The sequence below is a fragment of the Amycolatopsis albidoflavus genome (genome assembly GCF_039525725.1).
GTDB lineage: Bacteria > Actinomycetota > Actinomycetes > Mycobacteriales > Pseudonocardiaceae > Amycolatopsis > Amycolatopsis albidoflava.
Window position 1 is genome coordinate 1 of sequence record NZ_BAAAHV010000005.1, and the last position, 113,041, is coordinate 113,041.

A 113,041-nucleotide genomic window follows, 5' to 3' on the forward strand; every position below is an offset into this window, starting at 1 on the left:
CTACCGCGCCACCGTCGGCGACGGCCCCATCCCCAGCCTCTACCGCACACCCCCGCCCGACGACCTGCCCCTCGGCGACTGGGTCCACAAGCAATACCAGGCAGCCAAGAAACGGGAAACTGAGCCGCGAGCGCCGCCAAGCCCTCGTGCAACGCGGACTGCCCGTACCCCCGATAGCCGCACCGCCTGCTCGCAGATACCGCCCTGAGCGCGGCGACGAAGTCTGCATCCGTGAGTTTTGACCGCAGTTGCGGCTTGAAGTGGGCAGATGTGTATGCGGCGGCGAGGGAGCACGAAAACACTCCAGTGCAGCTTGACCCCGCAATCCTCCGGACCGCCCGATCGGGGACGTCGGGGCGGGCGGTAAAACGCGGGCACCACATCGGGCGTCGGACGATAGGCGAGGACACGATCTTCACCAAGGGCCGGAGATGAGGGAAGGAACCTCCGCGGCAGCCGTCGAAGCTCGACCCGGTCAAGCTGGCGATCGGCGAATTCCTGCGCGGCGGCCGGATTCGCCGCGCAAGCAGCAGCACACGACCCGACACCCTCGCCCGGCCGACCGACGAGCACAGCATGCCCGACGTTACGTACCAGGCGGCGCGCCGACGTCGAGGACCCCGGGCTCCGCGGATCCGGGCCGATGCAGGGCGCGGCGCGGCGGCGTTCATCCCGCAGTCGCGTCGGTCCGGGCTGCAAGCCGAGGCCGACTTCGGGCAGACCGCGGAGAATGAGATGACTAGACCAGGATGCCCGGCACTGCGGTCAATTCTCACGAATACCCGTTCAAGCCCCAAACGCATTCCGACCGGCGGTCAGCACGGACAAACATCTGCGGTCAGTTCACGCTGTCACAACCAGTGTGCTCGTCGTTGATGCGCACCAGCACCACGCGCTGGCCCCGTGCGTACTAGCCCACAGCGAGTAATCTTTGGTCTTCGGTCAGGTCGGTCTCGGTCGGGTCCTCGATGGCGCCTCCGGCCACGCCTTCGGCCAGCTCGGTGTGCGCTGTCGCGGCGCGCTCGCCGCAGAACACCAAATCGGTACGGCCGGTTGCTGGTCGCGGTCGACCTCGTCAGCTCCCGTCTCGGGCCCGGGCGGTCCGGACAAGTTGATCGGCCGCTCGGGGTCTTCGCCACACGGGCAGCCGGTTCAGGCAACCTGTGTGTCCCGTGCGAGCCGACGCGGCGGCCAGTTCGCCGTCCGCCTGTTGACGGCGCCCCGCTCGTCGGTCGACCGGGGCGCGATCATGACCTGCTTCCCGACAGTCGCCCGCGCTCCGGTGTCGCCGCGCCCGAACGCACCGTTCCCTCGGATTTCGCGGGCGCTGTCTGAAAGGTCCACTGGTCGCAGTCGATCCGGTAGTTCCCGTCCGGATCGGGGTCGATGCGCCACGGCAGGTAGCCGTCGTATGCCCGCTGGTGCTGATGGACGTGGACCAGTGTGCCGCCGTCGAAGTACGCCAGGGGGTGGCGGTCGGGGTCTGTGAAGTGGCTGGTCGTGCACCACGCCGCGACAGCCTCGGCGATCTCGGGCCGGAACACCGGGACCCGTGCCTGTCCGGGCGCGGCGTCGAGCCGGGCGGGAAACCCGCTCGCCGACGTGCGGGCGGGATCGCAGGTGACCAGGGTTTCGCCGGGGCGCGGGCGGCGCCGCTCGGCGTCGCGCAGCAGTTCGAGCTGCCGGTGGAAGCCAACGAGGGTCCAGGTGGGGGCGGACAGGAACCAGCGGCCGAGTTCGCCGAGCGGGTAGCGGCCGTCCTCGCCGACGGCGATCTCGTGGCGTCGGCGGGCGCCCTGCCCTGTGAAGACGACCAGCTGGTCGTCTTCGAAGCGGGCCAGCGGATACCAGTCCGGATCGATCGGGTAGACCATGTTGAGCCACTGGCACACTTCCTCGGCGACCTCGCGGCGCAGCCGGGGCCGCACCCACGGGCCGTGGTGGCGGCGGGATTCGACGGCGGCGGGGAAGCTGGCCTGGTGCGGTTCGGCGGCGCGGGCGGCGGGCACGAATTCGATCCAGCACTCGCCGGCGGCGAGGCCGGTCCCCGCGGGCGAGTCCGAGGCGGCGGGGAGCGTGGTCATGGGCTGTTCTCCTTCGACGGTCGTGGTGTCGTGGCGCCCGGGCGGCAGCGTCCAGCGGAGCGTGTCCGGGTCCCACTCGGCCGTGGCGTACAGGCGGAGGATGTCGTGCAGCCCGGGGCCGATCATCCAGCCGAATTCTTCGCACTCCGCCTCCCCGGGCCACCGCCCGGTCCACACGTCCTGAGGGCAGCCGCACGAGGGGTCGTGGGCGAGACGCTGGCGTCCGTTGGCCAGGCAGCGCGCCAGGTCGCAGCCCTCCAGGTGGTACTGGCCGAGCGCGACCTCGCAGTCCGGGCAGAGCGGCTCCGGCGACGTGCCCTCGGTGTCGGTTGCGTGCGCGGTCATGCCGTCCTCCCGTGCTTGCCGGGGCCGTTGTGGAGGAACTCGGTCCACCGGCAGGTCTCGTGGCTGAGGCAGTCCTCGGCCACGCGCACGTCCGCCTGGGCGAGGAGAGGGTGGTGGGCGGCGACCACGTGCGCTCCGCCGGTCATGGCCTCGGCGATGCGCAGGTGCATGTCCGCCCAGTCGAAGCAGCGCTTGTACTCGCCCGGCTCGGCGCCGGTGCTGCCCAGCGTCGGATACATCGCACGGGCGCGGGCGAAGAGGGCCTCGGCGGCGGGGGTCGTGTTCGGCGGCATGGTGTTCCTCCCTGTGGTTGTGCGGCTTGGAGCTGGGTCAGCAGGCGGTGAGCACCGCGCGGGCGCGGCGGTCGGCCAGCTCCGGGTGGGTGGTGTGGCGGTCGTCGTCGGCGATGAGCACGCGCACGCCGAAGCGCGGAGGGCCGCCGGAGGGGTCGGTCCAGCCGCAGAGGGCAGGACCGAGAGAGCCTGCACGGTGTTTTCGGCGGCTGGGCTCGACATGAGACGGGCTTCCTTATCGTGCTGGTGCGCAACGGTTCCGGCCGTGCGACGCCGGACCGCAGGCGTAAGGGTCGGGCGGCGGGCACGACGGCGCCTCGGTGTGGCGCGCGGTGTCCTGGCCCCTTTCGGCGGCACGGCCGAGGATGTAGGCCAGCATGATCACCGGGGTCCACGGTCCCGGCAACAGCGCCGCGAGCGCGGCCCACACGAGCCGTTTCTTCTTGTCGTGCATTGGGTTTTTCGCCCCCTTTCCGCGGAGCAGCGGCGACGGAACGGGTCAGGTGAAGGTCGGAATGGCGCCCAGGACGGCGACGACCTCGGCGACGACGGGCACGTCCATCGCCGCGAACACGGCGTAGCCGCCGAGTTCGGCGTTCGCGGTCGCCCCGATCCGACTGGAGAGCACGGTCTCGCAGCGGCCGGTATTCCACTGTTCGAACGAGATCCCCGCCTCGGCGGGCATCCGCCACGCGGTCGGGCAGTACAGTCGCAGCACCTCGGGCCACGCGTGCTCGGGCACGTCGTGCTCGCCGCAGCACAGCGCGGAGACGACCGCGACCGTCGAGGCGCGACCGGTGCGCGGATGCAGTTCCCAGTCCGGGTCGAGCACCTCGACCGGTCGGCGGGACTTCAGTCGCCCGGTCAGGGCGAGCCGGATCTCGCCCGCGTCCGCCTCGGCGCGGCGGTACAGGTCACGGGGAATCGGCGTGCAGGCGGTCATGATCGGTCTGTCCTTTCGGGACTGTCCTGTGGTCGGGTCACGGGAGCCGCCCTAGCAAGCTCCCCCAGTCCTCGGTTCGGGAGCCGGGCGCGCGATACGCCGGGAGCCGGACCGCTGGCTCTCCGCCGGGGTCGCGCAGCCACCGCGCGAAATCCGGCGGCCCGCACGTCAGCGGCGGGCGCGGGTCGTCGGGGTCGAGGCGGTGCCATCGGTCGCCGCCGCCCGCAGTCAGGTGCACGGCGTCGTCGTGGTAGCTGATGATCCAGTCGTTGCGGTGGCTGGTCTCCCAGTGCCACGGCCACCCGTTGCGCGGCTCGAACGCGGCGCCGAGCCCGTCGACGGGCCACATCGTCAGCAGTACGCGCACCGCCGCGCGGTAGGCCGAGGCCCGCCGTGCGGTCAGGGCGGCGTGGCCGTCTGGGTGTTTGAGGAGGTTGTCGGGGTGGCAGCCGAACTGCAGGGACCCGATCCAGCTCGCTGCCGTTCCGGTGCCGACGTAGAAGTCGGTGCGGGTGGACATCTGCGCTCCTTTCCGTGGCGGGGGTGCGGATTCCGGGCGTTCAGGGATCCGCCTGGACCGGGCATTCGTCCCGGTGGCCGATGTCGTGTTCGGACCCCGGAGGCAGGGGTGCGCAGCGGCCGCCGGCCTGCGAGTCGAGGTATCGGCCGAGGCCCGGCGAGGTCGGCGGCCGCAGCCCGCGGGATCTCGCCGCCGCAGTCCGGGCACGGCGCGAGGACGCATAGGTCGTCCACGATGCCGTCGAACGACGTGAACCGGTACTCGGCGCCGTCGTCGCCGACGGTCACCCGAAACCAGCGCCAGCCGCCGTGTTCGCGGTCGGGGTCGTCGGTGACGGTCACCGCCTCGCGCGCGACGCCGAACACGTCGGTCATCTCGCGCGCCAACGCGCGGCGGGCGGCGGCGCGCCGGACGTCGCCGGGACGCTGGTCGAACGCGGGATCCTGGCGGCGAGCCCGGGCGAGCGCATCGGCGGCGCGTCCGGCGAGGGTGTCCGTGCCGAGGCGCGGTGCGGTGTCCGGCGCGGCGGGGAGGGACGGATCGGGTGTCGCGGTCGTCGCCATGATCAGGCTCCTGTGGTGTCCGTTCCGGGAATCGGAAGAGAAACTTCTTGCGGTCCTTTTTCAGTCGCACCCGGCGATTCCGGGCAGGGTGCCGAGTTCTCTCCACCCGTCGATGCCGTTGCACCGGTGCGCGGACAGGCCGAGGGCGTAGAACGCGGTTGCCGTGTCCGGCATCGGGTAGCGCCGCACGGTTCCGGCGTGGTCCTGGCACTTGGCGGTGACGGTGCCGTCGCGGTGGCGGTGGCGGATGATCCTGCCGTCGTCGATCTGCGCGTACTCGGTGCCGTCGAGATTGTCGTGCCAGTGCAGTACCGCGATCGTCTCGCCGTGATGGTTGACGACAAGCTCTGCGTGCGCGGTCATGCGTGCCCCTTTCCGTTGCGGTCGTTCTGGTTTGGTCGCTCAGCGGCGGTGGCGGGTGGCGCGGTGTCGTCGACCGGTGCGCCGAGGGCGCGGGCGAGGGCGGGTGCGCGGGCGATCGCGTCGTCGACCGGCAGAGTCAGCTGGATCTCTATGAGGTCGCTGTGGCGCCAGTAGCGGACCGCGACGGGCTTGACCCGGCGAGGCTTCTCGCTGCGGCACACCGACGTGATCTCGTCGAGCAGCTGGGTCGCGACCCTGTCGCGGGCGGCCTGTCCGCGAGCGTGCGCCTGGTCGCGGACAGGCCGGTCGGTTTCGGCGCGCGCGAGCGCCTGTCGGTACGCCGGGACGAAGACGTCGTGGATGTAGGCGGCGACCTCGGCGGCCGGGGTACGGACGGCGAAGCCGGGATAGTCGTCCTCGCCGGGTCCGTGCGGCCACGGCCACATGAACACCTCCCGAAGCCGTGGCGGGACCGGGCCCGGCACCAGGTGATACCCCCACGCGCGCCGATCCCAGGGCACCAAGCCGATGCGGAACCCCGTGTCCAGGCACAAAAGATCGGCGACCTGGTCACTGGTGCGGCCACGGCCGACCGTCCAGCGTCCCGGCAGCGCGGCGGCGATGCGGATCGCGCCGAGGGCCACCCGGTCGTGCTTCGTGAGGCGCGGCGGCACGCCGTGCGCGGGTTCCGTCGTCGTGGTCATGGCGGGGTTTCCCTTCTCTGGTCCGGAAATTCGGGCGGCCCGCGAACCCGGGGGCAGGACTGTCTGCCCCCGGGTTCGCGGTTCAGCGGGTCGCGCGCAGGGCGGCGGTGGCGGCCTGCCCGATCGCGCGGGCGGTCGCGGTCGGGTCGGTGAGCGTATACACGGTGGCGCCGTTCATCGGTTCGGTGTGAGGTTGGTCGGGGGCGAGCCACAGCACCGCGCAACCGCTGCCGCGCAACCGGTCGAGCATCTTCTGGCCTTCCGCCCGGTATTCGGTTTCGAAGTTGCCGTCGGAGATGATCACCAGCAGGCGCGCGGCGGTGGGGTGGGACAGATCCAGGGCGCCGTCGAGAGCGCTGATCGCGGTGTCGATGATGTGACGGCCGAACCCGGTGTCGAATTCGGTCACTTTCGCCGGGCTCGCTCTGGGGCGGGTGATTGGGGTGACGCTGCCCGAGCCAAAGGTCACAGTGGCGGTGGTGGCGGGCGAGGCGGTGTAGCGGGCGGCGCGGGCGAGGATCCAAGCCGCCGAGGCGGCGGGGCCGGTGAAGGGCCGCATGGATCCGGTGACGTCGCAGATGATGCCGAGCCGCAGCGGAGGGGCGGGCACGGCGGCGCGGGTGGTGCGGGTGAACGGTTCGGCGGTGGGGATCGCGCCCGCCGCGCGTTGCGCGTCGGCGGTCATCGCGCCTCGCATCCGCAGCCGTCCCGGGGGCACGGTCGAGCGGGTTTTCGCGGCAGTGCGCTCGCGGTGTCCGGCCGTGGTCAGCGCGCGGGCGAGGTGCCGCGCGGCGGTCTGTTCGGCCGTGCTCGGCACCCGGGTGCCCCGGATGTGGCGGGCGGCCGGGTCGTATTCGGTTCCAGCGCCGCCGAAGACCGTGTTCGCGGTGTCCTGTGCCTGTCGGCGTGCCTTCTCGTCGGCGGCGCGCGCCCCCATGGCTTGGGTGACGGGGTCAGTGGGGGCGGGCTCGGCGGCGACCGCGCGGGCGATCGCGGCGGCGGCGCCGGTGATCGCGGTCGCGAGCGGTGACGGCGCCCCGTTGCCGTTGCCGTTCGCCGTGGGGTCGGCGTCGGGGGCGCCGGCCGACTGGTCGGGGTCGGCACCGACTGTTTCGCACCAGCGGCGCCCGAGTTCGATCATGCGCATGCTGTCGGCGGCGGCGTGCGCGGCGCGCCAGATGTCGCGAAGCGTCTCGAGGGTGCCGTCGCCGAGGACGTCGCGCACGACGCGGGAGACCCGGGCGACTTCGCGGCTGGTGAGGATGCCCGCGTCCACGCGCGCCAGCAGCAGCGCGGCACTGCGGGCGGCGTCCTGCGCGGTCATCCGGGGCGCGGCGGCGGGGTCGTTCGCGCGGGTGTCGGCGAGGATCAGGTTGACGGCGCTGGCGCGCAGCCAGTACCGGTCGACCGGGCGGCGGCGCACCTGTGCCGCTTCCATGCGGGTCTCTTGCAGCAGGTCGGCCGCCGCGACCGCGCCCGGGGGCGCGCCCTCAGGCGCGCGCCACGCGGAATGCTTCGCGTGGCCGCATTCGTGGGTGAGCAGCCCCCACGCGGTGCGGTAGCGGCGGCGGTCGCCGACCCGGTGCGGTGCGACGGTGGCGGGGTCGACCCCTTTGTCCAGGTGGGTCCCGTCGACTTCGATGGTGGCGAGGTCGGGGAAGAAACAGGCCGGGGCGCCGTGCCCCGCTCCGGGGGCGACGGTCACCACGAGGTCGTCGCGGTCGGCGATCGCGGGGACCTCGTCGCCGAACGCGGCGGACAGGGCCAGCCAACCGGGGGCGGCGGGAAACACGGCGGTGGGCGCGGCGGCGGGCGCGGCTACGTGTGCGGTCACGATGTCTGTCCTTTCCGGACGGTCGCGGGGTCGGCGGGTGCGCGGCTAGAACTGGGGTCCGAGCGCGAGCGGGGTGACGTTCGCGCCGAACACGTTGCGCACGGCCTCGGCCACCACGCTCCGGTCCTCGTCGGGCGCGGCGCCGATCAGGTTCCCGGCAGCGGCGGCGGTGCCCAGCGCGTCGGCGATCCGGTTGAACGCGATCAGTTCGCGCAGCTGGGGCGCCCACCCGATCTCGCCTTTTTCCTGCCGCTGGGCCAGGTTCCGGGCTACGCGCACCGCTTTCGGGTCGATCTTGAGCTGGGCGGCGAGGTCGTAGTCGGTGGACACGTGGATCTGCACGGAGAACCGGGACGAGAGCGCGTCGGTGAGCACCGCGCCGTGCACCCCGGGGTTGTGCCCGCCGATGACGTAGAACCCGTCCACGGCGTCGACCACCTCGTTTTTGTGGCTTTTGATCAGGATCTGGCGGCGGCCGTCCATCGCGGGGTACACCACCGCGAGCACGGTCGGCGGGATGAGGGTGGCGTCGTCGATGAACAGCGCGCGGCCCTCGCGCATCGCGGTCACCAGCGGCCCGTAGGCGAACTCGTAGCGGCCGTCCGGGGTCTGGACGTAGGACCCCACGAAGTCGTCGGTCACGGTGTCGCTGTCGCCCTGGATGGTCACGAGGTCGTCGAACGCGGCCTCCACCACCGAGGTTTTCCCGGTGCCGGGCGGGCCGTACATGAGCGCGGACACGCCGGCCTCGCGCAACCGCCGCAGCGCGGTCACGTCCGACAGCCCGGAAAGCTTGCGCGGGTGGTACATCTGCCCGTTCGGGCGGCGCACCGGTCCGGTGACCATCGGGGCGGGGGCGGGGGCGGGCGGCGCGGCGGGTTTCGGCGGCGTAGGAGCGGCGCTGGTCGCGGGTGGGTTGACCGTGGCGGTTTTGGCCGCGTCGGCGGTTGTGTTCGTCGCGCGGTAGGTCAGCGGGTTGGTGCCGACCCTTTCGGCTTCGCCACGCGCTTCCAGCGTCGCCAGCGCGTTGCCGACCGCGCCGGACGACCGCCCGCCCAGCTTGGCGGCGATGGCGCCGGAGGTGAGCGCGGCGGCGGGGTCGAGGGCTAGCTGTTCGGCGACCTGTCGGCGGAGTTCGCCGTTGCGCAACCGGGGGGCCGCGCCCGGGGCGGCGGGCGTGCCGCCCGGGGCCGGGGTGGTGGCTGGCGTGGTCATGGCGTCGGGTCCTTTCGCGCGGTGTCGGCGCGGGGCACAACGGCCCGCATTCGCGGATCGGCTGGTTTCGGGATTCTCGGGGCGGTGATTCCGTCGCGGTTTCCGGTTTTCCCGGTGACACGACAAACGTAACTCGACGCCGCGACGCCGCGACGCCGCGCAATAGTTTTCCGGGGTTTTTCGTGCGTATTTTTCTCCGAATTTCGGCCGCAAATACCGGAATTCGCAGGAATTGTTTTCCCTGGTCAGGACGTGTGGGAATGGTCCGGGGCGGGCAGAGCCGGCCACAGGCGAGACCGCGGAGGGAAGCAGTTTTTCCAGAGGAACGAGACGACAGGCGAGCAGCCGCCAAGGCGAGCGGAGCGAGGTGGCGAGCACGGTCACGACAAGGATCGAAGCGGCTGATGCCGTCGCCGGGCCTGATGTGCTTTCCCGCTTGTGGCCAAGCGAGTCTGGGATACCGGCGGATCCCTCCGGAGCAAGCATGACCTGCGAGAACTGCTGGCACAGAGGGATCCGGCTTAGGCGGGCGCCGGAACACGGGGCCGATCGGCCGGGTCGGCGGCCCCGCGATCGGCAGCCGCGGTCCGCTGCGATGCGTTCGGCGAGCGCGGGGTGCGGCATCCCTGCGGGCGCATGCGGGCGCCGCGTCCGGCATGCCGTATGCGAGCGGGGCTCGACGGTTGCCGACGCGGAGCCCGGCTGTCGTCGCGGCGCTCGAACGTCGCGTCCGGCGCACGGCGCGGGACAGCGGAGAAAGTATCGCGGAGAACGGGTGCGCGCCCACGGGATTCTTTTTCTTCGACCTCGGAGTTTGTGCTTCCGCAGTCGACGTTAGCATCGGCACGGGCGCGGAATCTGCGAGAAATTGAGGTATTTCGCTGTTCTGCGAAATTGACTTCGCGTCGTTTCTTCCGTGCCTCGCGTGCCGTGTTCGCGAGGCGTCTTCGGGGATCGTCGGCGTGTTCATTCACGGTGCCGCGGGTCGGGCGGTGCCGTCGAGGGGGATCCCGGTGTCGTGCTCGCGCAGCCGCTGGGCGAGGGCGACGGTGTCGGTCGTGGGCGTCGTGTCGAGTTCGGCGAGGCGGGTGCGCAGGAGGGTCAGGGTGCGGGAGATGGCGTCGTGCCTGCCGAGTCGGTGTTGCAGGCGCATGATGTCGCGGTAGACCAGTTCGTTGTGCGGGTCGAACGCGCGGGCGGTCTCGAGCAGGTCGAGGGTGTAGTCGGGGTCGTCGGCGACGCGGGCGCGGGCGAGCGCGGCCACGGCGTCGAGGGCGTCGCGGCGGGTCGCTTCCCGTGCGGCGGCGAGCCATTCGCTGTCCAGGCCATCGGCCAGCGTGCCGCCGTAGTGCGTCACGATCGCCTCGCAGGCGTCGGTGCGGTGTTGCGCGGTGGCGGCGGCGCGGCGGGCGGTGACCGCGGAGGCGAAACGCCAGAAGTCGACGTCCACGGTGGCCGGGTCGAGGCGGTACTGGCCGTGTTCGGCCAGCACCAGGTCGCCGGCAGCGCCGCGGGTGGCGGTGTCGAGGGGTGCGGCGGATGCGGGAGAGCACGGTGCGCAGGACGCTGGCGGGGTTGCGGGGCGGGTGGTCGGGCCAGAGGGCGTCGACGATCGCGTCCCGGGAGGTTCCGCCGGGGTGCACGGCGAGGAAGGCGAGCAGTTCGAGGGGCCGGTTTGTCAGTTCGCCGGACAGGTCGCGGGGTTCGGCGTCGGGCCGCGCCGGGTCGGGCCGCCAGTGCAAGGCCGGGGCGCCGAACACGGTCAGCGCCAGCGGCGGCACCGGTGTCGGCGGGCCGGTGTCCGCCCGCGGCGGTCGCGGGGCGGTGCAGGTTTTCTCTTGCCTGGTAAGGGAAATCTCCGGGGCGGCGGTGCCTGCGGTGATTTCCAGGCTGCCCGGGCTGTCTCGGTCCGGGGGATCGTGCGTGGTCGTGTCGGCGGTGCGGTCGTCGCGGGAGTGTGCGGTGTGGAGGAGGTCGAGCAGGGCGCGGGTCGCGGTGTCGGGCAGGGTGAAGGCGCGGGTGCCGCGCAGGGGTTCGCCGGGGCCGGGGTCGGTCGCGGAGATGGTCCCGGCGGCGGTGACGTAGGCGGTGATTCCGGCGCGCCATTGGCCCAGCAGCAGCGCGGCGAGACCGTGCTGGGCGTGGTTGTCGAGCAGGTGCTGCAGCCGTGCTTGCCGGTCCGGGTCGCGGGGCGGGGAGGCAATGAGGACGACGGGCACGTGCGGTGCGGCCTGCTGCGGGTCGAGCGCGTCGAGGGCGGCGTGCAGGTCGGCCGCGACGGTGACGGTGTCCGGCAAGGCCTGGCCGGACGCGGGGACGCCGAGCAGGCGGCCCAGGTCGGCGGCGGGCACGAGCACCGTCGGTGCCGGGCCGTGCTCGGGTGCGGCGGTGAGCACGGACAGCAGCAGGGCGCGGGCCGCGGCGTAGCCGCCGGGCCCGACCAGTCCGAGCCCGTGCACGCGGGCCAGGTCGAGCGCGATCCGGGCGCCCTCGTCCGCGGCCGGGGTGTCGCGGCTCGTGCCGGCGACGGTGGTGTCGAGGGCGATGTCGAGCACGGACGGCGGCGTTGCGGGCCCGGTGCCCGCAGCGGCGCCGATGACACGGCGAACGCGAGGCGTGAACACCCGCATCGAGCCCTCACCCGCGAGCGGGTCCGGCTGCGGTGCGGGTCGGGTCGGGGCGGGTGCGCAGCGGCGGTCGTGCGAGCCGGTCTGACCGGCGGGGTCGGTGTCGGCGGCCAGGTCGGCGTCTTCGTCGTGGTGGCGGGCGTGCAGGTGGGCCAGGCGCAGCTGGTACACCGCCGGTGCGACCGGCGGGTCGTCGTCGCGGCGTCCGCTGCCGGGCCGGTAGCGCGCCTGGCGTCGCCGTCGCGCGAGCACGAGCAGGGCGCTGACCGCCGCGGCCACACCGAGCCCGACGAACACCTCGTCGCCGCCCCACGTCACCGCTCCCCCGGCCGGTTCGCCCGCACCGCGACGGACTGGTGACGGAGACGCGGGCGGCGCAGGCGGGGCGGGGTCCGCATGCGGCGGCGCGGCCGTGTCCGGTGCTGGGGGCGGGTGTCCGGCCGCGGGCGGCGGTGCCGCGGGCTGAGGCTGGGGCGGCTTCGGCGGGGCGGGCGGCGGGCTGATCGCGGGGAGGCGGAGGGTGTCGCCGGGGCGGATCCGGTTCGGGTCGGTCAGCGTCCGTCCGCCGGGTTGGGCGCTGCCGTGGTTGAGGGCCCAGATCTCCGGCCACCGGTCGCCCTCCGCCCAGGCAGCGCTGCGCGATCCGCCACAGGGAATCGTGCACCCCGTCATGCGGAGACCGGACCCGCTCGGTCCCGGGCCCGGGCGCGTGCGGCGACGCCGGGCGGTGCGCGTCGGCAGGCGCTGCGGCCGACGCGGGGACGGTCGCGGCTGCCGGCGCCGGGCCGTCGGTGCGTGCCGCGGCGGCGGGGACGAGCGGCGCGGCGGTGGCGGTGCGGCCCAGCACGGCCAGCAGCAGGGTGCCGACGAGCACGGCTGCGACACGCCGCACCGGCCCCGCCCGGCCCCGCAGGTGCGGACGCCGCGCGCCGCGGGCGACGTCGGCGGCGCAGGCCGCGACGTCGAGGACGAACACCAGCCACAGCAGCCACCCGCCGCACGCCAGCGCGTCGAGCAGGACGCTGCTCGACATCGGTGCCATCAGCACGGCGCCGACCTCGCTAGGGCTCGGCAGATGGTCCGGCAACGGCCAGCCGACCCCGTAGACCAGGGCGCACGGCGCCCCGGCCGCGAGCGCGGCCAGCAGCCCGGCGGCGAGCAGTCCGCGCGCCGCCCGTCCCAGCAGCCGCGCCACACGCGCGAGCGCCGTGCGCCCGGACGGCGCCAGCATCAGCTGCCCGCCGCGGCTGCCAGGCCGTTGCCGTAAGTGTCCGGCGCGGCCGAATCCGGTGCGGGCGGTGCGGCCGAGGCGGGTCGCGCGGCACGCGGCGTTGTGCTCGCCCGCGAACCTGTGCCGCCGGAGTTTGTCCTCGCGCCGGTGCGGTGTCGTTTGCTGCGCGCGGGTTTGGCGGCCTGGTCGCGCCAGCGGGCGAGGTCCGCGGCCGGGACATCGGTGACCTCGGCCAGTTCCGGCACGTCGATGACGTCGCCGGCCGCGGTCAGGACCTCGCCCAGCGCGCCTTCCAGGCCTGCGAGTTTCCTGGCGAGGTCGGCGTGCCGGCGGGCCAGGTCCCCGACGGTGCGCGCGGCCTTGCGGCGGCGGGCGCTGCGCGCGGAGTCTTTTTCTTCCAGGCGGTCGTCGATCTCGTCGTCCAAGGCGACCATGCGTTCTCCCTTTCGTGACATGCAGGGCTGTGGGGTCAGGGCTCGACGGCGGTGACCCCGCGCTGCGGGTGGGCGGAGCCCCGCCCGTGGGTGCGGATTTCGTCGATCCCGGCCAGCGACAGCAGCTGGGTGCGGTAGGCGGCGGTGACCTCGACGGTCACCGTGTCCCCGGCGACCTGCACCGTGCCGGTGGCGCCGGCGGCGGCCAGGTACCGCTGCGCCAGCTCCCGCGCCCGCCCCGGGTCGAGCCGGACTGTGCCGGTGGCGCGGTAGGCGGCGAGGTCGAGGGCTTGGGCACCGGCGCGGGCGGCGGACTCGGCCTGTCCGCCGGCGCAGACCTTGCTCGCCAGGGCGAGGCCGCCGTCCAGGCTCAGGCCGGTCAGGGCGAGCAGCCCAAGCAGCAGGGCGAGCACGAACGCGGTGACGCGGCCCTCCTCGGCCCGCCACCACTCAACCGGCCGCCATCGCGGCCTGCGGTGCCGCGCCGCCGCGGGCATGCCGCCGCGCCGCGGCCGGGCGGCGCGGGGAGAATGAACGACGTGGCCGCTCTCGAGAAGCCGGAACCGCCTGGGGCGGCGGAGGATCGCGCGACGGCGTGGCACGAGGCCGGGCACGCGGTCGTCTACCTGCTGCAGGGCCGGTCGCTGCGCTACGTCACGCTGCGCCCGCGCGGGATCGGCCGTCTGGGGTTCACCGCGGTACGGCCCCGCCGGGCAGATTTGTCGGCGCTGGCGGTCGTCGCGCACGCCGGCCCGCTGGCCCAGGCCCGGCACGTGTTCGACACGACCAGCGCCGTCGAGCGCGCCCTCGAGGACGTGACGGCCGACGATGTCCGGCTCGACGCCTACCTGCACGGCGGGCACGACGACCTGGCCGTGATCGCCGACGCCCGCCGCGCCTACGGACTCGACTCCCGCGGCCCCGACCTGTGGTCCGGCACCGCGCAGAACCTGATCGACGCGCACTGGCAGGACATCGGCCGTGTCGCCGAGGCGCTGATCGAGCACCGCACGCTGACCGGCGCCCAGGTCCGCGCGTGCGTCGCCGAGCCGGCGCTCGTCGGCTGAGCCGCTCATCGGGAGGCTCCGGGCTCGTGCCAGGACAGGTAGGCGTCGACGACTTCGCTGGCCGTCGATTCCAGAGTTTTCCCGCCGGGCACGCCGAGCAGAAGCGCTTGGCCGAAGTCCACGGTGCAGCGCACCCGCACGGTCACCGCCGACGCGGGCGCGAGCGTGCCCGACATCGTCACGGTGACGCCCCGGCACGCCAGCCCCGCCCGCGCCCGAGCGGCCCCGGCGGTATCGCGGGCGGCGGCGGTCGCCGCCGCCGGGCTGCGTTGCAGGGTGGCTGCCCGGGCGGCCTGGTGCGCGGCGTCGTCCAGCCGCAGCCGGGCGTCGACGCCGCGGTGCACCACCACCGCCAGCAACACCAGCAGCATGACCAGCAGCGGGGTGACCAGCACGGCTTCGGCGGTCACCGAGCCGCGTTCGGCGGCCCACCACCGCCGTGCCCGTGCCGACGCACCGGGCGCGGGCCGGGTCACCGCGCGGCCCCGCCGCCGCGACCGGGGCGCGGCCAGGACGAGGCCGGCTGCTCCCACGGGAATTCCCCGGCACCGACGGTGTCGCGGGCGGCGGTGATGTAGGCGAACACGGTCTGCGGCAAGGCTTCCGCGGCCTGCGGGAGGCAGCGGGCGACGTCGCTTCCGGGCAGCGCGGCGAGGACGGCGTCGGTGCGCGCGGCCAGCTCGGCGTGGCGGAGTTTCGTTTCCCAGGCCCTGGTCAGCACGAGACAGCCGTGCACGTGCCGGGCGACCTCGTCGAGGGCGCGGTCGATCTCGGCGACGGACGACCTCGCCGCTGCGCCCAGCCCGGCGGCCGCGGGGTCGGCGGTGAGGTCGTCGGCCAGGCTCCGGGCCGCGCGGGTGCGGTCGAGGAATTCCAGCGCCTGCCACACGATGCGGTGCACCTCGTGCGGGATGCCGGGGTCGATCCAGGTTCGGGCCGGGCTGCGGTGCAGCTCGTCCACGCCCGCGATCAAGACCCGGACCTCGGCGCCGGCGGTGCCGAGGCCGGTGAAATCGCGGCTGCGGAAGAAGAACTCGCCCCGCCGGCGTTCCATCCGGCACGCGGCCGACGCGGCGTGGCCGTGCTCGGCGAGCATCCCCGCGGCGCGCTCCCAGCCGATGATCGCGCCTATCCCTGCGGTGAGGACTGCGGCGCAGACCACGGCAGCACCCAGCGCCGAGATCACCGCGACGACCGCCAGGGCAATGCCGCCCAGCACACCGATCACCACTCGCGGATGCAGCGCCGCGCGGACTCGTTCGGCGCGCCACCGCGACGGACGCACGTGCGGGTTCAGCAGCATCGAGTCCGGGCCGTCGGCGAAGGTCGCCGCGCGCACCGGCGTCGCCGCCGGGGACGGATTGTGGTGCGTCATCGAAGTGTCCTTTCGCCAAAATGCCGGGATCGCCGATGCGGCAAGGGAATTCACGGTGCGGTGTCGGGCACGAAGCGCTCGACCGGGCCGGCGGCTTCGGCGTGCACGGGCAGGTGCACGCCGGGCAGGACCGCGGCGGCCTCGCCGCGGACGCTCGCCGACGCCGAGTCCGCGCCGCGCGACACGGCGAGGCCTGGGTCGCGCAGGGGCCCGGCGGCGAGGTCGGCCAGCAGCCGTTGCCCGGCGGCGCGTCCCGCGGCGGCGGTGCCGTGCTGGGCACGGGCAGTGGCCAAGGCCTGGGATGCTGCGGCCTGGGCGACGTGGGTGGCGTGCGACCACACGGCGAACTGGATGATCGCCAGCAACGTCAGCAGCAGCAACGGCGTCGCGACGACCAGCTCGACTGTGGCCTCGCCCCGGTCGCCCCGCAACGCACCCCGTGCACACTCGACAGCGGCTCCGGCGCGGGTGCGGGCTGGGCGGGCGGGCATCGTCAGCCGAGCCCGAGGTTGATCGAGTTCGCCTTCTCGGTCAGTTTCGCCACGATGATCGCGATGATGGCGATCGCGGCGATGGCCATCAGGGCGGTGACGATCACGGTGGTGGTGATTTCCCCGCGTTCCGGGTCGGCGCGCAGCAGCGCGATCCGCGCACGCGTCAGCTCCCGGAGGGTGCGAACGTAGTACAACATGGTGGTGCCTTCTTTCCGTTGCGGTGCAATGCCTTTCGCTAGTGACGGGGCGAGGGGAGAGCTAGAGTCCGTTGAGGACTTGGATCACGGCGGGGTAGGCGATGAATCCGAGGAAGCCGAGGAACAGCAGCGTCACCGGCAGCGCCATGCGTTCGGTCGCGGCCTGCGCGTCGGTTTCGGCCTCGGCGACCTGATGGGTCCGCAAGGCCTGCGCCTTCGCCGCCAGTGAGGCGCGCACCCGGGTGCCTTCGGTCCCGGCCAGGGAAATCGAGGTCGCGAGCTCGGACAGCTCGGCGATGTCGAGTTCCTCGCCGAGCTGGCGCAGGGTGGTCCACGGGGTGGTGCGGGTCAGCTGCGCGGCGTACAGCGCGCGGCGGATCTTGTCGAACGCGGGCCCTGTGCCGACGGCCGCGGCGTCGCCGAGTGCAGCCTCGACGCCAGCGCCGCCCGCGAGCGTGATCCACACCAGGTCCAGGAATGCCGAGAGCGCGTCGCGGAATTCGCGCCGCCGCTGTGTGGCTTTGGCTCTGACGTCGAGGTCCGGGGTCAGGAAGCCGAGGGCGGCGAGCACGAGCCCGGCCAGCAGCGGCACGTCGACACCGAGAGACAGCCCGCCCAGGGCGAGCGCGGCTTGCAGCAGCCACGGCACCAGCAGCCCGGCCTCCGTGAGCACGCCTTTCGAGGCCAAGTGGGTGTCGACGCCGCGGCCGGTGACCCGCAGGTCAGCCTCGATCTTCGCGCCGGGCAGGCCGATCTTCCGCAGGCCGGGCACGAACACCCGGCCCCAGCGGCGCACCCAGGCGGCGTCCGCCGCGAGGACGATCAGCGGGTCGGGCGGTCGCGAGCTGATCTGGGCGAGCTGGTCGCTCAGCGCCGGCGCCGGCGGCAGGGCCCAGGTCAGCAGCAGCCACAGACCGGTACCGGCACCGGCTCCGAACAGCAGAGCGGGGATCACGAGCGCTCGCCTCCGCCGGTCGTCGCGGCGTCTCCGTCCGGCGCTGCGGTCATGTCCGGGGCGTCGAGGGCCAGCACCCCGGCCGGCCTCCCGCTGGTGGCGATCCGGGCGAGCCAGGCGAACCCGGCGGCGAAAAGGGCGCCGATGAGCAGCAGGACGGCCTGGCCGGTGGCGGTGTCGTAGACGTCGAGGTAGGCGCGGTTGAACAGCACGACCCCGGCGGCGAAGGCCAGCGTGGTGGCGACGATGACCCGCACCGACGTGCGGGTCCGGGCCCGCCCGGTCTCCACCCGCATCCGCATCGCGGCCTGACCGCGGGCGGTGGCGGCCAGCGAGCCGAGCAGGTCGCCGAGCTGGTGAGCCTGCCGCTCGGCCGCGAGCACGAGCGCGGCGAGAACCAGATCCGCGGTGGGGTCGTCGAGCTCGCGCGCGAGGGCGCGGAGCGCGGGCGCGAGGCGCTGCCCGCTTTCCAGCCTCGCGGCCAGCGTGGCGACCTCGCCGCGGATAGCCGCGGGCGCGAGCGGGGCGGTGGCGAGGACGGCTTGCTCGAGCCCCGCCGCGGCGGACAGCACGTCGCGCAGCATCTCCGTCCACGACGCGATCGCTTCGATCCGGGCGACCCGCCGCCGGTGGGTGCGGTCCGGGCCGACCAGCCGGGGAAGGAACCACGCCGCCGCAGCGGCCAGCACAGCGCCGACGATCCAGCCGGTCACGACCCCGGTCAGCACCCCCGCGCCCGCACATCGGGATGACCTCGGCCCCGCGGATCTCGCCGACGATGACCCGGTCCGGAGACATCCGCAGCCCCCACCGGACCAGTTCGGCCTGGTCGATCGCACCCTCGCCCTCGACGTTGGGCTCGCGGCCCGCAGCGCGGTGACATCGGCATGCAGTTCGGGATCGAGCCCGAGGCCGAGTTCGAAGGCGTCCTCCACGGTGACGATCCGCTCCAGCGGATCCATTTCCGAGGCCAGACCGCGCAGCAGTGTGGTTTTCCCGGCACCGGTGCCGCCGGTGATCAGCACGTTCTTGCGAGCCCGCACCAGCGCGCGCAGAAACCGCTCCAGCCCGACGTCGAGGGTTCCGCGGCGGCGCAACTGGGCGAGCGTGGCGGTGAGGCAGCCGTGCCGGCGGATCGTGCACGCCGTCACCCCGCCCGCAGTCAGCCCCAGCACCGCGAAAAGCCGTTCCCCACCCGGCAACTGCAGGTTCAACGCTGGGCTGCCACGGTCGAACCGCCGCTCCTCCGACGACGCGCGGGCCGCGAGCGTGCGGATCAGGTCGGTGAGTTCCTCGTCGGACGCCGCCACGGGGGCGACCCGGGCGCGACGGCCGTCGCTGTACTGGACGAACACCCGGTCATAGCGGTTGACCGCGATCGTCTCCACCAACGGATCAGCCAGCAGCGGTTGCAGGCCGCCGAGCCCGAACACCTCGTCCAAAACCTGCTCGACCACCCGCTGCTCGGCAGCCGAGCCCACCAGCGCGCGTCCGGCGAGAAGTTCGGCCTCGCTGTGCACGGCGACCGCGGTGTCGAGGACTTCGCGGCCGATGTCGCGGCGACCTGCCAGGCTCAAAGGCCCGCCACTGGTGCGAGTAGCGGCTTCGACCCGGCCGGGCAGGTCCGTGCTCAGCGCCTGCCGGAGCCGGGCGCGCAATCGCCGCTCGGGTTCGTCCGGGCCGCCCGTCGCGACGGCAGGCCCTGCCGGGTAGTCGGTGCGGGTCATCCGCGTGGCTCCTTCCCTGCGGCGCTGGGCTGATGGCCGTTGCGCTGCGAGTCGCTGACCCGCGGCGGCACGGGTCCCGGTCTCAGCGGGAGCGGCTGGTAACCGGGCGGGGCGATGACCACGCCGCCCGGCTGATGGCGCACCTGCTGCACAGGTACCGCCAGTGCGGTCGCCGGCGGTGCAGCTGCAGGGGCTGCGGGTCCGGCCAGGGTGCGGGCGAGGGCCGCGGCGTGGCGGGCGAGGCCGTGGTTGCCGCGGCGGCGGGCCAGCGGCCGGTGGTCGGTCAACGCGGAGGCAGCGGTCGGGTCGTGCGGGATGCGGCCGATCGTCGGGACGCCCAGCTCGCGCTCGACATCGGCGGTTGGGTAGCCGTCGCCGGTGATCAGCAGGCTCGGCCGCGGGGTCCAGCGCGCCAGCTCGCCAAGGCGCGCTGCGGTGTGGGCGATTTCGTCTCCCTGCGTTCCGGTCACCAGAACCAGGGCGTCGGCGCGCCGCGCGACCGCCTCGGCGAGAGAACCCGGGTCGACGCGTCCGCAATCGGCCAGCACCACCACGCCCGGGACGCGGGCTACGGCGGGCACCAGCGGCCCGTTCGGAACGGTGGTCAGGATCGACAGCGCGGCGCGCGCGTGCGCGGCACCGGGCGGGGCGACCAACACGCAGACACCGCTGGGCAACGACTGGGTGTGTTCCCAGATCAAGGCAGGATCGCAGGTGCGGCGGGCGGCGGCGGCGAGGCTGACCAGCCCGGGTGTGGCCGGCAGACCGAAGCGCATCGCCAGATCGCCTCCGGCGGGGTCGACCTCGGCGACCAGCCGGCGGGTGCGTTCAGCTTGCGGCCACTGCACGGCCAGCGCGACGGCCAGGGTGGTCACTCCCGGAGAGCCCTTCACCGAACACAAGGCGATGAGCATCAGCGGCCCCCCGCAGGTTGCATCACCAGCGCGAGCTGCCCGGACGGAACCTGCGCCAGCTGTGACCCGCCGGTGGCGTCGACGTCCAGCGACACCACGGTCGTCTGATCCGTGCCCGCCGGGGACACACCGACGACCGTGGCCCGCCACGAAGTTCCCGGCCCTTGACCTTGCGCGGTCGTGCTCGAGGTTCCCGCCGCGGTGGCGGCAGTGACGACGACGGTCACCGGCGACCCGGCGACGAGTTCAGGCGGGAACTGCCCCGGTTTGACCCCCACCGCGACCACAGCCCGACCCGTCGCCGGGATCGCGGCACCGCCCATCGCATCCGGGGTCAGCAGCGATCCGGGGCCGCGGGGATCCACAGCAGCACGCTGGTCTGATCCTTGCCGTTATCGTCGTCGGGCACCAGGCCGTAGGCCTGGACCACCGCGCGGCCGCCGCGGCGCGCGTCGTCCTCGTCCCAGCCGCGTTCGCGCAGCCGGCCTCGCACCTCCTTGGCGATCTGGCGGGTGCGGCGGGTGGGAGTGTCCAGCTGGTGCTCGACGTGGAGCCGGGCGGCGCGTTTCCACGACTGGGACGACACCCGGATCCTCGGCGTGCCTCCGTAGACGCATCCCTTGGGCGAGTTGAGGCCGTCGCGGTTGACGTTCGAGTAGGGCAGGGTGTGCAGGGCGTGGATGTCGAGGTACATCTGGGAAAGTCCTTCCGACGTGCGCGGTGTGGCTGTGCTGGAGAACTGCGGTCGTGTGCGGTCAGGTGTTCCGGACGGGGTCTTCGGCGCGGTAGAAGGACTGCAGCCAGCGGGTGCGGACCTCGTTGCCGCGGCGGGGCCAGTCGGCGGCGTCGTCGAGGAGCACGGCGAAGTCGACGGGGGTGTCCGTGTTGCGCAGCTGCACGACGACGCGGGTCAGCATCCGGCACAGCTGGGCGGGCGACTGGCGGGCCAGCAGGTGCATTGTGGTCTCGCGGGTGCCGGCCGCGAGCGCAGTGCACCGGGCGAGGGACGCGCCGATGTTTCCCGGCGAGTGGGCGGGGATAGCGCCGTCGGGCTTGTGCGCGATGAGGGACGCGACGGTGTACTGGACGGCTTCTGTGTGGGGCATGCCCGGCCTGGGCCAGGGCGCGAGGTATTTGTGCAGCCGGTCGGCCCGCTCGACGGGACAGTTCAGGCCGGAGCGCAGGTCGGCGCGCGAGCCGGGGTTGCCAGCGCAGTCGGCGATGTAGGCGACGAAGCGCAACCGGGGCACTCGGCGGGGGCCGCAGAATCGAGTCTCGTCGATTTCAGCGAGGCCGGGCCTGATCCGGGCACCGCCGTCGAAGAAGCAGGTGGCGAGCAGCGCGGCATGCCAGTCGGGCAGGGCGTAAGGAACGAGGTCGACCGCGCGCAACGAGCCGGACGCGAGGTCGAGGCCGACTTCTTCAGCGACCTCGTGGGCTTCTTCGGCGACCTCGTGGGCGACGGCGTGCTCGGGGTGCTCGCCGGGCTCGAGGCCGCCGCAGGGGATCCCCAGAGCCGGGTTGCCATCGGTGGTGTGCACCAGCAGGACGCGGTCGTTCGGGTCGCGGATGATCATTCCGGCTCCGGCAACCATTTCCCTCGGCGCGTAGTGCTCTTGCGGCGAGAGCGGTTGTGCCTGGGTCGTGCCGGGCGGGCCTACCCACGCCTGGCACGACCGTTACGGCGGTGGGCCGTTCACACGCGTGTCACGACGTCGCCCACGGACTGCAACCGGTCGCCGGTCATGCTGTAACGGCCGCCGCAGCCGGGTCGCGGGCAGGTGGGGTGTCGTCGAGGGTGGCGGCGCAGCGGCACACCCAGCCACATGGCGAGTGGGGTTGCCGGCGACGAGCGCGTGGGCTTGGGACTTCGCGGACGACGAGGGCACCTAGCGCGACAAGCTCGTGCGCGCCGATGGTGACGCCGGGGACGATAGCGGGGTGCCAGATGCGCGATCCGGCACCGACGCAGGCAGTGCGGTCCCTCTCAGGCGCTCGGTTCGATCGGAGAGGCGGTACGAGGGTCGGCAGCGTCCGCCCTGTACCGCCGCACAACTCGGGCACGCGACCGGAGAAGTCGGCCTGCTCGATGAAGCCGAAACCGCCGCCACCAGCGTTGCTTCCGCCGCCGCGATAAGTCAGGAGGCCATCGCGGTCTACCGAGTAAACATCCGCACTGCGCTTGGCAGTACGTCCTCCGGGTCGAGTAGGACCCACGGTCTGGAGGTCGTCTCGAACTGGTGATTGCGCTCCCTTCCTCACCGCGATCGGACGGGCAGTAGGCGCGGAGGATCGAGCGCAAATCCGGGGCATTCAGCTTGACGCTTGCGAGAAACGCTCAGAGCCAGCAATGGCAGAATCGGAGCCGATGAAAGATCTGACCGGTCCGTCCCGGCGCGGCAAGCGAACGAACCCAGCCGACCGGTAGCGTTGAGGGCCATGGAGTCGGTGTCGGAAGCACGGCAGGTCAGCGAGAGGTTCGTCAAGCCTCTCGGGCGGCGGTGGGACCACGTACAAGCCGTCGCCGACCGTGCACGGGAGCTCGGCGGCGCGGTCTCCGAGTCTGAACAAGCGACGCTCGTTGGCGCTGCTTGGCTTCACGACATTGGTTACTCGCCGGAGATCGGACACACCAGGTTCCACCCGCTGGACGGCGCGAGGTATCTCAAGACAAACGGCTGGTCCGACGTGGTCGTCAACCTCGTCGCGCACCACTCCGGAGCGAGGTTCGAAGCGGAGCAGCGCGGCATGGCTAACCAGCTCGCCGAGTTCCCCTTCCGGGACACCGCGCTTCTGGACGCGCTCGTGACCGCCGATCTGACAGTCGGCCCGGGCGGCGAGCGAGTTTCCTTCAACGAGAGAATCTCGGAAATCCTCTCCCGGTATCCCGCATCCGATCCGGTCCACCGGGCCTGGCTCGTCGCCGCACCCGTGATGCGCGCCGCCGTCGAACGCACGCAAAGCCGACTAGACGCGGCTCAGCCCAAGTAAGGCTGTTGCCTGCCACGGGCCAAGGCGTGCGCGATCCGCATCCTCATCGAAGGATGCATGTTCAGACCCTCAAGCCGCGACGGGTCGACCCACCGGACCTCCTTGGTCTCCACTCCGTCTTCGCAGAGCTCGCCGCCGATCACCCAGCCCTCGAAGCACAGCGAAAACTGCTGGCGGACCTCGCCGTCGTCGTAGGCCATCACATGCCGCGGGTTCGTGTACGTGCCGGTGAGCCGCATGATTTCGATGTCCAGTCCGGTCTCCTCCTTCACCTCGCGCACGGCGGTTTGCGTGATGGTCTCCCCGATGTCGTGCCCACCACCTGGCAGCGCCCACAAATCGTTGTCGACCTTGTGGATCAGCAGGATCTCGCCTCGATCGTTGCGTATCACCGCGGTGACCGACGGGACTACGCTGTTGGCCACTGGTGCTGCAGGGTCGTCAACGTAATCGATCCTGGCCATGACTTACCTCTCCCCCGTGCTCCGGTTTTGCAGATCGCCACACCTGCTCGAACGACTTCAGGTAATGATCCCACACAGTTCCGTTCGGGTGACGCTTGAAATGCAGTACAGGACTCTGCCCGGCGAGAGCTCCGTACACGTGCGGATTGACCAGGAGTTGGTCATCGAAGCGGTACAGCGAGTTGTACAGAGTTGTGCCGTGCGTACGAACTTCGACACCGTCAAGGTCGGCGACCTCGTCCAGATATCGGCGCATCAGCTGTATGCGCCCCTCAAGGCCGACGGGCGTGCCTTCGTCGATTGCGCGTTGCAGGACAGCTTCTGATTCCTCGTCTCCGACGAGCAGTCGGAAACGAACGCCAACCTGGACCTTCTTCTGGATCATCGGCACCAGGTCGTACTGTTCCACCAGAAATACCCCGGAGAACACCAGCACGTCCATCTGCTTCTCGACGCCCGCCAGCAGTTCTTGCCAGCCAGCTCCGGTGATGGCCGAGCGGGACGGGTAGAGATGGACGAACTCGGTTTGGGAGGGGGCCGGCTGGGCTCCGCCGTTGAGGGACGGCCAGATCTCCGCTTCTCCGACCCCCAGCACGGTGAGAATCCGGTGCCTGGTCGTCCGATGCGGAACCACCTCGTCCCGGATCCACCGTTCTGCGGTCTTCGGGTGCGCGTCGACCCGCTCAGCCAGCTTTTCGATGGTCAGGTTCGCCGCCAGCATGGCGGTGCGAAGCCGATCGTTCGCCATAGATTCCTTCCTCCGGGCTAGCACGTTTGGAAACGTCCCAGGGGACGTTTCAGCCCGCCAAGCCGTCCTCAAGAGTCCCGCAAGTGCGGTGTCGACGTCCTCCACAGTGGAGTTTTCTGTAACCAGCACAGCAAAACCGCCGCAGGTCGCATGGAGGAGGTAGCGGTGTTCCTGCTGATCTGCTCATGGAGACTCCAGGTCTGGCTGTTTCCGTTGGGCCGCAAGCGTACTTCCGGCCCGTTCTGCGCGCTGCTTCGTGATCATAACGCCGCATCACGAGTCGTGAGGCCTGTTGCGCGACCGCCGGAACACGAGAGGGGCGGTCGCCAATGGCAGCTTTGATCTTCATCTACCTCGAACATGTCCGCCCGGTCGTCGACGGCGTATGGCACCGCGCGCGCCTCACAAGCGTCCCCGCGCCTGGGGAACACATCACCATGCTCTGCGGCCTGAAAGCTGCCGCTGCGTTCGCGCCGCACGAACAACGTGGCGCGCGTTGCATACCAACGCAGTGCCTGCCGTGCGACGCGGCATACCGCGAACAGTTGGGCTGGAGCGTCCCGAAGCGGCCCGCGAAGTCGAAGCGGAGGCGGAAGCGATGAACGGCCGGACCGACGATGACAGCAGCAAAGGCTGAATTGCCATGAAAGCCAGCAAAGGGCCGATGGCGGTGAGCACGCGCGTCACGCTGCTCGGAGCGGCGTTGCGTGCCGCACGGGAACGCGCGTCATGGGGTCTCAACGAGCTTGCCCGACGAATCGGGGTCCGGCCAGCGAGTCTGTCCGGCTGGGAACTGGGCCTGCGCGCCGCGCCGGAAATTGACGTCGCCTACATTCTCGGCACGCTCGGTGTCGACGGCGACGACAAGCGCCGCATTCTCGCGCTGGCAAGAATGACCGCGTCCGAGGTCGTCATCTTGGGGCAACACCATGACTACGACCGTTACGCGATGCTCGCCGACTGCGGGACGACCGCCACCTCCGTCGCCGACTGGCATCCGCTGTTCATTCCCGACCTCGTGCAGAGCGACGACTACGCACGCGAAGCGCTAATCGCCGCAGGCAGGTCGGAGGCTGAAGTCCACTTCGTCGGAGAACTCGGCGCAGAGCACCGAGAGCTCATCCAGTCCAAGCCGTTCACGGCATACGTCGGCGAAGCCGCATTCGCCCACATGACCGGATCGTTCGCAACTGTCTCCCGGCAGTTCGGCTTCCTCACCAGCCTGGCCGCACCGACCTCGTCGGTCCGGGTCCGCATCGTCCCGACAGGTACCGGCCGGCATCCCGGGCTAATGGGCGCGTTTACGCTCTACCGCACCAACAGCGGACCCGTCGTCCACCTTCCGAGCCATGGTGCAGCAGTTTTCATGCCTGACGACGGAAACTACAGTGACGTGCTCGAAGAGCTGGACAACGTCGCGCTGTCCAACACGGACTCACGCCTGCTCATGGACAAGTACGGGGCAAAGCACCGAACCAGCCTGCGCAGACCGGCCTAGTCCCTTCGCCTCTTCCGTGTCGTTCCTCCCTGAGGCACGGAACGATCCGCCTATGCGCCAGGCGGACCGGGGCCGGTGCAGTGTTTGCCCTAACGGGCACCGGCCCCGCGTAGGCATACTCGCCCTGCGGATGATGAGAAGCTCACCCAACCTTATGTGGGGGTTCATACGTACCACGCTGCGCTCGATACACAGCGATCCGGGAGTGCCCCGCCGAGCGAAGGTGCTGCGAGCAGCAAGACAGAGGTCATGCAACCACGATGTAGTCTTGGGACATTCGAACGCACTCAGCATGAGCTTTTTCGATTACGTCCATCGCTGCGCGAGTCGCCCACAAGACGCGATCCAGCGAGCTACTTAGGCGCAATGAAACCACCCGTTCGTCGTCAGTCTCAGATTGCTCTTTTTCAAGCATTCCCAGCCCCGCCCACGGCATCCCGTGCGCAAACCCTGAACACACTTGCCATGCCGCCAGCACATTCAGTGACGACTGACTGGCTGAACTCGCTTCCCGAACGATCTCTGTACTCGTCGGACGAGTCAACTTCACGTCCGTGTCTCCGCTGGCACGCCTGGCGATGGCCAAAAGCTTCTCGGTTCGTTCAGTCACCGACGGAGGGTTCTTGACGCCGAGTTCGACTAGAACTGCGCTGTTCAGGTACAGGTCTTTAGCCAAAAACCGCAGTCTTCGCAGGACTCGTTCGCTTCGTTGCTTCGGAGTCAACATCCACAAGGCAGCGGACGCCGCCTCGATGGCTCCTCGCACGAGAGTGAAAGGGGCGCTCGGGTGCAGCACTTCCGAAACGGAAACCAGCTTGTTGAGCGCGTCGATATGCTCTGTCGCGATTGCCAGACTGCCTCGAACACCATGAGATACTTGATATGGGAACGAAATCCTGTCGTCACCGGACAGCGGACTGCCCGGTACCGGACTCAACCCCTTGGCCCGTTCAGACCACTTCATGATCTCGGAAACCTTGCCAAAAATTTCACCGAACGCTCGTGAGATTTGCTCGTCGCTGAGCCGCGAAACCACCATGCACGCTGGATCTCCAGAACCCGCGCCGGTGTTACAGCCGGTGCCTTTACGAAGCGCCGGCCGCGGCCCGCACCCCGAGCCCGTGGTCGAAGGGTCCGGCCCGGACCTCGTCTTATCCACCCGGCACCATACGCAGGCCGAGAACACGGCGATCGCCCTACTGCACGCACCGCGACCAGATGTCTTTGGACCAGCTATTCACGTGATCATGCGACCGCCGAAACGATCAGCGGCCATCGGGCGACTGACCATTGTGCGGCTCGGACAACGCGGCATGTTCGCCGCTTTTCTCAGTGCTGTCGGCTTTCTCGTGCTGCTCGACATCGGCATCACCACGCGGCGTGACTCGAACTGGTGGGCAGCCTGGGGAGGATGGATCGGAGGCATTGGCTCTGCCGCCGCTGCTGCGGCGGCAGTATGGGTCGCCGTCGAGGGATGGCGGAGAAGCGACCGGGACGCGAAGGCCAAGCAAGAGCGCGAACTCGCGTCAAAGGTCGCGATCTGGGTCGAACAGACTGAGGTCGAACAACTTCCGCGGGCTGCCAGCCTAGCAGGGCAGCGTCCCCGCACCTTCGTCCGCTTCATGCTGAGATACGTCAACGGCGGGGGCATGCCGATCTACAACGCCGAGGCGACGGTGACGTACCCGAACGGCCCGGTCCAGTACAACGAAACCCAACTGATGCTGCGACCGACTGTGATCCCCGAAGACTTCGACCGAAATCCCGAGACGTTCCACGGGATCCTCGAAGCAGCCTTGGCGAAAGAACAGCGTCTCCTCCGAGCCGAACTGATGGACAGCGGACTCGACGATCCCCCTCATGGCATCACCCCGATCTTGCTTGATGAGCGCTGCTCAGTCGAGGCCATGCTGATGATCATCAGCATGGCCTCGATCAGGTTCGCCTTCACCGACGCGAACCGCGTCCGATGGGTTCGGGAGCCAGACGGCAGGCTCCACCGTGCCGAAGCCGCCGACGACGAGCGTCTGTAACTGCTCTGCGTTCTCCGAGTCGGCAACCCGCAACAGAGCCGCCGCATCCAGCACGCCACACGTGCCAGCCAGCCGGAACTGGGCCGCCGGTTGGCAAAGCACCGGATCACCGTCTGTGCTTCGTCGGAGGCGCCGCCCTCCCGGTTGATCTCAGACCAAGACCCGAGACATGCGTTTGGTTGGGTGTGCCAAGTCAGGTACGTCCCGAGCCGGCGACGAAATTCCGGCGGACGCGGCCGGCCCGAATCCGAGTCAATCCGCAGATCGATGCAAAGCCGCGATTCGGACGCGCCGGTAACAAACGCAGCAGGACAGACGACTCACTCCCAGATCCACGCCGAAGGGGTACTCATGCCATGGCCCAGACTGCCGACAAACCCGCACTCGCCAACCCCGTCATCGCGATGATCGCGGCCGTCGTCCTCGCCGTCGTGGCCGGAGTTGTCCTGCTCATCCGTGCGAATAGCGGCCCGGCCCCGCGAACTACCAGGTCACCGTCTACGGCAGCATCTCCGCAAACTGGTACGAGAGCGGTTCCGCCGTGAAAACCATCGACGTCTCAAGCGGTACCGCAACACAGACCGTCCATAGCGGCAGCTTCACTCTCACCGTCGAGTCGACCCTGCCCAACGGAGCCTCGTGCGTCGTCAAGGACACTGCCGGCAAGGTGGTCGCCGAGGACAGCAGCCTGCCCGCAGCCGGCACGAGCAGCCTCTCCGCCAGCAGTTCGGCCACCTGCACGGTGGGCAAATGACGGGGTTCGACCCGGACGACGAGGCGCTCCTCAGACTTGGCCGATCTATCTGGATCGGCCTTCACCTCAAAGTTGCGATGATCTGCAGCCACTGCGCCACCGCCCCGAAGATCATCCCGCCGGGACGGTCAGCAAATACCGCCCACACGCCTGAATGGTCAACCGTCGCGCCGATTGCCCTAGCATGTGTACCAGCTAGTCCGGCGAGGCTACGCCATCCCGCGTGTCCCCCACTTCGGATTTTACCCTCGCGTTAGAATCGGTCGTTCGATGATCGGAGACAGGTCTGTGGCCGACCAGCAGTGGGCAGTTGAGCAGCTTCGGCTGTTCGTGGCCAAGATCGAGCAAATCACTGAGCTTTACCGCACTATCCACACGATCGGCAGCGATCGACCCGAAGCCGACGACTTCGGCCGAGACATCAGCCAGCTTGAGGATGAGCTGTGTCAACTGGAACCAGCGGTCCAGATCGTGATGGACGCCGTCGACCCCGAACTCCGAAACTATCAGCGTTTCGACCCTGACCTGCCCGCCTCTTACGGCGGTATCTCCTGGACAGAAAGGTGGTACCCGGCCAGGCGCGCAGCACTCACCGCAGTGGGACTGCATACGGCAGGAGCTGAGGCCAAGCAACGGATGCAGCAAGACTCGGATCGGGGTTTTGAGCCAGCAGCTGACGAGTACAGCGGGGCGGATTTCGAGCTAGTGTGGCCGCGCGAACTACTCGTCCAAGAAGGTCAGGCACTGATCTCGCACGCTGAGCAGGACTTCGATCAGCAGTGCGAGTGGTTGCTCACCGAAGCCTTCGCTGGCACCGCGCCGATCGACGCGATGCGCGCGTGCCGTTCCTCTGCCGATGTCTGGGGTAGCGACCCTCTCCCCGGTGTTCCTCGCAATCCGAGGGAGTTCCTTTCGCGGCTCATAGAAAATGCATACCGGCTGAAAGAGGCGTCTGTACGTACGCCGTACTGGTCGCAGCGGCGACGCCCGACCATGCCAAGCCGCCTCGACCTACCTGCGGTCACGCGCGAGTTTGTGCGGCTGGCCGACTCGTTCCGGGCGAATGGCTACCTCGACAAGGAATTCCCAGACATCTGCGTCGACGACCGGGACGGGGTCTACGTCGACGGAGCCGATGTCCTGCAGCAGATACTGGGCATCCCGAGCCTGCGTTGGCCGCTAGATGCCACCCAACTTCTCGATCTCGAGGATGCCTTGTTCGACGTGATTGAGGCGCTTCACGACCTGGTCGCGCGGCCGCGGTCTCGCTGGTTTCACAGCTATGACAGCTGCGGCTGGCACCACTCCCAGTTCGCGATCGAACCAGCCCGAGCGCTCTACAGGTGGCGAGTCAATCAGCTTCTCGATCGCAGCGACCTGGGCCTGAGGCTGGCCAACGACGGCGAGGACATCGGTCGACTCGTCGCCGTCACCGACGACGCCCGAGCCGATCTTGTCAATCGTCTCGCTAACCAGCCGCACGGTCGAACGTCCGACCGGGTACGTCACGGCATTGCCTTGTTCCGTGCACGCGGATCAACCGAGCACGACAAGCGGTCCGCTATCCTCGTACTGGCCGGCATCCTCGAGCAGCGTCGTCAACTCCTCAAGGACAGTCTCCCCAGAAAGGACGAGGGCGCGCTCTTCGACATCGCCAACAACTTCGCCATACGCCACCAGGGCCTCAAACAGCAAGGCGACTACGACCCGGCCTTTCTCGACTGGATCTTCTGGTGGTATCTGGCAACGATCGAGCTCAGCGACCACCTTCTGTCGCGCCCCGCCTAGTAGGGCGCGGTCTCTGTGCCTCGTGTCCAAGAGGGGCACGGCATCTTGAGTAGTCGAGTTGAACGCGGCATGTCTCTCTCTCCTCCCAATCCGTACTCTGCGCACTGTGCGTCGCGAGTCTGTAGGAAGAAGAGCGGCTTTGCCGAACCCGCATCCACGCTTTCGGGACAGCTCGCCTTACGCTGATCGCGGTGCCGGCACCATCAGACATCAGCGCCTGCATTGCTGCCAGCTCTGTGAAATGCGAGTGGGGTTGTCCGGTCACTCCGGGCTGGTGCCGGTTGCAGCCGCTTCGGCGGTGTAGCGATCCCTCAAATCACCTGCGCCAACGGGTTTATGTGTTTCAGTAAGACAGTGCGGATGGGTCCATTCGGTCGCGAGGCGTTCAGCGAACGCGGGCCGCCACCGGTCGTGCCAGTATTGGGCGTCGCGGACGTTCGCGTGCCGGCCGAGATGAGCGGCGCGCCAGGTGTAGGTCAGGGTCGCTATTTCGGCGAGCAGCCCGGGGTGGTTGAGCCAGCAGTCGGGTATCGCGACGGCACGGCTGCCGGGGCGTCCGACATAGACCTCGTTGTAGTACTGCACGAAGCACGCGATCGTGAACAACGGTGATTCCTCTTGGTGCTCAGGGTCTTCCGCGGCAGGTGGTGCGGGAAAGGTGAGCCAACGGGCGACGTGGTTGGGGTTCGACTCTTCTTCGGCTTCGAGTTTGCCGAGGCGGTCGTGGAGGTGGCCGAGGCGGGCTTCGTGTGACTGGGCTGCGGACCACAGCCGTTCGACCATGGCGGCGATCTCGGCAGCGCTCCGCTGAGGATCATCGTCGGGAATCGGGATGTCGTCGTCGGTGTTCATGCTCGGCCTTGGATTCGGTCGAGTTCGCGCTGTGCGTTGCCGGTGCGGATGGCGGCGACGTCGGCTTCGATCTGGGGCCAGTCGGGGCGTTCGGTGATGTCGACTGTGCGGCCGAGGATCGGTTTGAGGTTGCCGTGCAGGATGAGGACGCGGTCGCGGTCGAGGGTGCGGATGTCGCCGGGGCGGTAGGTCGGGGTGTCTTCGCTGCCGACCGAGGCGCGGCCGCTGCTGAGCAAGCCGTCCGAGTGGTGCTGGTACGTGCGACGCCGGTGCTGCCCGCTGATCGTGGAGAGCCATTCGAGCGTCTGGTCGTCCTTGATTCCGGGGAAAACCGAAAGAGTCAGCGTGTTGTCGATCAGGGTCTTGCGGCCATGTTCGCCGTAGAGTTCGTCGAGCTGGCCGCGGGATTGGGCGGACCAGTGGACGGGCCCGCCGCGGCCGGCGATGTCGGAGATGATCCCGGGCAGCCTCGGCACAGGAGTGCCTTCGTAGATTTCGTCGAGGATCGTGGTCGCGGGCGGGGTGTTTCGCCGGTTTTCCTGGTGCAGGGCGCGTTCCTGGACGCGGGTAAGGAACTCTTCGGCGAACGCGCTCAGTACGGGGCGGGCTTGCGCGGCCTGGTGCTGGCCGGCGATGACGAACACGCTGCCGCCGGTTTCGAGGAGGGTGTCGATGTCGAACGGGTCGCTGCCCGGGGTGCAGAACGCACGTACATCGGGGTTCATGAAGGGCTCGAGCGCGCGGCGGACGCTCATCCAGACCGCGTCGGCGGTCTCGGCGACCATGCCGGTTTCCGAGCGCAGGTTGTAGGCCAGGAAAGGGAATTCGCGCTGCAGCAGCTCGGCGGGTTCCTGGTCGGCGGGCTTGGTCAGCGACCAAGTGATCAGGTCGTCGATTCCGCGTTGGTGGCGGGCAGCAGCGAGCAAGTACGCCTGAAGCACGATCCTTGCCCGGCCGCGAAATACAGCGTCGTTCCCGCCGACATCTTCGATCCCGAGGGCCGAGGTCGCGATCAGCGTTTCAGCACGGCGCAACGCGACTGCGGGTTCGTCGCAGCCGCCGACCGGGTTCCAGCGAACATGGCGGGGCCAGTCGGTGGTTCCGGTCATGTCCAGCAGCCAGGCCGTTCCGCCGCGGTCTCGGCGGGATCGGGCCAGCAGGCACCATTCGGCGAGGTCGTTCTTGGTGGTGGACGCGAACAACGCTCCTGGTGCGTCGAGTGCTTTGTGGACGAGATCGGTGCGGGACTTCCCGGAGCGGGTCGGCGCGATCGTGCCGGTCGGTGTTTCCAACGAGACGACCAAGCGTTCTCGATGCGGTCCGCGTGGCAGCGGCGCGGAGATCTGGGTGATCGGGGCACGGCGGCGTTGTTCCGGAGTGAGGTCTGGACGCGTCCAGGCAGCGCTGCGCCGTGCGGCAGCGGGCGTGAGGGTGCGGTGGACCTGCAGCCGGGTGGCGTGGCCCGGCCGGGCAGGGCCGCATCGGCGCCAGACTGGGATGGAGACGCCGACGATCAGGCTCGCTTGGACCATGATCACGGCGATCGCGTATGCGTAGAAAGCGAGTTCGCGTCCGGAGATGCCGTTGTCCCAGGGATGGGTCAAAGCCGCCGCCGGGTGGACTGGGTCCGTGACGACCTGCAAGGCGAGCTTGAGCGTCCGAGGTGGTGCCGGCCAGGCCCAGGTGTCGGTGCAGAACCCAGTGGTCAGCACTGCGGCCGCGGTCAGCGCGAAGGCTGCTGCGCAGACGACGAGCACTGCGGCGATAAGCAGCGCCACCAACACGACGTCGCGGTCGGTGTCGGCTGGTTCGGAGCGGTGACGGGGCACAATGGCGTCCCTCCCGTGCGGGAAGGGCACCAGCGGTCGTTCATCAGTGCTGACTCCCTCCTGGCGGAGGGGAGGGCGAAGCCGGATCGGCGATCCGGCGGATGGCGGCGATCCGGGCGGACCAGTCGGCGAGGTGCTCGACGATCACCCCGTGCTTCTCGTCGTAGGCATCGACGATCAGGCCTGCGCCGACGTACATGCCGACATGGCGCGGCTGGGCGGGGGTGCCCAGGGCTCCGGGGATGAACAACAGATCGCCCGGCTGCAGTTGGGACTGGTCGGGGACGGCGTGACCAGCTTTGACCTGGCCGACGGTGGACGCGGGGATACCGATGCCCGCGGTGGCCCACGCGGCGAGCATGAGGCCGGAGCAGTCGAAGACGTCCGGGCCTTTGCCTCCCCAGACGTACCGTTTTCCCAGTTGCGCCACGGCGTATCCGACCGCTGCTTTCTGCCGCGGATCCGCGGGCAGCGTGAATCCGGCCGGCATCCGCGTCGTCTGGTCGCTGCCGGGTGGCAGCGGGACGTCGGATTTGCCGTCGTCTCCGCAGGTGGTCGCCGAACTCTCGCCGGTGGTATGCGGGACAGGATTGTCGGGGCCGGTCCAGATGGAGGCGACGATCTGGGCCGCTTCCGGCTCGCGAGGCGCGTAACGGCCGGGAAAGCCGCTGTTCTGCACGGCTTGTTCCGCTTTGCCGGGCGGGAGCTTGTCCCATTCCGGCAGGGCGAGAAGGTGGTCGAGGAAGGTGTTCGTGGCATGCGCGGGGTTCAGGACCTCGGCGCGGGTACCCCAGCCTTGGGACGGTCGTTGCTGGAACACGCCAAGGGAATCGCGGTCGCCGTGGTCGATGTTGTGCAGGCGTGATTCGACCAGGCCGGTCGTGATCGCGATGACGGCTGCCCGGCGCGGAAGCCGTCGCTGCTGGACGATGCCGACGATGGTCCGGGCGATGTTGGTCGCTTCCGCGTCCTGTTCGCCGCGGACGATCCGTCCGGTCCCGGACGAGGAGTTCCCGCAACCCGCCGCGGCAATCGCCGTGGGCGGTTGCGCGGCAGCGACGATCGCGACGCCGAGCAGGAGGCCGCAGAGCACCGTCACGCCGGCAGCGACGAAGCCCGTAACGGCCTTGGTTGCCCGGTTCACCGGCAACTCCGAAGCATGCTCAGTACCCCAAGCCTTGGCCGAGGTCGTCGTTGTCCCGCAAGTGGTCGTCCAGCAGACGGTCTTCGTCGGCTTCGCTGTTCAGCTCATCCGCAAGATCGTCGAGCAGGTACTCGGGTCGTTCGGCCATACAGTCAGGTTCGTGAATCACTGCCGCAAGCGGATCGGCAAGGTAGTAGTCACGTTCCTCGAATCCAAGGTCAGCCGACATCTCCCTGACGGTCTTTTGGTACGCCGCGTCGGCTTGATTTTCGACTGCGGACATACCTGATTGCAGGCCGCCCGAATTGACGTTTTTCGGTATGACGGAGCTGTTCCACACGCGATCAGCGGCCTCGGTTGCGGCTTGGCTAATCCGTTCCGCTGTCTCTTCGTCCATGTCAGAACCTCCTTCGGGTCGCTGCTGTGCTAGGTGCCGAGCCCGGAGTGGAATCCCTCGTCGTCGGAGGGCGGGTCGTCGAACCACGATTCGTCCGGCCCGGTATCGAGCCGACGGTCGTGGTTCTGTGCTTCGTCGTCGGTGAAGATGCCCGTAAGCAGTTCGTCGACCCGTTCTTCGCTGCCCGGCGTGAGAATCTGCGGGTCCGGGCTGCCCTCGGCAAGCAGACTCGACAGTTCTTCGCGCTTGTCCACGCCGTGGCGCTGGCCGTCGAGGTGAATCGGGCTCAGCATGCGTTCGGTGTCGTAGTCCTGATCGGGCCAAGTCCAGGCGATGGTCAGTTCCTGCTCACCGCGGCGGTAGGTCTCGGTGTGCCCGGTCTCGGTGGCTTTGATTCCGCTGGAGGCCCACCCGTGCTCGCCGAGCAAGGGTGCGACGTCGTCTCGGGTGAGTGTGGTGACGAAGCCGTCTGGGCGGTAGAGCCGGTTCAGCTCGGACTGGAGGTGTTGCTCCTGTTGGTAACGCCGGGAATCCGGCCGCAAGTCGGTGTAGGTCGGCGTCGTCGAGACACGGCTGACATTCAGCAGTTCGCCTAGGTCGTCGGTGATTTCGGCATAGGACCGGAGCGCGGTGATCACCCCGCCGGGATAGGTGACGTCGCCCAAGCTATTGCCGACGTCAACGGTCAGGCGGTCCTCCCCTTGCGCGTCTCGTCCGTCGAAGACCTGGGCGTAGTAGGTTTGCAGGCCCTCGTCCCAGCCCACGTAGACCTCCCGGTTCGGGTTCAGGAAGGTAGCGAGCGGTTGCAGGCGAATACGGCTGTTAGCCACGGCTTCTCCCTACTCCCCCACCGCGGCCTGCAGTTGGCCGCAGTTGCGCATTGGTATCGAAAAGGCGTTTCTCGAAGCTGGACAGCACGGTCTGCACCAGATGCGCCGGATGGTTCTCCGTCTTCCACAGCGCGCGGCCGCGGCGTTCGTTCACCGGCCCAGTCAGCCGTTGATGCTCCGGCCCGGTCAGCGCGAGCGCGTCGGCGAGATCGTCCGCGACTCGTGTGGACTGTCCGAAAAGGACTCGCGTGGAGCAGAGCGCGATGAGGTCTTTGGCGATCGCGACGGCCTGCGATCCGGTCGCGCCGACCGAATACAGGTCGGACAGCTTGTGCAGCACCAGGATCTGGATGATCTTCTCCAAGCGGGACAGCCTCAGCTCCGCATCGATCGCGGCGACCGCGCGAGGGCCGAGCCGCAGCTGCCGCCAGCATTCGTCCCGCACGACGATGCGGATGTCTCCGTCGTCGCGCAGACCGGTGGCCAGGGACGACCAGGCTCCGAGGCACGTCAGCGCGACCGCGACAGCGGTATCGCCGCGGGAGCGCAGCCGGGACAGATCCATGCTCTGCACCGGTGCGTCCCAGTCGATGGCCACGGTGGTCGGTGCGTCGAACATCCCGGCGAGTGCGCCGGAGATGAGGTTCGCGAGCGCGTCGGTCATCGGGCGCAGCTGATGCAGGAAGTCGTGCCGGCTTTCGTAGCGCAGGTCGCGCCACAGCTGGGGATCCGGGGAAGCGAGTTCCCGGTGGACATCGGGAATCGTGATGGGCCGGAGTCGTGTGTAGCCATCGCTGGCTCCTACGAGCCGGCGCAAGACCGCGGCCAGGGCGGCTTCGTCGGACACGCTCGGCGGATGCCGTTGGGATTCGGCCAGCGCGGCCAGCAGCTGCACCCAGCGGCCGAGCACGCTAGACAGCTCGTCCCGTTGCCGCCGCACGGTCCAGGTGTCCCAGCGGGCGGTCAACGGCCCGAGGTCGAGTGCATTGACCCGGGCGTGGTTGCCCGCGCCCAGTTCGATCGGCGTCGCGCCGAGTGCGCGCACGACCGGGGTGTACTCGCCTTTGACGTCCCCGCTGATCAGCGTGCGGACGCCGAAGTTGAGCATCCTCAGCGCGAAAGCCACAACTGTCGACGACTTGCCGCGGCCGGGTTCGCCGAACATCGCGATGTTGGGGTTGGTCGCCAGTCCGTTGCGCAGCACCCACTCGACGGGGTGGCAGTAGAACGCGCCCCCGGACTGGACGTCGTAGCCGATCCGGGCACCGACCGCAGGCATCGGACTGGCCACCAGCAGCGGAAACAGCCCGCCGATCTCACGGGTGCTGGCCTGGTACACCGGCAACGGCGCGAGCACCGGCGACCACCCGTGTCCTGGCCGGGCGTGTCCGCGCAGCGGTGCCGTCGGGCGGTTCACCCGGCCGCGTTTCGCCGACGTCGGAGGTTGCCTGGGCGTCTGGTGCGGCGCGGCTCCGAAGGTGGTCAGGAGATCGGCGGCGGTTCGTTCCGGCGGTCGCGCGGGCATCAGAGGAGACCTCCGCGCAGGCGGGGCAGGCCGACGCCGACCGGGAGCACCGCGGTGACGAACCCCGCGTCCTGCGCCAGGTCCAGCCGCAGCAGCTCGAAGCGTCCCGCGATGTCGTTCTCCATCCGCGCTGCGTGGTCCTCCACGCTCCACTCCCCCGGCACCGTGATCGCGGTCGCGGCGGCGAAGCGCACCAATCCGTGTCCGGCGGCGACCGCCTGCTCCTGTGCTCGCGCGCCCGCTGCCGCGCGGGACTCGGACGCTGCAGCGCTGAATCCCTTGGAGCGTTTCCAGTCCCGCACCGCTCCGGCGCGAAACCGGCCTGCCCGGACCGCGCTGCGGGCGCGGCGGGGAGGAAGCGCTTCGTAGTGAACGGCCAACGCGCGCCGTTCCCCGGCAGTGCGCACCGCGAGCAGGCCGCCCAAAGAACCGAAGGTGGTGCCGGATTCGGGCATCAGCACCGCGTAGGACACGGTGGCGAAGCCGTCGTGCCGGTAGACCCGCGCGCTGGACGTCGGCGTCTGACCGGGACCGGCCGCGGCCCACGCGACGCCGGAGCGCCGAGCGTTCAGCGAGCCGGCGGAGCCGGGGTTGAAGCCGGTCCGGATCGCTTCGGCCAAGGCCGCACCGGACAGCCAGGTCACCCGTTGCGCGCCGAGCGCGCGCAGCGACTCGGTGAGGCCGTCGAGGGTGCGGTACAGGACGACGGCGCGCCCGTCAGTTCCGCCGCCAGCAGCCGCGGCTGGGCGGCGCAAGGCGGCTTCTGGGCCGGTGAAGGTCACGAACACCTCGTGCCGGACCGACACCGCGCCGACCGTGCGGTCCAGCTCGCGCGCCGCCCGACGCGCTGCGGCTGGCGCGTCCCCGCGCTCGTGCGCCGAACGCCAGGCCTCGTACTCGGCACCGGTGTCGGGGACCGTCCGGACCAGCAGCGACATCCGGTCGACGACCTCGCGGTGCGCCAGCGTCGCCAGCAGGCTTCCCAAACGGTTGGCGAGCCGCTGGCATTGCGCGTCGGACAACATGCCGACTCCGCGGTGCGTCAGCTTCGCCGTCGCGCCCCAGCGGGCTTCGCCGGTGTCGTGGATCAGGCAGATCCGGCCGAGGTCTCGCATCGGCGGGCCGTCGGGGAACCGCAGCCGGGCAAGGGTCCCGGGGAGATCCGGCGCGGCCGGGTCGACCGCGGCTCCTGCGGCGGCGCGAGACTGCCAGCGCGACCAGCCGAACGCGATCCCGACCTGGAACAGCACCCAGTCGGCGAGCCACCGAGCGGTTGACCGGCTGCGGACGGGAACCACGATCAGCGCGATCGCAGGGATGCAGACCACGGCGGTAGCCAGTGCTCCGGCGAGGTCTCCTCCGGCCAGAGGGAGGACCACGGGCAGGGCGAGCAGGATGCAGGCGACGGCCTGTGCCGGGCGGAGGCCCAGCAGCCAGCCGTCGTGTTCCCGACGGCCGAGTCCGGTGTAGAGCCGGGTGCTCATTCGACCACCAGCTCTTCGGCCGGGCCGTGGTCGTCGTCATCATCGTCCTCGTCGTCCGACGAATCGTCGTCCGGCGCTGCTGCTTCCTCCGGGTCCTCGATCGCGTCCACTGCAGACGGGAGAACGTCGTCGGCGGGCGAAGTGGCGTCTTCGGCGGATTTGTCGTCCGGGCCCTGCTCGTCTTCGCTCTCGTCGTCCTGGTCGTCTTCCCTGTCGCCTGGTTCGTCGTCCTCGGGTTCGAAGTCCGCGGCATCGAAGCGCTCGTCGTTCGCAGTTTCCTGAGCGTTGTCCTCGTCACCGTCGTCGTCGCCGGAGCCTGATCTCCAGTCCTGCCAAGCTTTCTTGAGCTTGTCGAACATGTTCCCGAGCTGATCCGCGGGCAGGCTGTCCGGCCCGTAGGTGTCCGCGCCCAGATCCGACATCTCGCCGCGGAGATCGCCGCCCGCGTTCGGGTCGATGAAGGAGAACAGCTTGAACAGCACGATCGGCATGAACAGCGCGAGCAACAAGGTCACGATCCCGGCGAGCAGCCCGAACAGACCGTGCCACCCGGCCACCGTCGCGACGCCGATGACGATGACCAGCGCGATCGCGGGCTTGAGGAAGATCAGCGCCAGCAGGGCCCGGACGCCCTTCCAGAACCAGCGCGAGGTCGTACTGGCGAGCAGCCCGGCGGCCAGAATCGGGATCGTCGCGACGATGACGTCGATCCCGGCCTGCCGCAGGATCATCTCGAAGGCCATGCCGAACCCGGCGGGGAAGGTTCCGACCACCGCGGCCACGCCCAGGATCACCGCGGTAAATGCTTGGGACACGCCATTGGGAAAGTTCAGCGCGTGCATCGCATCGGCGAACCGATCGGTGTTGAGCCCGTACTTCAGCAGGAATGTGGTGAGCCCGTCCGCCGCGGCGAGCAGCGCGGCGACGATCCCGACCGATGCCGCCAGCGCTACGCAGTACTGCATCGGTCCGACCAACAGCCGGGTGAATCCGCGCCCTCCGCGCAGCACTGCCGACATGATCTGCCAGAAGAAGAGCCCCAACGCGAGGACACCGCTGATCCACAGCGTCACCGGCCACACGACGCCGATCGGACCGTCCGTTTTGGACACGGTGAACCGGGAGTAGTAATCGACGCCTTCCAGGACGACCTGCAGCACGGTCAGCCCCGAGCCCCACAGGCCTTCCATGATCGAGTCGAACACGTTCCCGGCGGCGACCGACAATCCCTTGCTGACGACGTCGCCGGCAAGCTTGCCCAAACTCCCCAGCTGGCTCAGCCAGTCGATCGGGTTCACCGCGCACCGTCCAGCGCCCGGTAGCCGACGTCGACGGATTCGCCGGTGCCCGGCCACGCCGACGGCGCGTACGCCGCTCGTGGTCCGGGGCTGACGCGCCAAGTGTTTCCGGTCCACCGCAGTGCTTGGCAGTCCCCGACGCCGACGCTCGTGCCCTGGCCCTGAAAGTCGACCGAGAACTGCCCCAGCGTGCAGGCCACCACGTAGCGCCCATGGTCGGCAGTCCCTTTGATCAGCCCGTGGGTGACCTCGTAGCGCACCGTCAGCCCGTCGGTCATCTCGCCCGCGGCGATCCCGGCGGCGTTGCGGAACTCCCGCAGCAGCACGTGCAATCCCGCCTCGGCAACCGGCGGGGCTCCCGGCAGAGCCAGTTGTGCGTATGCGCGGTCGTAGGTTTCGGGGTCTCCGCCGGACAACGCGGCCTGGTTGAGAGCTGCCAGTTGTGCCAGCGCGCCTTCCGGGGTCGGCGGGAAGCCGTCGGGAATCCAGAGTCCAGCGCGTTGCGAAGGGGCGGGCAGCACGATCGGCGGCCCGGCGATTCGCGTGCTCTGCGGATGCGGCTGCGCCGCCTGGGCGGGCAACCAGGGCATCGAGCGGGTGGCGAGCGCGGTCTCCGGATCGCCGGGCAGCTGTCCCGGGCCGGGGAGCGCGGCACCGGGCGGGTTCGAAAGCGTCACCGGCGTCGTTCGGGCGTGTGCGATGACCACGAACGCCGCGATGGCGGCGAGCCCGACGAATATCATTGCCAGCAAACGGATTCGGGCACACATGCGCGGGTCCAGGCGGCCGGTCATTTCGCCGCGCCCGCGAAGCCGTTGATGACGGTCCAGCCGATGCCGTACAGCAGCGCGCCGCCGACCGCGCAGAGCATCATGACCAAGCCGACCTTGCCGGCACGGTGGTGATCGACCCACCGGCCGCCCGCCCACACCACCAACCCCATGAAAAAGCCCACCAGCAAAGCGATCCCGGCGGCCCACTTCACATTGCCGACGAGCCCGAGGATCTGGTCGGCCCCCGGCGGTCTCGACGGTTCCGGATTCGGAAGATCCGCGACATGGACGATCCAGGTCCACACCACATGGCTGAGCATCGCGACTCCCTGCTCGGCACCCGGACGAGACGGGTGCGCGGAAGCGGGAGGGCTTCATACGACGAGGGCGAAAACACGGGCAATCACGAAGGTCTTCGGTGGGCCTGCGGAGGCGGCAGCCATCCTGTCGCACGCCATTGGCGCAGCAGCGGAGAAAGAGCGGTACGGATCTTGTCCGGTGTGACGTCGGCGGTAATCCCGCCGGTTGCGATCTCTCGGTCGTGCGGCAGGAAAACCGCGCTCTCCCGCATCGCGCTGACCCGAGTCCCCGCCGTCGCCGCGACCCGTGCAGGCCACCGTCGCGCCCCGACAACCACCAGATGCCCGATCGACGGGATCAGCCGCCGCAGCACCCACGGTTCGAGGCGAGCGAGAACCTGCTCGGCTTGGACCAGACCAGGCACGGTAGGCCGCAGAACCAGCAGCGGGCATGCCGCGAGACCCAGCCAGCGACCGGCACCCAGCCGCACGTCCGACGCGAGTTCCCAGGCGTCGCCTGCCACGTCGACGACCGTCGCCTGTACGCGGCGGTCTCCAGGAAGCCACCAGAGGGACGGCGCGACCGACCGGGTTCTTCCGGGGTCCTCGACGCGGCCCACGAGCGCTTGCGCTCGCCAGGAGAACCGCACGCGAGCCACGGGGTCCGGAACGCGGACGACCGGGCCGTCCGCTCTGGCCGCCCGCCCGAGTCCGGAACGGACCGGCCCCGCGGTGTCGGCAAGTAGCACAGAATATCCGGCTAGCTGCAACGCGTCCGAGAGCGCGGCAGCGACTACGCTCACCCCGACGCCGCCGGACGCGCCCAGGACCGGGATGACCAACCCCAACCGGGCACGGAGCGAGTCCGCGCTTGCCGACTGGTGCGAATCGGCGGCCGCACTGCTGGGTGAAGTGCTCATCTCGCGCCTCCCGGACGTCGCTGACCTGCGCCGCGTCCCCAGTTTGGAGGCGCGACGGCTTCAGCTGTTGTCAAGGAGGGCAGGTCGTGAGAGATTTGACTCGCTGTGTTGTCACGACACAGGCCAGCGTATCGATGAAGCAGTGCTTGTCAAGCAGCACCGAGGGGACCAGATGAACGACCAGCGCGCACAGCAGAGCGGCGGTGCACGCGGATCAGGCGATTCGCCGATCCCCCGTCGCACTGCCGAGCAACAGGCCGCGCTGTACCGGACACTGCTCGGGTTCGACAGCTTCTCCGGGCGCCTCACGCACATGCTGGCCCACGAGTCGTTCGTCCGCTACGACGCGGATCGCACCCCGGTCACCGACCCGGAATTCATCGCGGCACACGCAGCCGAACTGCGGACGAAGCGAGCCTCCGCCCAGGCGATCGCCGACTGGCTCCTGGCGCACCGCGGGATCTCGATCAGCCGTCAGCAAATCAACAACCTGCGTGCCGGTCGTCGCCCCATGCCACGCGCGTCGGAGGTCAACGGCTTCGCCGACTACTGGCGCATCGACGCGCGCGCGCTCGATCCCGCCACGCCGGCCGAGCACATCACGGGCTTTCCCGACACGGAGACCAAACTCGCCGCACCGGACTGGCGCATCCTCGAGCTGATGAACGAGATCGGTCTCCAAAGCGTCCAGGCCCGGGAGATCGGCTCCGCGTTCGACAGCTCGTCCCCCGACAACAAGCAAGCGCTGATCGAGATCCTGTCCGCCATCTCGCGGGACCAGAAGACAACCAACGGCGACTGACCACTCTCCGCCTATTTTGAATTCACCTGTTGACAAAGTGCGGTCAGCAGGTAGGTTTACACCGAGTTGGCCGCCACGGCCGCCGCATCAGGGAGGGTGCGGCGCACCGGCCGGACGGCCGCCGACACGGGAGTTGTCGTGCCGACTGACGTCGTGCCGGCGACGCACATTCACGCACCGAGGGATCGCACGTTCTCCATCATCCCTCCGCGCTCTGACTGCGTCGCCGAGATACAGCACCACCTGAACGGACGCGGTCCGCCCCGAGGGCCGCCGCGAACCGGGTCCGGTTCGCGCTCGCCCAACCCAGCGCACCGCGAAAGCAACAATTTAAGTCCTTAATGGACTCTTACCGTGCCCCGCCTGTCGGCGAATCGCCGGGGCGGCATCACTTTCTCCTCAGTTCATCGTCAGCGCCGTATCCGGCGCGACCTTGTCATGCCACAAAAACAACCTAAGGACACTCATGCGTTTTTCTCCGCCCACCGCGGCATTGGCCGCGGCGCTGGCGCTCTCGTCGGCTGTCGCCGCGCCTGCGATCGCCGACGGAACCCATGACGCGAGCACCGACCGAAGCGCCCTGTCCGGCAGTATTCCCGCGTGGGCCACGCCTTCGACGAAGATCGGCAACGTCGACACCTCAGACGTTCGCCAGGTACAAGTCGCCTTGGCGTTGCGCGATCCCAGCGGCGCAGCACGACTTGCCAGCGAGGTTTCGAGGCCGGGGAGCAGTCAGCGCGGACATTTCCTTTCTGCCGCACAATTCACCGACCGCTTCGGACCGACCGACGACTCTGTACGCCAGGTACAGGACTGGCTTGCCCGCGCAGGCCTGACGGTGAAGGACACGACCACGAACCGGATGTTCGTCGACGTCGAAGGCACCACCGGCGATCTCGAACGCGCCTTCGGCACGCATCTCGCTTCATACCGCACCAAAATCAGCGGCTCAGCCCGAAGTCTCACCGCGCCCGAAAACCCGATCACGATTCCCCGCGCGCTGCACGGCGTGGTCAGCGCCGTGATCGGGCTGGACGACAGCGGCAAAACCATCAGGCCGCAACACACCGCACCACACGCCCCGAATACCGAACAGCACTGCGCGCGCTGGTGGGGCGAACAGAACAACACCGACGTCCCGCAAAAATACCCGTCCGGCGCACAGTCGAACTCGCTGTGCGGCTATACCGGCACCTCGCTGCGGGCCATGTACAGCCTCGGCTCCGGCGATCAGGGATCCGGCACCACCATCGGCATCGTCGGCGCCTACAACGGGAACACGGTTGCGGAAGACGCCAGCCGAGCGGCGAGCCAAACCGGAATCCCCCAGCTGAAACCAGGCCAGTACACCGCGGTCCTGCCCGATGGCGGATTCACCGATCAGCAGAAGTGCGACGCCGACGGGTGGGCCGGCGAACAGGCGCTCGACGTCCAGTCGTCCCACGCCATCGCGCCCAATGCGAAGATCCGGTACTACGCCGCGAAGACCTGCCTCGGCGGGCTGTACGACGCGGTCGTCAAGGCAGTCAACGAGAACGCCGCGGACGTGCTGTCGTTCTCCTGGGGCAACGCCGACGGCGAACGAAGCATGGCCCCTGCGGTCCGCGACCAGTTCAACTCGATCGCATTGCAGGCCGCCATCCAAGGACAGTCCATCGCGGTCTCGACCGGCGACGCCGGAACGAACGCCGGGATCACCGGATCCGCGACCGCGAGCTTCCCGTCCTCCAGCCCGTGGGTGACCGCGGTAGGCGGCACCACCGTCGGCCTCGACCAGCAGAACAAGCCAGTCGTGGTCACCGGCTGGGAGAACGCCGGAAACACCCTCTCTGGCGGGCAATGGGTCCCCCAGCGCAACACCGACGGATCGTTCGCCGGCGGTGCAGGCGGCGGTTCCTCCGCGCTCTATGGCGCTCCTGACTGGCAGAAGGGAGTCGTGCCCGCCTCGGCAAGCCACGGACACCGCGCAGTGCCGGACATCGCTGCACTGGCCGACTCCTACACCGGTTTCCTGGTCGGGCAGACCCGGCAGGGCCAGTTCGGCCTGTACTCCTTCGGCGGCACCTCGCTCGCGGCTCCCGTCGTCGCCGGGCTGGCAGCCGACTCCCAGCAGGTACGCGGTGCGCGCGGCGGACTGCTGACCCCGTCGCTGTACGCCCTGCGAACCGGGATCAAGGACGTCACCCCGGTCAAGGCCGGCGTGTTCACCCCAACGATGCACACGCTCCCGGCGACCGGCGTGCCGAGCCAGCAGGGCCAGTACCTGATCGACCTCGACACCCGACCGCAGACCCTGCAAAGCGGTCCCGGCTGGGACAACGTCACCGGAGTCGGCACACCCGACCGCGGTTTCGTCGCAGCGCTCGCCGCGAAGTGAACCGGTGGTGCGGGCCCGGTCAGGGGGCTGGCCCGCACCACCTCCGTTCCCGATCACGACGCCGGAGGCCTGATGCCCACGCTTATCTCCCGACGCCCGTCGATACTGCGCACCTGGACACGCCGGTTCCTGTTCGTAGCAGGAGGTTTCGCGTGCGGACTGCTGCTGGCGATCTCCGTGAACAATGCCCTGAACGTCCCGCAGTCGGCGACCGGCGAAGGCATTCCCGCACCGGCACAACACACCGCGGCAAAGATCACGCCTCAGCCTGTATCGCACCCCGAGTCGCTACCTCAGGCCACGACCTACGCCACGATCCCCGCTGCGCCGCGAGACCTGAATGACCGTGACGCGCCGGACGGAACAGTCGTGCATCCGCTGCGGCCGATCCCGCTCTACCGCGCTCCCGGCGCGGAACCGTTCGCTGTGTTGCCGGTGCAGGAGATCAGTTCGGACACCTGGCTTCCCGTTGTGGCAAAGGAGGACGGCTGGGTCCAAGTTCTTCTGCCGTCCCGCCCGAACGGATCCGTCGGCTGGCTGTCCACACAGGACTCCGCGTTGACAGTCACCCAGACTCCCTACCGGATCGAGGTGGACCGGGAGACATTTCGCCTAACGCTGACGCACAACGGCACTGCGGCCGCCACCTGGACGATCGGCATTGGCAAGGAATCCGCGCCGACGCCGGCGGGCCGCACCTTCGTGATGGCGTCCCTCACCGACGCAAAACAGGCTTACAGCCCCGTGATTCTCCCGCTGGGAATCCACTCGAACAGTCATGAGACCTTCGGCGGCGGCCCCGGAACGGCCGGCATCCACACCTGGCCCGACCCCAGAGTCTTCGGCACCCGCTCCAGCGACGGCTGCGTCCGCGTCCCTGCCGACGCCCTGCACCGACTGGCCGCCGAGGTGCCTCTCGGCACTCCGGTCCTCATCCGTTGAACACAACCAAGAAGGAGCAGCAATGCCCACACAACCGCGCGCTGTCCGGTTCGCATTGGCCGGGGCAGGTGCCAGCGCACTAGTCCTCGGCGTCGCCGTCGGAACCACCTCGCTGACGGCGAAACCCGCCGCGCTCGCAGCCGGCTCCGGCTCCAGCGCGTCCGGCATCACCGTCAGCAATGGAGAACACTTCGGCCCTGCTCCGTCTGTCTCCAGCAGCGGCAGCGTCAAGACCGGCGGAGGGTCCGTCTCCTCCCCCAGCGGCGCCGTAGTCGCCAGCGGCATCAGCCTCCGCGCCGGAGCCGGACTCGCCGAGGCGACCGTTTCCAGTGTCCGCGTCGGCACCACCAGCGTCGGCCCATTCTCCGCCACCTGCCGCAACGGCGTCACCACCGTCAAGGCCCCGACGCGCTCCACTGGCAACCTCACCGTCACCCCAGGAAAATCCGGAGGACCGCAAGCAACCGCCGGAACCATCACCGTCAAAACCCCCGGCGCACCAGCGATCAGTGTGACCGTCGCCGTTGTCTCCTGCGGCACCGGCACCCCACCCACCGAACCGCCGCCCACCAGTCACCCCGGCGAACCCACCCCGACCGGAGAACCCGCACCAACCGGCAAACCCACCCGACCAGGCCATCGCCCAGCTCCGACCGAACGACCCGGCCCAAGCGGCCAGCCGACCGACCCCGGCCACGACCAGCCCGGATACCGGCCCGCACCCTCCCCAACGCCCCGCCCCGGCCATCTGCCGGTCACCGGCTGACCTCCTGCTGTGGTCCGCCAGCAACCGGCGGACCACAGCAGCCCACCTCGACGTGACGACCCTCCCCCGTCACCGCAGCAATCCCAAACCCCGCGGGAGGAACAATGACCGCCACACAACCCGAAACGCAGTCCTCAGACGCCACGAACCCCACACGCGCCATTCACTTCGTCGGCTCCCTGCCGCCGCAACTCGCACCGACACCGCAAGCGGGCATGCAATGGATGCTCGACCAGACCCGCGACCACACCCTCGCGAGCCTTCCCTGCGACGCCGACCCGCGGTGGATCGTCGACTGGCTCTACGCCCTCGAACACGTCGACGCGCTCGAACCCGTCCGCACCGGCGACGCCACCAGCTACGACGACTACCCCCGATACCGCATCACACCCGGCCGGAAACTCGCACCGGAAGACGTATCCCTCCGCCGGATGAGCCACACCGCCACCGTCATCGCGGCCCGTCAAACCCTCGACAGCCCACACGAAATGCCACCGGCACAGGTATCAATCCCCGGGCCGCTCGACCTGGCCTACATCTGCTTTGGTGCCCCGTTCCGCACTCTCGCGAACGTCGGCGTGCTGCGCGAGGCCCTGCTGCACGACATCAACGAGATCCACCAGCGCTGGGGAGACGAGATCGTCTTCCAGCTCGAAACCCCAGCCTCCCTCACTCTCCTCGACCGCGTCCCCCGATCCCTGCAAGCCGCTGCGGCAGGTCTCCTAGCCGAGCAGATCACCCGCATCATCCGAGACAGCCCGACAAACGCGAAGTGGATCCTCCACCTCTGCCACGGCGACCTCAACCACGAGCCGCTCGTCACCCCTTCCAGCCTCGCGCCCGCCGTGCGCATCATCCGGGCCCTTCACAGGCAGCTGGCCCAGCTCGGACTGCGCATGCCGCGCGTGCACATCCCGATGTGCACCGGCACGAGCGCGCCCTCCACCAACGCCGCCTACTACCGCGCGCTCCTCCGACTGCCCGACGACGTCGAGGTCATCGCAGGGCTCGTCGACGAACACCACGCATCCGAGTCAGCCCGCGCACTTGAACTAGCCGAGAACGCCCTTGGACGTCCGTTCACCGCTGTCGCCGCCGCTTGTGGCCACGGCCGCCGCACTCCCGACGATGCGGAAGCCAATGCTGTACTCGCACGCGAACTCGCCTCCGCGCCACACCGCACCTTCGCGCGGCACGGCAAGCCAGGGCGGGCAGCATGACCGATCCGCACAATGCAGTGCTCTGCCGACCAAACGGAGCGAACACCCGTCCGTTACCAGCCGGAGGGCTGAGCACATTGGTCCTGTATGCGCCACCAGTACCTGTGCAAGGTTTTTCCGCGGCGCGATTGCTCCTGCCCGGCGCACGAAGCGTGCCGCCGCGTCGCCATCGCACCGCCGAAAGCGCTCTCGTTGCGCTGAGCGGATCCGCGGCCGTTCTGTCGGGCCAAGGGATGGTCCCCGTTCTTCCGGCAGCTGGCGACATTGTCTATATCCCGGTCGGCACGCCCTACTCGATAGTCAACCTCAGTCTCAATGCCACGGTGCTCTGTCTCATGATCGCGACTGACCCCGCATTCGACAGCAACGTGGTCCCGATACCCGAGCTCACCGGATTGGGAGCCGCGCGCGCGAATGCCCTTCGCGCCGAACACCTGCACCGGATAAGGACCGCCCCAGCCAGCAGACTCCGCACGCGGCGGCGGTAAGGAACTCCCTGCTTGATTGCCCGCTGTCGCAACCAACTCGCACAGCCCTCCCCTGCTGCCCAACGCTCTCGACATCCAGCCGATGGCATCGTCTCAACCAGGGAGGACATAGTGCGCGATCAAATCCTGCGCGCAGCTCACGAGCTACTCACCGCGCAATCCCCAGCCTCATTGCCACCAGTCACCCTCGACGAGATCGCCGCTCAAGCTGGCATCACCAGGACCCAGCTTCGCGCCTACTACACCTCGGTGGCGGCAATCGAAAACGACCTCCGCGCAGACACCGGCGGACGGTACTGAGATGCAGTGGTCATCCGTCCACATCCGCGGGATCGGCGCCACGCTGGGCAAGCTTGTCCCGGTCGCTCCAGGCCATCGGACCGGACAGCAATCCATTTCGATCGCAGATCAGAGCACCGGCATGGACCTCGCAGTCAGCTCCGCGAACGCTGCGCTCTCTGCTTTGGCTCAGATCACGAACGGCCCCCTGCCCGTCCCCGAACTGCATCTGCACAGTGCGATATGGCGAGGCAGCCGCGGGATCGACTTCTGGTCTCGCGCCAACTACATCCGCGCCAAGCTCGGCCTGCCTCCCGGGCCTGGCATCACCGCCGAGCTGAACGCCATGTCGAACTCCCTCGTCGGCGGCATCGACCTCGGCTCCCGAATGCTCGCCGGCAGCGCCGACCTCAACCACATCCTGCTCACCGGCGGTGAAGTCTTCGGCCCACCGGCGTTCGACCACCTCAACGCCGACCACGGCATCGCCTACGGCGATGGCGGATCCGCCCTCATCCTCGGCAGGCTCCCCGGTTTCGCCCGCGTTCTGTCCACTGCCTCCTACACCGACCCCACGCTCGAGCAACTCCACCGAGGACACAGCCGCTTCCCACCGGCTGGCACGACGGACCCGGGGCCCGAACGCGTCCGCGAACGCAAGCGCCAGTACCTCGCAACCGTGGGCACCACCTCCATAAACCTCCGCAACGCGCACGGCATTCGGCACGCCTTCAACCACGCTCTCGCAGACGCCGGCCTCATCGCTGACCAGCTAGCGTGGATTCTCCTGCCGCACTACGGACAGCCTCTGCTCGATGCTCATTGCCTCCGGCCTCTGGGCATTTCAGCCGAACGCACGCTCAGCCAAGACGGCAGTCGTTGGGGCCATATCGGTCCCAACGACCAGATCATCGGCCTGGCCCGGCTTCTCGCGCGCGCCGATGTCCAAACGGGCGACCATGTCGCTTTGGTGGGCGTCGGCGTCGGCATGACTTGGACCGTTGCCGTCTTGCGGATCGAACGGGTTCCAGGGAACCACCGCTTCCAGACGTCCTTGTTCCAGAGCACGGAGCAGCGCGATGACCCGCCGCCGGGTCTCGCGAGGCTGCCCCACACCTCGCAGCCCTCCGCGGAACCGTGAACGGACGATGCGGTGACCCCTCCAGAACAAACCCAACGCATTCGACCACACGAACTGGACAGCATCTGTTCGCCTCAACAAGTCGATAAAGAGGCCCCGCTGTCACCGATCATCGAAGCCCTGGCACCTGACATCCGGGAACGCGGCAGATCGCGGCCTGTCGAGCCTCTTCCGATGATCGCGCTGACCAGCGAAACGAACTCCTCCTCCGTCGTCTATGCGATCTGCCGCATCGACGAGTCGGGCAGGTTTCACGACAAGGACATCATCGAGACCGCGGCCTGGTTCCCCGGAGAACGACTGCAGGTCCAGTTCATCAGCGGTGTCGCTGCCTTCGCACCGACCCCATCCGGCCCCCTCACCGTAGCGCGACGTCGAAGCATTTCCGTCCCCGCGCACCTCCAAAGACTCCTCGGACTCGAATCAAAAGACAGAGCACTGCTGGCCGCCGCACCGGAATCACGCATTGTCATCGTCTACCCGAAATCGGCGATCGACGACATGGTTCACCGCTTTCATAGCGTCGGGGCAGGCCGGTGACCGCAGAAGCAGGGTTCGCCGCGGCCCACGAAGTGAACTCGCATGTCGCCGACATCCTGACAGCGCAGACCATCCTTGAACGCCTGCGAGTGTCGCCGCTCGAACTGATCGAAACGCCCGCCAAGGTATACATTCCGACCTTCGCCGAGTACATGCCCGCCGTTATCGCGGCTGCTTCCCCGAACTCTGTGCAAACGTGGCGGCACTACTGGCGTGTGCTCACCGAGGAGTGGGCCGACCGAAGGATCGATGAGCCGACCGCCACCGAAATCGGCAAGCTCGCCAATGACGTGCAAAAGCGCTCAGCACTTCGGGAAAATTCGCGAGACGGACGAGGCGCGAAGATGACTTTTATCGACGCTGTCCGTGCGTTCTACAACCATGCGGTCAGCGACAAGCTGATCGGGAGGGCCGAAAACCCCGCCGCGCGCGTGAAGAAACCGCGACGTCACGCCAGCCTCCGCCGAGCGCTGTCACACCAACAGCTTTCCGACATCAACGAGGTCGCGGCCACGACGGGGAACGATCCGCACCTGGACACGCTGTTGATCCGGCTGCACACGGAAACAGCCTGCCGCCGCGGCGGCGCCCTCGCCCTGCGACCGGTCGACCTCAATGACATCGACTCCACAGTCCGGCTGTACGAGAAGGGCGGCACCAGCCGGGAACAGCCAGTCTCGCCGACGCTCCTGGCCGCGCTGACCCAGCACACAGAGCTGCGCAACCCGAATGGCATCAGCAGCGACCGACTGCTGCGCGCGCGCAACGGGACTCCCATGCAAGCGGCGCGGTACGCCGCCCTGTGGTCGCGGCTAGGCCAGCACCTGCCGTGGATCAGCGCAGCCGGAGTCACCGCACACTGGCTGCGCTACACGACATTGACCTGGGTGGAACGGAACTTCGGCTATGCCGTCGCAGCGGCCTTCGCGGGCCATGCCGGCGGATACCAGACCGGGACGACTCTCACGTACGTCTCAGCGACGATCGAGGAGATCGCCACCGCGGTGGCGGCCCTGACCGGCGAGCCGCACCCGCTCGTAGCTTGACCTTCATGAGGATTCGCTCTGGACGAAGAATGCAAGTCCATGGTGGCGAACCTCTGCAGGCGCTCCGTCCGGGCGCGACGCTGAGTGACGGATAGTCCGGCACTGTCTCCGCTGCGCTACGACGCTGCGTATGGTGTGCGTCGTGTCTCACCCCGATGCGCGCGTTGTCGCGCTAATCGACGCGAACCCGCACCTGGACGCTGACGAACTGGTCGCGGCATTCGAACTGTGTGACGAAGTCGGCGACCAAGTGCACCCCTACGAGGCTGCTGAGCGCCACGCACACGACCTTGTCGGTGCGTGGCTCGTCCGTACAGGCGCACGCCACTACCGGGGCGACCGCGACCTGCTGCCGCAGGACGACAACTCTCGCGAGACATTCCTGCGCGCAGCCGGCATCGACCGTGACCTGACCGATGAACAGGGACAACCCGTGGCTGCTCTTCCGTTCCAGGTCTTGATCGAACTCTTGGAAGACCTGACGGTGCATCTGGCAGCGTCCGGCGGCGCACCGCTGAAGCGGCATCACGACTATGTCCGTCACCGCCTCACGATGGACGCTGCGTACCGCGCCTACCACGGTCAGGCCTAGCGCGAAGCTCCTCCTCGGCACAGCTCACGGCGTGGACCGAACGCGCCGCTGCGGCCCGAGCTGCCAGGTCTCAGCGCTGTATAGATCAGACCAATGCCGCGGTTCAGCCTCGATCGACCTCGGTTCCGGTGCCTCAGAGGCTGGCTCCAGTGACTGCACGGCGTGAGTTCACGACCACCAAAAGGTGCTATTTCTCGCGGCCGCAGCCGCGTGGCTCGGATAGGCTCATCGGTATGTCATCCCCGATTGCGGGATGTGTCACCGGATTTCTCCACAAAGCGAGCGCTTACACTCTATGGACGACGGGCGGACTCACCGGCCGGCGCGGGACTAGAGGAGGATCGCCGGATGACCACGCTCTCGGCCGACCTGTGGCCCGACGTGCAGCCCGAGACCGCGCGCCGGCTGATGCTCGCCGGGGTGGAGTCGTTCGCCGAACGCGGCTACCACGCCACCACCACCCGGGACATCGCCGGCGCGGCGGGGATGAGCCCGGCCGCGCTGTACGTGCACTTCCCCTCGAAAGCCGCGCTGCTTTTCGCGATCAGCCGCAACGGGCACGAGCAGACGCTCGCCCTCGTCGAGGACGTCATCGGGCGCGTCACCGGCCCGGTGGAGCGGATGCGGCTGCTCGTCGAGGATTTCGTCGCCTGGCACGCGCGGCGGCACACCGTCGCGCGCGTGGTGCAGTACGAGCTGAATGCGTTGCCGGAGAAGGAATATCAGGTCGTCGCGCAGCTGCGGCGGAAGATCGAGCAGCGCGTGCGCGAGGTGATCGCCGACGGTGTCGAGTCCGGCGCGTTCACCGTCGGCGACGTCGGGATCGCTGCGCGAGCCGTGCTGTCGCTGGGCGTCGACGTCGCGCGCTGGTACAGCGAACGGACCCGGCAGACGCCCGCCGAACTGGGCAAAGAGTACGGCGAACTGGTCCTCCGCATGCTCGGCGCGAGCTAGAGCGCCAGCACCAGCTTGCCCCGAGCCTGCCGCGACTGGCTCAGTTCAAGCGCGGCACGCCAGTCGTCCAGCGGGAAAATCCGGGACACCGGAACCGAAAACCGCCCCTGCGCCGCGAGCGACGCGAACTCGCCGAGCACGTCGTAGCGCGGCTGGGCGCCGGAGCTGACAATGGTCTGGACCCCGGGTTCGGCCGAGCTGAGATCAAGCGTCAGCACGTGGCCGGGCTCCTTGACCGTGCGCACGAGTTCGGCCACCGCGCGGCTGAACGGGGCCGCGTCCAGCACGAGGTCGACCGGTCCCCCGGCCAGCGCCGTCACCCGGTCGGCGATTCCATCGTGGTAGCTGGTGACTTCCGCGCCCGTTGAGCGGAGTGTCTCGGCGTGTGTCTCGCCCGCCGTGGCTATCACGCGCGCCCCGCGCAGGAGTGCGATCTGCGTGGCGGCAAACCCGGTGGTAGTGCCCGCGCCGTGGACGAGCAGGGTGGTCCCGGAACCGACGCCGAGTGCGTCGAGCGCCGCGTAAGCCGCGCCGGTCGCCATCGGCAACGCCGCGGCGTGGACCGCGTCGAGCCCGTCCGGGCGCGGGAACCACGAATCGAGCAGCACCAACTCGGACGCACCCGCGGTCGGGCCGGTGAACGGCGCGCACCCGAAGACCGGGTCGCCGATCTTCACGCCAGTCACGCCTTCGCCGAGCGCGTCGACCGTGCCGGACACCTCAAGCCCGACCCCGCGCGGCAGGTCACCGGCGAACAGGCCCTCGCACAACGCCCAGTCCGCCGGGTTCAGCCCGCACGCTTGAACCGCGACGCGAATCTGGCCCGGCCCGGGGTTCGGGGCTTCGGCGTACTCGACCCGCAATACCTCGCCCGCCGGACCGTGCTCGTGAAAACGAAGGGTGCGCATCTGATGTCTCCTCGCGAGTGATGACAGAAGCTGTCGTCACCGACGCTACCAGAGTGATGACAGCATCTGCTGTCGCTACACTGGACGCATGGCGCGATGGGAGGGCAACACCCGGAACCGGCTCGAGCAGGCCGCGCTGGCACTGTTCGAGGAACAGGGCTACGACCGCACCACGGTCGCGCAGATCGCCCAGCGCGCGAACCTCACCGAGCGGTCGTTCTACCGGTGGTTCGCCGACAAACGGGAAGTGCTGTTCGGCGGCAGCCAGGAACTGGAAACCGAGTTCGTCACCGCGATCGACGCCGTCCCGCCGGGCACTCCCGCGCTGCCCACCCTGCTGGCCGCCTTCGCCACCGCGCCGCGCGTATTCCGCCCGCGCGAATTCCTGCTCCGCCGGGCAACGGTGATCGCGGCCAATCCCCCGCTGCGGGAACGGGAACTGATCAAGCTTGTCACCATTTCGGAAGCGCTCACGACCGCGCTGCTGGACCGCGGAATCGGCCCCGAAACCGCGCGGCTGGCCACTGATCTCGGCCTGTCCGTGCTGCGACTCGCCACCGAACGCTGGATGGCCGAGGAACACCGTGACGGCAAGGGTTTCCCCGAGGCGCTGTCCACTGCGGCCGCGGACTTGCTAGCCGTCGCCACCTCGGCCTGAAGCAGCCCGCGCGAACCGTTCCGCGATCTGCGCCAAACGCCCCGTCAATTCCGGCGGCGCGTCCTCCACCACGAAGTCGAATTCCCACTGCGCGAGGTAAAACGGAATGTAGTCGAAGGTTTTCGCGCCGGTGCGCATTCGGCAGCTTTCGTCGTCGATGGGCTCGATCACCGCCGTAGTCGGCGAAACCCGCGCGGACAGCACCTCCGCCGGCGCCGACACCCGCAACGTCACGATGTGCGGATAAGGCGCGGTCGCGATCCGGCTCGACACGTACGCGGCGAGGTCTTCGGCCGGCGGTTCCCTTGGCGTGAAACGGAAACTGGGCGTCGGGAGACCGTCGATGCGGTCCAGCCGGAAGGTGCGCCAGTCGTTGCGGCCGAGGTCCCACGCGACGAGGTACCACCGCCAGCCGGTGTGCACGAGCCGCAACGGTTCCACATCGCGCTCGGCCACGGCGCCCGCGTGCGTGCCGTAGGTGAACCGCAGCCGCTCGTTGTCCCGGCACGCGGCCGCGACCACGGTGAGCAGCTCCGCGTCGATCGTCGGCGCGCCGCCGGGGATCCGGACCATCGCCGAATCCATCGCCCGCACCCGGTGCCGCAGCCGCGCGGGCAGCACCTGTTCGAGCTTCGCCAACGCCCGCACGGACGTCTCCTCGATCCCCGACACGGTGCCGTTCGCCGCCGTCCGCAAGCCGACCGCCACCGCGACCGCCTCGTCGTCGTCCAGCAGCAACGGCGGCAACGCGGCGCCGGAGCCCAGCCGGTACCCGCCCGCGACCCCCGGCGTCGCGTGCACCGGATAGCCAAGCTGCCGCAGCCGTTCGACGTCGCGCCGGATCGTCCGGACGTCGACCCCCAACCGGCCCGCGAGGTCCGGGCCAGGCCACTCGCGGCGCGCCTGCAGCAGGGAGAGCAAGCGCAAGAGGCGTTCGGAGGTTCCGTACATGGCGGTTACTCTGCCACGCTTCGCGGACAGTTCCGGTCCTCGATCGCCCAGGACTTGCCGTGCTCCGCGAAGACCGGCAACAGTGACGCATGCTCGACGACCTGCTCGCTGTCGCCCGCGAAGAGGCGGAAGCCGGAAAAGCCGAGGGCGGCGTCCCGATCGGCGCGGCCCTCTTCGACCGCGACGGGAAGCTCCTCGGACGCGGCCACAACCGCCGCGTCCAGGACGGCGACCCGTCCCTGCACGCCGAAACCGCCGCTTTCCGCGCCGCCGGCCGCCGCCCGCACTATCGCGACACGATCATGGTCACGACGCTGTCGCCGTGCTGGTATTGCAGCGGCCTGGTACGGCAATTCGGCATCCCGCACGTGGTGATCGGCGAATCGCGGACCTTCACCGGCGGCCACGACTGGCTGGCCGACCACGGCGTCCGCATCGACCTTCTCGACGACCCGGCGTGCGTCGCCCTCATGACGGAATTCATCCAGCGGGAACCGGCACTGTGGTTCGAGGACATCGGCGAACCGACGTGACTCACGCCAACGGCGAAAACTCCGTCGGCAACGCGATAATCGAATCCGCGTCCAGAATCTCCTCCGGCGCACCCGGCGGCGGCCACATCCCCTTCGCGTAGAGATCACGACGGATCGCGAGCCGTTCGTCCAGACTCGCGAACGGCCAGATCTGGATGATCCGGTCCGGCCCGTCGAGCGCGTACATCACCACGGTCAGCGGATCGACCACATGCCGCGCGGGCAACGCTTTCCGCCAGCCGTCGATCGTCGCGGTCAAACCGCCCGGGCGAAGGTGATAATCGCGGATCTCGTAAACCGAACCGTACTTCCCCGGCCGCACCGGTGGGACGAACGGAAACGGCGCGAAACTCTGCAGCGACAAATCGGTCAGATAGTCGCCGCCGAACGGCTTGCGACTGTGGCGTGCCCGCAGCCGCTCCTCGTCGAGCGACTGCTGATTCTCGAACCCGCGCAGCACAACCAGTCTGCCAAGCGGGCCGTTCTCCGTCTGCCAGCAGCCGAGCAGTTCGCCGTGCCCCTCGACCCACGGCAGCACACCCTCAACGGCTTTCGGCCCGTCGAGCAGCTGAAAGGACAGGATCGCCAGCTCGTATCGGACGGCCTGCTGCTCCGCGGCGACGTCGGCTCCGCTGATCCGGACTGGTTCGGTCATGACGCTCCCCTTCGAAGATCGGCCGCTCCGAGGGCGCCGCTGACCGGGGAGCCGTCTTCAGCGTGACACACCGCTCCGGCAGCGCCCGCTGAGCGGCGTTGTTTGCCCTCCCGTCCGCGCCCGGCTTCCCGATCGTCCCGCTCACCGGCGCCCCGGAACATCCCGGCGACCTGGACACCCTCAGTGAGGTTTTTTCCCACTCCCGCCCACGTCTTGACACTTCTCAATGGTCTAGTCCATTGTGACTGCGCACACACTCCCCCGAGTGCCTGCGGGGCGCCGCCGCCACGTCCGGCTTCGCCAGGTGCTCCGATGCCGCGTGCCGCCGGGTGCGCGTTTCCCCCGTTGGAGGACCCATGAAATCCTTGCGCCGCACCACTTCCCGCCGGAAACTCGCCGGACGGCTCGGCGTGCTGGCACTCGCCGCGGGCGCCGCGCTGAGCACCACGGCCGGCACCGCCTCAGCCGCGGGAGACCCGGTTCTCGCGGCGCCGTATCTGTACCAATGGGGCGGACAGAGCGATCCGTCCGCCGCGATGGACGCGACCGGCGTCAGCGCGTTCACCCTCGCCTTCATGCTTTCCGGCGGCGGCTGCGCTCCCGCCTGGGACGGCAACCGCCCGCTCGACGGCGCCGACGCCGCGATGATCCAGAAGATCCGCGCCGCGGGCGGCGACGTGATCCCGTCCTTCGGCGGCTGGCAGGGCAACAAACTGGGCCCGAACTGCGGATCGCCGGAGGAACTGGCCGGCGCGTACCAGCAGGTGATCGACGCCTACAGCCTCAAGGCGATCGACCTCGACATCGAGAACACCGACGAGTTCGAGAACGCGGCGGTCCAGGACCGGATCCTCGGCGCGGTCAAGATTCTCAAGGACAAGGACCCGAACCTGCGCGTCGTGATCACCATGGGCACCACGCCGCAGGGCCCGAACGACTGGGGCAAGCGACTGGTCTCGCAGGCGAAGGCGCTGGGCGCGGACGTCGACGTGTGGTCGCTGATGCCGTTCGACTTCTCCGACGGCGGCGACATGGTCGCGATGACGAAATCCGCGGTGGACGGCCTGGTCGGAGAACTGAAGTCGACCTTCGGCTGGGACGACGCCACCGCCTACCACCGCGCCGGGCTGTCGTCGATGAACGGCAAGACCGACCGGGCAGGCGAGGTCGTATCGGTCGCGGACTTCACCGCGATCCGCGACTGGGCCGCCGAACACCACCTGGGCCGCGTCACGTTCTGGGCGACCAACCGCGACTGCGGCGGGTGCAGCGGGATCGACCAGGAGAACTACGCGTTCACGAAGGTCGTGGCCGGGTACAACGGCTGACTTCGGAGGTGGCCCGAGCCGGCTGCGGCTCGGCTGGCTTGCGCTGGGCTGGGCTGGGCCGGGCCGGGCCGGGCCGGGAACGCTTCAGCCGACGAGCCGAGTCCGCGGCGATTCCGCTGACCTGGCCTGGGTTGGCCCTGGTGCTACTGACCTGAGCCGAGCCGGCGGCAGCTCAGCCGGACTGGACAGGGTTGGCCACAGCGCAACCAACCTCAGTCAACTCGGCGGCAGCTCAGCCGGCTCGGTCCGGGTTAGCCACGGCACCGAGCCGAGTCAGCGGCAATTCAGCCGGCTCGGTCCAGGTTGGCCACGGCACCGAGCCGAGTCAGCGGCAATTCAGCCGACTTGGGCCGGGTTGGCCACGGCGCCGAGCCGAGTCGGCGGCGGTTCGGCTGATCTGGGCCGCGCTGGCAGCAGTGCGACTGACCTGAGCCGAGCCATCGGCAGCCCCGCCGATCTGAGCCAAGTCGACGCCGGTTCAACCAAGCGAAAGGGCCGCCGGTCGGGCCGCGCCTCGCGGGTCAGCCGAGCCGTGCCGCGGTGGACTGAACCACCGTTCCGCACCGGTGCGCCCGCCCGAATCGAGGCCGTCCGGCAGGGCGGAGTGCGGCGACGGGGACCGTCCCGCCCGGGGGGTCCCCGTTCTGCCGTCCGTCACACACTGTGCGTGGGTACGGCCGAACGAGTGAAGATCAGGCAGCGGCGGTGACCGACAGCGCGGCCACCCCGGCCTCGGTCAGCTCGGCGGGGACCCGGCCGGCGGAGGCGACGCCCGTGCCCGGGCGGACGTAGCCGCCCTTGGCGAGCGCGTGTGCGGTCATCTGGTCGCAGCAAGCGAAACCGTCGACGAACAGATCAGGCTCGCAGCTGGTGGACATCTCCGCGCGCTGTTGCGCGACCGCCTTGAGCATGGCCATCGCGCGATGGGTCAGCTCGACGGTCACCCCTTCTGAACCGGACACCGGGATCGCCTTCTTCCTCGTGGGCTACTTACTCAACGTTATCGCCGATTGGGCCGAATGTGTTAACAGCCACACTGTAGCGGTTCGGGAATGTGACGATGCCTAGACCTGTTCGGTTCCCGCCAGGCGAGATTCGAGCGTCCGAGCCCACTCGCGCACGATCTGCTCGCGACGGCGGGTGTCGTCGGTGAGAAGGTTGGCGAGGCCGAGGCCGCGCCCGAGGTCGAGAGTGGCCTGGACCAGTTCGCGCACGCCCGGCTGCGCTTCGTCGACGCCGAGCAGCTCGACCGCGACCCGATGCGCCTCCCGCCCGACGCGCGCCTCCAGCGGCACGAGCACGTCGCGCAACTGGTCGTCCGTCGACGCGACGGCCCACAGCTGCAACGCCGCGCGAAACATCGGCCCGGTGTAGAGGGTCAGCAGCATCTCGACCACCCACTCGATCCGCGACGAGCCGCCCGGCGACCCGGCCGCGCGCGTGCGCAGTTCGTCGAGTTGAGCCTCGCCGAGCAGTTCGACCGCCGCCGCGACCAGCGACTCCCGGGTCGGGAAGTGATGCTGCGCGGCGCCCCGGGAGACGCCAGCCCGCTCCGCGATGACCGCGACGGTGACCCCGTGCCACCCCCGCTCCCCGATGCAGTCCATCGCGGCCTCGATCAGCCGCCGCCGTGTGGTGCGGCTGCGCTCTTGCTGCGGTTCGCGGAGCATCAGCCGTCACCTCGCCCGGCCGGTCCGCTCCCGCACAAGGCCGTGAGGGGAACCCTCAGGGACTCTGATTCCCTCAGGGTTCCCCCCACGGACCTCCGGTCAGGCCTCATGCCGTCACCACTGCTCAGTACGACTTCGGCAGCCCAAGGCTGTGCTGCCCCACGAAATTCAGCACCATTTCCCGGCTCACCGGCGCGATTCGGCCCAGCCGCACGGCCGTCACCAGGCTTCCCAGACCGTATTCGGTCGCCAGGCCGTTCCCGCCGTGGGTCTGCACCGCCTGGTCCACCGCGCGGATCGCCACCTCCGCCGCCGCGTATTTCGCCATGTTCGCGGACTCGCCGGAGGCGAAATCGTCGCCCGCGTCGTACAGCGAAGCCGCCTTCTGCGTCATCAGTTTCGCCAGCTCAAGCTCGATTTTCACCTGCGCCAGCGGATGCGCGAGCCCCTGGTGCGACCCGATCGGCGCGCCCCACACCTGCCGTTCGTTCGCGTAGCCGACGGCCTTGTCCAGCGCGTACCGAGCGGTCCCCAGCGAGAACGACGCGCCCATGATGCGTTCCGGGTTCAGGCCCGCGAACAGCTGCGCGATCGCCGCGTCCTCCTCGCCCACCAGGGCTTCCGCGGGCAGCCGCACGTCGTCCAGGAAGAGGGAGAACTGGTTCTCCGGCGCGACGATGTCCATGTCGATCTTCGTGGACTCGAACCCGGGCGTGTCCGTCGGCACCACGAACAACGCGGGCTTCAGCCGCCCGGTCTTCGCGTCCTCGGTGCGGCCGACGACGAGCACCGCGTCCGCCTCGTCGACCCCGGAGATGAACACCTTGCGGCCGGACAGCACCCAGTCGCCGCCGTCCCGGCGGGCGGTCGTCGTGATCTTGTGCGAGTTGGATCCGGCGTCCGGTTCGGTGATCGCGAAGACGATCTTCTTGCTGCCGTCCGCGATTCCCGGCAGCCACTGCTTCTTCTGGTCCGGCGTGCCGAACCGCGACAGCACCGTCCCGACGATCGCCGGCGACACCACCATCAGCAGCAGCGGCGAGCCCGCGGCGGCGAATTCCTCCAGCACCGCGGCGAGGTCCGCGATCCCCGCGCCCCCGCCGCCGTACTCCTCCGGCAGGTTCACGCCCAGGTATCCGAGCCGGCCGGCCTCGTCCCACAGCTCGTCGGTCTTCTCGCCCGCGCGGGCCTTCTTCGCGTAATACTCGTGCCCGTACTTGCCCGCCAGGTCGGCCGCAGCCTTCCGCAGCGCCACCCGCTCTTCGGGCTCGACGAAGTTCATCGCGTTCATTCGGTCTCTCCCACCACAGCCAGCACCGCGCCTACCTCGACCTGTTGCCCGACCTCGACCGGCAGTGCGGCGACCACGCCGTCCGCCGGGGCCGAGATCCGGTGTTCCATCTTCATCGCTTCCAGCCACAGCAACGGATCGCCGGTCCGCACACTGTCCCCTTCGGACACCGCGAGCCGGACGACCGTGCCCGGCATCGGCGCCAGCAGCGATCCCGCGGCCAGTGCCGAATCGGGATCGGCGAACCGCGGCTCGGCGGTCAGCGCCACCGAACCCAGCGGGGAATCCACATAGGACACTGAGCCGCGCCGGGCGACCTCGAAGGTCCGGCGGACTCCGGCGATGTCGAAGACCACCTGGTCCGGCGCAGCTGAAACCAAGGTGACATCGTCGTAGCCTTCGGCGCGCAGACCGTCGCGGGTCAGCGAGTAGACGACCTCGTAACGGTTGTCTCCCTTGGCAAACACCTTCCGCTGACCTGCGGAGCGGACGTTGCGCCAGCCGCTCGGCAACCGTCCCAGGGTGGTGGCGGACGCCCGGTTCCCGGCGGCACCGGCTAGCGCGGCGGCCAGGGCGGACCAGCGTTCGGTGTCCACAGTGGCCAGCGGTGCGGCCAAAGTGTCCAGTCCGTGCCGGTCGAAGAACGCGGTATCCGTTTCTCCGGCGAGGAAAGCCTCGTGGCGCAGGATCCGGACCAGCAGGTCGCGGTTGGTCACCACGCCGTGGATCTTCGCGCCTGCCAAAGCACCGGCAAGCCGGCGCGCGGCTTCGGCCCGCGTGGGCGCCCACGTGATGACCTTCGCCAGCATCGGGTCGTAGTGGACACCGATCACCGAGCCGGATTCCACTCCGGAATCCAAGCGCAGCCCGGCGCCGTGGGTAAACTCGCGGTCCACTCCGGACACTTCGAAAGCGTGCAGCGTCCCGCTCTGCGGTTGCCATCCAGCCGAAGGGTCCTCCGCGTACAGCCGGACTTCGATCGAATGTCCATTAGCCGCAGGCGGTTCGGCAGGCAACCGAGCACCCTCGGCTATCGAAAGCTGCAACGCCACCAGGTCCAGTCCGGTGACGTTCTCCGTCACCGGATGCTCGACCTGCAGCCGCGTGTTCATCTCCAGGAAGTAAAACCGGCCGTCTGGACCAGCCAGGAACTCGACGGTTCCCGCGCCGACATAGTCGATCGCCTGCGCGGCCTTGCGCGCCGCGTCGAACAGCTCAGTCCGCATGGCATCGTCCACAAAGGGCGATGGCGCTTCTTCGACCACCTTCTGGTGCCGACGCTGAATGGAGCACTCCCGCTCCCCCACCGCCCAGACCGTGCCGTGCGAATCGGCGAGCACCTGGACTTCGATGTGCCGTCCGGTCTCGAGGTAGCGCTCGCAGAACACCGTCGGATCGCCGAACGCCGAGCCCGCTTCCGCACGAGCACTCTCGACGGCTTCGGCCAGCTCGCCCAGCGACCGGACCACGCGCATACCGCGACCGCCGCCGCCAGCGGAAGCCTTGACCAGCAACGGAAGATCGTCCTCGGTCACCGAGGACGGGTCCAATTCGGACAGCACCGGGACTCCGGCGTCGGCCATCAGCCGTTTCGACTCCACTTTGGAGCCCATGGTCTCGATCGCCGCGGGCGGCGGGCCGATCCACGTCAGTCCGGCGTCGAGCACCGCGCGGGCGAACCCGGCGTTCTCGGACAGGAAGCCGTACCCGGGATGGATCGCGTCGGCTCCGGCGTCCGCCGCGGCTTTGACAATCAGTTCGCCGCGCAGATACGTCTCGCCCGGCGCGTTGCCCGGCAGCCGGACGGCGACGTCGGCTTCCCGCGCATGCGGGGAATCGGCGTCCGCGTCGGAGAACACCGCGACCGTGCCGATTCCGGCGTCCCGGCAGCTGCGGAACACCCGGCGGGCGATCTCGCCCCGGTTGGCGACCAGCAGATTCTGGATCATGGCCCTCACATCCGGAAGACGCCGAAGCCGCCTTCGACGCCCTTCACTGGTCCGTTGTGGATCGCCGACAGGCTCAGCCCGAGCACCGTGCGGGTGTCGCGCGGGTCGATGATGCCGTCGTCGTAAAGCATGCCGGAGAGGAACATCGGCATCGATTCCGCCTCGATCTGGTTCTCCACCATGGCGCGCATCGCGGCGTCGTTTTCCTCGCTGTACTCCTGGCCCCGGCTCGCCGCCGCGGCGCGGGCCACAATGGACAGCACCCCGGCCAGCTGCGCCGGCCCCATCACCGCGGACTTCGCGCTCGGCCACGCGAACAAGAACCGCGGATCGTAGGCCCGGCCGCACATTCCGTAGTGCCCGGCTCCATAGGACGCTCCCATGAGGACGGACAGGTGCGGCACCTTCGAGTTCGACACCGCGTTGATCATCAGCGCGCCGTGCTTGATGATGCCGCTCTGCTCGTATTCCTTGCCGACCATGTAGCCGGTCGTGTTGTGCAGGAACACCAGCGGCGTGTCGATCTGGTTGGCCAGCTGGATGAACTGCGCGGCCTTCTGCGATTCCTCGCCGAACAGCACGCCTTGCGCATTCGCCAGGATGCCCACCGGATAACCGTGGATGCTCGCCCATCCGGTGACCAGGCTCGGCCCGTACAGCGGCTTGAACTCGTCGAAGTCCGAACCGTCCACGACGCGCGCGATCACCTCGCGCGGGTCAAACGGGACCTTCAGGTCGGTCGGCACGATGCCCAGCAGGTCTTCGGCGTCGAACACCGGCTCGGCGTAGTCCGGTTTGGCCGCCGGACCCTGTTTGGTCCAGTTGAGCCGCTTGATGATGCTGCGGCCGAGGCGGATCGCGTCCTCCTCGTCGACGGCGAGGTAATCGGCGAGCCCGGACGTCCGCGCGTGCATTTCCGCGCCGCCGAGGGATTCGTCGTCGGATTCCTCGCCGGTCGCCATCTTGACCAGCGGCGGGCCGCCGAGGAACACCTTCGCGCGTTCCTTCACCATCACGACGTAATCGGACATGCCGGGCAGGTACGCGCCACCTGCGGTCGAGTTGCCGAACACCAGCGCGACGGTCGGCACCTTCGCCGCCGAGGACCGCGTCAGATCACGGAAGACCCGGCCGCCGGGAATGAAGATTTCCTTCTGGGTAGGCAGATCCGCGCCGCCGGACTCGACCAGGTTGATCACCGGAAGCCGGTTCTGCGCCGCGATGTCCGCCGCCCGGAACGATTTCTTCGTCGTCCACGGGTTGCTCGCGCCGCCCTTGACCGTCGGGTCGCTGGCCGAGATCAGGCATTCGACGCCTTCCACCACGCCGATCCCGGTGATCACGCTCGCGCCGACCCGGTAGTCCGAACCCCACGCGGCCAGCGGCGACAGCTCCAGGAACGGCGAATCCTCGTCCAGGAGCAGTTCGATCCGTTCGCGCGCCAGCAGCTTTCCGCGCTTGCGATGCCGTTCGACGTACTTTTCGCCGCCGCCGGCCACCGCTTTGGCCTGTTCGGTGTCGATCTCCGCGAGCTTCTCCAGCATCGCCTCGCGGTTCGCGGCGAACTCGTCGGCCCGGGTGTCCACTGTGGACCTGATTGTGGTCATGCGGTGTATCCCAATCGCTTCGCGGCCAGTCCGGTCAGGATTTCGGTGGTGCCGCCGCCGATGCCGAGAATGCGGACGTCGCGGTAATGCCGCTCCACTTCGGCCTCGCGCATGTAGCCGAGCCCGCCGTGCAGTTGCACCGCCTCGTTCACGACCCATTCAGCGGTCTGCACCGCGGTGTTCTTCGCGAAGCACGCCTCGGCGATCACTTCCTCGCCGGACACGTGCCGGATCGCGACCTGCCGGGCGTAGGTCCGGGCGACGTCGACCTTGCAGGCCATTTCGGTGAGCTTGTGCTGCACGACTTGCCGCGAGATCAGCGGACGCCCGAACGTCTCGCGCATCCGGCACCAGTCCAGCGTCAGGTCCAGTGCCCGCTGCGCGTGTGCATACGCTTGCACCGCCAGCGAAAGCCGTTCGGTCACGAACTGCGTGGCCACCTGAGCGAACCCGCTGTTCTCCGCGCCGATCAAGTTCTCCGCGGGAACCCGGACATCCACATAAGACAGTTCAGCGGTGTCCGAAGCCGCCCAGCCCATTTTCTCCAGCTTGCGGGACACCGTGAAGCCCGGCGTCCCGCGCTCGACCACGATCAGCGAAAGACCGTGCGCGCCAGCTTCGCCGGTTCGGACCACAGTGGTCACGAAGTCCGCACGACACCCAGAGGTGATGAACGTTTTGGCCCCATTGACCACATATTCGTCGCCCTCGCGCACCGCCGTGGTGCGGATCCCGGCGACATCGGAACCTCCGTCCGGCTCGGTGACCGCCAGCGAACCGATCTTCTCGCCTTCGAGAGTCGGCCGCACCCAGCGTTCGATCTGCACCGGGTCGCCGGCCTCGACGATGTGCGGCACCGCGATCCCGCAGGTGAACAGCGACGCGAACAGCCCGCCGGACCCGCCCGCGTAGTGCATTTCCTCGGCGACCACGAGCGCGTCGAGGTAATTGCCGTCGCCGCCGCCCGCGGCTTCGGGGAACGCGACCCCGAGCAGACCCAGCTGTCCCGCCTTGCGATGCAGGTCGCGCGGCAGTTCCCCGGCCCGCTCCCAGTCGTCGAGATGCGGCAGCACGTCCTTCTCCACGAACCGGCGCACCGTCGCGCGCAGTTCGGTGCGTTCCGGCGTGCGGAACGGATCCACGGTCACAGCAGCGCCTCCGGGACGTCGAGTTCGCGCGCCCGCAGCCATTCGCCGAGCGCCTTCGCCTGGGGATCGAACCTGGCCTGCGAGGCGACGCCGTCGCCGAGAATGCCCTCGACCACGAAGTTCATCGCCCACAGGTTCGGCAGCAGATGCCGGGTGACCGGCAGTCCTTCGGTTTCCGGCAGCAACCGGCGGAATTCCCCGACGGTCAGCCGATGCACGAGCCAGCGCCAAGCTTCCTCGGACCGCACCCACACGCCGAGATTCGCGTTGCCGCCCTTGTCCCCGCTGCGCGCCCCGGCGACCAGACCAAGCGGGACCCGCCGCACCTTGTCCGCCTGCAACGGTTCCGGCAACGCTGGTTCGTCCACTTCGGACAACTCAAGCGTCGCTGAGGCGGGCGCGATGTCCACCTTGGACCCGTCCGGCAGCACCGCGACATGCGGGACCGCGCCAGCGTCCACAAAGGCCGCCGAGTAAACCCCGAACGGCGACGCGTCCGAAGGCGGTGCGGTCACGTGGAATCCCGGGTAACTTGCAAGCGCCAGCTCGATCGCCGCTCCGCTGAACGCCCGTCCGGCGATCTTCGGATCGTTGTCCTTCACGGCGACATGCAGCAGCGCGCTGGCGCGCTCCTCGGTGTCAGCGTCCGCGTGATCCGTGCGAGCAAGTGTCCACCGGACGTCGGCTGGCGGACGCTTCGCCAGTGCGCCTTCCAGCTGTTCCCGTACCAGCGCGGCTTTCTGCTCGATGTCCAGTCCAGTAAGGACGAACGTCGTCTCGTTCCGGAACCCGCCGAGCCGGTTGAGGCACACCTTCAACGTCGGCGGCGGCGCTTCCCCGCGCACCCCGCTGATCCGCACCCGATCCGGCCCGTCGTCCGAAAGGGACAGTGCGTCGAACCGTGCCGTTACATCAGGATTCGCATACCGCGCACCAGTGATCTCGTACAACAACTGCGCGGTGACAGTTCCGGTATTGACCACGCCACCGGTTCCCGGATGCTTCGTGATCACGCTGGAGCCGTCCGCGTGGATCTCCGCGAGCGGGAATCCCGGCACGCCGATTGGCTGTTCGCGGAAGAACGAGTAGTTGCCGCCCGTCGCCTGCGCACCGCATTCGATGACGTGGCCCGCCGCGACCGCTCCGGCGAGCGCGTCGTAGTCGTCGCGAGCCCAGCCGAAGTGCGCCGCCGCCGGCCCCACGATCACCGACGCGTCCGTGACCCGCCCGGTCACCACCACGTCCGCACCGGCCTTGAGGCATTCCGCGATCCCCCACGCGCCGAGATAAGCGTTGGCTGTCAACGGATTCTCGAAGCCGAACTCGCCCGCCCGCGCGATCAGGTCGTCACCCTCGACGTGCGCGACGCGGACCTCGAGACCGAGCTTCGCGGCCAGTTCCCGCAACGCGTCCGCGAGCCCGGCCGGGTTGAGTCCGCCCGCGTTCGCGACGATCCGGACACCCTTCTCCTTAGCCAGCCCGAGGTTCTCCTCCATCTGCCGGAGGAACGTCTTGGCGTAGCCGCGCGCCGGGTCCTTCATCCGGTCGCGACCGAGGATGAGCATGGTCAACTCGGCGAGATAGTCGCCGGTCAGGACGTCGAGCGGGCCGCCGGTCAGCATTTCCCGCACGGCGGAGAACCGGTCGCCGTAGAACCCGGACGCGTTCCCGACGCGCAACGGCGCGCTCACGCGAACTGCCCCGGCTCGCGCCCCGCCCCGGGCGGCCCGGCGAACGCCTGCGCGATGCCCAGCCATTCCTCGACATCCGCGCCCGTCGCAACGAGATCAGTGTCCGCCGGATGCCGCCGCTGCGTCGCGACCAGGCAGAAGTCGAGTGCGCTGCCGGTGAGCCGCTGCTCCGCGTCCTCCGGCCCGAACGCCCAGGTACTGCCGTCCGGCGCGGTCAACTCGACCCGGAATTCCTCGGTCGGCGGCGCGAGCGAGTGGAGTTTGTACGCGAAATCGCGCGTCCGCGTGCCGAACCGGGCGATGTGCCACAGCCGTTCGGTCGGCTCGCGCGTGACGCCGAGCGCGTCGGCGATGTCCTGACCGTGCGCCCAGGTCTCCATCATCCGCGCGGTCGCCATCGAAGCCGCGCTCATCGGCGGGCCGTACCAAGGAAGCTTCTGCCCCTCCGGCACCGCTGCGAGCGCCTCAGCCAAGGCGGCCCGGCCCTCGCGCCACTGCGCCAGCAGCTCGTCCGGGGGCAGCTTGGCTCCTTCTTCGGCACCCGCGTCGACGTAGTTTTCGCCGATGCTCAACAGGTTTTCGACCTCGGACTGCCAGTCCTGCGGCCGGCTCGCGGAGATCAGCGATTTATCGTCGGTCCACGCCAGATGCGCGACCTGATGCGCGATGCTCCAGCCAGGCGCCGGCGTCGGCCGCGCCCACCCCTCGGCGGGCAACCCGGCGACCAGGTCGTCGACCGCCTCCGATTCGGCCGCGAGATCCCGGAGGATCCCCGCGAGATCAGCCATTCCTGCGCCTCCCTGCGTCCGCCGCACCACCTCGTGCGGACCCAGCGTGACCCCTGCCGCCGGAAAAATCAAGCGCGCCTGATTGTTTTTGCTCCAGCCGCGTGCCGTGAAGGGCTCCTTGAGGGAATCTGATTCCCTCAAGGAGCCCTTCACGGACCTCAGTCAGCCGTGCGCGGTGTCGATGACGCAGAAGCGGTTGCCTTCCGGATCCGCGAGGACCACGAAGTCCGGATCCGGCGGGTAATGCGGCCAGTCCACCTGCCGCGCCCCCAGCCCCACTAGCCGCGAGACCTCCGCTGCCTGGTCCGCGGCATCCCCGGCGTACAGGTCCAGATGCACCCGCGGCACCTCCTGCACCGGCACCGAACTCCGCTGGAACGCCACCCCCGGCCCCGCGCCGTCCGGAGGCAACAGCACCACGAAATCCGTCGCGTCGTCCCGCCGCGCGTACCCCAGCGCGTCGCTCCAGAACGAGACCGCGCGCTCCATGTCCTCGACTCCCAGCACCACCGTGCCCACCTTCAGCATGATCCGAGCATGCCCCGGCCACGACCGCCCAACCGTTATTGACACATTGAAAACAAGGCTCCGGCGCCCTACCGTCCTCCCATGGACTCCTACGCGGAGATCGCCTGCGAGGTCGCCGGCAAGGTCGCGACCGTCCTGCTCGACCGGCCCGCGGCCCGCAACGGCTACACGACCCGGATGGCCGACGAACTCGCCGACGCCCTCGACCGCGCCGACCGGGACGAGGACATCCGCGCCGTCGTGCTCGGAACCACCGGCAAGGATTTCTCCGTCGGGGCCGATCTTTCGTCCGGCGGATTCGACTTCGGCAACCGTCCGCCGGACGACTGGCAGGAACCCGCCGGCCGCGTGTCGAAGCGGATCTTCACCATGAACAAACCGGTGCTCGCCGCGTTGCGCGGGGCGTCCGTCGGCGCGGGGATCACCATCACGCTGTCCTGCGACTACCGCTTCGCCTCGACCGATTCCAAGTTCGGCTTCGTCTTCACCCGCCGCGGGATCTACCCCGAGGGCGCGTCGGCGTGGTTCCTCCCCCGCCTCGTCGGGATGGGCGCGGCCGTCGACTGGATGGTCAGCGGACGGCTCTTCGGCCCCGGCGAAGCACTCCAAGCCGGTCTCGTCCACCAGATCCACGACCCCGAAGACGTCCTGAGCCAGGCCCAAGCAAAGGCCCGGGAAATCGCCGAGACCACCGCACCTGTCGCGGTCGCCGTCACCCGTCAGCTGCTCTACCGGATGGCCTCGGCCCCGTCGCCGTTCGACGTCCACCAGGTGGACTCGAAGCTCATCTCCGAGCTGGGCTCGAACCCCGACGCCGTCGAAGGCATCGCCTCGTTCTTCCAGAAACGCCCGCCCGAGTTCCCGTTGCGCGTGGACCGAGACCTGCCGCCGTACCTGCCGTGGACCGGAGAATGACCGAGTATCCGCCCGAACCGTGGCACCTCGCCGCCGACGCCTGCATCTCGATCTGGCGCGTGCCGGTCGACGAGTTGCCCAAGCTTCCCGACGGTGCCGAGCCGCTGCTCCTCAACAACCAGGCCGCCGTCTTCACCGCCTGGATCGACTACCTCCCGTCCGGCCAGCTGAGCTACCACGAACTCCTCTCCTGCGTCGCCGTCCGCGGTCGCGGGCTCGCCGCGTCGATCACCGACATCTGGGTCGACAGCGAGATCTCGCGCGCGGGCGGGCGCGAGCTGTGGGGCATCCCGAAGGACCTCGCGGCCTTCACCTTCACCGGCGGACGCACCTTCACCGCCGCGACCTCCGACGACTGGATCGCCACCGCCGCCTTCACCCCGCGCGTCGGGCTCCCGATCACACTCCCGGTATGCTTCGAGATCGCTCAAGCCCGAAACGGCAGCCCGCTGCGTAGCCCGGTCGAGTGGCGCGCGAAACCCCGCGCGGCGGCCGCGGACTGGTCGGTCAACCCGGCCGGGCCACTGGGCTACCTGGCCGGGAAACGGCCCGTGGCCAGTGCGGCACTGGGCGCCACGAAGCTCCGCTTCGGATCTTGCCCTCGGTGATCGGATAACCCGCCAGGGTGAGACTGACACGCCATACCTTGGGGCGCGTGCGAGCCTGAACCCCAAGATGTAGTCTCTGGGAACCGGCAGCCCCCAGCGACGGGGAGACCGCTTGACGAGGGCGGCCGGGCTGTTTCGACGAAACCGCAGCGCATGGCCTTGACCGGCTGTGTGCCGCTCGAACGCGCCCATTTCGAGGAACTGTTGGAGACACGCATGTCAGTGGAAACCGGTCAGCGGCCGCCGTCGGCGGCGGAGGGGGCCCCGAGCGCGGTCCGCGTCATCCGGCGGGACGGAAGCGTCTCGCCCTTCGACGCGGGCAAGATCTCGGTGGCGCTGACCAAGGCCTTCCTCGCGGTCGAGGGCGGCGACGCCGCCGCGTCCTCCCGCGTGCACCACGTGGTCGCGGAGCTGACCGGGCAGGTCGAGGCGGCGCTGCTGCGCCACACCGGCCCGGAGACCGCGCTGCACATCGAGCAGATCCAGGACCAGGTCGAACTCGCCCTGATGCGCGGCGAGCACCACAAGGTCGCCCGCGCCTACGTCCTCTACCGCGACGAGCGCTCGAAGGCCCGCGAGGCCGCCGCGCCGGCGTCGGCCGAGGTCGCGCTGAGCGTCAAGGGCGCCGACGGAACGCTCCGCCCGCTCGACTGGGCGCGCGTTTCGCACGTCGTCGGCGAGGCTGTCGCCGGGCTCGAGGACGTGTCCGCCGAGCCGGTGCTGGTCGAGGCCAAGCGCAACCTTTACGACGGCATCACCGCCGACGAACTGGCGCTCGCGCAGATCATGGCCGCGCGCGTGCTGGTCGAGCAGGAGCCGAACTACTCGTTCGTGTCCGCCCGGCTGCTGCTGGACAAGCTGCGCGGCGAAGCGCTGAGCTACCTCGCGCAGAAGCCGCGTCAGGCCAGCCAGGACGAGATGACGAGCGAATACCCGGCGTACTTCCGCGCCTACCTGCGCCGCGCGGTCGAGCTGGAGCTGGTCGACGGCGAACTGCTGGGCTTCGACCTGGACAAGATCACCGCCGCCATTCACGCCGAGCGCGACCTCGACTTCGGCTTCCTCGGCCTGCAGACGCTGTACGACCGGTACTTCCAGCACCACAACGGCGTGCGGTTCGAGCTGCCGCAGGCGTTCTTCATGCGCGTCGCGATGGGCCTGGCGATCCGCGAGGACGACCGCGAAGCCCGCGCGATCGAGTTCTACGAACTGCTGTCGACGTTCCACTTCATGGCGTCCACCCCGACGCTGTTCAACAGCGGCACCAACCGCGCACAGCTGTCGTCCTGCTTCCTGACCACTGTGGACGACGACCTGGACTCGATTTTCCAGGCGTACAAGAACAACGCGCTGCTGGCCAAGTACTCGGGCGGCCTCGGCAACGACTGGACCCCGGTCCGCGGCCTCGGCGCGCACATCAAGGGCACCAACGGCCAGTCCCAGGGCGTCGTGCCGTTCCTGAAGATCGCCAACGACACCGCGGTCGCGGTCAACCAGGGCGGCAAGCGCAAGGGCGCGGCCTGCGCGTACCTGGAGACCTGGCACGTCGACATCGAGGAATTCCTCGACCTGCGCAAGAACACCGGCGACGACCGGCGCCGCACGCACGACATGAACACCGCCAACTGGGTCCCGGACGAGTTCCTGCGCCGCGTCGAGGCGAACGCCGAGTGGACGCTGTTCTCGCCGAACGAGACGCCGGACCTGCACGACCTGTACGGCAACGCGTTCGCGCAGCGCTACCGCGAGTACGAGGCGGCCGCCGCGCGCGGCGAGATCAAGGTGTTCCGCAAGGTCCGCGCGGTCGAACTGTGGCGGCGGATGCTGACCATGCTGTTCGAGACCGGCCACCCGTGGATCACCTTCAAGGACCCGTGCAACCTGCGCTCGCCGCAGCAGCACGTCGGCGTCGTGCACTCGTCCAACCTGTGCACCGAGATCACGCTGAACACGAACACCGAAGAGGTCGCGGTCTGCAACCTCGGCTCGGTGAACCTGCTCAAGCACGTCACCCCCTCCGGTTTGGACACTGAGCGGCTCGAGAAGACCGTGCGCACCGCGGTGCGCATGCTCGACAACGTGATCGACATCAACTTCTACACGATCCCGGAGGCGCGCCGTTCCAACCTGCGCCACCGTCCGGTCGGCCTGGGCATCATGGGCTTCCAGGACGCGCTGTTCGAGCTGGGCGTGCCGTTCGCGTCCGCCGACGCGGTGAAGTTCGCCGACACTTCGATGGAGCACCTCTCCTACTACGCGATCTCGGCCTCGACCGATCTCGCGCAGGAGCGCGGCCAGTACCAGACGTTCGAGGGTTCCTTGTGGAGCAAGGGAATCCTGCCGATCGACTCGATGCAGCTGCTCATCGACGCCCGCCAGGGCGACGGCCTCGACGTCGACACCTCGACGACGCTGGACTGGGCCCCGCTGCGCGAGCGCGTCAAGACCGTCGGCATGCGCAACTCCAACGTGATGGCGATCGCGCCGACCGCGACGATCTCCAACATCTCCGGCGTCGGCCAGTCGATCGAGCCGCTGTTCCAGAACCTGTACGTCAAGTCGAACATGTCCGGCGACTTCACCGTCGTCAACCCGCACCTGGTCAAGAGCCTCAAGGCGCGCGGCCTGTGGGACGAGGTCATGGTCAGCGACCTGAAGTACTTCGACGGCAGCCTCGGCCAGATCGACCGGGTCCCGGACGACCTGAAGGCGCTGTACGCGACGGCCTTCGAGATCGAGTCGAAGTGGATCGTGGACGCCGGTTCGGTGCGCCAGAAGTGGATCGACCAGGCCCAGTCGCTGAACCTCTACATCGCGGCGCCGAGCGGGCGCAAGCTCGACGAGCTGTACCGCTACGCCTGGCACAAGGGCCTCAAGACCACGTACTACCTGCGGGCGCAGTCCGCGACGCACGTGGAGAAGAGCACCCTGCGCGGCACCGACGGCAAGCTGAACGCCGTCTCCGCCACTCCGGCCCCGGCCGCTCCGGCTGCCGCTGCTCCCGCCGCGGCTGCCGCTGCTCCCGCTGCCGCTCCTTCGCCGTCGCCGTCCGCCGCGGTCCCGGCCGCCTCCCCCGCACCGTCGCCCGCCGCGGCTGCTCCCGCGGAGCCGAAGGAGATGCCGAAGACCGACGTCGACTTCGTCGCCACCGAGGGCGCTGCCTGCCGGATCGACGACCCCGACTGCGAAGCCTGCCAGTAAGGAATCCCTGAACCATGACGAACGTGGAAACGACGGACGCGACCGGCCTCGGCGAGATCGAGGTCGGCGCGGCCCGGATCAACGTCGACGACAAGCGCATGATCAACGCGCGCGCCGACGTCAACCAGCTGCTGCCGATGAAGTACCGGTGGGCCTGGGACAAGTACCTCGCGGCGTGCAACAACCACTGGATGCCGACCGAGGTCGCGATGCAGGCCGACATCGCGCTGTGGAAGTCGCCGGACGGCCTCACCGAGGACGAGCGGCAGATGCTCAAGCGCAACCTCGGCTTCTTCGCGACGGCGGAATCGTTGGTGGCCAACAACATCGTGCTCGCGGTGTACCGGCAGATCACCAACCCGGAGTGCCGCCAGTACCTGCTGCGCCAGGCCTTCGAGGAGGCCGTGCACACGCACACCTTCCAGTACATCTGCGAAAGCCTCGGCCTGGTCGAGGGCGAGCTGTTCAACATGTACCGCGAGGTCCCGTCCATTTCGGACAAGGACGCGTGGGCGCTGAAGTACACGCAGAACCTGGAAAACCCGGACTTCGAGACCGGCACGCCGGAGGCCGATCAGGCGTTCCTGCGCGACCTGGTGGCGTTCTACGTGATCTTCGAGGGCATGTGGTTCTACACCGGTTTCGCGCAGATCCTGTCGCTGGGCCGGCGGAACAAGATGGTCGGCATCGCCGAGCAGTACCAGTACATCCTGCGCGACGAGTCGATCCACCTGAACTTCGGCATCGACTGCATCAACCAGATCAAGATCGAGAACCCGCACCTGTGGACCGAGGAATTCCAGGCCGAAATCCGCGGAATGCTGCAGGACGCGTGCGAACTGGAAGTGAAGTACGCCCGCGACACCATGCCGCGCGGCATGCTCGGCCTGTCGGCTGACCTGTGCGAGCAGTACATGCACTTCATCACCGACCGCCGCGCCCAGCAGATCGGCCTGACCCCGATCTACGGCGAGAACGAAAACCCGTTCCCGTGGATGTCGGAGGCGATGGACCTGAAGAAGGAGAAGAACTTCTTCGAGACCCGCGTCATCGAGTACCAGTCCGGCGGGGCGCTCGACTGGGACTGATCCCACCCCGAGGCAACCGCTGAAACTCGGCCGCACCCTGAGGAGCCAGGGTGCGGCCGAGTTCGTTTACCCGGCAACACCAGACCGGCCGCCGTGGCCAGTCCGCTTCGTCACTTCAGTGCCGAGACCACTCCAAACGTCGCAAGGTCGTGCGGCTCCGCCAGGATCGACCAGCCCAGCATGTGCCCGGATTTCGCATCCACCGTGACGGTGAGCGCGTTTCCCCTGGGAGCCTTGCTCCCCGGAGGCACCTTGGCGGCGTGCCCGACGAAGTTCCCGGTCATTTGAATCAAATACACCGGATCGTTGGCTGTGGGTTGCGTTCCGTCAATATGCTTGAGCGTGTTTCGGTCGGTTTTCACATACTGAATAGTGGACGGACTGTCCTCGTCATTGGCGGCAGCCAACCTCTTCGCCGTACTCAGCAGGTCGGCGGAAGTAGGCGGCGTGACGTTGCTTTCGGCGGACATCTTCTCCGTCCTGTCCACACAGGGCTTGCGCTTTTGAGCACGCATTCCGGGCGCGACCCGCCGCTCGCACAAGAGCCGAGAACAACACCGCAGTTTGTCCGCCCTGGCGCACCCGAGGAACCGCCGACCGGGTGACAAGTCAGACTACGGAGACCTCCCGGTGTATGGCTATTTTCGGGCAGAGACTGAAGAATAAGGAGCCCCTGCGGCTATCCAGTGAGCAATAGCGAAGTCTCAACAGACAATGCGCCGAAAACCTGAGCCGGACGCGGTTCCGCTCCCTCCACCAGCAGCTCAGCCTGGCTCGCCAACGCGCTCACCTGAGCCAAGCCGCCGCCAGGCGACGAGCACCTTGACACCCCCTCCCGCACCCCGGGACCACGCCCAAACCCGCTAAACTCCCCCACGCCACTGGTTCGTCAGAGCCGTTCTGACGAGGCAACAGGGAACCCGGTGCGATTCCGGGACTGCCCCGCAGCGGTATGTGGGAACGAAAGCTGTCACCGCGAACGCGGTAAAGCACTGGGCGCCCCGCCCGGGAAGCGACAGCCGGTAGGCACGAGCGACACGCCCACGAGTCCGAATACCTGCCAATGGCACGCACGCCGACGGCGTGCGTGAGTCCGGGCCTCGCGGGACAGGGCGCCGACCGAAGCACGACGTTTCCGCGTGCCCGGGCTCTTCCGGCGAGCACGTGAGGATGCATGCTGTGAACACCATCGGCACCACGATTCTCGGCTACCCGCGAATCGGCCCGGCCAGGGAACTGAAACGGGCACTCGAGGCCTACTGGGCAGGCACCGGCACCGAGGAAGAACTCCAGACCACCGCCCGACGGCTGCGCGCGCAAACCTGGACCACCCTGCGCGACCAAGGCCTGGACTCAATCCCCTCCAGTACCTTCTCCCTCTACGACCAGGTACTGGACACCACCGCTCTCTTCGGCGCGCTGCCGGAACGCTTCACCCGCCTAGGCCTCTCCCCTCTGGACACCTACTTCGCCGCCGCCCGCGGAGTCCCGGACGCTCCCGCACTGGAAATGACGAAGTGGTTCGACACCAACTACCACTACCTCGTCCCGAAACTGGGCCCGGACTCCCGATTCGCCCTCACCGGCACCGCCCCGATCGACGAGGTTCGCGAAGCCCGCGCCCTTGGCATCATCCCGCGTCCGGTGCTCGTCGGACCGGTCACCTTTCTCTTGCTGGCCAAGGCGACCGAGCCCGGCTTCAGCCCGCTGGAACTGCTGGACGAACTTCTCCCCGCGTACGCCGAATTGCTCGGCAAGCTGGCCGCCGAGGGCGTCGAATGGGTCCAGTTGGACGAGCCGGCCTTCGCGGCCGACCGAACGAACCAGGAGTTCAACGCGCTCACCCGCGCCTATCACTGGCTGGCAAAGGAAAAACACCGGCCGAAGCTCCTAGTCGCCGGATACTTCGGCAGCCTCGGCCGAGCACTCGGCATACTGGCGCGCTCCCCCATCGAAGCTGTAGCCGTCGACCTGGTTACCGACGCGTCCTTTGTAGACAAAGTGGCCGCCGAAGGAGCGTTACGGGACAAGGAAGTACTCGCCGGAGTGGTGGACGGTCGCAACGTCTGGCGCACCGACCCCGGCGTCGCGCTGGCCCGCGCAGCGCGGCTGAAGGCCACCTCAGCACACGTAAGCGTCTCAACGTCGTGTTCGCTGCTGCACGTCCCTTACGACGTCGAAGCGGAGACAGATCTCAACCCGCGCCTGAAGAACTGGCTCGCCTTCGCTCGGCAGAAAGTGGACGAGGTCGTCCTTCTCGGCCGAGCCCTCCACGGCGAGAACGTCGACCTCAGTCCGGCGCGAGCCGCCGTCGCCGATCGAGCCAGCGCCGCGGAGCTCAACGACGCCGACGTCCGCGCTCGCGTCGCAGCGCTCCGGCCGGAGGACACCGTCCGCACCCCATACGCCGAACGTGCTGCAGCGCAACAGAAATCCCTCAATCTGCCGCCACTGCCAACCACCACCATCGGTTCCTTCCCGCAAACTGGGGAGGTCCGTCGAGCCCGAGCGGCACACCGCGCAGGCAAACTCGACGACACGGCGTACCGGGACGCGATGCGCACCGAGATCGAGCGGGTCGTGCGGCTTCAGGAAAACCTCGGCCTCGACGTCCTGGTACACGGCGAGCCGGAACGCAACGACATGGTCCAGTATTTCGCCGAACAACTGACCGGATTCGCGGCGACGACCCTCGGCTGGGTCCAGTCGTACGGATCCCGTTGTGTCCGCCCGCCGATCCTGTTCGGCGACGTCTCCCGACCGAAGCCGATGACCGTCGAATGGGCCCAGTACGCGCAAAGCCGCACCGACCGGCCGGTGAAAGGCATGCTGACCGGCCCCGTCACGATTCTGGCCTGGTCATTCGTCCGCGACGACCAGCCACTAGCCGACACCGCACGCCAAGTCGCCCTGGCAGTCCGGGACGAGGTCTCCGACCTGGAGGCCGCCGGAATCCGCATCGTGCAGGTCGACGAACCAGCATTGCGCGAACTGCTCCCGCTGCACACGGCGGACCGTGAGGCGTACTTCGACTGGGCCGTGCCCGCGTTCCGGCTGGCCACCTCGGGCGTCGCGGAAACCACTCAGATCCACACGCACATGTGCTATTCGGAGTTCGGCGACGTCCTCCCCGCGATCGACGCCCTCGACGCCGACGTCACCAGCATCGAAGCCGCTCGCTCGAAAATGGAGGTGCTCGCCGACCTGAACGAAGCAGGCTTCGCCCGCGCCGTCGGCCCCGGCGTGTACGACATCCACTCACCGCGAGTGCCGGACCAAACCGAACTGACCAGCCTGGTGCGCACGGCACTCGGCGCGGTCCCGGCGGAGCGGCTGTGGATCAACCCGGACTGCGGCCTCAAGACCCGCGGCTACGCCGAAGTCGAACCGGCGCTGCGGCACCTGGTCGGCGCGGCCCGGGAACTGCGCGCCGAACCTCGCTGACCGCCCCGGTGCCGGGCGGCCTGCCGCGCCGCCCGGCACCGGGCCGAGGATCACCCGAACGGCAGCCCCGCGAGGTATTGTCAGAACGTCAATAACAGGGGACCGTGGACGCGACCGATACCCTTGCCGGGAGGTGGTCGTCATGGCGGACGTGACCGGAAAAGCGGGAATCCCGACGACTGGCGGCGCGCTCGGCCGGGCCGCCCGGGTCGGCCCCGACGCGCTCGGCACCCTGGCCCACGCCGGGAGCGACGGCGTCACGAGGCTGTCGGAAAACCTGCGCGGCCGGATGCCGCCGCTGACCGCGATCCCGCTGCCGCGCAAGGTGGACGAACGCTGGCTCGGCGCGCACTGGCCGGTCCGCGAACTCGCGGCTCCGCCGGCGGGCAGCGGCCTGAAGCCGATCCTCGGCGACGACGGGCCGCCGCTGATCGGCCACACGCTCGACGGGATGCGGTTCGGCCTCGACTTCAGCCTGCGCCGCTTCGAGCAGTTCGGCCCGGTGTCGTGGATGGGCGTGTTCGGCCAGCGGATCGTGACGCTGTCCGGGCCCGACGCCACCCAGACCGCGCTCGTGAACAAGGACAAGGCGTTTTCCCAGGAGGGCTGGAAGTTCTTCATCGAACGGTTCTTCGAGCGCGGGCTCATGCTGCTCGATTTCGGCGAGCACCACCTGCATCGGCGGATCATGCAGGAGGCGTTCACGCGCGACCGGCTCCGCGGTTACGTCGCGCAGATGGGCCCGGCGTTGCGCGAAGGCGTCGCCGCGCTGCCGTCCGGCCGGCCCCAGCTGTACTGGGCGTTCAAACAGCTGACGCTGGACGTCGCGACGCAGGTTTTCATGGGCATGCGCTCCGCCGCCGACGCCGAGCGCATCAACCGCGCGTTCGTGGCCGCTGTGCGCGCCGGTACCGCCGTGGTGCGATATCCGGTGCCTGGCGGTCGCTGGGCCGCGGGTTTGCGCGGCAGGCGGACGCTGGAGCGCTATTTCGGCGAGAACCTGGCCGCGAAGCGCGACGCGGACGGTGAAGACCTGTTCTCCGCGCTCTGCCACGCCGCCTCCGAGGACGGCGACCGGTTCAGCGACGCCGACATCGTCAATCACATGATCTTCCTGATGATGGCCGCGCACGACACGACCACCATCACCGCCAGCGCGATGGCCTACTACCTCGCGAAACATCCGGAATGGCAGGAACGCGCCCGCGAGGATTCGCTGCGCCTCGGCGACGACCTGCCGGACCTGGAAGCGCTGGAGAGCCTCGAAACGCTGGATCTCGTGATGAAGGAGGCGCTGCGGCTGCGCGCGCCGGTGCCGTCGCTGGCGCGAAAGACCACAAAGGACACTTCCGTCCTCGGCCACTACCTGCCGGAAGGCACGATGGTCGCGGTCTCGCCGACGCTGAACCACTACTCCCCCGAGCACTGGACCGATCCGCACCGCTTCGACCCCGAGCGGTTCGGCCCGGACCGCCGCGAGGACAAATCGCACCGGTTCGCGTGGATGCCGTTCGGCGGCGGCGCGCACAAGTGCATCGGGCTGCAGTTCGGCGGCCTGGAGGTCAAGGCGCTCATGCACGAGCTGCTGCGGGCGCACCGCTGGTCGGTGCCCGAGGACTACGTCGCCAAGTGGGACTACGTCTCGCTTCCGGTGCCCGCCGACGGGCTGCCTGCCCGGCTGGCCTATCGTTGACGGCCGCCGAGCCGGACAGAAAGGTCGACAGCTGGAGACAAAACCGCAGTACAGGCCACCTTCGTGTACTCAAGGTGACTTGATGTCACCAGTTGTGTAGTGCCCATCACTCGTTCAGCCGGTAGACACCCTGTTTGGTCCGTGATGCCGTGGCATCACTTGCGGCCAACTCGTACCCAGTGTGGGTCTTCGGATCCTCCGCACCGGGCCTGAGCTGGTCTTTGTCCGCGTATGAAGAGGTGGAGAGTGCCGGAGCCTGGTGCCACGCCAGGGTTGGTCGACGTCGCGCGCAAGTACGCGGCGGCGCTGACTGACACCAACGGAGTAACGCTCCCTCCCGCCGAGGTGGAGCGCATCCTGCTCGACTTCGCCGGCGAGGTCGCCGAGCGACCCGAGGACACCGGCGCCACGCGCCGGTTCACCGCGCTCTTCTCCTCCGCGCCGCTCGGCATCGCCCTCACCGACGCGTCCGGAACCGTCGTCGAGGCGAACGCCGCGATGGCCCGGCTGCTCGGCACGTCCGCGATCGAGTTGCGGGACAAGCACATCGCCGATCTCGCCGCCGGGCCGCAGGACGCCGAGCGGCTGCGCGGCGCTTTCGACGGGCTGCCGCTCACCGGCGAAACCCGCCGGACCGTCCGCGGCGTGCATCTCGACCACAGCCGCGACGGCGGGCTCACCACGAACGTCACCATCACGTCGCTGCCCGGCGACCGGCCCGGGACGTACTTCCCGGTGGTGATGGCGGCCGACACCGACGACGTGCACCTGCTCGGCGAACGGCTGCGCCACCAGAACCTGCACGACCCGCTCACCGGACTGCCCAACAGCGCCGCGTTCAACGCCCAGCTGGAGGCCGCGCTCGGCTCGGGCAGCTCCGACGAGATCGCCTTGCTGTACCTGGACATCGACGGCTTCAAGGTGATCAACGACGGCCTCGGCGCCGGCATGGGCGACCTGGTGCTGAAGGCGATCTCGGGGAAGCTGAAGTCAGTGTTCGCCGGCCGGCACGAGGGCTACGTCGCCCGGCTGTCCGGCGACGGCTTCGCGGTGCTGCTGCGCGGACCGGAGCTGACCGGGCAGAAGACGGTCGTGCTGGCCGACCAGGTGCTGGAGGAACTCAGCGAGCCGGTGTACGTCGACGGGCACGGCATCGGCGTCAGCGCGAGCATCGGGATCGTCGTGCGCCCGGCGAACGAGGGCAGCCACGGCGACCTGCTGCGCGCCGCCGAACTCGCGCTGCACCGCGCCAAAGAGGCGGGCAAGGCGCAGTGGATGCTGTTCGATCCGCAGCTCGACGCGCGAGACCGCAACCGCTACCAGCTCGGCGCGGTGATCGCCGGAGCGCTGGAGAACGGCGAGTTCTCGCTGATCTACCAGCCGACGGTCAAACTCGCGAAGCAGGACGAAATCGCCGCGGTGAACGCCGGGCTGCTCTGGAGCCATCCCGAACGCGGCGAACTCGGACCCGAGGAGTTCTACCCGCTCGCGCAGACCACCGGCATGACCGTGCCGCTCGGCAAATGGCTGCTGCAGGAATCGCTGGGCGCGACCGCGCGCTGGCGCGAGCAGTACGGCCCGGCGGCGCCGGACGTCTGCATCCGGCTGCCGAAGCGCCTCGCCATCGACCCCGATCTGGTGCTGCTGGTCAAGAACCAGCTCGACCGGCACCGCCTGCCCGCGCGAGCGCTGCGGCTGTGCACCGACCGCGCGTCGATGTTCGACGAGGAGGGCGAGGTGCTGGACTCGTTCACCGTGCTCGCCGAACTGGGCGCGCAGCTCGTGCTCACCATCTCCGGATCGTCCGACCTGGAACTGATCCCGCGGTACCGGCTCCCGGTCAAACACGTGATCCTCAGCGGCCCGGTGATCGACGCACTGGCCGGCCCGGACCCGGCGGAGACCGACGTGCGGCACCTGTCGCAGCTGGTCACGCGCGCGAAAGAACTGGGGCTGCGCATCGGCGCGGAGGGCGTGCGGGACGCCGAACACGCGGACCGCCTGCGAGAACAGGGCGTGCTGGCGGCCCGGGGTTCGTTCGTGGCGGAGTCCGCGACGGGCGACGAGGTCGACGAAATGATCGCCCGGCACGCCAGCTGACCCATCCGCCTCCGCGGCGGCTCCGAACTCCGGGCAAGACCCCCTCTGGAAGGACCTCTCCGCGATGCAGCCTGGCGACCTCGCCCCCGATTTCACCCTCCCCGACGACCAGGGCGTCGAGCGCACCCTGTCAGACCTGCTGTCCGACGGCCCGGTCGTGCTGTTCTTCTACCCCGCCGCGATGACGTCCGGCTGCACCGCGGAAAGCTGTCACTTCCGGGATCTGGCCGCGGAATTCGCCGAAGCGGGCGCACAACGCGTCGGGATCAGCCCAGACGCGGTCGGCAAGCAGCGCGAGTTTTCAGCCAAGCACGATTTCGACTACCCGCTGCTGTCCGATGTGGACGGTACGGTGGCGAAACAGTTCGGCGTGTGGCGCAAAATCCTGCCCCTGCACACGAAACGGCAGACGTTCGTGATCGCGGAAGACCGGCGGGTGCTGGACGTGATCAAGAGCGAGTTGAACTTCACCGCGCACGCGGATCGGGCGCTGAAGGTGCTTCGGGAGCGCGCGGAGGCATAACCGGCGTGCTGAACCCCGTCGCCAGGAGAATGATTCCGGACGGGAGCAGGTAAACGAAGAACCAGAAGAACCCGATCACGGAGAAAGCGACGAGCGCGGTGCCCGCCGCGAGACAGGAAACGCGGAACTGCCGGGGTCCGATCGCGAAAACCGGCACTGCGGCGGCGAGGGTGAAGAGCCAGTAGACCCCGGCGGTGCCGTCCGTGGCATTCGGCGAGGTGGCGATCACGACGCTCGCCAGGACCGCCAGCACCGCTCCGGCGACCGCCCATCCCCGGCGGGGAGCGGAGAGACGGCCGCGGACTGCCGCGGGCCGGGCAGGGAACCGCCGGGTCAGCAATCGGGCCGCGGCCACCAGCATCAGCGCCAGCAGGCTCACCCCGGCCATGATCGCGACGCCGGTGACCGCGGGGCCGGACACCGCGGCCTCCTCGACGAGCAACTGACCGCCCCCGCGCGAAACAGTCGCCGTCGCCGGACGTCCGCTGAGAAGGGAATCGACGTAGACGAAAGTGCGTCCGGCGTAGACCACCTGCTGAGGCGGATTACGGAATCCGCTGCGGCTTTCCCCTGTCCCCCTCAGTTCCGGTGTCGGCCGATTTCCCACCGAGAAAGTCCACACACCACCGATTTCACCGTCGAGCGGCTCTTGGAAGATCCGATAAGTCACCCCGGGACGCATCTCCAGGGTGACCACCGCTCCGGGAACCGCCGCCGGATTCGCCGCACGCTCGACGAGCCCGTTTCCATACGCACGCACCAACGGACCGCACAAAAGCGTCGCCGCGGCCAACCCGAGCGGCAGCAAATACCACCAAGCAGAAACACGGCGCTTCTCCACAATTCCAGCCTAGCCGCGAATCCCCCGGCGGACGACGGTCACCTCGGCCGTTCGAGCCGCCACACCACATTCACCCCGCTGCAAGCCGACGGAATCCGCCCCTCGGCTTTCTCCTCCCCTACCTGGGAAAAGCCCAGCCGAGCCGGAACCGCGCCGCTGCGGGCGTTCTCCGAATCGTGCTTGATCAACACATGCGCGGCGTCCAGCCGCCAAGCCAGATCCACCAGCAACGCACTCGCCCGCGTCACGAAACCCTTGCCAGTCTGGGTTTTCGCGAGCCAGTACCCGATCTCCCACCCGTCGCCACGGCGCATCAAGCCGCAGCTGCCCGCGAGTTCGTGATCCGGCGTGCAGATCGCGTAGTTGTATTCCTCGCCGCTCTCCCATTGCGAGGCCACGCGCGTCAGGAACTCGTCGCCCTTCGCGTCGTCGTAGCCGTCGATCGCCCAGGGCATCCACGCGGCCAGGTGGTCCAGGGATCCCACCACGGCCGCCACCTGCGCGTCCCGATGCTCCGGGCGCCAGCGAACGAGGGTGACCACACCGTCGGTGAGAGTTTCCATGCGGTCATCCTGACAGCAGAAACGGCGGCAGGCTCGCGAATTTCGCGAAGCCGGCCGCCGTTTCCCGAACCCAGTCAGTGCATCACGACGTCCGGCGGCACCTCGGTGTCGTTCTTCAGCGCGTCGAACAGCTGCCCGGACTTCTTCTTGTCCCAGTGCTGCGCCGACGCGTCGGTGATCGGCATCGTCGTGGTCGTGACGCCGTCGGAGGAAATGCCGCGCATCGCGATCGCCAGGCCCACCAGGTTGTGCACGTGGTCGCCGGTGTCCATGGTCAGCGCGTCCGGAGCGGAGCCCAGCAGCGGGAAGAAGTCGAACGGATTCAGCAGGGTCCCGGGGCTGGCGATCTGGCTGACCAGCGCCCCGATGAACTTGCGCTGGTTCGCCACCCGGTCGAGGTCCGAGCGCGGCGTCGCGTCCGCGTGCCGCATCCGGACGAAGCCGAGCGCCGAGCGGCCGTCGAGCTTCTGGCAGCCCGCCTTGATGTCGATGCCGGTCATCGGGTCGTTCATGTCCTTGTCGATGCACATGTCGACGCCGCCGATCGCGTCGACGATGTTCGCGAAGCCGCCGAAGCCGATCTCCGCGTAGTGGTCCATGCGCAGGCCGGTGGCCTGTTCGACCGTCTGGACCAGCAGTTTCGGCCCGCCGAGCGCGAACGCGGCGTTGATCTTGCTCGTGCCGTGGCCGGGGATCTTCACCTGCGAGTCGCGCGGCAGGCTCAGCAGCGTCGGCTTGGTCGAATTGTCCGGGATGTGCGCGATCATGATGGTGTCGGTGCGCTGCCCGCCCGCCTCGCCCGAGTCACCGGTGGCCAGGCGCTCCTCGTCCGCGGCGGACAGGCCCTGGCGGCTGTCCGACCCGACGATCAGCCAGTTCGTGCCCGACGCCGCGGCCGGGCGCCCCGAGTAGTCGCCGATCGCGTCCACCCGGTTGATGGTGAACTCCAGATACGCCCAGACCCCGGCGAGGAACAGCACGAACACGATGAGCAGCGTCATCAGGATCTTGCCGACGCTCCACCGGCGGCGACGGCGCGGCCGCGGCTGCTGGCCTCCGTACTCCGGCGGGTCCTGCCGCGGCGGCCCCGGCGGTGGGGGCGGGGCCTCGCCGCGCGCGCCCATCGGCCGGGTGCGGGCATCGTAGGGGCTCTGCCCTCTGCCCGGCAGCGGCATCATCTGCGCCCGCTGCTGCTGGCGCGGGCGTGCGGGGGGCTGCGGTGGCCTGGGCGGCATCCGCCGCCTGCCGTCGTCGCCTCCGTACGTCATGGGCCTGTCTCCCCGATCCGGTGGGTGCGCGTGGCCGCACAGTGTCCTGCGCGGCCCTCCTGCGTTGGACGTGCGGGACCCTACGCGGGTTGTTCCGGAAGGGAGAGGCGGCCTCAGCGCGGGTCGGAGAACCCGAACTGGTGGACCTTCAGATGCCCCGACCGGAACCCGGCCTCGGAGTAGGCGAGATAGAACTCCCACATCCGCCGGAACACGTCGTCGAACCCGAAGCCGCGGATGTCGTCCCAGCGCTGCTGGAAGCGGTCCCGCCACAGCTTGAGCGTGCGGGCGTAGTCCTGGCCGAACTCGCGCATCCCGGCCAGTTTCAGCCGCGTGTTCTCCCGCATCCCGTCCTCGATCGCCTGCACCGACGGGATGATGCCGCCGGGGAAGACGTACTTGTGGATCCACGTGTAGGACTTGGCCGAGGCCAGCATCCGGTCGTGGTCCATGGTGATCGCCTGCAGGCCGAACTGCCCGCCGGGGCGCAAGCGCTTGCCGATCGTGGAGAAGAACGTCGGCCAGTAGGACGCGCCGACCGCCTCGATCATCTCCACGCTGACCACCGAGTCGTACTCGCCGGTGGCCTCGCGGTAGTCGCACAGCCGCACGTCGACGCGGTCGGAAAGGCCCGCCTCGGCGATCCGGGCGTCGGCGAGCACCTTCTGCTCCTTCGAGATGGTCAGCGACGTGACTTTCGCGCCGCGCGAGGCCGCGCGGATGGACAGCTCGCCCCATCCGGTGCCGATCTCCAGCACCTCGCTGCCTTTGCGCACGCCGGCGTAGTCGAGCACGCTGTCGAGCTTGCGGTGCTGCGCCTGGGTGAGCGTGTCCCCGGGGCCGAACAGCGCCGAGGAGTACATCATCGACTCGTCCAGGAACGCGCTGAACAGGTCGTTCGACAGGTCGTAGTGCCGGTGGATGTTCGACCGCGCGCCCTCGACGGTGTTCTCTTCCTCGGACGGCTGCATCCGCTCGGCGATCCGGCGGAAGCGCTGCAGGAACGGCGGCACCAACGTGGCCAGCCGCTCGGCGAACGGCGTGAGGACGCCGGCCAGGTCGTCCGCCGTCCAGTCGCCGACCAGGTACGCCTCGCCGAAGCCGATCTTCGCGTCGGCGCCGAGCCGGTGGAAGAACGCCGCGGGCCGGTGGATGCGCATCTCCGGCGCGTCCGGGCCGCCCGCGCCGAGCACGGTGCCGTCCGGGAACGTGACGCGCACGTCCAGCGATTTCACCGCGTGCCGGAACAGCGCCTCGGCCGCGCGCGCCCGCAACGGCGAGTGCGGCGGCGTGGCGAGACCGGGCCATCGGGATTCGTCGGGCACCGGCTGCGAGACCACTGTCGGATCGACTCGTGACGTGGACAAGACACTCCCTCCGAACGGGCTTTCGAGCCCTTCCCCATGATATTCCCGCTTCGTCCCCGTCGCCCTCGCGACCGGGCCGCGAATTCCGGTTACCCCGGGATGCGCAGCCGGTCGCCGGAGGGGCGGGACCAGGCCTGACGGAGAGTCTCGTCCGTCTCGCCCACTCCGATCCGGTCCAGTGTGAAAGCACACATCAGCCGGGTCCAGACCGCGGGACGGCGCAGCATCGAATGGCCTTCCCCGGCGATCTCGAACCGCGCCACCAGGTCGGTGACCTCGCGGGCGCGCGCGGCGAAGGCGTAGGACTCGGCGGGCGAGGTCATCCGGTCGCGGGTGCCGTGCGCGATCAGCACCGCGCGTCCCGCGACGGCGTCCACCGGCTCGCCCTGCGGCGTCCACGGGGCCATCGCGCACACCCCGGTCACCGCCGGATCGTCGGCGACCCGCAGCGCGACGCGGCCGCCCATGGAATGGCCGACGAGGACCACCGGGAGCCCGGGATGGTCGGCCCGGATTTGTTCCAGGGCCCAGCGGGCGTCCGGCACCGGGCTTTCCAGCCGGTCGTTCCAGCCGTACAGCCGGTTCCGCATCAGCCGGACTTCCAGCCCGTGCCGCTTTCCGGCCCGGTGCAGCGAACGGGCCAGCGGCACCATCCGCTGATACGCCAGCCGCCACGGCTGGACGACCGCGGTGCTGCGTTCGGCCCCGCCGTGCAACACGAGCGCGACCGCGCGGGTCTGCCCGGGGGCCCGCCACACCCGCACCGCCGGATCCGTCCGGCCGCCTTGCCGTTTCCCGTTCACCGGCACCCCCACTTCGATCAACTCCACGGTAATCCACCACGAAGCGTGTCCACCCGATAGATTCGGTGCCCGGACCCGCGAGGAAGGGCAGGTGTGGTGAGCGCCACGGATCTCGTGAAGAGCACTTCGGACCAGCTTGCGGCGGCAGCGGAGGCCAACGCCGCGCAGGTGTCCGCCGCCGCGGACCTGCTGCTGGGGGTGATCCGGGCCGACGCGCTGGTCTTCACCGCCGGCGCCGGGCACTCGCTCGCGGCGGTCGCCGAGACGTTCTACCGCGCGGGCGGGCTCGCCTGCGTGTATCCGGTGTACCACCCGGAACTGCTGCCGCTGCACGGCGCGCAGCACAGCACGCGCACCGAGCGCCGCTCCGGGCTCGCCGAAGAGGTACTGGCCGAACGCGCGCCCGGGCCGGACGACGTGCTGGTCGTGTTCTCCACGTCCGGCGTGAATCCGTACCCGGTCGAACTGGCCGCCGGCGCACGCCGCCGGGGCGCCGCGGTGATCGCGGTGACGTCGCGAGCGTGCGTGGCCGCCGCGCCGCGCCGGTCTCCCACGACGTTGGTCGAGGAAGGCAGTGTGGTGCTGGATTCGCTGGTGATTCCCGGCGACGCCAGTTATCCGGCTTCCGCGCCGCGCACCGGGCCGCTGTCCACTGTGGTCAATGCGTTTCTGTGGAACCTGATCCTGGCCGAGGTTTACGACCGGGGCACCGCCGAAGGGCTCGACGTTCCGCTGTGGCGCAGTTCCAATGTGGAGGGTGGCGACGCGGCGAACGCGGCGCTGCTGGCCAAGTACGAGCCTCGGGTTCCCGCCCTGCGCTGAGAGACGCCCGCTCCATGCGCCCCAATGAGGTTGTTCAGTAGTGGGCCTTGAGGAGGTCCGTGAAGGACGTCTGCGGGAGCGGAGAGCGGCGTGGCGAGGGTTGACCGCGTCGCATGCCACCGCGCAGCCCTGCGAGAGCCCCCGGTTTGCGCGGGGTTCTCGCGTCGCGCGGCTGCCCTGACGCGTGATGCCGAAAGTCCGTGAGGGGAACCCTGAGGGACTCTGAGTCCCTCAGGGTTCCCCTCACGGACTTTCGCCAGGAACGGAGCCACAACGGCCCGGCCGCTACAACGAACCCGCCACACACCGCACCACTGAGAAACCTCAATGTGGCATTGGGTGCGCCAGACGCACCCAATGTGGCGTTCGGTGCGTCGCATACACCCAATGCCACATTGGGGCCGTTCCGTGCCCGGGTCAGGCCGCAGCAGGTTCTTCCGAGAACTGCGTGTGGTACAGCTCCGCGTACCGGCCTTCCTGCGCCAGCAGCTCTTCGTGCGTGCCGCGTTCCACGATGTCGCCGTTTTCCACCACCAGAATCAGATCCGCCGCCCGCACGGTCGACAGCCGGTGCGCGATCACCAGCGACGTCCGGCCTTCCAGCGCGCCGGTGAGCGCTTCGCCCACCGCGGCCTCGGATTCCGAATCCAGGTGCGCGGTCGCCTCGTCCAGCACCACGACCTTCGGCTGCGCGATCAGCAACCGCGCGATGGTGAGCCGCTGTCGTTCGCCGCCGGAGAGCCGGTAGCCGCGTTCGCCGACGGTCGTGTCCAGTCCGTCCGGCAGCGAGTGCACCAGATCGCCCAGCCGCGCCTTCTCCAGCGCGGCCCAGATCTCCTCGTCCGCGACGTCCGGGCGCGCGTAGCTCAGGTTGGCCCGGATCGTGTCGTGGAACAGGTGCCCGTCCTGGGTCACCACGCCGACTGTCTCGCGCAGCGAAGCGAAACTCAGCTCCTTGACGTCCACATCGGACAGCCGGACCGAACCGGCGTCCACGTCGTACAGCCGCGGCAGCAGCGAAGCGATCGTCGACTTGCCCGCGCCGGACGAACCGACCAGCGCGACCATCTGCCCGGCCTCGGCGCGGAAGCTGACGCCGTGCAGCACCTCTTCGCCGCCTCGGCTGTCCAAAGTGGCCACGTCCTCCAGCGAGGCGAGCGAGAACTTGTCCGCCGCCGGGTAGCCGAACCGGACGTCGGCGAACTCGACCGAAACGCCGCCCTCGGGCAGCTTCTTCGGCTCGGCGGGCTCCTTGATCATCGGCTCCAGGTCAAGCACCTCGAAGACCCGCTCGAACGACACCAGCGCGGTCATCACGTCCACCCGCACGTTCGCGAGCGCGGTCAGCGGTGTGTACAGCCGGGTCAGCAGCAGCGCGAGCGCCACCACGGTGCCCGGTTCGAGCTTCCCGGTGAGCGCCAGGTAGCCGCCGAGGCCGTAGACGAGCGCCTGCGCGAGCGCGGACACGAGCGTCAGGCTCGTCATGAACCAGCGCGTCAGCATCGCGGTGCGCACGCCGATGTCGCGCACGCGTCCGGCGCGGAGGCCGAAGTCGGCGACCTCCTGGCGGGGCCGGCCGAACAGCTTCACCAGCGTGGCGCCCGGCGCGGAGAACCGTTCGGTCATCTGCGTGGTCATCCCGGCGTTGAGCTGAGCGGCCTCGCGCTGCAGTCCGGCCATGCGACGGCCGAGCCGCCGGGCGGGCAGTACGAAAATCGGCAACAGCACCAGCGCGACGAGCGTGACCTGCCACGAGAGCGACACCATCACGATCAGCGACAGCACCAGCTGGATCACGTTGGTGACCAAACCGGACAAAGTCGCGGTGAAGGTGCGCTGCGCGCCGATCACGTCGTTGTTGAGCCTGCTGACCAGCGCACCGGTGCGGGTGCGGGTGAAGAACGCGATCGGCAGCTTCTGCACGTGCTCGAACACCGCGACCCGCAGGTCGAGGATGATGCCCTCGCCGATCCGCGCCGACTGCCAGCGTTCGGTGAGGCCGAGCCCCGCGTCGAGGATCGCCAGCACCGCGATCACCACCGACAGCCAGATCACCACGTTCAGCTCGTGCCCGCCGACGATCGCGTCGACCACCTTGCCCGCGAGCACCGGCGTCGTCACGGCGAGCACCGCCGAGATCACCGTGAGCACCAGGAAGGCCAGCAGCCGCACCCAGTGCGGCCGGGCGAACCGCGCGACCCGGCGGACCGTGCCCCGGGTCAGCGCTTTCGGCGCGTCGCCCGCCCGCATCGCGGAGCTCAGCAGCGCCCAAGTGTTGTCCATTGGAGTGTCCCCCAGCTCGTGAAAACCTCTAGATTAGTTGAACTTTTTTCCGGAGATGACCTGCACAACACCGGGACGCCCGGCATTCTTCCCGATGTCCGCGAGGGGAACCCGCACGGACTCCGATTCCCTCGAAGTTCCCCGCACGGACCTGGGCCCGGGCGGTGCGGGCCGAGGCGGCGGGGCTCGGTAGCCTGGCGTTTCGGGGTCGGCGAACCGGGGAGGAAACGCGGGTGCAACTGCTGATGGCCCCCGCGCGGGCCGGAACGGCTCATCCCGTGCGCGTCGTCGCGTGGGATCTCGTCTTTTATCTCGGCTGCTTCGCCTTCGCGCTCGGCACCGCGCTCGCTTCGGAGTTCTACGGCTACCGGATCTGGGGCAATTTCGCCGTCGCCGGATACGGATTGGCCGCCGCGCACAGTGCCTGGCTGACGATTTCCGCGCGCCGCGGAATGCAAACTAACGGCAAATTCGGGTCGCGCTGGATCGGAATCGGCGCGGTTGTCGTACTCGCGATGTGCGCGCCGTTGCTGATGCTCGTGATCCGGCGGCTGACCGGAACGGACTGGCTGATCACCCCGTTCTCCTGGGCCGCGCAGCCCGAGGTGTGGGTGATCGAACGCAGCGCGGATCTGTTGCTGCGGCACGGAACTCCTTACGTCGACCTCGCCTCGCTCGGGCGCGCACCGCAAGTGAACGACTACACCCCGTACGGCCCGGTGATGACCGTCTTCGGGCTGCCGCGCGCGTTGTTCGGCGGCAATCCGGTCCTCAATGCACTGACCGACGCGCGCTGGATGTTCGCGCTCGCCGCGGTGCTCTGCGCGTACGCGTCCTGGCGGCTGCTGAACCGGCCCCGCGTCCCGGTTTTCGCCGCACAGCTCGCGATCGCCTGTCCGCTCACCGCGCTGACCTGGGCGGTAGCCGGTCCGGACCTCGCGATCGTCGGCCTGCTCGTGCTGACGTTCGCGCTCGCCGCGTCCGACCGTCCAGGGTGGACTGGTTTCGTGCTGGCGCTGGTGATCAGCGCGAAACTCATCGTCGCGCCCGCGGCCGCGGTGCTCGCGGTCTTCGTTTACCGGCGCGCGCGCGGCGAAAATCCTTGGGCCGCAACGGGTCGCTTCGCGGGCGCGCTGGCCGCGACGACGATCGCGCTGCATCTGCCGGTGTATCTGGCGAACCCGGCCGCGTTCACCGAGCACGTGATCCGCTTCCCGCTCGGCATGGGCGCGGTCCGCTCCCCCGCGGCGAGCCCGCTGCCCGGGCATCTGATCACGCAGTTCGTCCCCGCGGGCACCGCGATTTCCCTGGTGCTGGTGGGTCTTGCGGCAGTGGCGATGCTGATCTGGCTGGCACGCCGGCCCCCCGCGACGGGATCCGCTGCACTGACGCGAACCGCCGTCGGACTCGGCGCGTTGATCCTTCTCACTCCGGCCACCCGGTACGGCTACCTGGTGTACCCGCTGGTACTCCTCGGCGCCGCGCTGACCTTCCGGGACTCCGGACCGACCGCGCGCCCCCCGCGCAACGGCCGCGCTGACGCTACTTCTTCTTGACCCGCGTGGCCCCGCCGCGCCCCCGCAGCTGGACCCCGGACTCCGACAGCACCCGGTGGACGAACCCGTAGGACCGTCCGGTGGATTCGGCCAGCGCCCGGATGCTCGAGCCCTTCTCGTATTTCTTCTTCAGGTCAGCGGCCAGCTTGTCGCGCGTGTTGCCGGTGATCCGCGCGCCTTTCTTGAGATCAGCCACGTCGATCGCCTTCCCGCCGAGTGGTTGTTCCGGGCCATTCGCGGCCCCTGCCGGGGCAATGATCGAACACTACGCGCCGGATTGCCAGACGACAGCCGTAAAACGATCGAAACCGCGATCACATTGGGCCATTCCAGTGCTTTGCCCGACACGGTAAGCACCCGAACGGACGCACTCGGTCAGGCAAGCTGGACAAGTTCAAGATAATCCGCGGACCAGTGGTCCTCGGTTCCGTCCGGAAGCAGGATCACGCGCTCGGGTTCGAGCGCCTCGACCGCGCCCGGGTCGTGCGTCACCAGCACGACGGCGCCGGCGAAGCTGCGCAGCGCGTCGAGAACCTGTGCGCGGCTGGCCGGGTCCAGGTTGTTCGTCGGTTCGTCCAGCAGCAGCACATTGGCTTGGCTGGACACGAGTCCAGCGAGTGCGAGCCGGGTCTTCTCGCCGCCGGACAGCGTTCCGGCGGGCTGGTCGAGCTGTTCGCCGGTGAACAGGAAGGACCCGAGCAGGTTCCGCAGCTCCTGCGCGCCGGTGTCCGGCGCGAGATGGCGGATGTTTTCCCACACCGACGCTTCGTGGTCGAGAGTTTCGTGTTCCTGTGCGTAATAGCCCAACCGCAATCCGTGACCCGGTTCGACGGATCCGGTGTCCGGCGTTTCCATTCCGCCGAGCAACCGGAGCAATGTCGTCTTTCCGGCGCCGTTCAATCCGAGCACCACGACCTTCGAGCCGCGGTCGATCGCCAGATCGACGCCGGTGAAGATCTCGAGCGAACCGTACGACTTGGACAATCCGTCCGCGGTCAGCGGCGTGCGCCCGCACGAGGCCGGCTCCGGGAACTTGATCCGGGCGACCTTGTCCGCCTGGCGCGTCTCGTCGAGCGAGGAGAGCATCTGCTCCGCGCGCCGGGCCATGTTCTTGGCCGCGACGGCCTTGGTCGCCTTCGCGCCGAGCTTCGCGGCCTGCGCCTGCAGCGCGGACGCCTTCTTCTCGGCGTTCGCGCGCTCGCGGCGACGGCGCTTCTCGTCGGTGGCGCGCGCGTCGAGGTAGCGCTGCCAGCTCATGTTGTAGATGTCGATCTCGCCGCGCGTGGCGTCGAGGAACCACACCTTGTTCACGACGTCGCCGAGCAGTTCGACGTCGTGGCTGATCACCACGAGGCCGCCGTCGTGCTGCTTGAGGAAGCCGCGCAGCCAGTTGATCGAGTCGGCGTCGAGGTGGTTGGTCGGCTCGTCCAGCAGCAGGATCGTCTCGGATTTGCCGCCCGCGCCCGCCTCGGCGGCGGCGAACAGGATCCGCGCCAGCTCGACGCGGCGGCGCTGACCGCCCGACAGCGTGCTCAGCGTCTGGGCGAGGATGCGGTCGGCAAGGCCCAGGTTCGAGCAGATCCGCGCCGCCTCGCTCTCCGCGGCGTACCCGCCGAGCGAGGAGAACCGCTCCTCGAGCCGCGCGTAGCGGTTGATCGCCTTGTCCCGCTGCTTGTCGTCGACCAGCTCGGACATCGCGGTCTGGGCTTTTTCCATGTCGCGCAGCAGCGTGTCGAGGCCGCGCGCGGACAGCACGCGGTCCTTCGCGGTGACCGACAGGTCGCCCTCGCGCGGGTCCTGCGGCAGATAGCCGAGTTCGCCGCTGCGGCGGACGTCGCCGGCGTGCGGTTCGCCCTCGCCCGCGAGGACTTTGAGCGAGGTGGTCTTGCCGGCGCCGTTGCGGCCGACGAGGCCGATGCGGTCGCCGGGCTGGATGCGGAGGGTGGCGCCGTTGAGCAGGATGCGCGAACCGGCGCGCAGCTCAAGGCCGGTGGCCGTGATCAAGAGAACTCCCGGAGACGGGGGCGGTCAGATGGACGTGCTGGAGCGCCCCGGCACCGCGTGCGATGCGGGGCGGGCGGTTATTCTCTCTGAATCCGCACGAATGCCCTGATGACCACGAGCCCAGTGTACGGGTCGGCGTCGAACGGTTTTCGCGGCCGTGTCCGGATTCACTCAGGCCCTGCTGTCGGATCCCTCACCACCAGCTCCACGGCGCGCGCCCGCTGCGCCGCTTCGGCCAGCACCTCGCGGCGCGGTTCGGGGATCTCCAGCACGCGCGGCTCCGCCCGGTCGAACAGCTTGGCGAGCCTGCGGTCGGTGCGCAGTTCGTCGAGCGCCCGGCGGTCTCCGCCGAGCACCACAGCGTCCACTTCGGACAGTCTCGGAAGCAGGACTTCGTACGCGTCCTGGGCGGCCGAGTGCAAGGCGGCCCGGGTCTGGCCTTCGCGGCGGCGCGCGAAGCGTTGCTGCGACCAGCCGCCCGCCGCGGTTCGGCCTTGCACGTGGTGCCGGTCGGTTCTTGAGAGGACCACGCGGCCGTCGTAGGCGAGTCCGAGCGAATGGCCGCCTTTGCGGACTAGCAACAGCGCGATCAGTCTTGGCGTTTGTGCGTGCCGGATCAGTGGTTCGACGGCCAGCCCGGGGTACTCGCCCTGGGTCGGCAACGGTCCAAACGGGACAGTCGCGGTGGCCGTGGTGCCGTTTTCGGCGGTGATTCGCACTTCGGTCGCGGCGAGAAGCGTGGTGCGCACGCCGTCGTTGCGTTCGGCGAAGCGCGCGAACCAGCCGTCGAGCCGTTCGGGCGGGACTTCCACCGCCCGTCCGCCGCCTGCGACCTGCCGTGCCATGCCGGAAACGGTACGGGGCCGCCGCGCATCGCGACGGCCCCGCGTCCTTCTCAGGCGAGCTGAGGCCGCACCGGCCCCGTCGTCACCGTCTTGTGCACGTCCGCCGGATGCCCGGCCGCGACGTACCCGTTGACGTGCAGCGAAACGCTGCGGATCGAACCGGTGTCGCCGCCGGTGGTGTCGACGACCTTGAACGTCCACGTGCCGTCCGCCGAGGTGCCTGCCTGGGTCTGCGGCGTGACCGGGCGGTAGGTGCCGGTGAACGGCGCGTCCGCGGACCCGGTCGAGCTGAACAGCTTGGTCGCGGAATCGTCGAACACCACCTGGCAGAGGTTGTTGCCGCTGCCGCCGCCCTTCTGGAACAGCGTCGCCGTCGCGCCGGACGGCGAGGTCAGCGTGCCGACCAGGTCGTTGACGTAGGTGTGGTCGATGCCGACCGTGGTCGCCTTCTCCGCGGTGGTGCAGGTGCTGCCGTCAATCGAGAGCGACACCTTGGACGCCGGTCCGACGCCGCTCACCACGAGCGGAACCGACGCGCCGAGCGGCGAGTTGTCCGGAATCGCGACCGCCGGACCGCCGTAGGCGAACGCCTGCGAAACGGGCGACGGCGTGCCGACGGACAGCGAATACGTGCTGGTGCGCGGCGAGTACGAGCCTGCGAAACTCACCTTCGCGTTGAGCACCACCGGCGAGCCGAGCTGCTGGCTGGCCGGAACCGTGACGGTGAAGTCGTTGATTCCGGTCTGTCCCGGGCTGATCGTGCCGTACGACTTCGCCCGCGGCTCGATCGTGACGCCCGCGGTCGGCGAAGTGAGCACGACGCTCGTGGACACCGCCGTGCCGTCGCCGTTGTTCTTCACCGGCAGCGTGACGGTCGCGGTGTCACCAGGGTTGAGCGTGCTGCCGCCGTTGGGGCCGCGAACCGTCGGCTGCCCGGCCTCCGCGTACGGCTGCGGGCTGGCTCCGGTGTACGCCAACACCTTGTCCGCCAACAACACTCCGGCACCGGTGAGGTCGTCCGTGCCGGGCGCTTCGATGTCCACGGCGGTCTTGAGGAAGGCCTCGCGAATGTCCGAAGAGGACAGTCCAGGGTTGCCGGACAGCACCAGGCTCGCGATCGCTGCCGCGTGCGGGGCGGCGGCCGAGGTGCCGAAGAACGGGTCGAACCCGCTCACCGAGGTGTGCACGCCGTCCGCCGCGGTGATTTCCGGCTTCTGCCGGACTTCTCCGCCGGTCGAGGACACGTTGCCCGGCGTGATCGGCGTTCCGTTGGCTTCGTAGAACACGCGTCGCGGACCGTCCGAACTGAACCGTTCGGCCTTGCTGGCAGCGGAATACGCCGCCGGATACGGTCCGGTCGGGTTCGCCGGGTCGCCCGGTTCGAGCGGCCGCCCGAACGCCTTCTCGGCCGGTGCCGCGGCGACCGCGAACGCCTTGCGCGCCGCGGCGTGGCCGACGACCGCGCCCGGCGTGGAGTACGCCTTGAGCCCGTCCGCGGAGTCGCGGAACCGGCTGCCGAACGCGGTCAGCGAGAGATACCGGCTGGCCCCGGAGAACTTCACGACGGCGAGCCGCAGTCCGGTTCCGCCGAACAGCGGAGTGGCCAGGTGCTCGTACGGGTCCTGGGTGCCGTTCTGGACATCCTGGCTGAAGCTCACGACGTTGCCGCGCGCGTCGAGGAGGTAAAGGTCGTAGTCGTCGGCGGCCGCGCCGATCGGGTCGGACCAGTGCAGCGTCACCGGAATGTTGGCCGACGACGCGTCCGAGATCGGCTCGAAGACCTGCTTTCCGGCCGCGCCCGCGAAGTTGTGCGCCGTGCCGGCGTATTTGCCGATCGAGGTTCCGGAATCGACGAAGTCGCCTTCCCAGTGCGCCGCGGTGCCGTCGGCGACGTTGCCCTCGTTGCCCGCGGAGGAGAAGTAGAGCGCGCCGTCGGCCGTCACGTCGTTCACCGCTTGCGCGATGATCCAGTCCTGGAACGGGGATTCCTTGAAGTAAATGACGTCGTCGACGATGACGTCGCAATGCGCTTCGAATCGCAGCTTGCGGATGTTGTCGGCGAAACTCGCGTCGGAGGTGAACGCCGTGGCGAAACCGAGCTTCGCGTTCGGGGCGAGGTCGTGGATGATCTCCAGCATCGCCGTGCCCTCGTCGCCGCTGCCGGCTTGTCCGGTCAGGACATCGACTGCCGGAAGCTCGCCCTTGGTGCGGGAAACCTCAAGCGAATCAACCCCGTCGGACAGCGCGCACGCCTTCACGCCAGTGCCGGTCACGCCGAACTGCTGGCGCGCGACGTCCGCGTTGTGCGCCCGGTCGCCCGCGCTGACGACCTGCGTTGTGGTTCCGATCGCTTCCTTGAGCTGCCGATCGATCCGGTCAGCCTTCTGCTGCTTGGTTTCCTTGTCGTCCTTGGTGTTTTCCCGCTGCCGCGCCGTCATGGCCTGATCCGCGGTCTCGACGTGCTTCACGTCGCTACGCTGCGCGATCTCCGGCAAGGCGGTCAACGGCACCTCGGCGCGGATGCTCGCCGCCGTGCTCGACACCGCGCGCACCTCGGCTCCGGCCTTGCGCAGGTCGTTGACGAGCCCGTCGCTTACCTTCGTGACGCGGATGTCGACGAGCGCCTTGTCCGCGGTCTTGGCGATTCCCGGCAACGCCGCGGCGCTCAGGCTCCGCGTGCGCATTTTCTCCTGGACGAGCAGCTTGCTGTCTATTTTGGACTCAGTCGCGGTCTGCCCTGCTTTGACTGCCTGCAGTGCCGCGATCTGACTCTTCGCAGTGGCGTCCACAGTGGACTCCTGTGCGCCGGCGATGGGCGGTGTCGCCAGCCCGGCGGCGAGCACCGCCGCGGCGACCACGCCCGTCCGTCTTCTGGCGGTCCTTGTCGAGGCTCTAGGTGAACGGGTACGACGCACGTGCGCCTCCGATCTCACACCGCGTGCCCCGACTCACGCTGGCCAACGCCGGTGATCACCGGCTGGATCCAGCTAAGTACCACTTCTGTCCGGGAAAAACGGCCGTTGGGGTGACGTTGGGCAGGCAATATCCGTTGCCCGCCGGACGTCGTAGGCCGTTCGGCCGAGCCTGCCTTGCTCATGCCGCCCGGTCCAGATCCAGCCACATAATGCGCAACCCCACCCGTCCTTCGACCGGATGCTGGAACGCCCCCGGCGCTACCCCCAGCGTCACAAACCCCAAACTCTCGTACAACCGGATCGCGTGCACATTGGTCTCCACCACCGCATTGAACTGAACCGCCGCGAACCCAGCCCGCCGCGCCCACGCGATCAGGTCGACAACCAACGCCCTCCCCACGCCCGACCCGCGCGCGTCCCGGGACACCATCAAACTCCCCGAAGCGACATGGCTCCCCGGCCCCGGCCGGTTGGCGTACATGTTCGCCGTGCCCAGCACCCGATCCCCGTCAACAGCCACCACCACCCGCGCCGGAGCGGGCACCAGCCACAGCAGGCGAGCGTCCGGTTCGCTCATCGCCGGGTCGTAGGCGAACGTCTGCTGCTCGGTCACCACGTCCCGGACGATCGGCCAGATCCCCGGCCAATCGCCGGCACCGGCTTCCCGGATCACCAAAGGCATCTGCCTACTGTCCTCATCAGACACCCGGCACCGCAACCTGATTACAGCACAAAGGAATCCGACCAGGGCTGGCTCGACCGCCCCGACAACGCGTCCAGCAGCGTCACCGCTTGCTTGTCCGTCAGCGAAGCCACGAAGTCCACCACCGCCCGGCCCCGGGCCAAGCCGCGCACGGCGTCCGCGCCTTCGATTCGCTCGCCGGTCGCGCCGACGAGCAGTTCCGGCGCGGTCCGGGCCAGGTCCGAGTACTCGCCGTGCGCCAGCTCCATCAGGTCGTGCAGCCGTCGCGGCAAGCGGGAGGCCTCGTCGCGGTCCAGGAGCCAGGCGTCGAGCGCGTCGACCAACGTCGTCACCAGACTGGCTTGACCGCGCTGATGCAGGGCGAGATCGGGGCGCAGCAACACAAATCGCCGATGGACGAACTTGAGGACCTGCACCTCGTGCCACTGCGCGGGCCGCAGCGAGACGTGGCCGGACCGCGTCGGGGGCGACGACAGGACGAAAACGCCGTCCACCAGCCGCGCCATCCAGTTCGCGGAGAACGCGGCGGTCGCTTGTTCGGCTTCCGTCGAGCCGTCGAAGCCGTCCGCGAGCAGGCCGTCGACGAGTTCGCGCTGGACTCGTGCGACAGCCGCGGCGAAGGCGTCGTCGTCCACGATCCAGCTGTCCTTCAGGTGCATTCGGCGGCGCATCCGCTCCAGGGAACGGCCCGGGCGGCGGATTTCCGCGGTCAGCCGGGCATCGTCCAAAGAGGCCAGTTCGACGGCGTGGGCCAGCCACTCCCCCAATTCGGCGGCGACGGGCGCGTGTTGCAGGACGCCGATGCGGTGGAAATCCTGCAGGTCGTGGATCGCGTACGCGATGTCGTCCGCAGTGTCCATAACGGACGCTTCCACCGTCTGCTGCCACGGCTCGATCCGGCCGGCGAACGGGGCCCGCGCCTGTTCGAAGTCGTCCAATTCCGTGACATAGGCGGAAAACTTGCTCGCGCCGGTGCCGGGAGCGTCGTCGGGTTCGTCGGCGCCGCGGGGCGGCCTCGGCATCGCGGTCGGATGCGGTTGCGGGTAGTGCAGGCGCGCCCACGGGTACTTCAGGACCGCGGCGCGGACCGCGGTGGTCAGGTCCAGTCCGATGGCGGACGGGCCGCGCACGTCCGTCGTGGTAATGATGCGAAAGGACTGCGCGTTGCCCTCGAAACCGTCGGCGAGGCCGAACCGGTGCCGCGCGATGCGGTCCAGGGTCTGCTCGCCGAGATGCCCGAACGGCGGGTGCCCGAGGTCGTGCGCGAGCGCGGCGGCCTCGCACGCGTCCGGGTCGCAGCCGCCGAGTTTCGCGGCCAGTTCGGCCGACTCGCTCGACCCGGTGATCCGCTCCGCGATCCCGCGCGCGACCTGCGCGACCTTCAGGCTGTGCGTCAGCCGGTTGTGCAGCAGCCCGGCCCCGCCCGCGCTGACCACCTGGGTGACGCCGCCGAGCCGCGCGAAGAACGGCGACGCGGTGATCCGGTCGCGGTCGACGCGGAACGGGCTGGTCGCCAGATCGGTGAACCCGCCTGCCCCGTTCGCCGGGTCCCGGCGCGCTGCCCTCGGATCGGTCTCGTCCATGTGTCCCACCGTATCCGCCCGTCCGGCAGGATTGCGGGATGACCGACGTGCTGGTGGCGGGCGGCGGCCCGGCCGGACGGGCGCTGGCGGCCGCGTGCGCCCGGCGAGGGCTGGAAACGGCCGTGCTCGACCCGGATCCGCACCGAAAGTGGCCGAACACTTACGGACTGTGGGCGGACGAAGTCCCTGAGCTGCCGGCGAAGGCGATCGCGGCGGCTCCCGCGACGACGCTGGCGTACGGCACTCGCGAGCATCGCGTCGACCGGGAGTATCGGGTGCTCGACAACGCCGGGCTGCGCGAGTGGCTGGCTGAACCGAAGGTTCAGGTCATCGCGGGCAAGGCGACCGGCGCGGAACACGGTCCGCACGGTTCGACCGTCCTGCTCGCCGACGGTCGGCGGCTGGCGGCCGCGGTGTTCGTCGACGCGTCCGGCGCGCCCAAGCTGCGTGGCCCGCGTGCCGAGCAGACCGCGTACGGGCTCGTGCTGCCCGCGGATCAGGCCGAGCGGCTGGCCCCGGCCGATACCGCGGTGTTCATGGACTGGCGCGACGGCACGGACAGCTTCCGCTACCTGCTGCCCCTCGGCGACGGCTCGGCGCTGGTCGAAGAGACGACTCTGGCCCGCAAGCCAGGGCTTCCGGTGGCCGAACTCGCCCAGCGGCTGCACGCGCGTCTCGCGGCCGCCGGAATCCGTCCCGCGGGCCGGGTCGAGCGGGTGCGGATCGTGCTCGACGTCCCGCTGCCGAAACGCGGCCAGGCGGTGCCGTTCGGGGTCGCGGGCGGGCTCGTGCACCCGGCGACTGGCTACAGCCTCGCGACCGCATTGCAGCTCGCGTCTCGCGTCGCGGAGGCTCTCGCGGACTCGTTCGACGCGGGTCCAACGGCAGCGGCTCGCGCGGCCCGGAAGGCATTGTGGCCGGCCGAAGCGCGCGCTGTGCATGCCTTGCGCCGCCACGGACTCCGTGCATTGTGCGGAATGTCACCTGCCCAGTCGGCGCAATTTTTCGATCTGTTCTTCGATCTTCCGGTCCCGGCGCAGCGCGCGTTCACCTCGGGCCGTGCCGACCTCCCTGGCACCGCCGCGACCATGGCAAACCTGTTTCGCACGGCTCCGGCCGGGATCCGCCGGAGGTTGCTCGGCTGACGGCGTGCCGGGAATTTTCCCCTTCCCGATCGAGGGAACGGGAAAGCATTTTGTTAGTCCGATCCGGTGGCCAAAGTGCCGTGCCGGTGAACATCAGCTGACAACGGTTTCGCAGCGGCCTCGGGCGATGCCAGTATCGCGTCCGTGACGACGCTGCGAGCGGTCCGATTCGCCTTCCAGCCGATGTACAGCCTGCACACCGGCGGGGTCGTCGCGTACGAAGCGCTGGCCCGGCCGGGCCGGGGCACGGCGCACGAACTGCTCGCCGAGGCCCGTCGCGAGGGCAAGCTCACCGAGGTCGACCTCGGGCTGGCCGCCGCCGCGGTGCGCCAGGAAGCCGAGCGGCCCAGCGCGCTCCCGCTGCACCTGAACCTTTCCGCGCGCACGCTCGCGTCGCCGCTGGAGGCGTTCGACGAGCTGATCGCCGAACTCGGCGCGGCCGGACGGCGCACCCGCGACGTGGTGCTCGAGGTCGGCCCGCCGTTCACGCATCTGCCCACCGGCCGCCTGCTCGACGGCATGCGCGCGCTCACCGAACAGGGCTTCCGGCTCGCGCTCGACGGTCTCGGCCGCGGCGACCTCCCGCTGGCGCTGCTCGCGCAGTCCCCCGTGGACCTGGTGAAACTCGACCGCAGCGTGCTGCGCGGCCTGCCCGGCGATCCGGCGTCGACGGCGGTGGTCGAGGCGCTGCTGCACTTCACGACGCGCATGAACACCCGGCTGGTCGCGACCGGGATCGAGACCGAGTCGCAGCTCGACGCCGCGCAGAACCTGGGCGTCCGGATCGCGCAGGGCAACCTGCTCGCGCCGCCCGCCGCGAACCGGTCCGCGCCCGCCGCCGGCGCGGTCGTCCCAGAAGACCGCCGCTCGCCCGCGCCGCCGCAGGCCCCGCGCGTCGGCGATTTCCTGCGCCCGGCCACCACCTTGCCGGTCGACGCGACCTGCGACGACGTCCGCGAGGTGCTCGCCGCCGCGGACGCGCCAAGCGGCGTGGTCGGCGTCGACGCGGACAACCGTCCACAGTGGTCAGTCGACCGGACGCGCTTCCTCGTGACCATCACCGGTCCGTACGGGCATGCGTTGCACGCGAAGCGTTCCGCGGCGAGGCTGGCGGACAAACCGCACCTGATCGAAGCGGGCGCGAGCGCACTGGAGTTCCTGGAACTGGTCACCGACGCCGACTGGGGCCGCACCGGCGACGACGTCGTGGTGGTCGACGCTTCCGGGCATTGTCTCGGCGTGGTGCTGGTGACCGAGGTCGTGCGCGGTGTCGCCGAGGCGAAGGTCGAGGAGGCGGTGACGCTCAGCCCGCTCACCCGGCTGCCGGGCAGCGAGGCGTCGGCGCGCGACGTCGAACGCCGCATCGCGAGCGGCGAGCAATTCGTGGCGGCGTGGCTGGATGTCGACGCGTTCAAGTCGGTCAACGACAACGCCGGTTTCGCCGCGGGCGACGATTTGATCCGCGCTCTGGGCGAGACGCTCACCGACCTTGCCCGGCGGCTGCCGCGGATGCGCGTGAGCCATGTGGGCGGGGACGACTTCCTGATCGTGTGCGATGTGGACGAGATCGGCACAGTCGCCGCGGCTTTGCTGGACACGCACTGGTCCGCTGAAGGGATGCCGGTCACGGTGTCGCTGGCGACGCTCGTGTGCGGCAGCGGGACGATTCCGTCCTATCGGGACGCTTCCCGGCTGCTCGCGCCCCTGAAGAAACGCGCCAAGGCAGTCCCCGGATCGAGTTGGGTCCTCAGCCGTCCCGGCAGCGACCGCGTCGAGGTGCTGCGCGGCATCGGCCGGGACGTCGCCATCAGCCGGTCGGCGTGACGAAGCCCGACTCGTAAGCCCGGATCACCGCCTGCGTCCGGTCCCGCGCGCCCAGCTTCGACAGCACGTTCCCGACGTGCGTTTTCACCGTCTGCAGCCCCAGATACAGCTCCGCGGCAATCTCCCCATTGGACAGTCCGGCCGCCATCAGCCGCAGGACGTCCCGTTCTCGTTCGGTCAGGAAATCCAGCGGTGCCACCGAAAGCGCCGGAGAACGGCGCGCGGCCATGCCCCGGATCGCGGCGGGAAACAGCAGCGAATCGCCCGCCAGCACCGTCCGGATCCCGGCGACGATCTCCTCCGGGCGAGCGCGTTTCAGCAGGAATCCACTGGCCCCGGCAAGCAACGCGTCGTACACGTAGTCGTCGTTCTCGAAGGTGGTCACCACGATCACCTTCGGCGGTTCGTCCATAGTGGACAGAAGGTGCTCGGTCGCGCGAATCCCGTCCACGGCGGGCATCCGCACGTCCATCAGCACGACGTCCGGCCGCAGTTGCGCGACCAGCCCGGGCACCTCGGCGCCGTCGGAGGCCTCGCCGACCACGGTCAGGTCCGGTTCGCTGTCCACGATCGCGCGCAGCCCGGCCCGGATCAGCCGCTCGTCGTCCACCAGCAGGACTCGCACACTCACCGGTTCCCCCACGGCACCGTCACCACGACCTCCCAGTTTTCGCCCACCGGTCCGGCCGACAGCTTGCCACCCACCAGTTCCGCCCGCTCCGCCATGCCCCGCAGACCGCGGCCGCCCCGGGCGCGCGATGGCCGGGCCGAGCCGAGCGGGTTCGCGACCGCGGCCCGCAGCTGCCCGTCCGCCACCGCCAGCGCGACGCTGACCGGCACTTTCCCCGCGTACCGCGCCGCGTTGGTGAGGCATTCCTGCAGGATCCGGTACACCTCGCGGGAAACCACTGCCGGCACCGCGGCGACATCGCCCTGAACCTCGTAGCGGCAATCCGTGCCGGACTGCTGCGTCACGGTGATCAGCGCGGGCAGGTTGGCGAGACCCGCGTGCGGCGTCCGGTCGCAGGCCTCGTCGCGGAGCAGGCCGAGCACGTGGTCGAGGTCGTCGAGCGCGGTGCGGGCCGATTCCTCGATCGCGGTGAGCGCTTCCTCGGTGAAACCGGGATCAGTGTGCAGCGTCCGTCGCGCAGCCCCGGCTTGCAACGTGACCACGGAGAGCGCGTGGCCGACGGAATCGTGGAGTTCGCGCGCGAGCCGGGTGCGTTCGGCGAGCAGGTCGGTACGGCGTTCGAGCTGCGCGATGCGTTCGGCGGCGGACCAGCCGAGCAACCGGGCCGCCGCGCGGCGCAGCAGCCCGCCGACGCCCCACACGACGTAGATCAGCACGACGAACGCCGCCACGAACGCCGCGGGCAGCCACGCCGAAGCCCAGCCGCGCGGAACCGTCAGCTGGAAATCCGGCGTGTCGACAAGCCGACCGGTGAAGACCGCGTTGATCGCGAACCCGAATCCGGCAGGCACCGCGAGCGTCGCGAGCCCGATGACCAGCCCGGACCCGACGTGCAGCACGAACATCACCGCGCACCGCAGCCTGCCGCGTCCGGGCGCGGGCTGGGCGAGCAACTCCCGAACCGCCGCCGCCTCCAGAACTCGCACTGCGGGCAGGAACGCGGTCGCGGCCAGCACGGCGAGCGTCACGACGAATCCAGCCAGGCTCGCCCAGCCCACCGTCGTGGTGAACGGCATCAGCGACGGCATCGCGATCATCGCGAGAAGCAGGTACGGCACGCTGAGCGCCGCGCCGAGAATCAGGTACACCCACCGGCGATAGGTGACCCCGCTGACCAGCGGACGGAAGAAACGCACCCGCCAATCCTGACAGGCTGCCCCGGCGGGCGCCTCCCTCCAGGGCGGGACCCCCGCGGCCGATTTTCTGGCACTGTGGGTCGCATGCCTCCGGAAGAAAGCGCCGTCGTCAACGATTACGACCTGCTGGCCGAGAGCTACACCGCCATGTCGGACACCGAAATCCAGAACGCCTACTACGAGCGGCCCGCCGTGCTCGCGCTGGCCGGGGACGTAGCCGGGCGGCGGATTCTCGACGCGGGCTGCGGTGCCGGGCCACTGACCGTCGCGCTGCGCGAACGCGGCGCGGAGGTGTCCGGATTCGACCTCAGCAGCGGCATGCTCGAGATCGCCCGCCAGCGACTCGGCCCTGATGTGGACCTCCGGGTCGCCGATGTCGCCGAGCCGCTCCCCTACGCGGACAACGCGTTCGACGACGTCGTCGCCTCGCTGGTGCTGCACTATTTAGAGGACTGGGGCCCGACGCTCGGCGAGTTCCACCGCATCCTCAAGCCCGGCGGACGGCTGATCGTGGTGGTCGACCATCCCTACGCGATCCACCTGCTGCAGCGCCAAGCCGGGCAGAAGACCGACTATTCGGCGACTTACGAGTGGACTGAGGACTGGGAGGTCGACGGCCGCACGACGCCCATGAGCTTCTGGAACCGTCCGCTGCACGCGATGACCGACGCGTTCACCGCTGGCGGGTTCCGGATTTCGGTGCTCAGCGAACCGAAACCGGTGCCGGAGGCGGAGGCGTTGTTCCCGGAGGATTACCGGATGTTGTGCGTGAGCCCGAGTTTTCTGTTCTTCGTGCTGCAAGCGGAGTAGGGGCGCCGTGAGTGCTGCTGCCGAGGTTTGCCCAGACCGGAGGATCCGGGCCAAGCGTCCGTGAGGGGAACCCTGAGGGACTCAGAGTCCCTCAGGGTTCCCCTCACGGACTTCAGCAAGGTCGCAGGGTCATAGACCAGGCATTCACAGCGGGCACTGAAGTCCTTTGTGGACGGTCAGTGGGCGTGGGCTGCGCAGCTTAAGTCCCTGGCAGCGCTCACCAGGTCCGGCGAGGACTCGAGTGCGCTGGATGTCGTGAGTCCTCAGTAGACAGTCGTGGTGACCCGAGTCCCCACGGCCCGGACCCCGTTGGCCCACAGCTGCTGCACCTTCGCCGATTCCTGCGCGTCCGGCTTGGCATTCGTGCACGACGTGCCCGGCCCGTGCCCCGACATCAGCTCCGTGCACGGCCCCTCGTAGTGGTCCGGCAGGCCGAGGTTGTGGCCGAGTTCGTGCGCGGCGATGCGGGTCGGGTCGTAGCCCTCGGCGACCTGGCTCGTGTCCAGGTAGACGTCGCCGTTGCCGTGCCCGTCGGTTTGTGTGTACGAACCTCCGCTGTTGACCTCGTGGATCTTCACCGTCGCCTTGCCCTCGTCCTTCACCAGCTGGACGTCGCTCACCGCGGCGTTCCAGTTGGCCGCGCCCTGGTCGATCTGGGCGACGTAGTCCGGCGCGCCCGCCGAGCTGTAGTAGACGGTGGTCGCCGCGGCGGCGGACGCGGCGGGTGCGGTCGCCAGGCCGAAGCCCAGCGGAGCGGCGGTCGCCATGGCCAGTGCGGCGATCCGCCGGAACCCTCGTGCGTGCATCGTGTCCTCCGTACGTCATCGAGAAAGCAAGCAACCCTTGTCCGCTCGACGACGTTAGAAGTTCACCACCGGGGCGACTACGTCCGAAAGTAGGACGCTCCCCCGCGAGAGGGAGGTCCGTCCCGCCCCGGCTGGATCCGCGCGTGCCGCCGCGATGGTGTGCTCGTCGGCATGCAAACGCTGCTGCTCGGCCTGCTGGCCTACGTCGTGGTGCTGTGGCCGCTGGTCGCCGCGGCCCGCAAAGTGCTCGGGGTGCGCGTCGGTCTCGTCCGGGCGCTCGGCGCGGCGCTCGCGGGCTGGCTCGTCGCGGGCACCGTCATCCGGCTGTTCCCGATCGCCGTGCTGACCAACGCCGGGGTCGCGATCGGACTGCTGATCCCGCTCGCCGGAAGCGCGCTCGCGGTGACGCTGTTAGTCCTTTTTGTCGCCGAACTCGCGATTCCGTCCGGCGGGCCCGGTTTGTTCGCCCGGATGCGGTCGGTGCGATCCCGCGCGGCCCGCGCCCGGCGCTACTCGCGCATCATGCGCATCGCGATCCGCCACGGTCTCGGCTCGTTCCTCACCGGCCGCCGCACCGCAGGCCCTGACGGCTCCGCGAAACTCGCGCGGTCGCTTCGGCTAGCGCTCGAGGAAGCGGGCGTGACGTTCGTGAAGCTCGGCCAGTTGCTCTCGACTCGCGCAGATCTCCTACCGCCGGTGTACATCCGCGAACTCAGCCGGCTGCACGATCAGGTTCCGCCCGCGCCCGAAGACGAGGTGCGCGCGTTGCTGCGCGAGGAAATCGACCTCACTGCCTTCGCCCACATCGACGACAAACCCCTTGCCGCAGCGTCGATCGCGCAGGTTTACGGCGCTCGGCTGCGGTCCGGCACCGAGGTCGTCGTGAAGGTGCAACGGCCCGGGATCCGCGAGCAGGTGGAACGCGACATCGACATCGTCCGCCGCCTCGCCGCCGTGCTGTACGACCGTGCTGGCTGGGCGCGCTCGCTCGGCGTGCTGGAGTTGGCCGACGGGTTCGCCGAGTCTCTTGAGGACGAACTCGATTTCCGCACCGAAGCCTCGAATATCGACGCCATCGCCGCACATCCGGTCCCCGGCATCACCCTGCCGACTGTCCACAAAGCACTGTCCACAGAGCGCGTTCTGGTGATGCGTCGGCTCGACGGCAAACCGCTCGCCACCGGTTCGACACACTCCCGCGAGGAACTCGCCCGAACCTTCCTGCGCGGCCTGCTCGACCAGGTGCTGCTCGGCGGGGTCTTCCACGCGGATCCGCACCCTGGCAACGTTTTGCTGCTCGAAGACGGCACCCTCGGCCTGCTCGACTTCGGTTCTGTCGGCCGCCTCGACACCGGACTGCGCGCCGGTCTGCAAGCCCTGCTGCCCGCCATCGACCGCGGCGACCCGGCCGGCGTCCGCGACGGACTGCTGGAAATCGTCACCCGCCCGGACGATCTCGACGAACAACGCCTGGAGCGCGCGCTGGGAGCCCTGCTCGCCCGGCACTTCGGACCCGGCCGGAGCGCCGGTCTCGACTTGTTCACCGGCCTGTTCCGCGTCATCGCCGAATTCCGCCTGGCCGTGCCGCCGCCGATCGCCGCGGTGTTCCGCGCGTTGGCGACGATGGAAGGCACCCTCGCGACACTGGCCCCGGACTTCGACCTCGTCGCCGAATCCCGCGCGTTCGCCACCGAACGCATCGGCCTGCGCCCGGAAACCCTGCGCCGCACCGTCACCGACGAGTTCACCGCCCTGCTGCCGGTGCTGCGCCGCCTGCCCCGCCGCGTCGACCGGATCGGCGCGGCACTGGAAGAAGGCCGACTGTCGGTGAACATGCGCCTGTTCTCCGACGAACGCGACCGCGACCTGGTGACCGGCTTGGTGCACGAGGTGCTGCTGGCGCTGGTCGGCATCGCGACCGGGCTCATGGCGGTGCTGCTGCTGTCCAGTTCGAGCGGCCCGCAGCTGGTGCCCGGCCTGACGCTGAACCACGTCTTCGGCTACAACCTGCTGATGATCAGCGCACTGGCGGGGCTGCGGCTGCTTTTCGTCGTCTTCCGGCGCTCCGGACGACAGTCACGAGCAGGCCGACGAACCCGATGAGGAACACGCCCGCCCCGACCCCGGCGGTGATCCTGCTGGTGACGGGCCCGGGATCCGGCTCCGTCGTACCGGGCAGCCCGGCGTCGGTGAACGCGGTGGTCGCCGGGAATTGCTTGACCCAGAACAGATTCCCGGTGGCCGCGACGACTCCGTACACTTCGGACAGCGACACCGATCCGCCGTTGCCGGACTCGTCGGTCCACCACCGGGAATCGTTCGAGTTGTCGCGCTGGTCACCCGCCACGAACACCGAGCCCTGGGGCACTTTCGCGTGGAAAGTCTCCTGCTTGCCGACCACGTAAGGCTCGTCGACCGGCTTGCCGTTCACCTTGATCCGGCGCTGCGCGTCGCAGCACTCGACCTCGTCTCCGCCGACGGCGATCACCCGTTTCAGGAACTTCACGGACTTCCCGCCGACGAACTCGCTCGCCTCGAACACGACAAGGTCGCCCCGGTGAATCTCCTGGCCCTCGCGCAGCCCGAAGACGACCCGCTCGCCCTGCGCGATGGTGTGTGCCATCCCGCCACCGGACAAGGTCACCGACCGATAGCTGAACACGTTGAGGAGCCCGGTCGCCGCCGAGACCGCGCCCACGATCGCCAACACGGCGAAGATCGCGAGCAGCCAGGGAAACCGGCGCGGCGCACGCACGGCCGGAGGCGGAGCAGCAGGAAAGCCTTCTGTCACGAAGCGATCATCGGAACAGTTCGGACAATTGTTACCCGCCCGGCTGCCAGCCCGGCCCGGCAGCTTCCCGGCGCCGTTTCCTGCCCCGGCGCACGCCCGTCACCACCGCGCCCAGGAACCCGATCAGGAACGCTCCCGCTCCCGCCCCGAGGAACACCCGCCCCAGGAACGGTCCCTGATCCACCTCAGGCGCACCCGGCAACCCCGCGGCGGTGAACGCCGTCGTCGGCGGCAGCGTGCGCACCCACCACCGGTTCGCCCCGGTGGCCACGACCACCCCGTACACCTCGGACACCGGCACCGAGCCGTTCATCCCGCTGACCACCTCCATCCGCGAGTCCCGGCCGCGGTCGCGGCGGTCCTCGGCGAGGAAGACCGCGGCCTTCTCGACGACCACATGGAACAGGGGTCCGTCGCCGCTCGCGTAGGACTCGTCGACGGATTTGCCGTTCACCACGATCCGGCGCTTCTCGTCGCAGCAGCGCACATCGTCTCCGCCCACGCCGATCACCCGTCCCAGCAAGGTGAACGCCCGGTCGCTCTGCTGCGCGGGCATGCGCGCCAGCACTACGTCGCCGCGGTGGTAGGCCTGCCCGTCCTGCTTGCCGATGACGATCGTCGTCCCGGCGGACACGGCGGGAGCCATCACGTTGTCCGGCACTCTCACCGCGCGGTAGCCGAACATCGTCACCAGCCCGTACCCGCATCCGGCCACCCCGGCCAGCGCGACCACGACGAACAGCGCCAGCAGCGCCGAAAACCGGCGCGGGGCGCGGGAAACCGGCGGCGGAGCCGGAAAACCGTCGATCACCTCGCGAGCATCGGCGAGCGCCGCGGATCCGTTACGCGGCTCCGGATCGTCCGGGCGGATTGTGCCGCTCTGTCCATCATGGACGGCCGAAATCATCCGTCGCCGTATAGGTCGTTATACGGACTTCACCCCCTGAGGATCGAATTGAGCGGCCGTCCGCCGTCGCCGTAAGCGGGCATCGGGCCGGGACTCACCGTGAACGCGACCGTCCCGGCCAGCGCCACCACCACCGTCAGCCCGCCCAGCAGCGAGCCGGTGCGGGCCAGGTCGCCGCCAGGCTGTTTCGCTCCTCCGAGCCGCCCCAGCACTACCGCCAGCACGCCGGCCAGCAGCGCCGCGAACCACAGCGCGCCCAGCACCAGGACGAACACCTCGGCCACGAGCGGGTAGACGCCGCTCACGAGGAGCCGGGGCCGGACCAGCAGCCAGGCCAGCCAGGTGAGCACCGCGAGCGAGAGACTCACCGCGGCCACGGACACCGCTCCCACGGCCAGGCCGCGGCTGGGTCTTTCTTCGGGAGAGGACACGGATTCGGAATCGGGTTCGGTCATTGACCAGTAGTAGCACCCGACCCCGACAGAATCCGGCGTTCCGCCCGGCAGCGCCCGAACGCACCAATCCGGGATACGCCGAAGGCCGCCCCCGGCGAGCCGGGAGCGGCCTTCGAAAGAGCGAACCTCAGACAGTGAACCCGAGCGCCCGCAACTGCTCGCGGCCGTCGTCGGTGATCTTCTCCGGGCCCCACGGCGGCATCCAGACCCAGTTGATCCGGAAGTCGTCCACGAGGCCGCCGGACGTCAGCGCCGCCGACGTCTGGTCCTCGATCACGTCGGTCAGCGGGCAGGCCGCCGACGTGAGCGTCATGTCGATCGTCGCGGTGTTGTCGGTCTCGACCCGGATGTCGTAGACGAGGCCGAGGTCGACGACGTTGATCCCGAGTTCGGGGTCGACGACGTCGCGCATCGCTTCCTCGATGTCCTCGATCTTGGCGATGTCGGCGGGGACGGCGGCGGTCTGCTCGGGCAGGTCCGCGGCGGTGCGCCCCTCGCGCGGGTCGGTGGCCGTCTCTTCGCTCATGCCTTCTCAGCTCCTGTGGTGGTACTGGAAACGGCGTCCTTGAACGCCATCCAGCCGAGCAGGGCGCACTTCACGCGCGCCGGGTACTTCGCGACGCCGGCGAACGCGACGCCGTCCTCCAGTACGTCCTCGTCCGGTTCGACCTTGCCCCTGCCCTGCATCAGTTCGACGAACGCGTCCATGGTCGTGAACGCCTCGTCGACCGTGTGCCCGACGACCAGGTCGGTCAGCACCGACGCGGACGCCTGGCTGATCGAGCAGCCCTGGCCGTCGTAGGACACGTCCTCGACTTTGCCGTCGCTGACCTTCACCCGCAAGGTGATCTCGTCGCCGCAGGTCGGGTTGACCTGGAACGACTCCGCGTCGAACGGATCGCGCAGGCCGCGCCCGTGCGGGTTCTTGTAGTGGTCCAGGATGATCTCCTGGTACATGCTCTCCAGGTTCACTGGTCCACCCCGAAGAACTTCTGCGCTTCGCGGATCCCGGCGACCAGAGCGTCCACTTCGGACAGCGTGTTGTACAGGTAGAAACTCGCCCGCACGGTCGCGGGCACCGAACAAGCCCGGTGCAGCGGCCACGCGCAGTGGTGTCCCACCCGCACCGCGATGCCGAGGCTGTCGAGCACCTGGCCCGCGTCGTGCGGGTGCACGCCGTCGATCACGAACGCGACGGTCGCGCCGCGGTCCTCCAGGTCGGTCGGCCCGACGATGCGCACGCCCGGGATCGCGCCGATGCCCGCGATCGCGGCCGCGGCCAGCTCGTGCTCGTGCGCCGCGATCCGGTCCATCCCGACCGCGGACAGGTAGTCCACCGCCGCGCCGAGGCCGATCGCCTGCGACGTCATCGGCACCCCGGCCTCGAACCGCTGCGGCGGCGCGGCGAACGTGGTGCGCTCCATCGTGACCAGCTCGATCATCGAGCCGCCGGTCAGGAACGGCGGCATCGCCGACAGCAGCTCGGTCCGGCCGTACAGCACGCCGATCCCGGACGGGCCCAGCATCTTGTGCCCGGAGAACACCGCGAAATCGACGTCGAGGGAGTGGAAATCGACCGCGAAGTGCGGCACCGACTGGCAGGCGTCGAGGACGGTCAGCGCGCCGACCTCCTTCGCCTTGGCCACCAGCTTGGCCACCGGGTTGACCGTGCCGAGCACGTTGGACTGGTGCGCGAACGCGACCACCTTCGTGCGCGGCGTGATCACACTGTCCATATCGGACAGATCGAGGCGGCCTTCGGCGGTGACCTTGAACCACTTCAGCGTCGCCCCGGTGCGCTGGCACAGCTGCTGCCACGGCACCAGGTTCGCGTGGTGCTCCATCTCGGTGATGACGATTTCGTCGCCTTCGCCGATCCGGAACCGTTCAGCCTCCGGACCGGCGGTGGCGGCGTTGCTCATCGCGTACGCCACGAGGTTGATGCCCTCGGTCGCGTTCTTGGTGAACACCAGCTCTTCCGGGTCCGCGCCGACGAATTCCGCGGTCTTGGCGCGCGCGGATTCGTAGGCGTCGGTGGCCTCTTCGGACAGCTGGTGGGCACCGCGGTGCACGGCCGAGTTCGACGTGAACACGTACCGCCGTTCCGCGTCGAGCACCTGCACCGGCCGTTGCGAGGTCGCTCCGGAGTCCAGGTACACCAAGGGTTTCCCGTCGCGCACGGTGCGCGTCAGGATCGGGAAGTCGGCACGCAGTGCCGCCACGTCAAGGGGAACAGAGTTGGTCGGGCTGTTCGAAGCCGTGGTGGTCATCGAGCCAACTCCTCTCTCTCGGTGTCGTCGGGAACGGGGCGCGGAAACGTCAGGCCTTGGCGGGCTCGGGAGAGCCGACGTACTTGACGTAGCCGTTCTCCTCCAGCTCGTCGGCCAGTTCGCGGCCGCCGGACTCGACGATGCGGCCGTCGGCGAAGACGTGCACGAAGTCCGGGGTGATGTGCCGCAGGATGCGGGTGTAGTGCGTGATCAGCATGACACCGACCTCGTTGCCCGCCTTGTACTCGTTGACGCCCTCGGACACGACGCGCAGCGCGTCGACGTCCAGGCCGGAGTCGGTCTCGTCGAGGATGGCGAACTTCGGCTTGAGCAGCGCCAGCTGCAGGATCTCGTGGCGCTTCTTCTCGCCGCCGGAGAAGCCCTCGTTCACCGAGCGCTCGGCGAATTCCTGGGAGATGCCGAGCTTGCCCATCTCCTCCTTGACCTCCTTGACCCAGTGGCGCAGCTTGGGAGCCTCGCCCCGGACCGCGGTGGCCGCGGTGCGCAGGAAGTTCGACATCGAGACGCCGGGCACCTCGACCGGGTACTGCATGGCGAGAAAAATGCCCGCTCGACTGCGTTCATCCACGCTCATCTCGAGCACGTTCTCGCCGTCCAGCAGCACCTCGCCGGAGGTCACCGTGTACTTCGGGTGGCCGGCGATCGCGTAGGACAGGGTGGACTTGCCGGAGCCGTTCGGGCCCATGATCGCGTGCG

108 protein-coding genes, 2 pseudogenes and 1 riboswitch (1 of these 111 cut by a window edge) are annotated in these 113,041 nt (G+C 69.2%); of the genes and pseudogenes, 37 read left to right on the forward strand and 73 right to left on the reverse strand.

The features are described from left to right. Window positions 1–1,247: 1,247 nt before the first annotated feature. The 10 genes from ABD156_RS04510 to ABD156_RS04555 all read right to left on the reverse strand — a co-directional run bounded on the left by ABD156_RS04510 (window position 1,248) and on the right by ABD156_RS04555 (window position 10,356). Complete coding sequence (locus tag ABD156_RS04510; RefSeq protein ID WP_344266892.1) at window positions 1,248–2,429, reverse strand: hypothetical protein; 1,182 nt, start codon at window positions 2,427–2,429, stop codon at window positions 1,248–1,250. After that, window positions 2,426–2,722, reverse strand: a complete 297-nt coding sequence (locus tag ABD156_RS04515) for a hypothetical protein (protein WP_344266895.1) — start codon at window positions 2,720–2,722, stop codon at window positions 2,426–2,428. Before ABD156_RS04515 ends, ABD156_RS04510 begins: the two co-directional genes overlap by 4 nt. Window positions 2,723–2,957: 235 nt before the next feature. Next, window positions 2,958–3,176, reverse strand: a complete 219-nt coding sequence (locus ABD156_RS04520; RefSeq protein ID WP_344266897.1) for a hypothetical protein — start codon at window positions 3,174–3,176, stop codon at window positions 2,958–2,960. Window positions 3,177–3,221: 45 nt separating this feature from the next. Continuing rightward, entirely contained in the window at window positions 3,222–3,665 is a 444-nt protein-coding gene (locus tag ABD156_RS04525; protein ID WP_344266900.1) for a hypothetical protein, read from the reverse strand. 37 nt (window positions 3,666–3,702) lie between these two features. Beyond that, window positions 3,703–4,185, reverse strand: a complete 483-nt coding sequence (locus ABD156_RS04530; RefSeq protein ID WP_344266903.1) for a hypothetical protein — start codon at window positions 4,183–4,185, stop codon at window positions 3,703–3,705. A 623-nt stretch (window positions 4,186–4,808) separates the two neighbouring features. Then, window positions 4,809–5,111 (reverse strand): hypothetical protein, encoded by a 303-nt coding sequence (locus tag ABD156_RS04535; RefSeq protein ID WP_344266906.1) that lies wholly within the window; start codon window positions 5,109–5,111, stop codon window positions 4,809–4,811. After that, on the reverse strand, window positions 5,108–5,815 hold the full coding sequence (locus ABD156_RS04540) for a hypothetical protein (protein ID WP_344266909.1): 708 nt from the start codon (window positions 5,813–5,815) through the stop codon (window positions 5,108–5,110). The genes ABD156_RS04535 and ABD156_RS04540 overlap by 4 nt, the downstream gene beginning before the upstream one ends. An 82-nt stretch (window positions 5,816–5,897) precedes the next feature. Then, window positions 5,898–7,649 (reverse strand): VWA domain-containing protein, encoded by a 1,752-nt coding sequence (locus tag ABD156_RS04545; protein ID WP_344266912.1) that lies wholly within the window; start codon window positions 7,647–7,649, stop codon window positions 5,898–5,900. 45 nt (window positions 7,650–7,694) lie between these two features. Next, the gene (locus tag ABD156_RS04550) at window positions 7,695–8,864 is read right to left on the reverse strand and encodes an AAA family ATPase (protein ID WP_344266915.1); all 1,170 of its coding nucleotides are present in this window, start codon (window positions 8,862–8,864) and stop codon (window positions 7,695–7,697) included. A gap of 970 nt (window positions 8,865–9,834) precedes the next feature. Then, a complete protein-coding gene (locus ABD156_RS04555) occupies window positions 9,835–10,356 on the reverse strand; it encodes a BTAD domain-containing putative transcriptional regulator (protein ID WP_344266918.1) in 522 nt (173 codons plus the stop codon). 427 nt (window positions 10,357–10,783) lie between these two features. Between ABD156_RS04555 and ABD156_RS04560 the strand changes: the two genes are divergently transcribed. Together ABD156_RS04560 and ABD156_RS04565 are read left to right on the forward strand one after the other, a co-directional pair. After that, the gene (locus tag ABD156_RS04560; protein ID WP_344266921.1) at window positions 10,784–11,851 is read left to right on the forward strand and encodes a hypothetical protein; all 1,068 of its coding nucleotides are present in this window, start codon (window positions 10,784–10,786) and stop codon (window positions 11,849–11,851) included. A gap of 310 nt (window positions 11,852–12,161) precedes the next feature. Continuing rightward, window positions 12,162–12,758, forward strand: a complete 597-nt coding sequence (locus ABD156_RS04565; RefSeq protein ID WP_344266924.1) for a hypothetical protein — start codon at window positions 12,162–12,164, stop codon at window positions 12,756–12,758. Here ABD156_RS04565 and ABD156_RS04570 read toward each other — a convergent pair. Both ABD156_RS04570 and ABD156_RS04575 read right to left on the reverse strand, forming a co-directional pair. After that, a complete protein-coding gene (locus ABD156_RS04570; RefSeq protein WP_344266927.1) occupies window positions 12,722–13,156 on the reverse strand; it encodes a hypothetical protein in 435 nt (144 codons plus the stop codon). The two genes, ABD156_RS04565 and ABD156_RS04570, sit on opposite strands and share 37 nt — an antisense overlap. 35 nt (window positions 13,157–13,191) lie before the next feature. Then, window positions 13,192–13,653 (reverse strand): hypothetical protein, encoded by a 462-nt coding sequence (locus ABD156_RS04575; protein ID WP_344266930.1) that lies wholly within the window; start codon window positions 13,651–13,653, stop codon window positions 13,192–13,194. A gap of 42 nt (window positions 13,654–13,695) precedes the next feature. On the opposite strand from ABD156_RS04575, the gene ABD156_RS04580 reads away from it, so the two are divergent. Continuing rightward, a complete protein-coding gene (locus ABD156_RS04580) occupies window positions 13,696–14,223 on the forward strand; it encodes a M41 family metallopeptidase (protein WP_344266933.1) in 528 nt (175 codons plus the stop codon). A gap of 5 nt (window positions 14,224–14,228) precedes the next feature. Here the strand turns inward: ABD156_RS04580 and ABD156_RS04585 are convergent, their stop codons facing one another. From ABD156_RS04585 to casB, 10 genes and pseudogenes are all read right to left on the reverse strand, one after another. Then, on the reverse strand, window positions 14,229–14,699 hold the full coding sequence (locus ABD156_RS04585) for a TadE/TadG family type IV pilus assembly protein (RefSeq protein ID WP_344266936.1): 471 nt from the start codon (window positions 14,697–14,699) through the stop codon (window positions 14,229–14,231). Beyond that, complete coding sequence (locus ABD156_RS04590) at window positions 14,696–15,598, reverse strand: hypothetical protein (protein WP_344266939.1); 903 nt, start codon at window positions 15,596–15,598, stop codon at window positions 14,696–14,698. Before ABD156_RS04590 ends, ABD156_RS04585 begins: the two co-directional genes overlap by 4 nt. 50 nt (window positions 15,599–15,648) lie before the next feature. Then, complete coding sequence (locus ABD156_RS04595) at window positions 15,649–16,089, reverse strand: TadE/TadG family type IV pilus assembly protein (RefSeq protein WP_377928114.1); 441 nt, start codon at window positions 16,087–16,089, stop codon at window positions 15,649–15,651. 2 nt (window positions 16,090–16,091) lie between these two features. Further along, on the reverse strand, window positions 16,092–16,289 hold the full coding sequence (locus ABD156_RS04600; RefSeq protein WP_344266945.1) for a hypothetical protein: 198 nt from the start codon (window positions 16,287–16,289) through the stop codon (window positions 16,092–16,094). A 61-nt stretch (window positions 16,290–16,350) separates the two neighbouring features. Beyond that, window positions 16,351–17,244 carry a type II secretion system F family protein gene (locus ABD156_RS04605; RefSeq protein WP_344268460.1) on the reverse strand — a complete coding sequence of 298 codons (894 nt, stop codon included), beginning with the start codon at window positions 17,242–17,244 and terminating at the stop codon, window positions 16,351–16,353. Between the two features lie 968 nt (window positions 17,245–18,212). Then, window positions 18,213–18,971: pseudogene (locus ABD156_RS04615) on the reverse strand (ATPase, T2SS/T4P/T4SS family); the annotation flags it as partial. After that, entirely contained in the window at window positions 18,968–19,885 is a 918-nt protein-coding gene (locus ABD156_RS04620) for a CpaE/TadZ family protein (RefSeq protein WP_344266948.1), read from the reverse strand. The gene ABD156_RS04620 and the pseudogene ABD156_RS04615, both read right to left, overlap by 4 nt. Further along, a complete protein-coding gene (locus tag ABD156_RS04625; RefSeq protein WP_344266950.1) occupies window positions 19,885–20,250 on the reverse strand; it encodes a hypothetical protein in 366 nt (121 codons plus the stop codon). The genes ABD156_RS04620 and ABD156_RS04625 overlap by 1 nt, the downstream gene beginning before the upstream one ends. Continuing rightward, window positions 20,220–20,579: a type I-E CRISPR-associated protein Cas7/Cse4/CasC gene (locus tag ABD156_RS04630; protein WP_344266953.1), complete on the reverse strand. Its 360-nt coding sequence runs from the start codon at window positions 20,577–20,579 to the stop codon at window positions 20,220–20,222. Before ABD156_RS04630 ends, ABD156_RS04625 begins: the two co-directional genes overlap by 31 nt. 61 nt (window positions 20,580–20,640) lie before the next feature. After that, window positions 20,641–21,462 carry a type I-E CRISPR-associated protein Cse2/CasB gene (casB, locus tag ABD156_RS04635; protein ID WP_344266956.1) on the reverse strand — a complete coding sequence of 274 codons (822 nt, stop codon included), beginning with the start codon at window positions 21,460–21,462 and terminating at the stop codon, window positions 20,641–20,643. A gap of 862 nt (window positions 21,463–22,324) precedes the next feature. Here casB and ABD156_RS04640 point away from each other — a divergent pair. Continuing rightward, complete coding sequence (locus tag ABD156_RS04640; protein WP_344266959.1) at window positions 22,325–22,876, forward strand: HD domain-containing protein; 552 nt, start codon at window positions 22,325–22,327, stop codon at window positions 22,874–22,876. On the opposite strand, the gene ABD156_RS04645 is transcribed toward ABD156_RS04640, so the two are convergent. Both ABD156_RS04645 and ABD156_RS04650 read right to left on the reverse strand, forming a co-directional pair. Continuing rightward, on the reverse strand, window positions 22,864–23,340 hold the full coding sequence (locus tag ABD156_RS04645) for an NUDIX hydrolase (RefSeq protein WP_344266962.1): 477 nt from the start codon (window positions 23,338–23,340) through the stop codon (window positions 22,864–22,866). The two genes, ABD156_RS04640 and ABD156_RS04645, sit on opposite strands and share 13 nt — an antisense overlap. Then, window positions 23,318–24,088, reverse strand: coding sequence for a helix-turn-helix domain-containing protein (locus ABD156_RS04650; protein ID WP_344266965.1), 771 nt, complete (start codon window positions 24,086–24,088; stop codon window positions 23,318–23,320). The genes ABD156_RS04645 and ABD156_RS04650 overlap by 23 nt, the downstream gene beginning before the upstream one ends. A gap of 329 nt (window positions 24,089–24,417) precedes the next feature. Between ABD156_RS04650 and ABD156_RS04655 the strand changes: the two genes are divergently transcribed. Continuing rightward, window positions 24,418–24,690 carry an HC3 family zinc finger protein gene (locus ABD156_RS04655; protein ID WP_344266968.1) on the forward strand — a complete coding sequence of 91 codons (273 nt, stop codon included), beginning with the start codon at window positions 24,418–24,420 and terminating at the stop codon, window positions 24,688–24,690. A gap of 62 nt (window positions 24,691–24,752) precedes the next feature. Beyond that, on the forward strand, window positions 24,753–25,586 hold the full coding sequence (locus tag ABD156_RS04660) for a helix-turn-helix domain-containing protein (protein ID WP_344266971.1): 834 nt from the start codon (window positions 24,753–24,755) through the stop codon (window positions 25,584–25,586). Window positions 25,587–25,833: 247 nt separating this feature from the next. Here ABD156_RS04660 and ABD156_RS04665 read toward each other — a convergent pair whose 3' ends face one another. Beyond that, a complete protein-coding gene (locus ABD156_RS04665; RefSeq protein ID WP_344266974.1) occupies window positions 25,834–26,550 on the reverse strand; it encodes a hypothetical protein in 717 nt (238 codons plus the stop codon). Here ABD156_RS04665 and ABD156_RS04670 point away from each other — a divergent pair. The 3 genes from ABD156_RS04670 to ABD156_RS04680 all read left to right on the forward strand — a co-directional run bounded on the left by ABD156_RS04670 (window position 26,549) and on the right by ABD156_RS04680 (window position 30,161). Beyond that, entirely contained in the window at window positions 26,549–27,619 is a 1,071-nt protein-coding gene (locus tag ABD156_RS04670) for a hypothetical protein (RefSeq protein ID WP_344266977.1), read from the forward strand. The genes ABD156_RS04665 and ABD156_RS04670 overlap by 2 nt on opposite strands. Before the next feature lie 541 nt (window positions 27,620–28,160). Then, on the forward strand, window positions 28,161–28,373 hold the full coding sequence (locus tag ABD156_RS04675) for a hypothetical protein (protein WP_344266980.1): 213 nt from the start codon (window positions 28,161–28,163) through the stop codon (window positions 28,371–28,373). 288 nt (window positions 28,374–28,661) lie between these two features. Beyond that, window positions 28,662–30,161, forward strand: coding sequence for a hypothetical protein (locus ABD156_RS04680; protein ID WP_344266983.1), 1,500 nt, complete (start codon window positions 28,662–28,664; stop codon window positions 30,159–30,161). Between the two features lie 261 nt (window positions 30,162–30,422). Here the strand turns inward: ABD156_RS04680 and ABD156_RS04685 are convergent, their stop codons facing one another. From ABD156_RS04685 to ABD156_RS04735, 11 genes are all read right to left on the reverse strand, one after another. Further along, complete coding sequence (locus ABD156_RS04685; protein WP_344266986.1) at window positions 30,423–31,013, reverse strand: hypothetical protein; 591 nt, start codon at window positions 31,011–31,013, stop codon at window positions 30,423–30,425. Further along, a complete protein-coding gene (locus ABD156_RS04690) occupies window positions 31,010–32,842 on the reverse strand; it encodes a type IV secretory system conjugative DNA transfer family protein (protein WP_344266989.1) in 1,833 nt (610 codons plus the stop codon). The genes ABD156_RS04685 and ABD156_RS04690 overlap by 4 nt, the downstream gene beginning before the upstream one ends. Before the next feature lie 43 nt (window positions 32,843–32,885). Beyond that, window positions 32,886–33,986 (reverse strand): C40 family peptidase, encoded by a 1,101-nt coding sequence (locus tag ABD156_RS04695; RefSeq protein ID WP_344266992.1) that lies wholly within the window; start codon window positions 33,984–33,986, stop codon window positions 32,886–32,888. Window positions 33,987–34,005: 19 nt separating this feature from the next. Further along, window positions 34,006–34,383 (reverse strand): hypothetical protein, encoded by a 378-nt coding sequence (locus ABD156_RS04700; protein WP_344266995.1) that lies wholly within the window; start codon window positions 34,381–34,383, stop codon window positions 34,006–34,008. A gap of 29 nt (window positions 34,384–34,412) precedes the next feature. After that, window positions 34,413–35,213: a hypothetical protein gene (locus ABD156_RS04705; RefSeq protein WP_344266998.1), complete on the reverse strand. Its 801-nt coding sequence runs from the start codon at window positions 35,211–35,213 to the stop codon at window positions 34,413–34,415. After that, window positions 35,206–36,738, reverse strand: a complete 1,533-nt coding sequence (locus ABD156_RS04710) for an ATP-binding protein (protein ID WP_344267001.1) — start codon at window positions 36,736–36,738, stop codon at window positions 35,206–35,208. Before ABD156_RS04710 ends, ABD156_RS04705 begins: the two co-directional genes overlap by 8 nt. After that, the gene (locus tag ABD156_RS04715; RefSeq protein WP_344267004.1) at window positions 36,738–38,222 is read right to left on the reverse strand and encodes an SCO6880 family protein; all 1,485 of its coding nucleotides are present in this window, start codon (window positions 38,220–38,222) and stop codon (window positions 36,738–36,740) included. Before ABD156_RS04715 ends, ABD156_RS04710 begins: the two co-directional genes overlap by 1 nt. After that, on the reverse strand, window positions 38,219–39,520 hold the full coding sequence (locus ABD156_RS04720) for a TrbL/VirB6 family protein (RefSeq protein WP_344267007.1): 1,302 nt from the start codon (window positions 39,518–39,520) through the stop codon (window positions 38,219–38,221). The genes ABD156_RS04715 and ABD156_RS04720 overlap by 4 nt, the downstream gene beginning before the upstream one ends. Then, the gene (locus ABD156_RS04725; protein WP_344267010.1) at window positions 39,517–40,263 is read right to left on the reverse strand and encodes a hypothetical protein; all 747 of its coding nucleotides are present in this window, start codon (window positions 40,261–40,263) and stop codon (window positions 39,517–39,519) included. Before ABD156_RS04725 ends, ABD156_RS04720 begins: the two co-directional genes overlap by 4 nt. A gap of 47 nt (window positions 40,264–40,310) precedes the next feature. After that, window positions 40,311–40,613, reverse strand: coding sequence for a hypothetical protein (locus ABD156_RS04730; RefSeq protein WP_344267012.1), 303 nt, complete (start codon window positions 40,611–40,613; stop codon window positions 40,311–40,313). A gap of 83 nt (window positions 40,614–40,696) precedes the next feature. After that, the gene (locus ABD156_RS04735; RefSeq protein WP_344267015.1) at window positions 40,697–41,512 is read right to left on the reverse strand and encodes a P-loop NTPase family protein; all 816 of its coding nucleotides are present in this window, start codon (window positions 41,510–41,512) and stop codon (window positions 40,697–40,699) included. Window positions 41,513–41,684: 172 nt separating this feature from the next. Between ABD156_RS04735 and ABD156_RS04740 the strand changes: the two genes are divergently transcribed. Next, complete coding sequence (locus tag ABD156_RS04740; RefSeq protein WP_344267018.1) at window positions 41,685–42,314, forward strand: hypothetical protein; 630 nt, start codon at window positions 41,685–41,687, stop codon at window positions 42,312–42,314. Between the two features lie 399 nt (window positions 42,315–42,713). On the opposite strand, the gene ABD156_RS04745 is transcribed toward ABD156_RS04740, so the two are convergent. Then, window positions 42,714–42,944 (reverse strand): hypothetical protein, encoded by a 231-nt coding sequence (locus ABD156_RS04745; RefSeq protein ID WP_344268582.1) that lies wholly within the window; start codon window positions 42,942–42,944, stop codon window positions 42,714–42,716. Between ABD156_RS04745 and ABD156_RS04750 the strand changes: the two genes are divergently transcribed. The 10 genes from ABD156_RS04750 to ABD156_RS04795 all read left to right on the forward strand — a co-directional run bounded on the left by ABD156_RS04750 (window position 42,853) and on the right by ABD156_RS04795 (window position 52,659). Beyond that, window positions 42,853–44,691 carry a S53 family peptidase gene (locus ABD156_RS04750; protein ID WP_344268464.1) on the forward strand — a complete coding sequence of 613 codons (1,839 nt, stop codon included), beginning with the start codon at window positions 42,853–42,855 and terminating at the stop codon, window positions 44,689–44,691. The two genes, ABD156_RS04745 and ABD156_RS04750, sit on opposite strands and share 92 nt — an antisense overlap. A gap of 72 nt (window positions 44,692–44,763) precedes the next feature. Further along, a complete protein-coding gene (locus ABD156_RS04755) occupies window positions 44,764–45,633 on the forward strand; it encodes a L,D-transpeptidase (protein ID WP_344267021.1) in 870 nt (289 codons plus the stop codon). A 22-nt stretch (window positions 45,634–45,655) separates the two neighbouring features. Next, on the forward strand, window positions 45,656–46,399 hold the full coding sequence (locus ABD156_RS04760) for a hypothetical protein (protein ID WP_344267024.1): 744 nt from the start codon (window positions 45,656–45,658) through the stop codon (window positions 46,397–46,399). A gap of 104 nt (window positions 46,400–46,503) precedes the next feature. Beyond that, window positions 46,504–47,619: a hypothetical protein gene (locus tag ABD156_RS04765; protein ID WP_344267027.1), complete on the forward strand. Its 1,116-nt coding sequence runs from the start codon at window positions 46,504–46,506 to the stop codon at window positions 47,617–47,619. 599 nt (window positions 47,620–48,218) lie between these two features. Next, window positions 48,219–48,407, forward strand: coding sequence for a hypothetical protein (locus ABD156_RS04770; protein WP_344267030.1), 189 nt, complete (start codon window positions 48,219–48,221; stop codon window positions 48,405–48,407). A gap of 1 nt (window position 48,408) precedes the next feature. Continuing rightward, window positions 48,409–49,527 carry a 3-oxoacyl-[acyl-carrier-protein] synthase III C-terminal domain-containing protein gene (locus ABD156_RS04775; RefSeq protein ID WP_344267033.1) on the forward strand — a complete coding sequence of 373 codons (1,119 nt, stop codon included), beginning with the start codon at window positions 48,409–48,411 and terminating at the stop codon, window positions 49,525–49,527. Window positions 49,528–49,539: 12 nt separating this feature from the next. Continuing rightward, on the forward strand, window positions 49,540–50,067 hold the full coding sequence (locus ABD156_RS04780) for a hypothetical protein (RefSeq protein ID WP_344267036.1): 528 nt from the start codon (window positions 49,540–49,542) through the stop codon (window positions 50,065–50,067). Next, window positions 50,064–51,113, forward strand: a complete 1,050-nt coding sequence (locus ABD156_RS04785) for a tyrosine-type recombinase/integrase (RefSeq protein ID WP_344267039.1) — start codon at window positions 50,064–50,066, stop codon at window positions 51,111–51,113. The genes ABD156_RS04780 and ABD156_RS04785 overlap by 4 nt, the downstream gene beginning before the upstream one ends. Before the next feature lie 142 nt (window positions 51,114–51,255). Beyond that, window positions 51,256–51,705: a hypothetical protein gene (locus ABD156_RS04790; protein WP_344267042.1), complete on the forward strand. Its 450-nt coding sequence runs from the start codon at window positions 51,256–51,258 to the stop codon at window positions 51,703–51,705. A gap of 348 nt (window positions 51,706–52,053) precedes the next feature. Continuing rightward, the gene (locus tag ABD156_RS04795; protein ID WP_344267045.1) at window positions 52,054–52,659 is read left to right on the forward strand and encodes a TetR/AcrR family transcriptional regulator; all 606 of its coding nucleotides are present in this window, start codon (window positions 52,054–52,056) and stop codon (window positions 52,657–52,659) included. On the opposite strand, the gene ABD156_RS04800 is transcribed toward ABD156_RS04795, so the two are convergent. Next, window positions 52,656–53,567 (reverse strand): NADP-dependent oxidoreductase, encoded by a 912-nt coding sequence (locus ABD156_RS04800; RefSeq protein WP_344267047.1) that lies wholly within the window; start codon window positions 53,565–53,567, stop codon window positions 52,656–52,658. The two genes, ABD156_RS04795 and ABD156_RS04800, sit on opposite strands and share 4 nt — an antisense overlap. An 88-nt stretch (window positions 53,568–53,655) precedes the next feature. Here ABD156_RS04800 and ABD156_RS04805 point away from each other — a divergent pair, with 88 nt between their 5' ends. Continuing rightward, window positions 53,656–54,225, forward strand: a complete 570-nt coding sequence (locus ABD156_RS04805; protein WP_344267049.1) for a TetR/AcrR family transcriptional regulator — start codon at window positions 53,656–53,658, stop codon at window positions 54,223–54,225. On the opposite strand, the gene ABD156_RS04810 is transcribed toward ABD156_RS04805, so the two are convergent. Then, window positions 54,202–55,176, reverse strand: coding sequence for a helix-turn-helix transcriptional regulator (locus ABD156_RS04810; protein WP_344267052.1), 975 nt, complete (start codon window positions 55,174–55,176; stop codon window positions 54,202–54,204). The two genes, ABD156_RS04805 and ABD156_RS04810, sit on opposite strands and share 24 nt — an antisense overlap. 89 nt (window positions 55,177–55,265) lie before the next feature. Between ABD156_RS04810 and ABD156_RS04815 the strand changes: the two genes are divergently transcribed. Then, window positions 55,266–55,709 (forward strand): nucleoside deaminase, encoded by a 444-nt coding sequence (locus ABD156_RS04815; protein ID WP_344267055.1) that lies wholly within the window; start codon window positions 55,266–55,268, stop codon window positions 55,707–55,709. Window position 55,710: 1 nt separating this feature from the next. On the opposite strand, the gene ABD156_RS04820 is transcribed toward ABD156_RS04815, so the two are convergent. Continuing rightward, the gene (locus tag ABD156_RS04820; RefSeq protein ID WP_344267058.1) at window positions 55,711–56,364 is read right to left on the reverse strand and encodes an NIPSNAP family protein; all 654 of its coding nucleotides are present in this window, start codon (window positions 56,362–56,364) and stop codon (window positions 55,711–55,713) included. Between the two features lie 356 nt (window positions 56,365–56,720). Between ABD156_RS04820 and ABD156_RS04825 the strand changes: the two genes are divergently transcribed. Beyond that, complete coding sequence (locus ABD156_RS04825; RefSeq protein ID WP_344267061.1) at window positions 56,721–57,692, forward strand: chitinase; 972 nt, start codon at window positions 56,721–56,723, stop codon at window positions 57,690–57,692. A gap of 692 nt (window positions 57,693–58,384) precedes the next feature. On the opposite strand, the gene ABD156_RS04830 is transcribed toward ABD156_RS04825, so the two are convergent. The 9 genes from ABD156_RS04830 to ABD156_RS04870 all read right to left on the reverse strand — a co-directional run bounded on the left by ABD156_RS04830 (window position 58,385) and on the right by ABD156_RS04870 (window position 68,364). Then, window positions 58,385–58,654, reverse strand: coding sequence for a hypothetical protein (locus ABD156_RS04830; RefSeq protein ID WP_344267064.1), 270 nt, complete (start codon window positions 58,652–58,654; stop codon window positions 58,385–58,387). A gap of 102 nt (window positions 58,655–58,756) precedes the next feature. After that, entirely contained in the window at window positions 58,757–59,362 is a 606-nt protein-coding gene (locus tag ABD156_RS04835; RefSeq protein WP_037814758.1) for a TetR/AcrR family transcriptional regulator, read from the reverse strand. 124 nt (window positions 59,363–59,486) lie between these two features. After that, entirely contained in the window at window positions 59,487–60,653 is a 1,167-nt protein-coding gene (locus ABD156_RS04840) for an acyl-CoA dehydrogenase family protein (RefSeq protein WP_344267074.1), read from the reverse strand. Further along, window positions 60,650–62,602, reverse strand: a complete 1,953-nt coding sequence (locus ABD156_RS04845; protein WP_344267077.1) for an acetyl/propionyl/methylcrotonyl-CoA carboxylase subunit alpha — start codon at window positions 62,600–62,602, stop codon at window positions 60,650–60,652. The genes ABD156_RS04840 and ABD156_RS04845 overlap by 4 nt, the downstream gene beginning before the upstream one ends. A gap of 5 nt (window positions 62,603–62,607) precedes the next feature. After that, window positions 62,608–64,209: an acyl-CoA carboxylase subunit beta gene (locus ABD156_RS04850; protein WP_344267080.1), complete on the reverse strand. Its 1,602-nt coding sequence runs from the start codon at window positions 64,207–64,209 to the stop codon at window positions 62,608–62,610. Then, window positions 64,206–65,399, reverse strand: a complete 1,194-nt coding sequence (locus ABD156_RS04855; protein WP_350564448.1) for an acyl-CoA dehydrogenase family protein — start codon at window positions 65,397–65,399, stop codon at window positions 64,206–64,208. The genes ABD156_RS04850 and ABD156_RS04855 overlap by 4 nt, the downstream gene beginning before the upstream one ends. Next, entirely contained in the window at window positions 65,354–67,048 is a 1,695-nt protein-coding gene (locus ABD156_RS04860) for an acyclic terpene utilization AtuA family protein (protein ID WP_344267086.1), read from the reverse strand. The genes ABD156_RS04855 and ABD156_RS04860 overlap by 46 nt, the downstream gene beginning before the upstream one ends. Continuing rightward, on the reverse strand, window positions 67,045–67,836 hold the full coding sequence (locus ABD156_RS04865; RefSeq protein ID WP_344267091.1) for a TIGR03084 family metal-binding protein: 792 nt from the start codon (window positions 67,834–67,836) through the stop codon (window positions 67,045–67,047). The genes ABD156_RS04860 and ABD156_RS04865 overlap by 4 nt, the downstream gene beginning before the upstream one ends. 162 nt (window positions 67,837–67,998) lie before the next feature. Further along, the gene (locus tag ABD156_RS04870) at window positions 67,999–68,364 is read right to left on the reverse strand and encodes a VOC family protein (protein WP_344267094.1); all 366 of its coding nucleotides are present in this window, start codon (window positions 68,362–68,364) and stop codon (window positions 67,999–68,001) included. Window positions 68,365–68,445: 81 nt separating this feature from the next. On the opposite strand from ABD156_RS04870, the gene ABD156_RS04875 reads away from it, so the two are divergent. The 4 genes from ABD156_RS04875 (at window position 68,446) to ABD156_RS04890 (ending at window position 74,176) form a co-directional block, all read left to right on the forward strand. After that, on the forward strand, window positions 68,446–69,279 hold the full coding sequence (locus ABD156_RS04875; protein ID WP_344267098.1) for an enoyl-CoA hydratase-related protein: 834 nt from the start codon (window positions 68,446–68,448) through the stop codon (window positions 69,277–69,279). Beyond that, window positions 69,276–69,887, forward strand: coding sequence for an acetoacetate decarboxylase family protein (locus ABD156_RS04880; RefSeq protein ID WP_344267101.1), 612 nt, complete (start codon window positions 69,276–69,278; stop codon window positions 69,885–69,887). Before ABD156_RS04875 ends, ABD156_RS04880 begins: the two co-directional genes overlap by 4 nt. 216 nt (window positions 69,888–70,103) lie before the next feature. After that, window positions 70,104–73,088: a ribonucleoside-diphosphate reductase subunit alpha gene (locus ABD156_RS04885; RefSeq protein ID WP_344267104.1), complete on the forward strand. Its 2,985-nt coding sequence runs from the start codon at window positions 70,104–70,106 to the stop codon at window positions 73,086–73,088. A gap of 14 nt (window positions 73,089–73,102) precedes the next feature. Then, on the forward strand, window positions 73,103–74,176 hold the full coding sequence (locus tag ABD156_RS04890; RefSeq protein WP_344267107.1) for a ribonucleotide-diphosphate reductase subunit beta: 1,074 nt from the start codon (window positions 73,103–73,105) through the stop codon (window positions 74,174–74,176). Window positions 74,177–74,286: 110 nt separating this feature from the next. Here the strand turns inward: ABD156_RS04890 and ABD156_RS04895 are convergent, their stop codons facing one another. Continuing rightward, window positions 74,287–74,646, reverse strand: a complete 360-nt coding sequence (locus tag ABD156_RS04895) for a hypothetical protein (protein WP_344267110.1) — start codon at window positions 74,644–74,646, stop codon at window positions 74,287–74,289. A gap of 395 nt (window positions 74,647–75,041) precedes the next feature. Continuing rightward, a riboswitch (cobalamin riboswitch) is annotated at window positions 75,042–75,255 on the forward strand. A gap of 91 nt (window positions 75,256–75,346) precedes the next feature. On the opposite strand from ABD156_RS04895, the gene metE reads away from it, so the two are divergent. The 4 genes from metE to ABD156_RS04915 all read left to right on the forward strand — a co-directional run bounded on the left by metE (window position 75,347) and on the right by ABD156_RS04915 (window position 81,936). Beyond that, window positions 75,347–77,620: a 5-methyltetrahydropteroyltriglutamate--homocysteine S-methyltransferase gene (gene metE, locus ABD156_RS04900; protein WP_377928131.1), complete on the forward strand. Its 2,274-nt coding sequence runs from the start codon at window positions 75,347–75,349 to the stop codon at window positions 77,618–77,620. 289 nt (window positions 77,621–77,909) lie between these two features. Next, on the forward strand, window positions 77,910–79,313 hold the full coding sequence (locus ABD156_RS04905) for a cytochrome P450 (protein WP_377928215.1): 1,404 nt from the start codon (window positions 77,910–77,912) through the stop codon (window positions 79,311–79,313). A 246-nt stretch (window positions 79,314–79,559) separates the two neighbouring features. Continuing rightward, window positions 79,560–81,413: a putative bifunctional diguanylate cyclase/phosphodiesterase gene (locus ABD156_RS04910; protein ID WP_344267119.1), complete on the forward strand. Its 1,854-nt coding sequence runs from the start codon at window positions 79,560–79,562 to the stop codon at window positions 81,411–81,413. A gap of 64 nt (window positions 81,414–81,477) precedes the next feature. Beyond that, window positions 81,478–81,936, forward strand: a complete 459-nt coding sequence (locus ABD156_RS04915; protein WP_344267122.1) for a peroxiredoxin — start codon at window positions 81,478–81,480, stop codon at window positions 81,934–81,936. Here the strand turns inward: ABD156_RS04915 and ABD156_RS04920 are convergent. The 5 genes from ABD156_RS04920 to ABD156_RS04940 all read right to left on the reverse strand — a co-directional run bounded on the left by ABD156_RS04920 (window position 81,881) and on the right by ABD156_RS04940 (window position 86,805). Beyond that, window positions 81,881–82,777 carry a hypothetical protein gene (locus ABD156_RS04920; protein ID WP_344267125.1) on the reverse strand — a complete coding sequence of 299 codons (897 nt, stop codon included), beginning with the start codon at window positions 82,775–82,777 and terminating at the stop codon, window positions 81,881–81,883. The two genes, ABD156_RS04915 and ABD156_RS04920, sit on opposite strands and share 56 nt — an antisense overlap. Before the next feature lie 38 nt (window positions 82,778–82,815). Next, window positions 82,816–83,340: a GNAT family N-acetyltransferase gene (locus tag ABD156_RS04925; protein WP_344267128.1), complete on the reverse strand. Its 525-nt coding sequence runs from the start codon at window positions 83,338–83,340 to the stop codon at window positions 82,816–82,818. A 74-nt stretch (window positions 83,341–83,414) separates the two neighbouring features. Beyond that, window positions 83,415–84,608: an LCP family protein gene (locus ABD156_RS04930; RefSeq protein ID WP_344267131.1), complete on the reverse strand. Its 1,194-nt coding sequence runs from the start codon at window positions 84,606–84,608 to the stop codon at window positions 83,415–83,417. Window positions 84,609–84,721: 113 nt separating this feature from the next. Continuing rightward, window positions 84,722–85,975, reverse strand: coding sequence for a class I SAM-dependent methyltransferase (locus tag ABD156_RS04935; protein WP_344267134.1), 1,254 nt, complete (start codon window positions 85,973–85,975; stop codon window positions 84,722–84,724). Window positions 85,976–86,064: 89 nt separating this feature from the next. After that, on the reverse strand, window positions 86,065–86,805 hold the full coding sequence (locus tag ABD156_RS04940) for an alpha/beta hydrolase (RefSeq protein ID WP_344267136.1): 741 nt from the start codon (window positions 86,803–86,805) through the stop codon (window positions 86,065–86,067). A 66-nt stretch (window positions 86,806–86,871) separates the two neighbouring features. Here ABD156_RS04940 and ABD156_RS04945 point away from each other — a divergent pair, with 66 nt between their 5' ends. Next, window positions 86,872–87,600 carry a sugar isomerase domain-containing protein gene (locus tag ABD156_RS04945; protein WP_344267139.1) on the forward strand — a complete coding sequence of 243 codons (729 nt, stop codon included), beginning with the start codon at window positions 86,872–86,874 and terminating at the stop codon, window positions 87,598–87,600. A gap of 417 nt (window positions 87,601–88,017) precedes the next feature. Here ABD156_RS04945 and ABD156_RS04950 read toward each other — a convergent pair whose 3' ends face one another. After that, the gene (locus ABD156_RS04950) at window positions 88,018–89,883 is read right to left on the reverse strand and encodes an ABC transporter ATP-binding protein (RefSeq protein WP_344267141.1); all 1,866 of its coding nucleotides are present in this window, start codon (window positions 89,881–89,883) and stop codon (window positions 88,018–88,020) included. Between the two features lie 245 nt (window positions 89,884–90,128). Here ABD156_RS04950 and ABD156_RS04955 point away from each other — a divergent pair, with 245 nt between their 5' ends. Next, window positions 90,129–91,439 carry a glycosyltransferase 87 family protein gene (locus tag ABD156_RS04955; protein ID WP_344268466.1) on the forward strand — a complete coding sequence of 437 codons (1,311 nt, stop codon included), beginning with the start codon at window positions 90,129–90,131 and terminating at the stop codon, window positions 91,437–91,439. Here the strand turns inward: ABD156_RS04955 and ABD156_RS04960 are convergent. The 7 genes and pseudogenes from ABD156_RS04960 to ABD156_RS04985 all read right to left on the reverse strand — a co-directional run bounded on the left by ABD156_RS04960 (window position 91,426) and on the right by ABD156_RS04985 (window position 99,489). Next, window positions 91,426–91,635, reverse strand: a complete 210-nt coding sequence (locus ABD156_RS04960; RefSeq protein ID WP_003071237.1) for a helix-turn-helix domain-containing protein — start codon at window positions 91,633–91,635, stop codon at window positions 91,426–91,428. The two genes, ABD156_RS04955 and ABD156_RS04960, sit on opposite strands and share 14 nt — an antisense overlap. Before the next feature lie 179 nt (window positions 91,636–91,814). Then, window positions 91,815–92,789 carry an ABC-F family ATP-binding cassette domain-containing protein gene (locus ABD156_RS47785; protein ID WP_370940503.1) on the reverse strand — a complete coding sequence of 325 codons (975 nt, stop codon included), beginning with the start codon at window positions 92,787–92,789 and terminating at the stop codon, window positions 91,815–91,817. 75 nt (window positions 92,790–92,864) lie between these two features. After that, window positions 92,865–93,452 (reverse strand): annotated as a pseudogene (locus tag ABD156_RS47790) (ATP-binding cassette domain-containing protein); the annotation flags it as partial. A 158-nt stretch (window positions 93,453–93,610) separates the two neighbouring features. Then, window positions 93,611–94,288 carry an acVLRF1 family peptidyl-tRNA hydrolase gene (locus ABD156_RS04970; RefSeq protein ID WP_344267170.1) on the reverse strand — a complete coding sequence of 226 codons (678 nt, stop codon included), beginning with the start codon at window positions 94,286–94,288 and terminating at the stop codon, window positions 93,611–93,613. 50 nt (window positions 94,289–94,338) lie between these two features. After that, window positions 94,339–97,146 (reverse strand): S8 family serine peptidase, encoded by a 2,808-nt coding sequence (locus ABD156_RS04975; protein WP_344267172.1) that lies wholly within the window; start codon window positions 97,144–97,146, stop codon window positions 94,339–94,341. A gap of 235 nt (window positions 97,147–97,381) precedes the next feature. After that, window positions 97,382–97,885 (reverse strand): GNAT family N-acetyltransferase, encoded by a 504-nt coding sequence (locus ABD156_RS04980; RefSeq protein ID WP_344267174.1) that lies wholly within the window; start codon window positions 97,883–97,885, stop codon window positions 97,382–97,384. Window positions 97,886–97,926: 41 nt separating this feature from the next. After that, entirely contained in the window at window positions 97,927–99,489 is a 1,563-nt protein-coding gene (locus ABD156_RS04985) for a deoxyguanosinetriphosphate triphosphohydrolase family protein (protein ID WP_344267176.1), read from the reverse strand. Between the two features lie 38 nt (window positions 99,490–99,527). Between ABD156_RS04985 and ABD156_RS04990 the strand changes: the two genes are divergently transcribed. Both ABD156_RS04990 and ABD156_RS04995 read left to right on the forward strand, forming a co-directional pair. Then, on the forward strand, window positions 99,528–100,634 hold the full coding sequence (locus tag ABD156_RS04990; RefSeq protein WP_344267178.1) for a lycopene cyclase family protein: 1,107 nt from the start codon (window positions 99,528–99,530) through the stop codon (window positions 100,632–100,634). Between the two features lie 144 nt (window positions 100,635–100,778). Next, a complete protein-coding gene (locus ABD156_RS04995; RefSeq protein WP_344267180.1) occupies window positions 100,779–102,458 on the forward strand; it encodes a GGDEF domain-containing protein in 1,680 nt (559 codons plus the stop codon). On the opposite strand, the gene ABD156_RS05000 is transcribed toward ABD156_RS04995, so the two are convergent. Further along, a complete protein-coding gene (locus ABD156_RS05000) occupies window positions 102,442–103,089 on the reverse strand; it encodes a response regulator (RefSeq protein WP_344267182.1) in 648 nt (215 codons plus the stop codon). The genes ABD156_RS04995 and ABD156_RS05000 overlap by 17 nt on opposite strands. After that, on the reverse strand, window positions 103,086–104,285 hold the full coding sequence (locus ABD156_RS05005) for a sensor histidine kinase (RefSeq protein ID WP_344267184.1): 1,200 nt from the start codon (window positions 104,283–104,285) through the stop codon (window positions 103,086–103,088). Before ABD156_RS05005 ends, ABD156_RS05000 begins: the two co-directional genes overlap by 4 nt. 84 nt (window positions 104,286–104,369) lie before the next feature. Between ABD156_RS05005 and ABD156_RS05010 the strand changes: the two genes are divergently transcribed. Continuing rightward, window positions 104,370–105,095 (forward strand): class I SAM-dependent methyltransferase, encoded by a 726-nt coding sequence (locus tag ABD156_RS05010; RefSeq protein WP_344267186.1) that lies wholly within the window; start codon window positions 104,370–104,372, stop codon window positions 105,093–105,095. 263 nt (window positions 105,096–105,358) lie between these two features. On the opposite strand, the gene ABD156_RS05015 is transcribed toward ABD156_RS05010, so the two are convergent. After that, the gene (locus ABD156_RS05015; protein ID WP_344267188.1) at window positions 105,359–105,901 is read right to left on the reverse strand and encodes a snapalysin family zinc-dependent metalloprotease; all 543 of its coding nucleotides are present in this window, start codon (window positions 105,899–105,901) and stop codon (window positions 105,359–105,361) included. Window positions 105,902–106,072: 171 nt separating this feature from the next. On the opposite strand from ABD156_RS05015, the gene ABD156_RS05020 reads away from it, so the two are divergent. Next, window positions 106,073–108,004 carry an AarF/UbiB family protein gene (locus ABD156_RS05020; protein ID WP_344267190.1) on the forward strand — a complete coding sequence of 644 codons (1,932 nt, stop codon included), beginning with the start codon at window positions 106,073–106,075 and terminating at the stop codon, window positions 108,002–108,004. On the opposite strand, the gene lepB (ABD156_RS05025) is transcribed toward ABD156_RS05020, so the two are convergent. From lepB (ABD156_RS05025) to sufC, 7 genes are all read right to left on the reverse strand, one after another. Continuing rightward, the gene (gene lepB / locus ABD156_RS05025) at window positions 107,919–108,692 is read right to left on the reverse strand and encodes a signal peptidase I (protein ID WP_344267192.1); all 774 of its coding nucleotides are present in this window, start codon (window positions 108,690–108,692) and stop codon (window positions 107,919–107,921) included. The two genes, ABD156_RS05020 and lepB (ABD156_RS05025), sit on opposite strands and share 86 nt — an antisense overlap. A gap of 31 nt (window positions 108,693–108,723) precedes the next feature. Beyond that, window positions 108,724–109,599 carry a signal peptidase I gene (gene lepB / locus ABD156_RS05030; protein ID WP_344267194.1) on the reverse strand — a complete coding sequence of 292 codons (876 nt, stop codon included), beginning with the start codon at window positions 109,597–109,599 and terminating at the stop codon, window positions 108,724–108,726. 29 nt (window positions 109,600–109,628) lie between these two features. Next, complete coding sequence (locus ABD156_RS05035; protein WP_344267196.1) at window positions 109,629–110,054, reverse strand: hypothetical protein; 426 nt, start codon at window positions 110,052–110,054, stop codon at window positions 109,629–109,631. Between the two features lie 127 nt (window positions 110,055–110,181). Continuing rightward, on the reverse strand, window positions 110,182–110,580 hold the full coding sequence (locus tag ABD156_RS05040) for a metal-sulfur cluster assembly factor (RefSeq protein ID WP_344267198.1): 399 nt from the start codon (window positions 110,578–110,580) through the stop codon (window positions 110,182–110,184). Next, on the reverse strand, window positions 110,577–111,026 hold the full coding sequence (gene sufU / locus ABD156_RS05045; RefSeq protein ID WP_344267200.1) for a Fe-S cluster assembly sulfur transfer protein SufU: 450 nt from the start codon (window positions 111,024–111,026) through the stop codon (window positions 110,577–110,579). The genes ABD156_RS05040 and sufU overlap by 4 nt, the downstream gene beginning before the upstream one ends. Next, on the reverse strand, window positions 111,023–112,324 hold the full coding sequence (locus ABD156_RS05050) for a cysteine desulfurase (protein WP_344267202.1): 1,302 nt from the start codon (window positions 112,322–112,324) through the stop codon (window positions 111,023–111,025). Before ABD156_RS05050 ends, sufU begins: the two co-directional genes overlap by 4 nt. Window positions 112,325–112,373: 49 nt before the next feature. Next, window positions 112,374–113,041, reverse strand: partial view of a Fe-S cluster assembly ATPase SufC gene (gene sufC, locus ABD156_RS05055; protein ID WP_344267204.1) — the 3' portion only. 103 nt of this gene lie beyond the right edge of the window; 668 of the gene's 771 nt are visible here — the last part of the coding sequence; the start codon falls outside the window, past its right edge; the stop codon is at window positions 112,374–112,376.

Excerpts from the sequence above, each read along its gene's own strand:
- ABD156_RS04885 (WP_344267104.1), top strand. The coding sequence starts at position 70,104 with ATGTCAGTGGAAACCGGTCAGCGGCCGCCGTCGGCGGCGGAGGGGGCC.
- ABD156_RS04895 (WP_344267110.1), bottom strand. The coding sequence starts at position 74,646 with ATGTCCGCCGAAAGCAACGTCACGCCGCCTACTTCCGCCGACCTGCTG.
- ABD156_RS04930 (WP_344267131.1), bottom strand. The coding sequence starts at position 84,608 with ATGACGTACGGAGGCGACGACGGCAGGCGGCGGATGCCGCCCAGGCCA.
- ABD156_RS04880 (WP_344267101.1), top strand. The coding sequence starts at position 69,276 with ATGACCGAGTATCCGCCCGAACCGTGGCACCTCGCCGCCGACGCCTGC.
- ABD156_RS04700 (WP_344266995.1), bottom strand. The coding sequence starts at position 34,383 with ATGGACGAAGAGACAGCGGAACGGATTAGCCAAGCCGCAACCGAGGCC.
- ABD156_RS04600 (WP_344266945.1), bottom strand. The coding sequence starts at position 16,289 with ATGTTGTACTACGTTCGCACCCTCCGGGAGCTGACGCGTGCGCGGATC.
- ABD156_RS04575 (WP_344266930.1), bottom strand. The coding sequence starts at position 13,653 with ATGCCCGCGGCGGCGCGGCACCGCAGGCCGCGATGGCGGCCGGTTGAG.
- ABD156_RS04765 (WP_344267027.1), top strand. The coding sequence starts at position 46,504 with ATGACCGCCACACAACCCGAAACGCAGTCCTCAGACGCCACGAACCCC.
- ABD156_RS04725 (WP_344267010.1), bottom strand. The coding sequence starts at position 40,263 with ATGATATTCGTCGGGCTCGCCGCCATCGCGGCGTTCGTGGTCATCGCA.
- ABD156_RS04985 (WP_344267176.1), bottom strand. The coding sequence starts at position 99,489 with ATGGACGAGACCGATCCGAGGGCAGCGCGCCGGGACCCGGCGAACGGG.
- ABD156_RS05020 (WP_344267190.1), top strand. The coding sequence starts at position 106,073 with ATGCAAACGCTGCTGCTCGGCCTGCTGGCCTACGTCGTGGTGCTGTGG.
- ABD156_RS04565 (WP_344266924.1), top strand. The coding sequence starts at position 12,162 with ATGCGGAGACCGGACCCGCTCGGTCCCGGGCCCGGGCGCGTGCGGCGA.
- metE (WP_377928131.1), top strand. The coding sequence starts at position 75,347 with ATGCATGCTGTGAACACCATCGGCACCACGATTCTCGGCTACCCGCGA.
- ABD156_RS04855 (WP_350564448.1), bottom strand. The coding sequence starts at position 65,399 with ATGGCTGCGGGCGCGCGAACTCGACGTCCCGGAGGCGCTGCTGTGACC.
- ABD156_RS04650 (WP_344266965.1), bottom strand. The coding sequence starts at position 24,088 with ATGGCGAACGATCGGCTTCGCACCGCCATGCTGGCGGCGAACCTGACC.
- ABD156_RS04950 (WP_344267141.1), bottom strand. The coding sequence starts at position 89,883 with ATGGACAACACTTGGGCGCTGCTGAGCTCCGCGATGCGGGCGGGCGAC.
- ABD156_RS04865 (WP_344267091.1), bottom strand. The coding sequence starts at position 67,836 with ATGGCTGATCTCGCGGGGATCCTCCGGGATCTCGCGGCCGAATCGGAG.
- ABD156_RS04540 (WP_344266909.1), bottom strand. The coding sequence starts at position 5,815 with ATGACCACGACGACGGAACCCGCGCACGGCGTGCCGCCGCGCCTCACG.
- ABD156_RS04805 (WP_344267049.1), top strand. The coding sequence starts at position 53,656 with ATGGCGCGATGGGAGGGCAACACCCGGAACCGGCTCGAGCAGGCCGCG.
- ABD156_RS04870 (WP_344267094.1), bottom strand. The coding sequence starts at position 68,364 with ATGCTGAAGGTGGGCACGGTGGTGCTGGGAGTCGAGGACATGGAGCGC.
- ABD156_RS04715 (WP_344267004.1), bottom strand. The coding sequence starts at position 38,222 with ATGAGCACCCGGCTCTACACCGGACTCGGCCGTCGGGAACACGACGGC.
- ABD156_RS04925 (WP_344267128.1), bottom strand. The coding sequence starts at position 83,340 with ATGGAAACTCTCACCGACGGTGTGGTCACCCTCGTTCGCTGGCGCCCG.
- ABD156_RS04570 (WP_344266927.1), bottom strand. The coding sequence starts at position 13,156 with ATGGTCGCCTTGGACGACGAGATCGACGACCGCCTGGAAGAAAAAGAC.
- ABD156_RS04710 (WP_344267001.1), bottom strand. The coding sequence starts at position 36,738 with ATGCCCGCGCGACCGCCGGAACGAACCGCCGCCGATCTCCTGACCACC.
- ABD156_RS04845 (WP_344267077.1), bottom strand. The coding sequence starts at position 62,602 with ATGATCCAGAATCTGCTGGTCGCCAACCGGGGCGAGATCGCCCGCCGG.
- ABD156_RS04530 (WP_344266903.1), bottom strand. The coding sequence starts at position 4,185 with ATGTCCACCCGCACCGACTTCTACGTCGGCACCGGAACGGCAGCGAGC.
- ABD156_RS04970 (WP_344267170.1), bottom strand. The coding sequence starts at position 94,288 with ATGGCACGGCAGGTCGCAGGCGGCGGACGGGCGGTGGAAGTCCCGCCC.
- ABD156_RS04655 (WP_344266968.1), top strand. The coding sequence starts at position 24,418 with ATGGCAGCTTTGATCTTCATCTACCTCGAACATGTCCGCCCGGTCGTC.
- ABD156_RS04645 (WP_344266962.1), bottom strand. The coding sequence starts at position 23,340 with ATGGCCAGGATCGATTACGTTGACGACCCTGCAGCACCAGTGGCCAAC.
- ABD156_RS04840 (WP_344267074.1), bottom strand. The coding sequence starts at position 60,653 with ATGAACGCGATGAACTTCGTCGAGCCCGAAGAGCGGGTGGCGCTGCGG.
- ABD156_RS04990 (WP_344267178.1), top strand. The coding sequence starts at position 99,528 with ATGACCGACGTGCTGGTGGCGGGCGGCGGCCCGGCCGGACGGGCGCTG.
- ABD156_RS05040 (WP_344267198.1), bottom strand. The coding sequence starts at position 110,580 with ATGAGCGAAGAGACGGCCACCGACCCGCGCGAGGGGCGCACCGCCGCG.
- ABD156_RS04795 (WP_344267045.1), top strand. The coding sequence starts at position 52,054 with ATGACCACGCTCTCGGCCGACCTGTGGCCCGACGTGCAGCCCGAGACC.
- ABD156_RS04825 (WP_344267061.1), top strand. The coding sequence starts at position 56,721 with ATGAAATCCTTGCGCCGCACCACTTCCCGCCGGAAACTCGCCGGACGG.
- ABD156_RS04775 (WP_344267033.1), top strand. The coding sequence starts at position 48,409 with ATGCAGTGGTCATCCGTCCACATCCGCGGGATCGGCGCCACGCTGGGC.
- ABD156_RS04525 (WP_344266900.1), bottom strand. The coding sequence starts at position 3,665 with ATGACCGCCTGCACGCCGATTCCCCGTGACCTGTACCGCCGCGCCGAG.
- ABD156_RS04735 (WP_344267015.1), bottom strand. The coding sequence starts at position 41,512 with ATGAGCACTTCACCCAGCAGTGCGGCCGCCGATTCGCACCAGTCGGCA.
- lepB (WP_344267194.1), bottom strand. The coding sequence starts at position 109,599 with ATGATTTCGGCCGTCCATGATGGACAGAGCGGCACAATCCGCCCGGAC.
- ABD156_RS04510 (WP_344266892.1), bottom strand. The coding sequence starts at position 2,429 with ATGACCGCGCACGCAACCGACACCGAGGGCACGTCGCCGGAGCCGCTC.
- ABD156_RS04875 (WP_344267098.1), top strand. The coding sequence starts at position 68,446 with ATGGACTCCTACGCGGAGATCGCCTGCGAGGTCGCCGGCAAGGTCGCG.
- ABD156_RS04890 (WP_344267107.1), top strand. The coding sequence starts at position 73,103 with ATGACGAACGTGGAAACGACGGACGCGACCGGCCTCGGCGAGATCGAG.
- ABD156_RS04515 (WP_344266895.1), bottom strand. The coding sequence starts at position 2,722 with ATGCCGCCGAACACGACCCCCGCCGCCGAGGCCCTCTTCGCCCGCGCC.
- ABD156_RS04980 (WP_344267174.1), bottom strand. The coding sequence starts at position 97,885 with ATGCCTTTGGTGATCCGGGAAGCCGGTGCCGGCGATTGGCCGGGGATC.
- ABD156_RS04550 (WP_344266915.1), bottom strand. The coding sequence starts at position 8,864 with ATGACCACGCCAGCCACCACCCCGGCCCCGGGCGGCACGCCCGCCGCC.
- ABD156_RS04820 (WP_344267058.1), bottom strand. The coding sequence starts at position 56,364 with ATGACCGAACCAGTCCGGATCAGCGGAGCCGACGTCGCCGCGGAGCAG.
- ABD156_RS04630 (WP_344266953.1), bottom strand. The coding sequence starts at position 20,579 with ATGTACCTCGACATCCACGCCCTGCACACCCTGCCCTACTCGAACGTC.
- ABD156_RS05015 (WP_344267188.1), bottom strand. The coding sequence starts at position 105,901 with ATGCACGCACGAGGGTTCCGGCGGATCGCCGCACTGGCCATGGCGACC.
- ABD156_RS04660 (WP_344266971.1), top strand. The coding sequence starts at position 24,753 with ATGGCGGTGAGCACGCGCGTCACGCTGCTCGGAGCGGCGTTGCGTGCC.
- ABD156_RS05050 (WP_344267202.1), bottom strand. The coding sequence starts at position 112,324 with ATGACCACCACGGCTTCGAACAGCCCGACCAACTCTGTTCCCCTTGAC.
- ABD156_RS04755 (WP_344267021.1), top strand. The coding sequence starts at position 44,764 with ATGCCCACGCTTATCTCCCGACGCCCGTCGATACTGCGCACCTGGACA.
- ABD156_RS04815 (WP_344267055.1), top strand. The coding sequence starts at position 55,266 with ATGCTCGACGACCTGCTCGCTGTCGCCCGCGAAGAGGCGGAAGCCGGA.
- ABD156_RS04670 (WP_344266977.1), top strand. The coding sequence starts at position 26,549 with ATGATCTCGGAAACCTTGCCAAAAATTTCACCGAACGCTCGTGAGATT.
- casB (WP_344266956.1), bottom strand. The coding sequence starts at position 21,462 with ATGATCATCCGCGACCCGAACGACCGCGTCCTGCTGGTGCACACCACC.
- ABD156_RS04665 (WP_344266974.1), bottom strand. The coding sequence starts at position 26,550 with ATGAAGTGGTCTGAACGGGCCAAGGGGTTGAGTCCGGTACCGGGCAGT.
- ABD156_RS04850 (WP_344267080.1), bottom strand. The coding sequence starts at position 64,209 with ATGACCACAATCAGGTCCACAGTGGACACCCGGGCCGACGAGTTCGCC.
- ABD156_RS05010 (WP_344267186.1), top strand. The coding sequence starts at position 104,370 with ATGCCTCCGGAAGAAAGCGCCGTCGTCAACGATTACGACCTGCTGGCC.
- ABD156_RS04835 (WP_037814758.1), bottom strand. The coding sequence starts at position 59,362 with ATGCTCCGCGAACCGCAGCAAGAGCGCAGCCGCACCACACGGCGGCGG.
- ABD156_RS04800 (WP_344267047.1), bottom strand. The coding sequence starts at position 53,567 with ATGCGCACCCTTCGTTTTCACGAGCACGGTCCGGCGGGCGAGGTATTG.
- ABD156_RS04595 (WP_377928114.1), bottom strand. The coding sequence starts at position 16,089 with ATGCCCGCCCGCCCAGCCCGCACCCGCGCCGGAGCCGCTGTCGAGTGT.
- ABD156_RS04620 (WP_344266948.1), bottom strand. The coding sequence starts at position 19,885 with ATGCTCATCGCCTTGTGTTCGGTGAAGGGCTCTCCGGGAGTGACCACC.
- ABD156_RS04535 (WP_344266906.1), bottom strand. The coding sequence starts at position 5,111 with ATGACCGCGCACGCAGAGCTTGTCGTCAACCATCACGGCGAGACGATC.
- ABD156_RS04590 (WP_344266939.1), bottom strand. The coding sequence starts at position 15,598 with ATGACGCACCACAATCCGTCCCCGGCGGCGACGCCGGTGCGCGCGGCG.
- ABD156_RS04905 (WP_377928215.1), top strand. The coding sequence starts at position 77,910 with ATGCCGCCGCTGACCGCGATCCCGCTGCCGCGCAAGGTGGACGAACGC.
- ABD156_RS04520 (WP_344266897.1), bottom strand. The coding sequence starts at position 3,176 with ATGCACGACAAGAAGAAACGGCTCGTGTGGGCCGCGCTCGCGGCGCTG.
- ABD156_RS04810 (WP_344267052.1), bottom strand. The coding sequence starts at position 55,176 with ATGTACGGAACCTCCGAACGCCTCTTGCGCTTGCTCTCCCTGCTGCAG.
- ABD156_RS04915 (WP_344267122.1), top strand. The coding sequence starts at position 81,478 with ATGCAGCCTGGCGACCTCGCCCCCGATTTCACCCTCCCCGACGACCAG.
- ABD156_RS05035 (WP_344267196.1), bottom strand. The coding sequence starts at position 110,054 with ATGACCGAACCCGATTCCGAATCCGTGTCCTCTCCCGAAGAAAGACCC.
- ABD156_RS04955 (WP_344268466.1), top strand. The coding sequence starts at position 90,129 with ATGGCCCCCGCGCGGGCCGGAACGGCTCATCCCGTGCGCGTCGTCGCG.
- ABD156_RS04760 (WP_344267024.1), top strand. The coding sequence starts at position 45,656 with ATGCCCACACAACCGCGCGCTGTCCGGTTCGCATTGGCCGGGGCAGGT.
- ABD156_RS04740 (WP_344267018.1), top strand. The coding sequence starts at position 41,685 with ATGAACGACCAGCGCGCACAGCAGAGCGGCGGTGCACGCGGATCAGGC.
- ABD156_RS04730 (WP_344267012.1), bottom strand. The coding sequence starts at position 40,613 with ATGCTCAGCCATGTGGTGTGGACCTGGATCGTCCATGTCGCGGATCTT.
- ABD156_RS04640 (WP_344266959.1), top strand. The coding sequence starts at position 22,325 with ATGGAGTCGGTGTCGGAAGCACGGCAGGTCAGCGAGAGGTTCGTCAAG.
- ABD156_RS04685 (WP_344266986.1), bottom strand. The coding sequence starts at position 31,013 with ATGAACACCGACGACGACATCCCGATTCCCGACGATGATCCTCAGCGG.